The 115,343-nt window shown below is 35.4% G+C and carries 113 protein-coding genes, 2 tRNA genes, 1 riboswitch and 2 other annotated features (2 of these 118 running past the window's edge); of the genes, 100 read left to right on the top strand and 15 right to left on the bottom strand.

The annotated features are described in order from the left end of the window. The 13 genes from JJQ93_RS05745 to JJQ93_RS05685 form a co-directional block, all read left to right on the top strand. Positions 1 to 676, top strand: partial view of a glycoside hydrolase family 5 protein gene (locus JJQ93_RS05745; protein WP_274893047.1) — the 3' portion only. The gene continues 317 nt to the left of window position 1, outside the view; the window shows 676 of its 993 coding nt (coding positions 318-993); its start codon lies beyond the left edge, outside the window; the stop codon is at positions 674 to 676. 260 nt (positions 677 to 936) lie between these two features. Continuing rightward, positions 937 to 1,983: a LacI family DNA-binding transcriptional regulator gene (locus JJQ93_RS05740; protein ID WP_274894064.1), complete on the top strand. Its 1,047-nt coding sequence runs from the start codon at positions 937 to 939 to the stop codon at positions 1,981 to 1,983. A gap of 71 nt (positions 1,984 to 2,054) precedes the next feature. Beyond that, entirely contained in the window at positions 2,055 to 3,392 is a 1,338-nt protein-coding gene (locus JJQ93_RS05735; protein WP_274893046.1) for an ABC transporter substrate-binding protein, read from the top strand. A gap of 103 nt (positions 3,393 to 3,495) precedes the next feature. Continuing rightward, positions 3,496 to 4,485, top strand: coding sequence for a carbohydrate ABC transporter permease (locus tag JJQ93_RS05730; protein ID WP_274893044.1), 990 nt, complete (start codon positions 3,496 to 3,498; stop codon positions 4,483 to 4,485). 18 nt (positions 4,486 to 4,503) lie between these two features. Then, a complete protein-coding gene (locus JJQ93_RS05725; protein WP_274893043.1) occupies positions 4,504 to 5,376 on the top strand; it encodes a carbohydrate ABC transporter permease in 873 nt (290 codons plus the stop codon). A gap of 21 nt (positions 5,377 to 5,397) precedes the next feature. Next, positions 5,398 to 7,290 carry a beta-galactosidase trimerization domain-containing protein gene (locus JJQ93_RS05720; protein ID WP_274893041.1) on the top strand — a complete coding sequence of 631 codons (1,893 nt, stop codon included), beginning with the start codon at positions 5,398 to 5,400 and terminating at the stop codon, positions 7,288 to 7,290. A 14-nt stretch (positions 7,291 to 7,304) separates the two neighbouring features. Continuing rightward, on the top strand, positions 7,305 to 8,213 hold the full coding sequence (locus JJQ93_RS05715; protein ID WP_274893040.1) for a beta-1,2-mannobiose phosphorylase: 909 nt from the start codon (positions 7,305 to 7,307) through the stop codon (positions 8,211 to 8,213). A 12-nt stretch (positions 8,214 to 8,225) separates the two neighbouring features. Continuing rightward, entirely contained in the window at positions 8,226 to 9,119 is an 894-nt protein-coding gene (locus JJQ93_RS05710) for a 1,2-beta-oligomannan phosphorylase (protein ID WP_014759158.1), read from the top strand. Positions 9,120 to 9,311: 192 nt separating this feature from the next. Next, complete coding sequence (locus tag JJQ93_RS05705) at positions 9,312 to 9,725, top strand: EamA family transporter (protein WP_274893039.1); 414 nt, start codon at positions 9,312 to 9,314, stop codon at positions 9,723 to 9,725. Between the two features lie 150 nt (positions 9,726 to 9,875). Beyond that, on the top strand, positions 9,876 to 11,300 hold the full coding sequence (locus JJQ93_RS05700; protein WP_274893038.1) for a PTS mannitol transporter subunit IIBC: 1,425 nt from the start codon (positions 9,876 to 9,878) through the stop codon (positions 11,298 to 11,300). A gap of 8 nt (positions 11,301 to 11,308) precedes the next feature. Further along, complete coding sequence (locus JJQ93_RS05695) at positions 11,309 to 13,363, top strand: BglG family transcription antiterminator (protein WP_274893037.1); 2,055 nt, start codon at positions 11,309 to 11,311, stop codon at positions 13,361 to 13,363. Positions 13,364 to 13,376: 13 nt separating this feature from the next. Next, on the top strand, positions 13,377 to 13,817 hold the full coding sequence (locus JJQ93_RS05690) for a PTS mannitol transporter subunit IIA (protein WP_274893036.1): 441 nt from the start codon (positions 13,377 to 13,379) through the stop codon (positions 13,815 to 13,817). Beyond that, a complete protein-coding gene (locus JJQ93_RS05685) occupies positions 13,817 to 14,977 on the top strand; it encodes a mannitol-1-phosphate 5-dehydrogenase (RefSeq protein WP_274893035.1) in 1,161 nt (386 codons plus the stop codon). Before JJQ93_RS05690 ends, JJQ93_RS05685 begins: the two co-directional genes overlap by 1 nt. A 63-nt stretch (positions 14,978 to 15,040) precedes the next feature. On the opposite strand, the gene JJQ93_RS05680 is transcribed toward JJQ93_RS05685, so the two are convergent. After that, on the bottom strand, positions 15,041 to 15,604 hold the full coding sequence (locus JJQ93_RS05680; protein WP_274893034.1) for a Uma2 family endonuclease: 564 nt from the start codon (positions 15,602 to 15,604) through the stop codon (positions 15,041 to 15,043). A 191-nt stretch (positions 15,605 to 15,795) separates the two neighbouring features. Here JJQ93_RS05680 and JJQ93_RS05675 point away from each other — a divergent pair, with 191 nt between their 5' ends. The 14 genes from JJQ93_RS05675 (at position 15,796) to JJQ93_RS05610 (ending at position 28,264) form a co-directional block, all read left to right on the top strand. Then, positions 15,796 to 18,723 (top strand): sigma 54-interacting transcriptional regulator, encoded by a 2,928-nt coding sequence (locus tag JJQ93_RS05675; protein ID WP_274893033.1) that lies wholly within the window; start codon positions 15,796 to 15,798, stop codon positions 18,721 to 18,723. Positions 18,724 to 18,776: 53 nt separating this feature from the next. Continuing rightward, entirely contained in the window at positions 18,777 to 19,259 is a 483-nt protein-coding gene (locus tag JJQ93_RS05670; protein WP_274893032.1) for a PTS sugar transporter subunit IIA, read from the top strand. A 16-nt stretch (positions 19,260 to 19,275) separates the two neighbouring features. Beyond that, positions 19,276 to 19,566, top strand: a complete 291-nt coding sequence (locus JJQ93_RS05665) for a PTS sugar transporter subunit IIB (protein ID WP_274893031.1) — start codon at positions 19,276 to 19,278, stop codon at positions 19,564 to 19,566. Positions 19,567 to 19,589: 23 nt separating this feature from the next. Further along, the gene (locus JJQ93_RS05660; protein WP_274893030.1) at positions 19,590 to 20,855 is read left to right on the top strand and encodes a PTS galactitol transporter subunit IIC; all 1,266 of its coding nucleotides are present in this window, start codon (positions 19,590 to 19,592) and stop codon (positions 20,853 to 20,855) included. 102 nt (positions 20,856 to 20,957) lie between these two features. Further along, the gene (locus JJQ93_RS05655) at positions 20,958 to 21,995 is read left to right on the top strand and encodes a galactitol-1-phosphate 5-dehydrogenase (RefSeq protein WP_274893029.1); all 1,038 of its coding nucleotides are present in this window, start codon (positions 20,958 to 20,960) and stop codon (positions 21,993 to 21,995) included. A gap of 16 nt (positions 21,996 to 22,011) precedes the next feature. Then, positions 22,012 to 23,043 carry a zinc-binding dehydrogenase gene (locus JJQ93_RS05650; protein ID WP_274894063.1) on the top strand — a complete coding sequence of 344 codons (1,032 nt, stop codon included), beginning with the start codon at positions 22,012 to 22,014 and terminating at the stop codon, positions 23,041 to 23,043. Between the two features lie 19 nt (positions 23,044 to 23,062). Next, the gene (locus JJQ93_RS05645; RefSeq protein WP_274893026.1) at positions 23,063 to 23,884 is read left to right on the top strand and encodes a transketolase; all 822 of its coding nucleotides are present in this window, start codon (positions 23,063 to 23,065) and stop codon (positions 23,882 to 23,884) included. Next, positions 23,884 to 24,807: a transketolase family protein gene (locus JJQ93_RS05640; RefSeq protein WP_274893025.1), complete on the top strand. Its 924-nt coding sequence runs from the start codon at positions 23,884 to 23,886 to the stop codon at positions 24,805 to 24,807. Before JJQ93_RS05645 ends, JJQ93_RS05640 begins: the two co-directional genes overlap by 1 nt. Positions 24,808 to 24,824: 17 nt before the next feature. After that, positions 24,825 to 25,475 (top strand): fructose-6-phosphate aldolase, encoded by a 651-nt coding sequence (fsa, locus tag JJQ93_RS05635; protein ID WP_274893024.1) that lies wholly within the window; start codon positions 24,825 to 24,827, stop codon positions 25,473 to 25,475. A 12-nt stretch (positions 25,476 to 25,487) separates the two neighbouring features. Continuing rightward, positions 25,488 to 26,153: a ribulose-phosphate 3-epimerase gene (rpe, locus tag JJQ93_RS05630; protein WP_274893023.1), complete on the top strand. Its 666-nt coding sequence runs from the start codon at positions 25,488 to 25,490 to the stop codon at positions 26,151 to 26,153. Positions 26,154 to 26,161: 8 nt separating this feature from the next. Continuing rightward, on the top strand, positions 26,162 to 26,611 hold the full coding sequence (gene rpiB, locus JJQ93_RS05625) for a ribose 5-phosphate isomerase B (protein ID WP_274894062.1): 450 nt from the start codon (positions 26,162 to 26,164) through the stop codon (positions 26,609 to 26,611). Between the two features lie 16 nt (positions 26,612 to 26,627). Then, the gene (locus JJQ93_RS05620; protein ID WP_274893022.1) at positions 26,628 to 27,284 is read left to right on the top strand and encodes a transaldolase family protein; all 657 of its coding nucleotides are present in this window, start codon (positions 26,628 to 26,630) and stop codon (positions 27,282 to 27,284) included. 21 nt (positions 27,285 to 27,305) lie between these two features. Further along, complete coding sequence (gene rpe / locus JJQ93_RS05615) at positions 27,306 to 27,980, top strand: ribulose-phosphate 3-epimerase (protein ID WP_274893021.1); 675 nt, start codon at positions 27,306 to 27,308, stop codon at positions 27,978 to 27,980. Then, on the top strand, positions 27,977 to 28,264 hold the full coding sequence (locus JJQ93_RS05610; protein ID WP_209453335.1) for a hypothetical protein: 288 nt from the start codon (positions 27,977 to 27,979) through the stop codon (positions 28,262 to 28,264). The genes rpe (JJQ93_RS05615) and JJQ93_RS05610 overlap by 4 nt, the downstream gene beginning before the upstream one ends. A 105-nt stretch (positions 28,265 to 28,369) precedes the next feature. Here JJQ93_RS05610 and JJQ93_RS05605 read toward each other — a convergent pair whose 3' ends face one another. From JJQ93_RS05605 to JJQ93_RS05595, 3 genes are all read right to left on the bottom strand, one after another. Beyond that, positions 28,370 to 28,699 carry a nucleotidyltransferase domain-containing protein gene (locus JJQ93_RS05605; RefSeq protein ID WP_274893020.1) on the bottom strand — a complete coding sequence of 110 codons (330 nt, stop codon included), beginning with the start codon at positions 28,697 to 28,699 and terminating at the stop codon, positions 28,370 to 28,372. 73 nt (positions 28,700 to 28,772) lie between these two features. Then, positions 28,773 to 29,615 (bottom strand): aldo/keto reductase, encoded by an 843-nt coding sequence (locus JJQ93_RS05600; protein WP_274893019.1) that lies wholly within the window; start codon positions 29,613 to 29,615, stop codon positions 28,773 to 28,775. A 50-nt stretch (positions 29,616 to 29,665) separates the two neighbouring features. Then, a complete protein-coding gene (locus tag JJQ93_RS05595; protein ID WP_274893018.1) occupies positions 29,666 to 30,751 on the bottom strand; it encodes a GerAB/ArcD/ProY family transporter in 1,086 nt (361 codons plus the stop codon). 141 nt (positions 30,752 to 30,892) lie between these two features. On the opposite strand from JJQ93_RS05595, the gene JJQ93_RS05590 reads away from it, so the two are divergent. From JJQ93_RS05590 to JJQ93_RS05550, 9 genes are all read left to right on the top strand, one after another. Continuing rightward, on the top strand, positions 30,893 to 31,465 hold the full coding sequence (locus tag JJQ93_RS05590; RefSeq protein WP_274893017.1) for a GNAT family N-acetyltransferase: 573 nt from the start codon (positions 30,893 to 30,895) through the stop codon (positions 31,463 to 31,465). A gap of 74 nt (positions 31,466 to 31,539) precedes the next feature. Continuing rightward, entirely contained in the window at positions 31,540 to 32,514 is a 975-nt protein-coding gene (locus JJQ93_RS05585) for a hypothetical protein (protein WP_274893016.1), read from the top strand. An 84-nt stretch (positions 32,515 to 32,598) separates the two neighbouring features. After that, positions 32,599 to 33,561 carry a DNA adenine methylase gene (locus tag JJQ93_RS05580; protein WP_274893015.1) on the top strand — a complete coding sequence of 321 codons (963 nt, stop codon included), beginning with the start codon at positions 32,599 to 32,601 and terminating at the stop codon, positions 33,559 to 33,561. 26 nt (positions 33,562 to 33,587) lie between these two features. Beyond that, positions 33,588 to 34,511, top strand: a complete 924-nt coding sequence (locus JJQ93_RS05575; RefSeq protein ID WP_274893014.1) for a type II restriction endonuclease — start codon at positions 33,588 to 33,590, stop codon at positions 34,509 to 34,511. After that, positions 34,499 to 35,296: a TRM11 family SAM-dependent methyltransferase gene (locus JJQ93_RS05570; protein WP_085113308.1), complete on the top strand. Its 798-nt coding sequence runs from the start codon at positions 34,499 to 34,501 to the stop codon at positions 35,294 to 35,296. Before JJQ93_RS05575 ends, JJQ93_RS05570 begins: the two co-directional genes overlap by 13 nt. Before the next feature lie 70 nt (positions 35,297 to 35,366). Continuing rightward, positions 35,367 to 35,927: a Uma2 family endonuclease gene (locus tag JJQ93_RS05565; protein WP_274893013.1), complete on the top strand. Its 561-nt coding sequence runs from the start codon at positions 35,367 to 35,369 to the stop codon at positions 35,925 to 35,927. 31 nt (positions 35,928 to 35,958) lie between these two features. Continuing rightward, positions 35,959 to 37,653: a LytS/YhcK type 5TM receptor domain-containing protein gene (locus tag JJQ93_RS05560; protein ID WP_274893012.1), complete on the top strand. Its 1,695-nt coding sequence runs from the start codon at positions 35,959 to 35,961 to the stop codon at positions 37,651 to 37,653. After that, the gene (locus JJQ93_RS05555; protein WP_274893011.1) at positions 37,625 to 38,392 is read left to right on the top strand and encodes a LytR/AlgR family response regulator transcription factor; all 768 of its coding nucleotides are present in this window, start codon (positions 37,625 to 37,627) and stop codon (positions 38,390 to 38,392) included. The genes JJQ93_RS05560 and JJQ93_RS05555 overlap by 29 nt, the downstream gene beginning before the upstream one ends. Before the next feature lie 138 nt (positions 38,393 to 38,530). Then, positions 38,531 to 40,327, top strand: a complete 1,797-nt coding sequence (locus JJQ93_RS05550) for a carbon starvation CstA family protein (protein WP_274893010.1) — start codon at positions 38,531 to 38,533, stop codon at positions 40,325 to 40,327. A gap of 40 nt (positions 40,328 to 40,367) precedes the next feature. Here JJQ93_RS05550 and JJQ93_RS05545 read toward each other — a convergent pair whose 3' ends face one another. Next, on the bottom strand, positions 40,368 to 40,856 hold the full coding sequence (locus JJQ93_RS05545) for a ferritin-like domain-containing protein (protein ID WP_274893009.1): 489 nt from the start codon (positions 40,854 to 40,856) through the stop codon (positions 40,368 to 40,370). A gap of 201 nt (positions 40,857 to 41,057) precedes the next feature. On the opposite strand from JJQ93_RS05545, the gene JJQ93_RS05540 reads away from it, so the two are divergent. Both JJQ93_RS05540 and pelA read left to right on the top strand, forming a co-directional pair. Next, entirely contained in the window at positions 41,058 to 41,966 is a 909-nt protein-coding gene (locus JJQ93_RS05540; protein ID WP_274893008.1) for a DMT family transporter, read from the top strand. Between the two features lie 289 nt (positions 41,967 to 42,255). Beyond that, entirely contained in the window at positions 42,256 to 43,821 is a 1,566-nt protein-coding gene (pelA, locus tag JJQ93_RS05535; RefSeq protein WP_274893007.1) for a pectate lyase, read from the top strand. A gap of 69 nt (positions 43,822 to 43,890) precedes the next feature. Here the strand turns inward: pelA and JJQ93_RS05530 are convergent, their stop codons facing one another. After that, positions 43,891 to 45,249, bottom strand: coding sequence for an APC family permease (locus JJQ93_RS05530; protein WP_274893006.1), 1,359 nt, complete (start codon positions 45,247 to 45,249; stop codon positions 43,891 to 43,893). A gap of 17 nt (positions 45,250 to 45,266) precedes the next feature. After that, positions 45,267 to 46,163 (bottom strand): acetamidase/formamidase family protein, encoded by an 897-nt coding sequence (locus tag JJQ93_RS05525; RefSeq protein WP_274893005.1) that lies wholly within the window; start codon positions 46,161 to 46,163, stop codon positions 45,267 to 45,269. Between the two features lie 498 nt (positions 46,164 to 46,661). Here JJQ93_RS05525 and JJQ93_RS05520 point away from each other — a divergent pair, with 498 nt between their 5' ends. The 7 genes from JJQ93_RS05520 (at position 46,662) to JJQ93_RS05490 (ending at position 53,670) form a co-directional block, all read left to right on the top strand. Next, positions 46,662 to 47,756, top strand: a complete 1,095-nt coding sequence (locus JJQ93_RS05520) for a 4Fe-4S binding protein (protein WP_274893004.1) — start codon at positions 46,662 to 46,664, stop codon at positions 47,754 to 47,756. An 87-nt stretch (positions 47,757 to 47,843) separates the two neighbouring features. Next, positions 47,844 to 49,577, top strand: a complete 1,734-nt coding sequence (locus JJQ93_RS05515; RefSeq protein WP_274893003.1) for an ABC transporter ATP-binding protein — start codon at positions 47,844 to 47,846, stop codon at positions 49,575 to 49,577. A gap of 49 nt (positions 49,578 to 49,626) precedes the next feature. Further along, a riboswitch (TPP riboswitch) is annotated at positions 49,627 to 49,741 on the top strand. Positions 49,742 to 49,809: 68 nt separating this feature from the next. Further along, positions 49,810 to 50,619: a bifunctional hydroxymethylpyrimidine kinase/phosphomethylpyrimidine kinase gene (thiD, locus tag JJQ93_RS05510; RefSeq protein WP_274893002.1), complete on the top strand. Its 810-nt coding sequence runs from the start codon at positions 49,810 to 49,812 to the stop codon at positions 50,617 to 50,619. Further along, positions 50,609 to 51,790: a putative hydroxymethylpyrimidine transporter CytX gene (cytX, locus tag JJQ93_RS05505; protein WP_274893001.1), complete on the top strand. Its 1,182-nt coding sequence runs from the start codon at positions 50,609 to 50,611 to the stop codon at positions 51,788 to 51,790. Before thiD ends, cytX begins: the two co-directional genes overlap by 11 nt. Next, positions 51,783 to 52,583 (top strand): hydroxyethylthiazole kinase, encoded by an 801-nt coding sequence (thiM, locus tag JJQ93_RS05500; RefSeq protein ID WP_274893000.1) that lies wholly within the window; start codon positions 51,783 to 51,785, stop codon positions 52,581 to 52,583. The genes cytX and thiM overlap by 8 nt, the downstream gene beginning before the upstream one ends. Positions 52,584 to 52,585: 2 nt before the next feature. Continuing rightward, positions 52,586 to 53,215 carry a thiamine phosphate synthase gene (thiE, locus tag JJQ93_RS05495; protein WP_085113292.1) on the top strand — a complete coding sequence of 210 codons (630 nt, stop codon included), beginning with the start codon at positions 52,586 to 52,588 and terminating at the stop codon, positions 53,213 to 53,215. Positions 53,216 to 53,316: 101 nt separating this feature from the next. Then, a complete protein-coding gene (locus JJQ93_RS05490) occupies positions 53,317 to 53,670 on the top strand; it encodes a spore photoproduct lyase family protein (RefSeq protein ID WP_274892999.1) in 354 nt (117 codons plus the stop codon). Positions 53,671 to 53,805: 135 nt separating this feature from the next. Here the strand turns inward: JJQ93_RS05490 and JJQ93_RS05485 are convergent, their stop codons facing one another. Further along, positions 53,806 to 55,023 carry a transposase gene (locus JJQ93_RS05485; protein WP_274892998.1) on the bottom strand — a complete coding sequence of 406 codons (1,218 nt, stop codon included), beginning with the start codon at positions 55,021 to 55,023 and terminating at the stop codon, positions 53,806 to 53,808. Between the two features lie 24 nt (positions 55,024 to 55,047). Here JJQ93_RS05485 and JJQ93_RS05480 point away from each other — a divergent pair, with 24 nt between their 5' ends. Continuing rightward, positions 55,048 to 55,857, top strand: coding sequence for an SPL family radical SAM protein (locus tag JJQ93_RS05480; protein WP_350494244.1), 810 nt, complete (start codon positions 55,048 to 55,050; stop codon positions 55,855 to 55,857). Positions 55,858 to 55,988: 131 nt separating this feature from the next. On the opposite strand, the gene efeU is transcribed toward JJQ93_RS05480, so the two are convergent. From efeU to JJQ93_RS05455, 5 genes are all read right to left on the bottom strand, one after another. After that, entirely contained in the window at positions 55,989 to 56,810 is an 822-nt protein-coding gene (gene efeU, locus JJQ93_RS05475; RefSeq protein WP_274892996.1) for an iron uptake transporter permease EfeU, read from the bottom strand. 269 nt (positions 56,811 to 57,079) lie between these two features. Then, a complete protein-coding gene (locus tag JJQ93_RS05470; RefSeq protein ID WP_274892995.1) occupies positions 57,080 to 57,856 on the bottom strand; it encodes an ABC transporter permease in 777 nt (258 codons plus the stop codon). Positions 57,857 to 57,876: 20 nt separating this feature from the next. Continuing rightward, positions 57,877 to 58,665 carry a molybdate ABC transporter substrate-binding protein gene (gene modA / locus JJQ93_RS05465; protein ID WP_274892994.1) on the bottom strand — a complete coding sequence of 263 codons (789 nt, stop codon included), beginning with the start codon at positions 58,663 to 58,665 and terminating at the stop codon, positions 57,877 to 57,879. 2 nt (positions 58,666 to 58,667) lie between these two features. Next, the gene (locus JJQ93_RS05460) at positions 58,668 to 59,006 is read right to left on the bottom strand and encodes a NifB/NifX family molybdenum-iron cluster-binding protein (RefSeq protein WP_274892993.1); all 339 of its coding nucleotides are present in this window, start codon (positions 59,004 to 59,006) and stop codon (positions 58,668 to 58,670) included. Continuing rightward, on the bottom strand, positions 59,003 to 59,824 hold the full coding sequence (locus JJQ93_RS05455) for a radical SAM protein (RefSeq protein WP_274892992.1): 822 nt from the start codon (positions 59,822 to 59,824) through the stop codon (positions 59,003 to 59,005). The genes JJQ93_RS05460 and JJQ93_RS05455 overlap by 4 nt, the downstream gene beginning before the upstream one ends. A gap of 563 nt (positions 59,825 to 60,387) precedes the next feature. On the opposite strand from JJQ93_RS05455, the gene nifH reads away from it, so the two are divergent. The 47 genes from nifH (at position 60,388) to JJQ93_RS05220 (ending at position 108,679) form a co-directional block, all read left to right on the top strand. After that, positions 60,388 to 61,206: a nitrogenase iron protein gene (nifH, locus tag JJQ93_RS05450; RefSeq protein ID WP_274892991.1), complete on the top strand. Its 819-nt coding sequence runs from the start codon at positions 60,388 to 60,390 to the stop codon at positions 61,204 to 61,206. A gap of 19 nt (positions 61,207 to 61,225) precedes the next feature. Further along, on the top strand, positions 61,226 to 62,833 hold the full coding sequence (gene nifD, locus JJQ93_RS05445) for a nitrogenase molybdenum-iron protein alpha chain (protein ID WP_274892990.1): 1,608 nt from the start codon (positions 61,226 to 61,228) through the stop codon (positions 62,831 to 62,833). Between the two features lie 17 nt (positions 62,834 to 62,850). Then, positions 62,851 to 64,197 (top strand): nitrogenase component 1, encoded by a 1,347-nt coding sequence (locus JJQ93_RS05440; RefSeq protein WP_274892989.1) that lies wholly within the window; start codon positions 62,851 to 62,853, stop codon positions 64,195 to 64,197. A 19-nt stretch (positions 64,198 to 64,216) separates the two neighbouring features. Next, a complete protein-coding gene (locus JJQ93_RS05435; RefSeq protein WP_274892988.1) occupies positions 64,217 to 64,555 on the top strand; it encodes a HesB/IscA family protein in 339 nt (112 codons plus the stop codon). A 14-nt stretch (positions 64,556 to 64,569) separates the two neighbouring features. Then, positions 64,570 to 64,887, top strand: a complete 318-nt coding sequence (locus JJQ93_RS05430; RefSeq protein WP_094045828.1) for a P-II family nitrogen regulator — start codon at positions 64,570 to 64,572, stop codon at positions 64,885 to 64,887. A 12-nt stretch (positions 64,888 to 64,899) separates the two neighbouring features. Further along, positions 64,900 to 65,268: a P-II family nitrogen regulator gene (locus JJQ93_RS05425; RefSeq protein ID WP_015311971.1), complete on the top strand. Its 369-nt coding sequence runs from the start codon at positions 64,900 to 64,902 to the stop codon at positions 65,266 to 65,268. A 54-nt stretch (positions 65,269 to 65,322) separates the two neighbouring features. Further along, a complete protein-coding gene (gene nifE, locus JJQ93_RS05420) occupies positions 65,323 to 66,681 on the top strand; it encodes a nitrogenase iron-molybdenum cofactor biosynthesis protein NifE (protein WP_274892987.1) in 1,359 nt (452 codons plus the stop codon). After that, positions 66,674 to 68,026, top strand: coding sequence for a nitrogenase component 1 (locus JJQ93_RS05415; RefSeq protein WP_274892986.1), 1,353 nt, complete (start codon positions 66,674 to 66,676; stop codon positions 68,024 to 68,026). Before nifE ends, JJQ93_RS05415 begins: the two co-directional genes overlap by 8 nt. A 242-nt stretch (positions 68,027 to 68,268) precedes the next feature. After that, entirely contained in the window at positions 68,269 to 69,387 is a 1,119-nt protein-coding gene (gene ald, locus JJQ93_RS05410; protein ID WP_274892985.1) for an alanine dehydrogenase, read from the top strand. Positions 69,388 to 69,489: 102 nt separating this feature from the next. Further along, positions 69,490 to 70,671, top strand: a complete 1,182-nt coding sequence (locus JJQ93_RS05405; protein WP_274892984.1) for an ABC transporter substrate-binding protein — start codon at positions 69,490 to 69,492, stop codon at positions 70,669 to 70,671. Between the two features lie 154 nt (positions 70,672 to 70,825). Continuing rightward, complete coding sequence (locus JJQ93_RS05400) at positions 70,826 to 71,710, top strand: branched-chain amino acid ABC transporter permease (protein WP_274892983.1); 885 nt, start codon at positions 70,826 to 70,828, stop codon at positions 71,708 to 71,710. A 9-nt stretch (positions 71,711 to 71,719) separates the two neighbouring features. Next, a complete protein-coding gene (locus JJQ93_RS05395; protein ID WP_274892982.1) occupies positions 71,720 to 72,676 on the top strand; it encodes a branched-chain amino acid ABC transporter permease in 957 nt (318 codons plus the stop codon). Next, positions 72,657 to 73,457, top strand: coding sequence for an ABC transporter ATP-binding protein (locus JJQ93_RS05390; protein ID WP_274892981.1), 801 nt, complete (start codon positions 72,657 to 72,659; stop codon positions 73,455 to 73,457). The genes JJQ93_RS05395 and JJQ93_RS05390 overlap by 20 nt, the downstream gene beginning before the upstream one ends. 3 nt (positions 73,458 to 73,460) lie before the next feature. Next, entirely contained in the window at positions 73,461 to 74,162 is a 702-nt protein-coding gene (locus JJQ93_RS05385) for an ABC transporter ATP-binding protein (RefSeq protein WP_085111656.1), read from the top strand. A 243-nt stretch (positions 74,163 to 74,405) separates the two neighbouring features. Continuing rightward, positions 74,406 to 74,939 carry a folate family ECF transporter S component gene (locus tag JJQ93_RS05380; RefSeq protein ID WP_274892979.1) on the top strand — a complete coding sequence of 178 codons (534 nt, stop codon included), beginning with the start codon at positions 74,406 to 74,408 and terminating at the stop codon, positions 74,937 to 74,939. A 77-nt stretch (positions 74,940 to 75,016) separates the two neighbouring features. Then, a complete protein-coding gene (locus tag JJQ93_RS05375; protein ID WP_274892978.1) occupies positions 75,017 to 75,277 on the top strand; it encodes a hypothetical protein in 261 nt (86 codons plus the stop codon). 253 nt (positions 75,278 to 75,530) lie between these two features. Beyond that, the gene (locus tag JJQ93_RS05370) at positions 75,531 to 76,853 is read left to right on the top strand and encodes an ammonium transporter (protein ID WP_350494220.1); all 1,323 of its coding nucleotides are present in this window, start codon (positions 75,531 to 75,533) and stop codon (positions 76,851 to 76,853) included. 87 nt (positions 76,854 to 76,940) lie between these two features. After that, on the top strand, positions 76,941 to 77,189 hold the full coding sequence (locus JJQ93_RS05365; RefSeq protein WP_274892977.1) for a hypothetical protein: 249 nt from the start codon (positions 76,941 to 76,943) through the stop codon (positions 77,187 to 77,189). A gap of 27 nt (positions 77,190 to 77,216) precedes the next feature. Continuing rightward, complete coding sequence (locus JJQ93_RS05360; RefSeq protein ID WP_274892976.1) at positions 77,217 to 78,812, top strand: ammonium transporter; 1,596 nt, start codon at positions 77,217 to 77,219, stop codon at positions 78,810 to 78,812. Continuing rightward, complete coding sequence (locus JJQ93_RS05355; protein WP_085113287.1) at positions 78,809 to 79,147, top strand: P-II family nitrogen regulator; 339 nt, start codon at positions 78,809 to 78,811, stop codon at positions 79,145 to 79,147. The genes JJQ93_RS05360 and JJQ93_RS05355 overlap by 4 nt, the downstream gene beginning before the upstream one ends. Before the next feature lie 255 nt (positions 79,148 to 79,402). Beyond that, a complete protein-coding gene (locus JJQ93_RS05350) occupies positions 79,403 to 80,134 on the top strand; it encodes an ABC transporter ATP-binding protein (RefSeq protein ID WP_274892974.1) in 732 nt (243 codons plus the stop codon). Continuing rightward, positions 80,115 to 81,308 (top strand): ABC transporter permease, encoded by a 1,194-nt coding sequence (locus JJQ93_RS05345; protein WP_274892973.1) that lies wholly within the window; start codon positions 80,115 to 80,117, stop codon positions 81,306 to 81,308. The genes JJQ93_RS05350 and JJQ93_RS05345 overlap by 20 nt, the downstream gene beginning before the upstream one ends. Positions 81,309 to 81,586: 278 nt before the next feature. Beyond that, on the top strand, positions 81,587 to 83,428 hold the full coding sequence (gene asnB / locus JJQ93_RS05340) for an asparagine synthase (glutamine-hydrolyzing) (RefSeq protein WP_274892972.1): 1,842 nt from the start codon (positions 81,587 to 81,589) through the stop codon (positions 83,426 to 83,428). Positions 83,429 to 83,545: 117 nt separating this feature from the next. Beyond that, positions 83,546 to 83,749 (top strand): 4Fe-4S binding protein, encoded by a 204-nt coding sequence (locus JJQ93_RS05335; RefSeq protein ID WP_085112208.1) that lies wholly within the window; start codon positions 83,546 to 83,548, stop codon positions 83,747 to 83,749. Between the two features lie 116 nt (positions 83,750 to 83,865). After that, entirely contained in the window at positions 83,866 to 85,200 is a 1,335-nt protein-coding gene (locus JJQ93_RS05330; RefSeq protein ID WP_274892971.1) for a GH1 family beta-glucosidase, read from the top strand. Positions 85,201 to 85,382: 182 nt separating this feature from the next. After that, a complete protein-coding gene (locus JJQ93_RS05325) occupies positions 85,383 to 86,345 on the top strand; it encodes a response regulator (protein WP_284700588.1) in 963 nt (320 codons plus the stop codon). A gap of 42 nt (positions 86,346 to 86,387) precedes the next feature. Continuing rightward, positions 86,388 to 87,122 carry a DUF6873 family GME fold protein gene (locus tag JJQ93_RS05320; protein ID WP_274892969.1) on the top strand — a complete coding sequence of 245 codons (735 nt, stop codon included), beginning with the start codon at positions 86,388 to 86,390 and terminating at the stop codon, positions 87,120 to 87,122. Between the two features lie 54 nt (positions 87,123 to 87,176). After that, positions 87,177 to 88,055 carry a putative sporulation protein YtxC gene (gene ytxC / locus JJQ93_RS05315; RefSeq protein WP_274892968.1) on the top strand — a complete coding sequence of 293 codons (879 nt, stop codon included), beginning with the start codon at positions 87,177 to 87,179 and terminating at the stop codon, positions 88,053 to 88,055. A 95-nt stretch (positions 88,056 to 88,150) separates the two neighbouring features. Continuing rightward, positions 88,151 to 88,732 (top strand): DUF445 domain-containing protein, encoded by a 582-nt coding sequence (locus JJQ93_RS05310; RefSeq protein WP_274892967.1) that lies wholly within the window; start codon positions 88,151 to 88,153, stop codon positions 88,730 to 88,732. A gap of 278 nt (positions 88,733 to 89,010) precedes the next feature. After that, a complete protein-coding gene (thrS, locus tag JJQ93_RS05305; protein ID WP_274892966.1) occupies positions 89,011 to 90,915 on the top strand; it encodes a threonine--tRNA ligase in 1,905 nt (634 codons plus the stop codon). Positions 90,916 to 91,067: 152 nt separating this feature from the next. Next, positions 91,068 to 92,258: an MFS transporter gene (locus JJQ93_RS05300; RefSeq protein WP_274892965.1), complete on the top strand. Its 1,191-nt coding sequence runs from the start codon at positions 91,068 to 91,070 to the stop codon at positions 92,256 to 92,258. 1 nt (position 92,259) lies between these two features. Continuing rightward, positions 92,260 to 93,306: a chorismate synthase gene (locus JJQ93_RS05295; RefSeq protein WP_274892964.1), complete on the top strand. Its 1,047-nt coding sequence runs from the start codon at positions 92,260 to 92,262 to the stop codon at positions 93,304 to 93,306. A gap of 56 nt (positions 93,307 to 93,362) precedes the next feature. Then, positions 93,363 to 93,476 (top strand) — a sequence feature (ribosomal protein L20 leader region). Positions 93,477 to 93,497: 21 nt separating this feature from the next. Continuing rightward, a complete protein-coding gene (gene infC, locus JJQ93_RS05290; RefSeq protein WP_013787800.1) occupies positions 93,498 to 94,010 on the top strand; it encodes a translation initiation factor IF-3 in 513 nt (170 codons plus the stop codon). A 17-nt stretch (positions 94,011 to 94,027) separates the two neighbouring features. After that, on the top strand, positions 94,028 to 94,225 hold the full coding sequence (gene rpmI, locus JJQ93_RS05285; protein ID WP_014759041.1) for a 50S ribosomal protein L35: 198 nt from the start codon (positions 94,028 to 94,030) through the stop codon (positions 94,223 to 94,225). Between the two features lie 19 nt (positions 94,226 to 94,244). Next, a complete protein-coding gene (gene rplT / locus JJQ93_RS05280; protein ID WP_013787802.1) occupies positions 94,245 to 94,604 on the top strand; it encodes a 50S ribosomal protein L20 in 360 nt (119 codons plus the stop codon). A gap of 55 nt (positions 94,605 to 94,659) precedes the next feature. Further along, positions 94,660 to 95,430 (top strand): TrmH family RNA methyltransferase, encoded by a 771-nt coding sequence (locus JJQ93_RS05275; RefSeq protein ID WP_274892962.1) that lies wholly within the window; start codon positions 94,660 to 94,662, stop codon positions 95,428 to 95,430. Positions 95,431 to 95,463: 33 nt separating this feature from the next. Then, positions 95,464 to 95,679: a binding site (T-box leader), on the top strand. A gap of 48 nt (positions 95,680 to 95,727) precedes the next feature. Next, positions 95,728 to 96,747, top strand: coding sequence for a phenylalanine--tRNA ligase subunit alpha (gene pheS / locus JJQ93_RS05270; protein WP_274892961.1), 1,020 nt, complete (start codon positions 95,728 to 95,730; stop codon positions 96,745 to 96,747). Between the two features lie 12 nt (positions 96,748 to 96,759). Further along, positions 96,760 to 99,141, top strand: a complete 2,382-nt coding sequence (pheT, locus tag JJQ93_RS05265) for a phenylalanine--tRNA ligase subunit beta (protein WP_274892960.1) — start codon at positions 96,760 to 96,762, stop codon at positions 99,139 to 99,141. Between the two features lie 97 nt (positions 99,142 to 99,238). Next, positions 99,239 to 99,613 carry a cell division protein ZapA gene (locus JJQ93_RS05260; protein WP_085112195.1) on the top strand — a complete coding sequence of 125 codons (375 nt, stop codon included), beginning with the start codon at positions 99,239 to 99,241 and terminating at the stop codon, positions 99,611 to 99,613. A gap of 53 nt (positions 99,614 to 99,666) precedes the next feature. Next, complete coding sequence (locus JJQ93_RS05255) at positions 99,667 to 102,012, top strand: U32 family peptidase (protein ID WP_274892959.1); 2,346 nt, start codon at positions 99,667 to 99,669, stop codon at positions 102,010 to 102,012. Beyond that, positions 102,012 to 104,372 (top strand): endonuclease MutS2, encoded by a 2,361-nt coding sequence (locus JJQ93_RS05250; RefSeq protein WP_274892958.1) that lies wholly within the window; start codon positions 102,012 to 102,014, stop codon positions 104,370 to 104,372. Before JJQ93_RS05255 ends, JJQ93_RS05250 begins: the two co-directional genes overlap by 1 nt. A 51-nt stretch (positions 104,373 to 104,423) precedes the next feature. After that, positions 104,424 to 105,134: a sporulation protein YunB gene (gene yunB / locus JJQ93_RS05245; RefSeq protein WP_274892957.1), complete on the top strand. Its 711-nt coding sequence runs from the start codon at positions 104,424 to 104,426 to the stop codon at positions 105,132 to 105,134. Positions 105,135 to 105,172: 38 nt separating this feature from the next. Beyond that, a tRNA-Ala gene (locus JJQ93_RS05240) sits at positions 105,173 to 105,248 on the top strand. Position 105,249: 1 nt separating this feature from the next. Continuing rightward, positions 105,250 to 105,323: transfer RNA gene (locus JJQ93_RS05235), tRNA-Ile, on the top strand. A 110-nt stretch (positions 105,324 to 105,433) separates the two neighbouring features. Beyond that, positions 105,434 to 106,582 carry a sensor histidine kinase gene (locus tag JJQ93_RS05230; RefSeq protein ID WP_274892956.1) on the top strand — a complete coding sequence of 383 codons (1,149 nt, stop codon included), beginning with the start codon at positions 105,434 to 105,436 and terminating at the stop codon, positions 106,580 to 106,582. Next, on the top strand, positions 106,575 to 107,207 hold the full coding sequence (locus JJQ93_RS05225; protein ID WP_014759032.1) for a response regulator: 633 nt from the start codon (positions 106,575 to 106,577) through the stop codon (positions 107,205 to 107,207). Before JJQ93_RS05230 ends, JJQ93_RS05225 begins: the two co-directional genes overlap by 8 nt. Positions 107,208 to 107,275: 68 nt before the next feature. After that, positions 107,276 to 108,679 (top strand): aminopeptidase, encoded by a 1,404-nt coding sequence (locus JJQ93_RS05220; protein ID WP_274892955.1) that lies wholly within the window; start codon positions 107,276 to 107,278, stop codon positions 108,677 to 108,679. Between the two features lie 39 nt (positions 108,680 to 108,718). Here JJQ93_RS05220 and JJQ93_RS05215 read toward each other — a convergent pair whose 3' ends face one another. After that, positions 108,719 to 109,501: a CAP domain-containing protein gene (locus JJQ93_RS05215; protein ID WP_274892954.1), complete on the bottom strand. Its 783-nt coding sequence runs from the start codon at positions 109,499 to 109,501 to the stop codon at positions 108,719 to 108,721. A 127-nt stretch (positions 109,502 to 109,628) separates the two neighbouring features. Here JJQ93_RS05215 and JJQ93_RS05210 point away from each other — a divergent pair, with 127 nt between their 5' ends. Further along, on the top strand, positions 109,629 to 109,886 hold the full coding sequence (locus JJQ93_RS05210; RefSeq protein ID WP_085112188.1) for a putative Se/S carrier protein: 258 nt from the start codon (positions 109,629 to 109,631) through the stop codon (positions 109,884 to 109,886). Here JJQ93_RS05210 and JJQ93_RS05205 read toward each other — a convergent pair. Beyond that, on the bottom strand, positions 109,870 to 111,240 hold the full coding sequence (locus JJQ93_RS05205) for a hypothetical protein (protein WP_274892953.1): 1,371 nt from the start codon (positions 111,238 to 111,240) through the stop codon (positions 109,870 to 109,872). The genes JJQ93_RS05210 and JJQ93_RS05205 overlap by 17 nt on opposite strands. A 127-nt stretch (positions 111,241 to 111,367) precedes the next feature. On the opposite strand from JJQ93_RS05205, the gene JJQ93_RS05200 reads away from it, so the two are divergent. From JJQ93_RS05200 to JJQ93_RS05175, 6 genes are all read left to right on the top strand, one after another. Continuing rightward, entirely contained in the window at positions 111,368 to 112,036 is a 669-nt protein-coding gene (locus JJQ93_RS05200) for a hypothetical protein (protein WP_013787816.1), read from the top strand. A 58-nt stretch (positions 112,037 to 112,094) separates the two neighbouring features. Next, positions 112,095 to 113,207 (top strand): glycosyltransferase family 4 protein, encoded by a 1,113-nt coding sequence (locus JJQ93_RS05195; protein WP_274892951.1) that lies wholly within the window; start codon positions 112,095 to 112,097, stop codon positions 113,205 to 113,207. Positions 113,208 to 113,219: 12 nt separating this feature from the next. Continuing rightward, positions 113,220 to 113,486, top strand: coding sequence for a metal-sensitive transcriptional regulator (locus JJQ93_RS05190; RefSeq protein WP_013787818.1), 267 nt, complete (start codon positions 113,220 to 113,222; stop codon positions 113,484 to 113,486). 48 nt (positions 113,487 to 113,534) lie between these two features. Beyond that, a complete protein-coding gene (locus JJQ93_RS05185) occupies positions 113,535 to 113,786 on the top strand; it encodes a DUF3006 family protein (RefSeq protein WP_274892950.1) in 252 nt (83 codons plus the stop codon). A 101-nt stretch (positions 113,787 to 113,887) separates the two neighbouring features. After that, positions 113,888 to 114,133: a (2Fe-2S) ferredoxin domain-containing protein gene (locus JJQ93_RS05180; protein WP_045409955.1), complete on the top strand. Its 246-nt coding sequence runs from the start codon at positions 113,888 to 113,890 to the stop codon at positions 114,131 to 114,133. Beyond that, positions 114,130 to 115,343, top strand: the 5' portion of a protein-coding gene (locus JJQ93_RS05175; RefSeq protein WP_274892949.1) for a [Fe-Fe] hydrogenase large subunit C-terminal domain-containing protein. The gene runs 505 nt beyond the window's last position; 1,214 of the gene's 1,719 nt are visible here — the first part of the coding sequence; its start codon is at positions 114,130 to 114,132; the stop codon falls past the right edge of the window. The genes JJQ93_RS05180 and JJQ93_RS05175 overlap by 4 nt, the downstream gene beginning before the upstream one ends.

The following is a 115,343-nucleotide window of genomic DNA, read 5'->3' as shown; positions in this document are numbered from 1 at the left end:
TGCTCAAGACGGATTTGTATATCAATGGCAGGTATTTGCTAAAAGGTACAAAGGAGCGCCAAGTAAATATTTAAGCTTTGACCTTTTAAATGAGCCACCGGATATAGGACAGTACGGCATGACTCGCGAGATACACGCATCACTGATTAAGCGCACTGTTGAGGCAATACGCCAAATTGATCCTGAAAGAGAAATAGTCATAGATGGCTTAGGCGGTGGAAACATAGCGATGCCGGAGTTAGCTGATATTGGTGTGATACACAGTGGGAGAGGATATCAGCCAATGGCTTTAACACATTATGAAGCGACATGGTGGAATGGTTACAAAGGGCTTCCAACGCCTACATATCCAGATCTTGTTTGGGACGGGAAGGTGTGGAATAAAGATACTATAAGAGAATACTACAGGCCATGGCGAGATGTGGAAGAAAAAGGTGTTGAGGTGCATATAGGTGAATTTGGATGCTTCAACAAAACACCAAATGAAGTTGCTTTAAGATGGTTTAAGGACCTTTTAAGTTTGTACAAAGAATTTGAATGGGGATATTCCCTCTGGAACTTTAAAGGGCCATTTGGGATCATAGAACATGGTCGCGATGGTGCCAAATACGAAGACTTCTACGGATATAAAGTGGATAGAGAGCTTTTAGATCTTCTGATAGAGAATAGAGTTTAAAATAAAGCCAAAAAGTCGGTTAAGTAAAAACCGGCTTTTTTGTGCTTGTTAAACTTCTTTAAATGGTTACTTGAATTACTTTAATTATAAACTTAACAAAATATTAAATATGGTATAAATTGTATAGTAATCGTTATTTAATCAAATATAACACATAATTAAAGTAAAATCGTATTAAATTCAAGTAAAAATTGCTTGAAAGTTATATAAGCATAACGTATAATTAAATTGCAAGAAAAAATTACACCGAGGTGTTTAGATTGCCGGCAATCAAGAAGAAAAAGGTTACAATGAAAGATATTGCAGAAAAATTGAATATATCTGTAAATGCGGTATCGATAGCGCTAAACGATAAAGTTGGAGTAAGCGAAGATACAAAAAACCTGATTTTAAAAACAGCCGATGAAATGGGCTATTTTGACGAAAATCCATCCTTCATCATCAAAAATCACTTTAAAAATATTTGTCTCTTGATAGAGGAGCGAAATTTTCGCGATACTCATTTTTACACAAAGGTAATACTTGGAATAGAAAATGAGGCTAGAAAAAACAATTTTGACATCTTGGTAAACTTTATGAATAAAGATGATTTTCAGATTCCTAAAAGTGTTGAAAGCAGAAAGGTGTCAGGAATATTAGTTGTAGGAACGATAAAAGATCAACACTTAAGGATGCTTTTAGATTATGGAATACCAATAGTACAAGTCGATCATTCATCATTTTTGATAAATACAGATGCAGTTTTGACTCAAAATATGCCTGGCTCTTATATGGCGACAAAATATCTCATTGAAAAAGGGCATACGCAGATAGGATTTTTTGGAGAGATAGACTTTTCTCTAAGTTTCAAGGAGAGATGGCTTGGATTTAATGAAGCCATGAGAACATCAGGGCTTAATATTGACCCTATATTAAATGTAAATCCAGGGTACTGTGTAATCGGCAGCGTTGAAAAGTACGTTTTAAGCAAAAACTACAAAGAAGTGGCAAATATTATATCAAAGATGGATAAGCTACCGACTGCATGGGTATGCTCAAACGACAGTGCAGCTATAACATTGTATAATGCATTGAACATTTTAGGATTGAAAGTGCCTGATGACATTTCAGTTGTGGGTTTTGATGACATCGATATATGCAAGATTGTCAATCCTCCATTGACTACAGTTCGTGTAAATAAGGAGCTAATGGGCGTCAAGGCAGTTCAAAAACTTTTGTGGAGGATGAATAATATTAAAGAACCGTATGACCATATAAGAATGGAAGTTAAATTAATCGAGAGAGGATCTGTAAAAGAAATAAGATAGATATTTAAGACAACTATGTAAACGTGCTTATCTCACAAAAATTAATTTAAATTTAGGAGGTAGCAATTACGATGAAAAAGAGGATTTCGGTTTTGATATCTGCTTTGATGATTTTATCAATACTTGTAAGTGGTTGCTCCAACAGCTCAAACAAGCAAAATTCTTCTTCCAATGCTTCTAAGAGCACAAATAATAAAGTGACTATAAAATTGTCTACATGGGCAGGAGCAGATGAGGCGAAACAATTGCAATCAATTATCGATAAATTAAATGCTAGTTCAAAAGATTACGTAATAGAGCAAAATTCAAATCCTGCTGACTATGATACGAGGATTACAACACAGCTTTCAGCAGGTAGCGGACCAGATTTGTTCTGGGTATCTGCTCAGAGAGCGACGCAACTTGCAGCACAAGGTGCATTGCTTGATATAACAAACTATTTATCTAAATCTGATAATAAAGCAGCTAACGTTTCTGATTATTACGAAAATGCATTGGCTCCATTCAAATATCAAAACAAAATATACGGTTTGCCGTGGGCTGAAAATCCTGTAGTTTTGTACATCAATAAAGATATGTTTGATAAGGCCAAAATTCCATATCCGGATGGGACGTGGAACTGGGACAAGTTCTTAAGCGTTGCTCAGCAATTGACGGTTGATGCAAATGGTAAACATCCAGGTGAGTCTGGATTTGACAAAAACAATATTAAACAATGGGGATTTACACTTAACGGTTGGCCACCAGTGCAGATGTTTGTATGGCAAAATAACGGAGAAGTTATAACGCCTGATTTCAAAAGTTCACCTATAGATACTCCTGAAGCCAAAAAGGCCTTTGAATTCTATTCTGAATTGATAAATAGTCCGGCAGTACCTTCACAACAGACGATAAAGGATCAAGGTTTTGATACAATGTTTAAAAATCAAGAAGTAGCTATGTTTATGGGTGGTGCTGCAGACAGTTTGGAGACGCAAGTCAAGTTTAATTGCGGTGTTTATGAAGTGCCGTCAGGACCTACCGGTAAAAAGGTTACTTTTGGAGACTTGTACGGAATGGCAATAAATGCAAAAACAAAGAATCCGGATGTGGCGTTTAAAGCATTTATCGATTTGACAAATGCGATTCAAGAATGGAAGGTAGTTCCTCCGCTAAAATCAGAAGTGAACGTAGATGCATTGAAGAAATTGCATCCAGATAGAAGTACAGACACATTGGGTACGATAGTAAAATCTATGTCTTATGCTGAAGGTTTCAGGTATTTTGTAAATTATCCAGACTGGGATAATATATTCTGGAATCAACTTATGGATCCAATAATCAACAATAAAGCAAATCCAGATGATCTTATTCCAAAAGTTAAGCCGCAATTGGATAATGTTTTAAAACAATACATCAGCAGTAAATAAAATGGAAAGGAGGCTTATCCTCCTTTCCTATTGATGAGATAAGCGCGTTTGCCTTTTTTAATATAAGGTTAACTTTCCTTTTAAAACAAAAGGAGGAATTCAAATGGAACAATATTTAGGAACTACAGAACGATGGTTTATAACACCTGTAGTTCTCATGTTTTTAGCTTTGATAATTTATTTTGTGTTAAGGAAAATCGGATGGAAAGTAAGAGCTGCTACCGGTTTTGCATTAATATCGCCGTGGCTTATAGGCTTTATTATTTTTACAGCATTTCCGTTAATTTATTCTTTGTATTTAAGTTTTACCAATTATAGTTTATTTGGCATACCAAAATGGATCGGGCTTAAAAACTATATATACATTTTTACTAGTGATTATGAATTTTGGCCGTCAGTTAGACTGACTTTACTCTATGCAATATTTACAGTGCCAATTGGTGTTATAGGGTCTTTATTGATTGCTATGTTGTTAAATAATCGTATAAAAGGAATAGGTGTTTTTAGAACTATCTATTATTTACCTGCTGTGATGCCTGATGTTGCTGTTGCATTAATATGGAGATGGCTTTTCAATAGTCAATCAGGTCTTATAAATTATGTCCTTTTGCCATTTCTTAAAATTTTTCATGTAGGAAAAATAGATTGGTTTGGCGATCCAAAATATGTTTTGTGGGCGTTTATAATAATGAGTGTATGGGGCATATTTGGGACAAATACGGTTGTTTTTCTCGCAGGACTTCAAGGGGTATCTAGGAGCCTATATGAAGTTGCCGATTTAGACGGTGCAAGTCCTTGGATTAAATTTTGGAAAATAACTATTCCTCAAATATCACCGGTGATACTTTTGCAGGTAGTAATGGGGATTATTAGTGCATTGCAGATATTTACTGTGGCTATGTTTGTAAGGCCTACAACAGGTGCAGGTATATTTATGAATCAATTGATTTACAATAGAGGTTTTACACAATTGCACATGGGGCAAGCATCAGCAATTGCATGGGTATTGTTTATAATAATATTGGCTTTTACGCTTTTAGTGTTCAAATCTACACCTGCATGGGTACACTACGAAGGAGAAATCAAAAGGTGATTAAGGAGATGTTAAACTATGGTGGACATATTAAGCACGTATAAAAAGTCTAACAGGGTTCGCAATATTACAAAGAAAACTATTTTGTACATTGTTCTTTCAGCAATAGCCATAGTAATTTTAATGCCATTCTTTTGGATGTTGTCGACAGCTTTAAAGCCTAATGCAGATATTTTTGCATGGCCGCCAGATTTTTTCCCAAAACCTGCATTATGGGGAAATTTTGCAAAAGCATGGCATGCTATGCCATTTAATATATACCTTATAAATAGTATTTTCATAGTTGTTTTGGGAATGGTGGCTGAGATAACGAGTGAGACTTTGGTAGCGTATGGTTTTGCACGCTTTAAGTTTCCCGGTAGAGATTTGATATTTTTTATACTTTTAAGCACAATGATGCTGCCGTTTCATGTGACTTTGATACCAACTTATTTAATATGGAAAAAATTAGGTTTAGTTGGCCAATTTGATCCTTTGGTAATAAGAGCGTGGACTGCATGGGGACCATTTTACATTTTTCTTTTAAGACAATTCTTGATGGGAATTCCATTTGAGTTAGATGAAGCTGCGGAAATTGACGGAGCAACGCCATTGCAAACTTTTGTTCATGTAATTTTGCCTCAGATTAAACCAGCTCTTTTAGCTATTTGCGTATTTACATTTAGAGGATATTGGAATGATTTCTTAGGTCCTGTCCTTTATCTCAATGATATGAATAAGTACACGATGACTCTTGGGATGTACTTCTTCATGGGTGGTGTGAATGAACAGCCAAGTTGGAACTATTTGATGGCTATGTCAATTGTAATAGCACTTCCTATGCTTATTTTATTCTTTATCGCTCAACGGTATTTTATCGAAGGAATTACTTTTACAGGTTTAAAGGATTAAGTTTATTTTTCATTTAGATTTATGATTGAAGGGGATGACAATAGAATGGGTACATCTTATGGCAACTATTTTCACAAATTCATAATAGGTGCTAATTATTGGCCAAGAAATTATGGCGTTGACATGTGGAAGAAATGGAATAAGGAAGAAATCAAAAATGAGTTTATGGAGGCTAAATCATTAGGACTTGATGTAATGAGAATAAATCTCTTGTGGGAAGATTTTCAGCCACAGCCTGATATCATATCGGAAGACGCGATTAAGAAATTTGATGAACTTATTGAAATATGCCATGATGTGGATATTAAAATTGTTCCTACGTTTTTCGTAGGACACATGAGCGGAGAAAATTTCGATGTAAATTGGAGAAATGGCAAAAGCATATACAATGACTCTTTCATGTTAAGGCATGAGGTAAAACTCGTCGGTTTTTTCGCAGAAAAATACAAAAATGAAGATGCAATTTTATTCTGGGATCTTTCCAACGAGCCTGACAACTATGTTAAAGCAGAGTCAAGACACGATGCATGGCTGTGGAATTATATACTGTCTAATGAGATAAAAAAATACGACAAAAATCATCTAGTGACATTGGGAATTCATCAGGCGTCCCTTCTTTCAGACAATAAATTTTACCCAGAGGATTTAAGAGAAGGCAATGATTTTTTATGTATGCATGCGTATCCTATTTACACAGATACATGTATTGACCCTGTGAATTCCATAAGAAGCACCTACATTGCGCCATTTGCATCGAAGCTTACTAAAGCTCTGGGTGGTAAAGATGTTTTGTTTGAGGAATTTGGCGCTACCACACTTATGATGTCGGAAGAAATCGAAGGTAAATACTACAAAACGGTTTTGTACAGCCTATTTGCAAATGAATCATTAGGCGCAATAGCATGGTGCTTTGGAGATTTTACAGTTGGAAACAAATTGCCCTACAACACAACACCTTTTGAAACGCACTTTGGCATAACTGCATTTGATGGCAGGCCAAAGCCATCAGGACTTCAAATAAAGGCTTTTTCAGAATTTATAAATAAAATTGAATACGATGAATTAATCCCCAAAAGTTGTGATGCAGCCATAATTGTTCCTGATAAGTATTATAATGCATTGTTTGTTGGCGATGATTACACACCGGAAAGAAATTTCAGAATACTTTTAAATAGCTTTATACTTGCAAAAGAAGCTGGCTTAGATGTAGAGATGGTAAAAGCTTCTGATATAGATTTTAATAGATACAAGATGCTGATACTTCCATCGGCATATAGGAAGGGACATTTAACACACGATCAGTGGATGAGGATAGTTGATTATGTAAAAAGCGGTGGTACATTATACGCATCTTATGATGGGATTGCCGTTGAGAGATTTGACGAAGTTTTTGGCATTGAAACACAGTATTCAATGGTGCCGAAGGATAATACCGCTTCAATTTATATAGAAGACAGAAAGATTAAGTTAAATTACAGCACACTTAAATTTAATAAGCATTTAATCGCAAAACCTACGACATGTAGTGTGATTGGATACGACAATGAAAGGAATCCCGCAGTAGTCATAAATAAATTCGGTAAAGGCAATGCAGTCCTTGTGACATACCCTATCGAACTTTATTTAAGCTACATGCCGGACGTATATAAATATGACAAAACCTATGAAATTTACAAATTGGCAAAAAAATGTTCTAGTATGGGATTTAAAATTGAATCTGGTTCTCCATTTGTAGAAGCCAAAGAATTTGAATATAAAGGGAAAAAACTAATTGTATTTATCAATCATGAAGACATTGATGTTAAGATTGATGCAAATTTTTCTGGAAAAGCAAAAGATATAATAAGCAATAAAGAATTTGATTTGGAAAATTTCGTGATAAAAGCCGATGAAGCAGTTGCATTTTTGATGTAGAAGGGGGTATTATAATGATTAGGCTAAGGAGGCTTACAGACAAACCAATATTGTCACCTTTAAAAGAACACGAATGGGAAAGAGAAGCTGTGTTTAATGCCGCAGCAATATATGAAGATCATAAGTTTCACATTTTTTATAGAGCTTCTAACAATGGATTCGTATTAAACACAGAGAAGCCAGAAGAAAAGCATAAATTTGTGTCATCAATAGGCTATGCGGTAAGCAATGATGGCATCAATTTTGAGAGATTTGACAAACCTATTATAGTGAGTGAGACAGAGCAGGAAGCATGGGGTGTTGAAGATCCCAGAGTGACAAAAATTGATGATAAATATTACATGCTTTATACAGGTTTTGGCGGAAAAAGTTGGGATAATTTCAGGATATGCATGGCTACATCTTATGACTTGAAAAATTGGGAAGGACACAGAATAGTCCTTGATGAACCAAATAAAGATGCAGCACTTTTGCCTGAAAAAATAAACGGGAAGTATGTCATGTTTCACAGGAGAGAACCCGATATTTGGATAGCATATTCAGATGATTTGATAAACTGGACTGATCATAAGATAATAATGATGCCTATTGAAGATACATGGGAATCTAAGAAAATCGGCATAGCTGGGCCTCCTATAAAAAGAGATGACGGATGGCTTCTTATCTACCATGGAGTCGACAAAAACAATGTGTACAGGTTAGGTGCGGCACTTTTAGATTTAAAAGATCCCTCAAAAGTTGTAGCAAGGCAGAAAGAGCCTATTTTGGAGCCTGAACTTGATTGGGAAAGAGAGGGTCTTGTACCGAATGTAGTTTTTAGCTGTGGTGCAGTTGAAGCAAATGGAATGTACTACGTTTATTACGGCGGTGCAGATACACATATAGGTGTCGCAGTAGTGGAAAAAAATAAAATATCATTTTAAGGAGTGGATAAATTGATAAAGCTAAAAAGGCTAAGCGACAAACCAATTTTAGAACCAGTGACAGAGCATGAATGGGAGAGAAAAGCTGTATTTAACTGTTCTGCCATATACGACAATGGATTGTTTCACCTTATTTACAGAGCGACGGATTTAGGACCACACAAAAAATACGGCAAATATATATCAAGGTTAGGCTACGCTGTAAGCAAAGATGGAATCAACTTTATGAGGCTTGATAAACCTGTTTTAAGCAATGACGTAGAGCAAGAGCTAAGGGGATGCGAAGACCCAAGGATAGTCAAGATTGATGACACGTACTACATGATGTATACAGGCTTTGGAGATAGGACAGATGATGACTACAGAATATGCCTTGCGACTTCAAAAAATTTAATAAATTGGGAGAGAAAAGGTGTCGTATTAGATGAGCCAAACAAAGATGCTGCACTTTTCCCGGAAAAGATAAATGGCAATTATGTGATGTTTCACAGAAGGTATCCGGATATATGGATAGCATACTCCAGCGATTTGAAGACATGGTTCGGACATAAATCAATAATAAAACCTATAAAAGGAACTTGGGAAAGTTCAAGGGTAGGTGTGGCTGGACCACCTATTAGGACAAAAGATGGATGGTTTCTCATTTACCATGCTGCAGATGACGACAATGTTTACAGATTAGGGGCAGCACTTCTCGATATAAATGATCCATCGGTAGTCTTAGCGAGGCAAAAGGAGCCGATTTTGGAGCCAGAGCTTGAATGGGAAAAGAACGGCTTTATATCAAATGTAGTTTTTAGTTGTGGCAATGCGGTAAGAGGCGACGATATATTTGTCTATTACGGTGGCGCAGATACCGTAATAGGTGTAGCGTATATAAACATGAATGACATAAAATTTGATTAGAAATACTCCCCCTCACATCAAGAGAGTATATATGATGCGAGGGGGTTATTTTAAAGTTTCATAGCAAAAAACTCAGATCTAATTTTCATATAAGAGACTTTACCATTATACCAATTATAGACAAATATTGCTGACAGTTATATAATATAGTGTGTTGTTTAGTCTATTTTAAACTTTTAGGGGGCATTAATTGTGTGGAAGCTTTATGCAGTATTGTCTGCTTTATTTGCAGCGCTGACATCTATCTTAGCCAAAATCGGCATAAAAGGTGTGGATTCAAACCTTGCAACGGCCATACGCACAAGCGTCATCATATTTTTATCATGGGGCATTGTTTTTGCAACAGGTGTGCAAAGCGGCATGAAAGTATTGACACGGCAAAATTGGCTTTTTTTGATTTTATCAGGTCTTGCTACAGGCCTTTCATGGCTTTTTTATTATAAAGCCATAGCTTTAGGAGATGTTTCAAAAGTTGCTCCTATAGACAAGTCCAGCATAGTTATAACACTTGTCTTGTCATACATAATTTTAGGCGAGCATTTTGATTTGAAGACAATAATCGCAGGGATTTTGATAACGGCAGGTACATTTGTCATGATCATGTAGCGTATATGCCTTCACAATTCAAGTTTTACCCTTCTTAAAATTTGTCACGGAAAACGGATGACAGAAATGAAATTGTTTAAATTGAAAAGGTGTAAATGGTGTCATACAATAGAATTAGAAAAAATAATAAATTTAAGGAGGGTAAAAATCATGGACAGAAACATGGCTTTGACAAATAAAGGCGGAACTGCAAAAGCAAAACTTCAAAAGCTTGGCGGATTTTTAGCTGGAATGGTTCTTCCTAACATTGGCGCATTTATAGCATGGGGTCTTATAACAGCGTTTTTCATTCCTACTGGTTGGACGCCAAATGCCAACTTAGCTAAATTGGTAGGACCTATGATAACATACTTGTTGCCTATCCTTATCGGTTATACAGGCGGTAAACTTATATACGATGTAAGAGGTGGCGTCGTAGGTGCTATCGCTACAGCAGGTATTGTAATAGGTTCATCCATACCGATGTTTTTAGGTGCGATGATAATGGGACCACTTGGAGGGTATATCATCAAAAAGTTTGATGAGGCAGTAGATGGAAAGATACCGACAGGCTTTGAAATGTTGGTAAACAATTTCTCAGCAGGTATATTAGGTGCAATATTAGCAATCTTAGCGTTTCTTTTCATCGATCCGGTCGTTACAGGTATATCAACAGGTTTAGGTGCAGCAGCACAATGGGTAACTGCAAAGGGAATACTTCCTTTGATAGCAATATTCATCGAACCAGGTAAAGTATTATTCTTAAACAATGCCATAAACCACGGTATATTGTCACCACTTGGCATACAGCAGGCTAAAGAAGTTGGTAAGTCCATATTCTTCTTGTTAGAAACGGATCCTGGTCCAGGACTTGGCATACTCATGGCATACTGGATTTTTGGCAAAGGCACAGCAAAACAATCAGCACCAGGCGCTGTGATTATCCACTTCTTTGGTGGTATACATGAAATATACTTCCCATATGTTTTAATGAATCCTATACTGATATTAGCTGTAATAGGTGGTGGAATGGCTGCAGACGCTACATTCGTCTTGACACACGCAGGCCTTGTTGCAACACCATCACCAGGAAGCATCATAGCTGAAATTGCCATGACACCAAAAGGTGGACTCTTACCAGTATTGACAGGTATAACAGTAGGTGCTGTAGTATCATTCTTAATAGCTTCTGTGTTTGTAAGAAGGGCCAGCGAAGATACAATGAGCGAAGAAAACATGGCATTTGCTAAGTCAATGGTAAGCAATCTGAAAGCGCAAAGCAAAGGACAAGCTCCTGTATCAAATATTGCAAAGGCAAAACCTAAATTAATAGTATTTGCTTGTGATGCAGGCATGGGCTCATCTGCGATGGGTGAATCAATACTCAAAAAGAAACTTAAAGATGCTGGGCTTGATATCACCGTCAAACACTCTGCAGTAAACCAGATACCAAAAGAGGCTGACATAGTATTTACGCAGGAAAGCTTGGCAGAAAGAGCATCACAGGTGGCACCATCAGCACAAATAGTGAAAGTGAATAATTTCCTTGATGGCAAAGTGTATGACGAGTTTATTTCGACGATTAAGAAGAAATAATAAAAACGGTGAATGATGATATGAAGGATTTAAGCGATCGTCAAAAATTCATAATTAAATCTTTAATAGAGAAAGGTCCTTTAAGTATAGAGGACCTTTCCAAATTAATGAATATCAGCAAGAGGACTATCGATAGAGAAGTCCATGAAGCGAATAAGATCTTGAAGAACTATCGCTGTGTTATAACTGAAAATGAGTCAAAGTATGAAATACACGGTGGAAATGAAAGTTTAGAAGAAATAAGCAAAGAAATCGGCCCTATATCGTATGGCAGCATATTAAGCCAAGAGCAGAGGCAGATATATATGACTTTAAGCATGCTTTTGTCAAAAGAGCCATTAAAATCAACTTACTTCAGCTATCTTTTCAATGTATCAGAAGGCACAATAAGCTTGTACCTCGATAAGATAGAGATATGGCTTAAGGTGAGAAACTTAGAGCTTATAAGGAAAAGAGGCATAGGCATAAAAGTTGAGGGGACAGAGATAGACAAGAGAAAAGCGGTAATAGAGCTAATGTATAGTTATTTGCCATTGGATGAAATGCTTATGTATGTGTACGGCGACAAACAGGATAAGTTCATTACGGAGTTTTTTAATAATATATTTAGCAGTGAAATTATAAATACCGCTAAAAAATTGGTGAAGCTTATTAATGAGACAGTCGTAAAGATAAATGACGACAACAATTATTTCGCTTTGTTTTTGCATGTGGCGACAGCTATATATAGGTACATGCAAGATGAAAGCATAAAATTAAACAAAGAGATTGTGGATGATATACTGTCGTCAGAACAGTTTAGCTTTATCTATAAAGTAGATGAAATAATGAAAGAACACGGCATAAATCTAACAGATGATGAGCTGGCATATCTGGCAATACACTTAAATGGCAAGAAGTATATTTACAAGAAAGAAGGTTTCATTGAGCTTGGAATCACATTAGATGACCTTTCTAAAGAGCTTATCGAAGAAGTCGCAAAGATATTGAAGACGGAGATAAAGTGCGATGATAAACTTATATACGGTTTGTCGCAGCACATAGAGACGCTTATTTACAGGCTTAGTATGGGCCTTCAGTCCAGAAATACTTTGATAGATCAAATAAAAGAGTATTATGGGGAATTGTTTGAAGCGGTAAATAAAGCTTGCAGGCTTATATTTTCAAAGTACAACATAACAGTGCCTGCAGAGGAAATAGGTTATATAACGATGCATGTAGGTGCTGCTATTGAAAGGCAAAAGGCAGAGAAAAGGTTAAAAGCTTTAGTAATATGTCCTAACGGAATAGGAACTGCAAAGATACTGTCAGAGAAATTGAAAAGCGCTTTCCCTGAGATAGATTCTATAGAAATTGGTTCAATACGCAATAAAGACGATGGTAAAGATTATGATATCATTATCTCTACAGTAAAGCTGTATGAAGATGAAGATTCTTTAGACAATGTAATAACGGTATCACCTTTTTTAACTTCTGACGATATACGAAAAATAAGAGATTTAATCGATAAGATAGGCTTTAATGAAGATGACAATTACCTTTTGCCACTTAAGTTAAATGACATAAGCAGATCAGAAAGCGAAAGCAGCATAACTAAGTATTTTGGTGAAACTTTAAAAAATTTGAATATAAGCAAGATAAGCGCAAATGGCTTAAATGAGCTTATAGATGTAATTGTAGATGAAATATCTAAAATAAATGTCATGTCAGATAAAGATGAAATAAAAGAGCTTATAAAAAAGCGGGAGATGATGGGCAATACAGTCATACCAGGCACAAGGATCGCTCTTTTACACACAAGAAGCGACAAGATGATCATACCGTACATCGGAATATACAGACTAAGTATTCCTATCAAAATGAGAAGCATAGGATTTACGCATGAAGAAGTTGATACGATTCTTGTCATGCTGGCAAGGAAGAAAGAGGATAACACCGTACTGGAAATGCTGGGTGAGATAAGCATTGCACTTGTAGAAAACGACGATTTCAAAGATGCCTTAAAATATGGTAATATTGATGATGTAAAAAATATTATTATTAACGTATTAAAAAAGTATTAGGAGGATTATTACAATGAATAGTGAAATCTTAAATGAAAATAACATCGTATTGAATGAAGCTTCAGAACCTAAATTTGATGCTATTAAAAGAGCTGGAAAACTATTAGTCGATAGAGGATATGTTGAAAAAGAATATATTGAAGGCATGATAGAGAGAGAAAATGACGTCACCACATACATTGGCAATGGCATAGCAATTCCACACGGTGTATCCCAGTATGTGAAATATATAAAGAAATCGGGAATAGTTGTGATACAGTATCCAGATGGAGTGGATTTTGGCGATGGCAATATTGCATACGTGGTTATAGGTATTGCAGGCAAAGACGATGAGCACTTAGAGATACTGTCAAGCATCGCCTTAACATGCCAGTATGAAGAAAATGTAAGAAGGTTGAGAGACGCAAAGTCGCCACAGGAAATAATCCAAATACTTAAAGAAGGTGGAGAATAATGAAAAAAGCTGTGCACTTTGGAGCAGGCAATATAGGCAGAGGATTTATAGGCAGTTTACTATATAAATCAGGCTATGACATATACTTTGTGGACGTATTTAAAGAATTGGTGGATAACATCAATAAATTTAAAAGTTACAATATATTCATATTAGGAAATGACATCAAGAAAGAAGTTGTAGATGGGGTCAAAGCGATTCACATAGACGATGAAGAAAATCTCTTAAAAGCCATTGCAGATGCAGACGTAATAACGACATCTGTAGGTGTCAACAATCTTTACGGCATTGGTGAAAAATTGGCGTATTATCTAGAAAGAAGATTTGAGAAAAATGATTTGCCACTTGACATAATGGCCTGTGAAAATGCTTTGTTTGCGACAAATATTTTAAGAGATAGCATTTACAAAAATTCCAGCGAAACTTTAAAGGCATATTTAGATGAAAAAGTCGGTTTTCCAAATACTGCTGTGGACAGAATAGTGCCAAATGTAGACATAGAGAAAGAGACTCCTATAGACGTGGCAGTAGAGGAATTTTTTGAGTGGGACATTGAGAAAGATGCTGTAAAAGGCGACTTTGATATAAAAGGCTGTGAGCTTGTTGATGACTTAGAACCATATATAGAAAGGAAGCTTTTTCTTCTAAACGGTTCACATGCCACGACAGCATATCTCGGCTACTTAAAAGGGTATAAGTACATTCACGAAGCAATATTAGACGATACAATAGATAAAATAGTGAGAAACCTTCAGTTAGAGGCTTCTTTCGGTCTTAACAATAAGCACAAGATAGAGATGGATAAGCTTAAGGAATACTCAGACAAAGTCATAGAGAGATTTAAGAATCCTCATTTGAAAGACGAAGTGGTAAGAGTAGGTAGAGATCCAGTGAGGAAACTTTCAAACGGTGATAGACTTGTATCGCCTGCCAAGTTAAGCTTTGAGACAGGTTTGATGCCTGAAAACATACTTTACGGCATAGCTGCAGGATTTGCATTTGACTATAAAGACGATCCAAAAGCCATGGAAATACAAGAAAGCATAAACACGTTAGGACTTGAGGAAACAGTGAAGAAAGTGACAGGCCTTGATGAAACTATCCTTATAGATAAAATAGTAAAAAAGTACAAAGAACTTAAATCCGGCAAGATAAAATAAACTTTTTAGCCACGGTCTTAAACTTTAATTATATGGTTTTAGACCATGGCTTTTATTGTAACATCAACTAAAAACATCTTTCAAATCTATAGAGAGATCATCGAAGATAGAAACTTTAATCTTATCCTCTTCAGTATAAATTTCAGGCCTGCCATATCTATTATTTTCCTGCAGTGCAAATACATTGACTATTTTAAGATCGGGTTCTACTATCCAGTATTCCTTTACTCCATATTTTTCATATAAATTAAACTTTTCTACTCTATCCTTTCTTGCGGTTGAAGGAGACGTTATTTCGACAATCAAATCGGGAGCACCTTTGCATCCATCATTGTCAAGTTTCGATTTATCACAGATAACTACGATATCAGGTTCTACAACAGTTTTAATATCTTTTTCGCTTTTTTCAGTAAACTTTACTCCAAAAGGTGCATAATAAACATCGCACTTCTTGTCTTTTAAATAATTGGCAAATTGTATATATATCGCACCTGAGATTTGTTGGTGTATTCGTGATGGAGGAGCCATCAAATAGATCTGTCCATCGATTAACTCAATTCTTTGATCATCTGTCCAATTTAAGTAATCATCGTAAGTGTATACTTCTTTTTTATCAGGTAATCCCATAATTGACACCTCTTTATTATATCTTTATCAAGATAGAGACTATCTATGTATTAATGGAAATTTTCCCTCATCAACTTCATTGTATCATGCGTATATTATACATGCAATATATGATATAATATAACACGTACATTTTATGCCATCCATTATGGCATATTTTTTGCATTATTTTGTTGTGGGAGGATGATAATGTGGATGAAATCGTAAAGATAATAGAAAATGAAGATAAGAAAAATCCTCTGACAGATGAAAAAATAGCTTCTATATTAAAAATAAATAGAGAAGAAGTGACACAATATAGGCTTGAAAATGGCATACCAGATTCCAGAGAGCGGAGAAAGCCATACCTTTATGAAGATGCAAAAAAGATTCTAAGCGAAGATAAAGAGATCTCTGATAGGAAGTTTACAAAGAGATTAAACGATTTAGGGTATGACATATCGAGATTTGCGGCGTCGCAGGTAAAGAAAGAAATCTTAAGTTCAGAGCTTATAGTGGCTGATAATGTAAAAGATAAAGATGATGACAAAGATGATGAGATAAGTCGAGAAAGTGATTTTATGTCTTTTAAAGAGATAATAGGATACGATGGAAGTTTAAAGACGCAGATAAGTCAAGCCAAAGCTGCCATTCTATATCCACCACATGGACTTCACACGTTAATACTGGGACCGTCTGGTGTTGGGAAAAGTCAACTGGCAGAAGCTATGTACGAATTTGCATTGGAATCAGGCAGGCTAAAGGATGGTAGCCCTTTTGTCGTTTTTAACTGTGCAGACTATGCTGACAATCCTCAGCTTTTAATGTCACAGCTTTTTGGATACGTAAAAGGAGCGTACACAGGTGCAGAGTCATCAAAAGCTGGTTTGGTAGAGAAAGCCGATGGTGGAATATTGTTTCTTGACGAGGTTCACAGACTTCCCAGTGAGGGACAAGAGATCTTGTTTTTTTTACTTGACAAAGGCAAATTCAGGAGGCTTGGCGAGACCGACAGCGAAAGAGAGGCCAACATAATGCTTATTGCAGCAACGACAGAAAATCCGGAGTCGTCACTTTTGCTTACATTTAGGCGCAGGATTCCCATGGTTATAGAGTTACCACCTATAAGTGAAAGGCCTCACAGAGAGAGATTTGAAATCATAAAGTTCTTTTTCAAAAAAGAGGCATTTAGGATAAACAAGCCCATAAAATTGAGGCCAGACGCTCTTAGAGCTCTAATGCTTTATGATTGCCCAGGCAATATAGGCCAAATGAGAAGCGACATACAAGTAGCATGTGCAAGAGGTTTCTTAAAGACTTTAGATAATAGGGATGGCGAAATAACGATAAACCTTGCCGATTTACCAAACCATGTAAGAATGGGACTTTTAAAGGTCAGCAAAAGAGAACCTTATATAGAAGAATACGCAGATAAAGATGTCATCATATATCCAAACAAGGTAAGCAAATTGCTGCCTAAAGAAGATAGGTACATTTTGCCAGATGAAATATATCAGTTTATAGAGGATAGATTTACTGAGCTAAAGAACGATGGGTTAAAAACCGACGAAATCTACAAGATCGTTGGAAATCAAGTAGAATCAGAGCTTAAAAAATTTGCCAACGATATACGAACAAAAAATTTTGTTTCAAAAAAAGAATTAAAGGAAATCGTAGGCGAGAAAATATTGTACGCCGTTGAAGAGGCTATAGACATAGCAAAGGAAAATTACAAAAATATAAAAGACAACCTTTTTTACGCACTGGCTATTCATCTAAGCGCGGCTTATGAAAGGGTAAAAAGCGGGAAACCCATATTTAACCCACAGCTTGAAAGCGTCAAAAGCGAGTACATGAGGGAATACGTTGTAGCAAAAAAGATGGTTGACAGAATCAATAAAATAATGGATATTGAGCTTACAGACGATGAGGTTGGTTTTGTAGCCATGTACTTGAGAACATTTTCAGCCAGTGAAAGCGGAAACAAAGGGAATGTGGCTGTTATAGTATTAACACATGGACATGTGGCCTGTGGCATGGCAGATGTGGCAAACAAGCTTTTAGGCGTAAATATAGCACATGGAATAGAGATGGCACTTGATGAAAGCCCAGAAGATGCCCTTTTGCGTACAATTGAAGTCGTGAAAAAGGTGAATGAAGGGAAAGGCTGCATAATACTTGTCGACATGGGATCACTCATCACTTTTGGCGAGATCATAACAAAAAGGACGGGCATTCCTACAAGGACCATTGGAAGGGTAGACACTGTCATGGTCTTGGAAGCCGTAAGGCGAGCTATTCTGCCAGATGCCACCATTGACGAAATAGCTGATGCATTAGATGAAAATAAATCTTACGTAGGACATGTGGAAGGTGTGAAAGATTCAAACAAACTTCCGAAAGCCATAGTAACCATCTGCATAACTGGTGAGGGGACTGCGCTTAAGATAAAGAAATATATAGAGGATAAGATACCTGAGATAAAAAGTGGATTAAAGATAATACCTTTAGGTCTTTTCAGCGAAAGAGAACTTGATGCGGAAATAAATAAGATAAGGAGCAAAAACAATATTCAAGCTTTTGTGGGAACCATCGATCCTAAAATAAGTGATATCCCGTATATCTCTGTTGAGGAAATAATGAATGGGGAAGGGCTAAAAAGGTTAAAGAAACTAGTAAACATAGATGTTGTGGAAGAAAGCCGCCTAAAAGAAGTATTAGACGATGATCTAATATTATTTGATGTTGATGTATCAATGAAAAGCGATGCTATAGACAAAATGGTGTATATGCTTGAGGAGAGAGGATACGTTGATGAAAAATTCATACTAAGCGTATATAAACGAGAATCGATGGGTGCTACATGGATGAAAGGGGGAGTTGCGATACCACATGGCGACACAAAATATGTCACAAAACCTGCCATAGCCATAGCAAAGTTGAAAGAACCCATCTATTGGGAAGGAGATTTTAAAACAGACTTAATTTTTATGTTGGCTTTGAAAGAAGATGCTAAAGATTACATGCTTGATTTGTATAAGGTCTTATCGAATGAAAAAATATTAAAAGACCTAAAAGAAGCCAAAAGTAAGGAAGAAATAAAAGAAATAATCATGAGAAATACAATACCGTCCAATTGATTGGCACGGTATTTGCATTATATAAATGTGTAAACAATGAGGAGGTAGATTATATGAAGATATCGGAGTTTTTCAACAGAGAATTAATTATTACAAATTTTGAAGCCAAAAGTCAAGACGATGTATTTGATGTGCTTTACAAAAAACTATTTGAAAACGGATATGTTAAAGAGACATATTTGGAAGCAGTAAAAAAGAGAGAAAAAGTTTTTCCGACAGGTTTGCTTTTAAATAAGTACAATGTTGCGATACCACACACAGATCCAGAACATGTAATAAAACCTGCGATAGCAGTCGCAACACTGAAAAAACCAGTTATCTTCAAAAACATGGCAAATCCGTTGGAAGATGTTTTAGTAAATATAATCTTTATGATTGCTTTAAACGAATCTCACAGTCAAGTTGAAATGCTGCAGCAACTAATTCAACTGATACAAGATGATTCATTACTGGAGAAGATCATTGGTGAAGATGGGGGTGATGGGATAATAACTTCTATTAAAATGTATTTTAAAGAAGAATATATAGATATATAGAAAGGGTGATTTTAAAATGGATTCAAAGAAAAAGACGGTTTTAGTCGCATGTGGAACTGGAATTGCTACATCGACAGTTGTCGCTGAAAGAGTTGAACAACTTATAAAAAATAATAAATTAAATGCACAAGTTGTTCAATGCAAGATAGCAGAAGTGGCATCAAAAGAAAAAGAAGCAGATTTGCTTGTTACTACTACAATTCTTCCAAAATCATTTTCGATTCCAGTGATAAAAGCCATGGCATATTTGACAGGTGTTAATACTGAGAAAATCGATAACGAAATAATTGAATTTCTCAAAAAATAAAAATTAAGAGGAGGATTTTTTATATGAAAACCTTATTGGCAGTTGTACAGTATATAATTAATTTAGGTCCGACTGTTATGCTTCCTATAGTTTTGACAATAATAGGTGTAGCTTTCGGTCAAGGTTTCAGAAAGGCTTTTAGATCAGGTCTTACAATAGGTATTGGCTTTGTAGGAATAAATCTTGTTATCGGTGTTTTAACAGGTAATCTCGGACCGGCAGCACAGGCAATGGTTCATAGGTTTGGACTTCATTTGACAATCATCGATGTTGGATGGCCAGCTGCAGCAGCAATAAGCTGGGCTTCACCAGTTGCTGCTTTTATTATCCCACTAGGAATACTTGTAAACCTTATAATGTTGGTAACTAAGACTACAAAAACTATGGATGTTGATATATGGAACTATTGGCATTTTACAGCAGCAGCTGCCAGCGTTTATGTGCTGACTGGAGGAAATTTTGTTTTAGCTGCTTTAGGTGCGATAATATACGAAATTGCTGTTATAAAAGTAGCTGATTGGACGGCTCCTATGGTTCATGAGTTTTACGGTTATGAGGGAATTTCATTACCAACTGGTTCTACAGCAGCTTATGGTCTTATAGGAATACCAATAAGCACTTTAATTGGAAAAATTCCTGGAATAAAAAATCTTAAAGCTGATCCAGATTCGATTCAAAAAAGATTTGGTATTTTCGGTGAACCGATGATGATGGGTCTCATCTTAGGAATTATCTTAGGCGTATTGGCTGGATACGATGTTGCTAAAATATTGCAAATAGGTGTTTCTATGGCTGCTGTGATGTTGTTGATGCCTAGAATGGTAAAAATACTAATGGAAGGTCTGATACCGATATCAGAGTCTGCCAAAGAATTTTTGCAAAAAAGATTTAAAAATGGTAATGACATTAATATAGGATTAGATGCCGCAATATCTGTAGGACATCCGTCAGTAATTGCTACAGCTTTAATACTTGTACCTATAACAATATTTTTAGCTGTCATATTGCCAGGAAATCATGTTTTACCTTTTGGTGATTTGGCGACAATTCCATTCTACGTAGCTTTTATAGTTGGTAGTAATAAAGGTAATATAATTCATTCAGTCATAACTGGTACAATAGTAATGGCTCTTGGATTATATATGGCTACAGACATGGCACCTTTCCACACAATGATGGCTCAACAAGCACACTTTGCAATTCCTAAGGGGACGTCTTTAGTATCAAGCTTGGATTTCGGAGGAAACTTCCTCAATTGGATAGTAGTAAAAATATTCCAGATATTTTAAAAAAGGGTGCTTTTTTAAAAGCACCCTAGATAAATTAATAAAATCCACTTATATAATATAGATATTAATATTAATTGTCAATATATATTAGGAGATGATTTAATGAAAGCAGGAGTTCTATTTGGTGTTAATGATATTAGATATACTGATTTTGCAAACCCAATATGTGGGGAGAATGACGTGATTATCAATGTAAAAGCATGTGGTATTTGCGGTTCTGATCCTCCAAGGATATTAAAAAATTGGAGATACAATTTACCAGCTATACCTGGACATGAGTTTTCTGGAATTGTTGTTGATAAAGGTGAAAAAGTGGGCAATTTTGAATTGGGTGATAAAGTTGTAGTTATACCATTTATACCATGTGGAAAGTGCGAAAATTGTTTAAAGGGGAAATATTCGCTTTGTAATAATAATGATATGCTTGGTTCTAAATCATATGGCGGATTTGCAGAGTATGCAAAAGTGCCGGCAACCAATGTATTAAAAATAAATGATATAGATTTTGAGAGTGCTGCAATGATAGAACCATTAGCCGTTGCGTTACATGGTGTTTTGGGAATAGAGCCTATTGTTGGTGATACTATTGCTATTATGGGTGCAGGAACATTAGGACAGTTAGTAATACAATGGTTAAAAGTTATGGGCATTGATGATATTATAGCTGTTGATATTTCTGATACGAAGTTAAAAGAAGCTAAAAATTTGGGGGCAACAATTTGTATCAATGCGAAAGAATATGATCCTGTAAAGGAGATATTAAATATTACATCCGGTTATGGTGTAGATATTGCTTTTGAATGTGCTGGTTCAAAAATTACTCAAGAGCAATGTTTGTTAGTTACTAAAAAAAGTGGGAAAGTTGCTTATTTAGGTATTGCATATTCTGATATTCATTTAAAAGAAAATTCCTTTGAAAGTATTTTTAGAAAAGAATTGACATTAAAAGGTTTTTGGAATTCATATTCTGCTCCATTTCCTGGCCAAGAATGGATCAAAAGTATAAAATATGTAGAAAATGGAAGTATAAATCTTATTCCTATGATATCACATCGGTTTAAGCTGTCACAAATCAAAGAAGCTTTTGATATGATTGCCGAAAGAAAAGAAGAATACAACAAAATAATGATAATTCCATAGAGGTAGGTGATAAGTGATGAAAGCATTATTAAAAAAAGATAACAGCAATGGCAATATGGAATTAGTAGATATTGATGAACCTAAAATAGATGATAATCAAGTCAAAATAAAAGTTGCATATTCAGGTATTTGTGGTTCTGATATTCATTCATATAAAGGTGAATACAAGAATCTAAGACCACCTGTAGTATTAGGACATGAATTTTCAGGAATTGTTGTTGATGTAGGAAATAATGTTAAAGGAATTAAAGTAGGTGACAAGGTAACAAGTGAAACAACTTATTATATATGTGGGAAATGTGAATATTGTAAAAGCTTAGATTATAATTTATGTCCTGACAGAAAAGGTGTTGGAACACAAGTTAACGGTAGTTTTGCGGAATATGTTGTAAATAGAGCAGAAAGCATTCATGTACTTCCTGAAAATGTAGATTTGCTTTCAGCTTCTATAACAGAGCCTTTAGCGTGCTGTGTGCATGCGGTATTAGAAAAAACAAATGTTGAACTTAGTGATATAGTTCTTATATTTGGACCTGGGTCAATGGGATTATTAACAGCTCAGATCGTAAAAGCAAGAGGAGCATATGTGATTTTAGCAGGTATGACAAAGGATAAAGATAGGCTAAAGTTAGCTGAGTCTTTAGGAGTAGATAAAACAGTTGATATTCAGAATGAAAATTTAGAAGAAATAATCATGGATTTAACAAATGGCTATGGCGTAGATAAAGTATTTGAATGTTCAGGTTCCATTAAGGCTACAAATTCAGGTCTTTCACTTTTAAAGAAAAAAGGTACATTGGTTCAGGTTGGTATATTTGCAAAATCAGTTAATGAACTTGATGAAGATAAAATAATACAAAAAGAAATTATATATGTTGGTTCAAGGAGTCAGAAACCAAGTTCGTGGGATAGAGCGTTGTATCTATTACAAACTGGCAAAGTAAATACAAAAGCAATAATAACTGACATATACGATCTAAAAGATTGGGAAAAAGGGTTTAACAAAGTTATGAATGGAGAAGGTATAAAAGTTGTTTTGAAACCATAATTTTTGAGAGGTGATAAGAGTGAATATAGCATTGCTAAAAGAAAAAGCAAAAGAAATAAGAAAAGATATAATTGAGATGCTGGCAGAGTCTGGTTCAGGTCATCCAGGAGGATCTCTATCCTGTACCGATATCCTTACAATATTATATTTTGAAAAAATGAATATTGATCCTAATAATCCAAAGTATGAAGATAGAGATAGATTAGTGTTATCAAAAGGTCATGCAGCTCCAGCACTATATGCAGTTTTAAGTGAAAGAGGATATTTTTCTAAAGAAGAGCTAAAAAAATTAAGGAAAATAAATTCGATGTTACAGGGACATCCTGACATGAAATCAACACCTGGACTGGACATGACAACAGGTTCATTAGGACAAGGTCTTTCTGCAGCGAATGGAATGGCACTTGCAGCTAAACTTGATAGAAAAGACTATAGAGTATATGTAATATTAGGCGATGGTGAAATAGAAGAAGGTCAAATATGGGAAGCTGCAATGACAGCCGCACATTATAAATTGGACAATTTAACAGCAATATTAGATAACAATGGTCTGCAGATTGATGGCAGAAACGAAGATGTAATGAATATACAACCGATTGATGAGAAATTTAAAGCATTTGGATGGAATGTAATTGAAGCAGATGGGCATAACTTTGAAGAACTGGATAAAGCATTGGAAGAAGCAAAAACAACTAAAGATAAACCTACAATAATAATTGCAAAAACCATAAAGGGAAAAGGAGTATCCTTCATGGAGAATCAAGTTGGTTGGCATGGTGTTGCACCAAAAAAAGAAGAAGCCGAGAAAGCTTTAGAAGAAATAGAAAGAGGTGAAGCTTGATGAATAAAGCAACTAGAGAAGCATATGGCGAAGCATTAGTTGAATTAAGTAAAATAAATAAGGATGTTGTAGTTTTAGATGCGGATTTATCCAAATCTACTAAAACTGCAGAATTTCAAAAAGTATCGCCGGAGAGATTTTTCAACATCGGCATAGCAGAAGCTGATATGATAGGAACAGCAGCAGGACTTGCTACATGCGGTAAGATTCCATTTGCAAGCACATTTGCAATTTTTGCAACAGGTAGAGCATATGAACAAATCAGAAATTCGGTAGCATATCCAAAGCTAAACGTAAAAATAGCAGCTACACATGCTGGAATAACTGTAGGAGAAGATGGTGCAACACACCAGTCAATAGAAGATATTTCATTGATGAGATCAATACCAAACATGGTGGTAATAAACCCTTCAGATGATATAGAAACTAAAAGTGCTATCTTAGCTGCAGCTGAATACAAAGGACCTGTATATATAAGACTTGGCAGAATGGCAGTTCCTACAATTCATGACGACAGCTACAAATTTCAGTTAGGTAAAGGCGAAGTAATAAAAAATGGAAAAGATATAACGATAATAGCTACCGGTATAACAGTATCCATGGCAATCGATGCTGCAGAAGAATTAAAAAAAGATGGAATAGATGCTGAAGTAATAAACATTCATACAATAAAACCAATAGATAAAGAATTGATAATTAGAACTGCACAGAAAACATGCAGAATAGTAACAGTAGAGGAGCACAGTATAATAGGAGGATTAGGATCTGCTGTATGCGAAGTTCTTTCGCAAGAGTATCCAACAAAAGTTAAAATGATAGGAATAAATGATGTATTCGGACAATCAGGTGAACCAAAAGAACTACTTGAACATTATGGAATATCAACTGCAAATATAATAAAGACTGCAAAATCATTAATTTAATATAGGAGGAATCAATTATGAAATTTTTCATTGATACGGCTAATGTTGATGAAATAAGAGAAGCCAATAAATTAGGTGTAATATCTGGTGTCACAACAAATCCTTCATTAATTGCAAAAGAAGGAAGAGATTTTATTGAGGTTGTTAAAGAAATAACGACAATAGTAGATGGCCCAATAAGTGCAGAAGTAATAAGCACTGACTCAGAAGGAATGATAAAAGAAGCAAGGGAGCTTGCAAAAATTCATAAAAATATTGTAATAAAAATACCTATGACAGCGGAAGGGTTAAAAGCAGTAAATACACTATCAAAAGAAGGAATAAAGACCAATGTTACACTGGTATTTTCAGCCACACAAGCACTTCTTGCTGCACGTGCAGGTGCAACTTATGTGAGCCCATTTGTAGGAAGATTAGATGACATAAGTACAGATGGAATATCATTGATATCTGAAATTGTCCAGATATTTAAAAATTATGGAATTAAAACAGAAATCATAGTAGCAAGCGTAAGAACACCAATGCATGTATTGAAAGCCGCAAAATTAGGAGCAGATATTGCCACGGTACCATGCAAAGTTATAATGCAAATGGTAAAGCATCCACTTACAGATATAGGTATAGAAAGATTCCTTAAAGATTGGGAGAACGCAAAATTAAAAATATGATAGGTGATAAAAATGAATCCAATAATAAACCCATCAATATTGTCTGCGAATTTCTGTAATATAGAAAAAGATATTAAAACTCTTGAAAAGAACTCCATAACATCGATACACATCGATGTTATGGATGGTAACTTTGTGCCTAATATAGCATTTGGAATTGATCAAATAAGGGCAATTAGAGAAATAACAGAAATGAAATTTGACATGCATTTAATGATAAATGATCCAGATAAATTTATTGAAAGGTTTGTAGATGCAGGAGCTGATAATATAACAGTGCATGCGGAATCATGTCCTCATCTTTACAGAACGATAGAACTTATAAAGAAATACGGTGTTAGTGCTGGCATTGCTTTAAATCCTGCGACACCTTTAGAAGCATTACGTTATCTATATAAATTAATAGATAAGGTACTGATTATGACAGTGGAACCGGGATTTGGCGGGCAAAACTTTATAGAAGAAATGAAAAACAAGCTAAAAGATCTTGTGACAATTAAAGAAAAATATAACTATAATTTCTCGATCCAGGTGGACGGTGGAATAAACAAAGATAACGTAGAAGAGATAGTAAAATTGGGTGTTACAGATGTAGTTATGGGTTCATCAATATTTAAGAATAATGAAATAGAAAAAAATCTAAGAGAAATATATAGCGCATTAAAAGGGGAAGGATGATATATATGATAATATCATTAGGCTGTGATCATGGAGGGTACGAACTAAAGGAGATAATAAAGAAGCATTTAGAAGAGAAAAATATAGAATATAAAGATTTTGGCACATACTCAGAAGAATCTGTAGATTACCCTGAATATGCACTAAAAGTAGCAGAGAGTATAAGAAATAGAGAAAGTGACTTAGGCATATTATGTTGTGGCACAGGCATAGGAATATCAATTGCTGCAAATAAGGTTCCAGGAATAAGAGCTGCTGTGGTAGGAGATGTATTTTCAGCAAGAGCTTGCAAAGAACACAACAATGCAAACATAATATGCCTTGGAGGAAGGGTAACAGGTCCAGGACTTGCTTTAATGATAGTAGATGAATGGCTTAATGCCAAATTTAGTGGTGGAAGGCATCAAAGAAGAATAGATAAGATAACTGAAATTGAAAAGAAGTATAGTATAAAATAGTTTGGAGGAATTATAGTTGGATCTATTTTTAGATACAGCGGACATTGAGCAAATAAAACAGGGCTTTGATATCGGGATATTAACAGGTGTAACGACAAATCCATCTATACTTTTAAAATGTGGAAAATCGAGAAGCGATACTATAAAAGCTATATTAGAAAACAGTAATGGGTTATTATTTGTGCAAACCGTATCAGATAAATATAGAGATATTATGATTGAAGTAAGAGAATTATTAAGCTTTGATAGCAAAAGAATTGGAATAAAAATACCTGTGACTCCTGATGGCATTAAAGCGATTCAAGAACTTAAGAAGAGTTCTGTAAAGACTCTTGCAACAGCAGTATTTAATACAAGTCAAGCAATTATTTCTGCTATTGCAGGAGCTGATTATATTGCTCCGTATATAAATAGAATGGAGCAAAATGGAATAGATGCTATTGAGACAATAAGAGAAATAAGAAATATATATGAAATGAATTGCATTGAGACAAAAATATTGGCTGCAAGCTTTAGAAATGTAGAACAAATAATTCGTACTATTAAAGCAGGTGCGCATTCTGTTACAATTTCATACGAACTTTTTTGTGATATGTTCAACAATTACTTAACTGATAAAAGCATAAAAAAATTTGCTGAAGATTGGATGGCTCTCAATGAAAGATTAAAATAAAACAATAAAGGATTGATATTGATGATAAGATTTGCTGCATCGATAATGTGTGCAAATCAACTTGAACTAAAAAATGAATTAAAAAGATTAGAAGATGCGCATATTGATATGCTTCATTGTGATGTTATGGATGGGGTTTTTGTAAATAATTTAGCTATGGGACCCTATGTTATAGAAAGAATAAAAAAATTTACAAAAATTCCGCTTGATATACACTTAGCGACTGTAGAACCTGAGAAATATATCAAGATGTTTTTGCCTCTAAAACCTGAATTTATTTCTTTTCATGCGGAAACTACAAAAGAATATTATAAACTGGTAAGATTAATCAAAGATGAAGGCATAAAAGCATCTATAGCGATAAGTCCTGATACACCGATTGAAGTTATAAAGAATATATTAAAAGATTTAGATATGGTGCTTATGATGACAGTTAATCCAGGTTTTAGCGGTCAAAGTTTTAAACCATATGTTGTTGAAAAAATCAAAAGGGTAAAAGAAATTTGTTCTAATGAAAATATAAATCCTCTGATTGAAGTTGACGGCAGTATAAATGAAAAAACAATTCCAAAAGTTGTTGAAGCGGGTGCGAATGTATTAGTTTTAGGAACATCATCATTGTTTAATGATAATATTGTAAACTATTCGAATTATATAGAAAAAATCAAGAATAGTTTACAAGAGGTGTTTATATGATAAAGTATATGGAAGCCGACCTGTTTTGCTTACACTGCGATAAAAATACTAACCATGTGATTTACTACAATGGCGATGAAAAAATAATTAGAATAAGATGTCAAGATTGTAAGACCGAGATAGAGCTAAAAGATGACTTTATATCAAGAAATAAAAACATTGGGTTATTAGAGAAATCATTCAAAATAACAGAAGAATTGATAAGCGAATTAAATAAATTTTTATTTTCAATACCAATCAAAATCCTAAAATCACCAAGTGATTTTATAAATAAAAAGAATTGAAATGTGTGCTGATTACGGCTATGATAGCCGTTTTTTATTGGACTTCTCCAACCTTTTCCGAAAAAATATCTTTTTTTAATTTATCCCATATTCCATCATCATAAATTACAATACCCTTTTCAATTGCTTCCACAGAAATAGGATTTTTTTAAAATACAGCAATTTAAATTCATTGGTGTTATAGCCCTTTGGTTCAATTGCATCAAAAACATGATCGTATAATAGTTTCATCCTTTCCTTATAATTACCAGGTATTTTATCAGATATTAATATTACATCAATATCACTACTATCGTTAAAATCTCCTCTGGCAACTGAACCGATTATAATAGCACACATAGGATGTAAAACATCGCTAATAATTTCCGAGTATTTCTTGCCAATATCTATAAGATTATTCCTTTTCTGCTCCCTTATTATCATTGCTGCATTCATTAATATACTCCTCCACATAATTTAGAATAAACCTCCAACCACCCTTGGCAGCAATGTGTGGTTGGAGGTCTTTTTATGCATGAAATATAGGTGTAACGCCTTTAGCGATTTCTTTTAGATGATTGATTTCATCATCTGTGATTTCTCTAAAGTTTTCTGCCACTTCCAGTGCCAATGGGAAATACGATTCATCGCCAGGAGGTATAGCAGCGGTTATTGGCTGTGACAATGTAAATCTCAATGCTAATTTTGCGATTTCTTTATCCTCAATTGGCATATACCATGTTTTTGGATGTGATGTATCGTATTGAGATTTTGTCGTAAATGCCATTGCTTTTATTGCAAGCCTGCCTATATTTTTTGAAATTGCTTTTTCAATAACTTGAGGTCCAAAGTTGCCATTAAAATAATTCACGAAATTCACAGGAAACAATATTGCATCGAAGTCAAAGGCATCCATAAGCTTTAAAGCAATATCGACAGAATGTGCAGAAAATCCTGTATATCTTATCTTTCCATCTTTTTTAGCTTTGTCTAAAAGCTCTAATACTCCTCCAGGACTTATAGCTTTATTGTAATCATCATCTGTCTTCATTTCATGCAATTGATATAAATCAAAATAGTCAGTTTTTAGCCTTTTAAAAGATTCTGTCATTTCCTTTAAAGCACTTTCTTCTGTGCGACCGTCGGTTTTACATGCCAAGAATATTTTTTCTCTTTTGCCGACCAAAGCATTTCCAAGTTTAATCTCTGCATCGCCATAGCTTGGTGACACATCAAAGTAGTTTATTCCTTGATCTATAGCGTAAGATACCAAGTCATTAGCTTTGCTTTGCTCCATATTCATGACCAGTATACCGCCAAATCCTATTATTGAAAGTTCTTCGCCGGTATTTCCTAAAACTCGTTTAATCATTTACACCACCCCTTAAGGCTATGATATAACATAAAGGTGGCAAAATCAAGTTAAGAATGAAGTTTATGCCTTTTTAGAAAATAAATTATCAATAAAAGAATAGGTATTATTATTTGCAATGGAATATGAACGTAAAGGGCCATTATAGGAAGCTCTATGGGTACTTGAACAAAATACGATTCTGCTGTGACAATTGACAAGGCATATATGATTGCACCAATGGGTATAAGCAAAAATTTATATTCTTTAATCTCAAAAACGGATTGACATGCTTTTAAACCGGCAAAGGCAAAAATGATTATCTTGATTAAATTGCCTATTATCATAAGGGCTATGTATAAAGAATCCAAATTTCTAAAAAAGCCTAATGTAATAAGTCGCGTTACAGTGTAAAATGGGAAATTTACTCTGGATGCTTCTTTGACGCCTATCGCAGATATCATGTTTATATCATTGAATGCAAGTAAAATTCCAGTAATCAAATAAACAAGAGAAGAGTACTTGAATAAATCTTTTCCGCATTTTAATTCTGGAAATACCATCATAAAGGCGAACATCTCGCCAAAAGGAAAAGTAAGTATTCGTGGGTATGCTGCTTTTAATATAGGCATTATTCCACCTGCAAATACCGGAAAGATCTTGCTGAAGCTATAACCTGGTATGGTAAAAGCAAAGATAAAAACTACTGATACTAAGGATAGAAAAAAAGGCAGCAACATGCTGGCTACTTTTAATGTTACGCTTATGTCAAACAACAAGAAATATATTGTTACAATTATCAAGAATATAGCTATAAATTTAATAGGTGATAAAGGGAAAATACTGCCTGTGCTTAGCTCTAAATAATCCCTTGTGACGCGAGCTGCCATGTAAAAAAAGTAAAACATGTAGATTATTGATATCATTTTTCCAATGATCTTTCCAAAGCTTATTTTCAATATTTCAGTTAGATTGACCTTGTATGTGTTGTATAAAAAGATATACAAATACAAAAGCGGTATGGCTGAGATCATTGCCAGCAAAACCGCTATCCATGAATCTTGCTTTGCTGATATTCCATGTGCAAATAAAATAGTATTTCCTATTTCAAATAAAAACATGGTTGAAAAAAGTTCCTTAATCGTTACGCTTTTCATACACAACATCCCCACATCCATACAAGTGTCACTATTAGTTTTAAATCTTAAATATAATTTATGCGGGTTTGATGAAAGTAAATTTCTTGACACGTTTAACCTACAGGAATAAAATTGTTTTAACATTTAATGTGAGGTGAGATGAAATTGTATTATAAGAAATTAATAGGAGAAAAATGTTATCTATCGCCGATGAATGTGGATGACTATGAGAAATATGTAGAGTGGATTAATGACATGGAAGTTGCAGCGGGAATGATTTTCGCATCACAGATCGTTACTAAAGAAAGAGAAAAAGAACTCGTGGAAGGCCTTTCTAAAGATTACAATTTTGCCATAGTAGATATTAAGAGAGATGAGCTTATAGGCAATATCGGATTTCCTAAAATAGATTATATAAATGGAGTTGCTGAAGTAGGATTATTTATTGGCAATAAAGAATATTGGAGCAAAGGTTATGGTCAAGATGCGCTTAAACTGGCACTTGATTTTGGATTCAATATCCTCAATATGCACAATATTTATTTAAGAGTTTACTCTTACAATAAACCGGCCATATCTTGCTACAAAAAAGTTGGCTTCAAGGAGGCAGGAAGGATAAGAGGAGCGAAAAAAATTGCAGGTGAAAGGTATGATGAAATAATCATGGACATTTTGGAAGACGAATATGAATCAGTCTATATCAAAAAAATCGTAAGCCAAAAAAATTTTTAAAACGCATATAAGATTTTTAAACTTTCCCTATATTATAAATGAAACCGAAAATAAAATATAGGGAGAGGATATAGATGTTAGGGATAGATTATATATACGAAAATTTAGATAGCCTTTCTGGAAGCGAGATAAAACTTCTGTTATTTCTGCTAAAGTACGCTGATAAATTTCCAGTACACATAACGACAGATGAATTTCAAAACGGCAAACTTGACGATGCTAAAAAGAGGTTAGACAATGGTACAGGACTATCAGCCGGTGCGATTTCGGAGACAATCAAAAAATTAATCGACAAAAAGCTCGTTGTATGCTTTATTGATAACACAGACTTAGGCAGGATAAAAAAGTACTACATGATTTCAAAAAATGAAAGTGACAAAAATGTGACGTATGCTTATGACAAAGAAACATGCCAATATTTTACATACGAGGATTGGCTTAAATCACTTAATTTAAATGGGCTTTCAGAAAGTGAAACCACATCACAGTTTAGTAAACGTGAGGGTGGATCATCATTTTCTGAAACCATTGAAAAATCACCAGTTTCAAAAAGTGACGACATATATACAATGAGTAATAATATATATAAATCATATCAATCAGATAGATGGATTGATAAAAATGATATGATAGATCGATCTATCAATTATGAGGATTTTTCTACGGTAAAAAAATTTGAAACGGAGAAGCAAAGCACATCAAAAAATGTTAAGCTTAAAGGCGATACGTCAGTACCGAACGCCTTGATAAATACCATTAAAAGCAAATACGATCTTAGTGACGACGATGTGAAGATCTGCCTTTCTAGGATGAAAGGAAAAGAAATAAAGTATCCAGCAAAATTTTTAGAGAAAGTGGCGGAAAACTACGTTAAAGAAAAAGAACTGTTTTCACAAATAGAAAGCGCACAACAGCCGAAACGTGATTATGAAGTACCGCGAAACTACTTCAACTCATATCCACAGAGAAAGTACAATATCGAAGAACTTGAGAGATACCTTTTGACTGGTAGAGCCAGCGATGACCACGTATTTCCATCTTTTACGTAGGTGGATGCTGAAATTGTTTATACAAAATGATTTATGATATAATATAGAAGACATGAAGAATGAACGATTGGATGGGATTTTACAATGAATGAACAAGTTTTGATAAATGGTTTTGAAGATAAAAAATATTCAAAAATTAGCGCAAAACCTTTTTTAAAATGGGCTGGAGGCAAAACTCAACTTTTAAATGAGCTAAATAGCAGATTGCCATTACAAATAATGCAGAAACACGAGATAGAAAGTTATATTGAACCTTTTGTAGGTGGAGGAGCCTTTTTCTTTTTTTTAAAAAATAATTATAACGTAAAAGAAACTTTTTTGATAGATTCGAATAAAGAGTTAATTGTAGGATATAAAGCCATACAAAATAATGTAGAAGATTTAATATTCGAATTAGAAGATATCGAAAGTAGATATTTAAAATTATCAGATGAGGAAAGAAAAGAATTTTATTACAATGTTAGAGAAGAGTATAACACTCAAAAAGATACATTTAATTATTTTATGTATAATTCTGACTGGATAAAAAGAGCTTCTTACTTGATTTTTTTAAACAAGACATGTTTTAATGGTTTATATAGATTAAACAAAAATGGAGATTTTAATGTACCATTTGGCAAATATAGTAAACCTAAAATCTGTGATAAAGAAAATTTATATGAGGTTAATAAAGCATTAATAAATACGGAGATTATATGTGCAGATTTTGAAGAATCGAAAAAGTTTATAAAGAAAAGCAGCCTTGTATACCTCGATCCGCCATATCGCCCACTAAGTTCGACTTCTAATTTTACATCATACAATGAATTGGGATTTGATGATGGCGATCAAGTTAGGTTGTCTGAGTACTTTAAAGAGATGGATAAAAAAGGAGCTTATTTAATATTAAGCAATTCAGATCCTAAAAACATTGATAAAGATGATGATTTTTTTGATAAATTGTATGAAGAATTTATTATAGAGAGAGTCAGCGCAAAAAGATACATTAATAGCAAAGGTAATGGGCGGGGGCCAATTAATGAACTTATAATTAGAAATTATAGATAAACTGGAATTAAATGAGGGGGCATAGTATGGATTCAATCTATTTTGATTTTTTAAGAATGGAAAATTTAGAAGAAGTCATAGAAGAATTTCACAATACATTAGTTGATACAAATAGAAACTACAAATTTTTTGTGGATTGGGAGAAAGTAAAAAGACACGTTGATAAGTATAAGATTGAATTTAATATTCTAAACACATTGATTGGAAATAAACAATTTGATGACGATTTAAGGAGAATTTTGTTAAGTTATCCTCAAGTCATTTCTACTATCCCGATTTTATTAGCAATACGAGAACAAAAGCTGACAGTTATTGATGATTTTAATGATGAACGTTTTAACATAGTTCATTATGATTTTAATAAAAAGACGTTAACAAATAAAGATATTGAAAATATTGTTGAGTTCTTTGAAAAAACTGGTTTAAAGAGATTTTTCCTTGAATTATCTTCAAGAAGTGTACAAGATTACGTCTTAGGTGTCGAAGTTGGCATGGATACCAATGCACGTAAGAATAGAAGTGGAGATGCTATGGAATTGATGTTAAAGCCGATGATTGAAAAAATAGCATCTAAAGGAAAAAGTTCTTTTGATATATTGTTTCAAAAAAAGTTTCAGTACTTAGAAAATAATTATAATATACGTGTAAATTCTTCAATTAAGAACAGAAAAGCTGATTTTATCATAATAAAAGATGGAAATAAAGTTATAAATGTAGAAGTCAATTTTTATTCAGGGACAGGCTCAAAACCTCAAGAAATAGTTGATTCATATATAGAAAGGCAAAATGAGCTGAAAGAAAATGGCTTTGAATTCATCTGGATAACTGATGGGGTTGGCTGGAGAGGTCAAAAAAATCAATTGCATAAAGGTTTTGAACGAGTTAATTACCTATTAAATCTATATTTTGTTCGGAAAGGTTTGTTGGAGGAAATTTTATGGAAAATATAAATTTCAAAAAAGAAATAACAACTGTTTGGTCATTTCCAGAAAGAGGAGATTGGGCAACACATAATGGAAAATACAGAGGAAATTTTGCACCGCAGGTTCCAAGAAATGTAATACTTCGCTATTCAAAAGAAAACGATGTTGTTTTAGATCCCATGGTTGGAAGTGGTACTACTTTGGTAGAGGCAAAATTACTAAATAGGAAGGGTATCGGCTTTGATATCAATCCTGATGCGGTGAAAATAGCAAAGCGAAACATTGATTTTGGTGATATTAAAGGAAATAAATACAAGTTTGAACCTGCTGTAGAAGTAGGAGATATTAGAGACCTTAAAAAAATCGATGACGGCAGTATTGATTTAGTTGTAACGCATCCTCCATATCTAAATATTATAAAATATTCAAACGGTGATATAGATGGTGATTTATCAAACATTTCAGGAGTAAAGAAGTTTTTAAATGAGTTGGAAAAAGGTGTTTTAGAGCTTTTCAGGGTTTTAAAAAATAATGGGTATTGTGCGATATTGATAGGCGATACAAGAAAAAGCGGCCATTATGTTCCGCTGGCTTTTTATGTGATGCAACTTTTTCTAAAAAATGGCTTTATATTGAAGGAAGATATTATAAAAGTACAACATAATTGTAAATCAACACCATATTGGGAAAGTCAGGTGGAAAAATATAATTTTTATTTAATAATGCATGAGCATTTATTTGTATTTAGGAAGCCTGAAGATGGAGAAGACTTAAGTAGAGTAAAATATAGCATGTGGCAAGGAAGCATATAGCAGTAATGGCATTATAAATTTGTATTACGTCATTTATGATTATGATATAATCAAAATAGGTGATGTAGATATGAGTAAAATAATAAAAAATAATTATACAGAAGAAGATTATGAAAACTGGCCGGAAGATGAAAGAGTTGAATTGATTGATGGACAGATATATGTGATGGCTCCACCATTAAGGGTACATCAAGAAGTTTCAATGCAATTGTCAGTTTTAATATATAATTATATTGCTTCAAATGGGGGAAAATGCAAAGTTTATTCTGCGCCCTTTGACGTCCGGCTAAAAGATAAAAATAATAAGGTAAGCAGAGTACAACCTGATATATCTATTGTATGTGATGAGAAAAAGTTAAATGATAAAGGATGTGATGGCGCTCCGGATATGATAATAGAGATAGCCTCACCATCTTCTTTGTCAAGAGATTACGTTGTAAAAGTGAATTTATATCAAAGCTCTGGTGTAAAAGAATACTGGATTGTGAATCCACATAAAAAAAGCATTATAGTTTTTAAAATGAATCAGAATGATGAATACAGTGAGGTAGATCAATACAGCTTTGATGATACTGTTAAAGTCGGCATATTTGAAGATTTAAAGATAGATTTTAAAAACATATTGATGTAAAAATTAATTAGACGCAATTGGAGATGAAATCATGTTAAACCTGCTTATTTTGTTGGCCGAAAGATTCAGCATGATAGGACTTTTGGCTTTTATCTTGTCAAAAGCAAACTTCTTTAAAAAGGTTATAAGCAATAATGTAAGTTATAAAGACCTATCTATACTGATAGCCATATTCAGCTTGATAGGCATCATAGGAACGTATGTAGGGATTCCTATAAATGGTGCTATTGCCAATTCAAGAGTTGTAGGACCTATGATAGCGGGCCTTTTGGGTGGACCTTTTATTGGGCTTATTGTGGGGTTTATAGCTGGGTTTCACAGATTTTTAATAGGCGGATTTACAGCTTTAGCTTGTGGAATATCGACAACAACGGAAGGGCTTATAGGCGGCATCATAAAGAAATACTACAAAAATACTGTCGATTGGAAAGTAGCATTTTTAGCAGGCATAATTGGTGAGACACTGCAGATGATACTGATCCTTGCCATATCAAGGCCTTTTGCCAGTGCGCTATCGCTGGTAAAAGTGATTGGCGTACCTATGATATTGGTCAATTCAACTGGGATTGCTGTGTTTATGTTGATCATCAAATCAGTATTTGATGAGATTGACACGATACAGTCAAAACAAGCCAAGATAATCCTTGATATTACGTCTAAGACAATACCATATATTAGAAACGGATTAAACATTGAGACGGCGAGAATTGTTTCTGAGATCATATATGAGGCGATTGATGCGGATGCTGTCGCCATAACCGATATGAAGACGATTTTGGCCTCTGTAGGATTAGATGATGCGGATGAAAAATGCCATATATTTAAAAAGTCTGAGATAAATGCGTTTAGATTTAAAAAGGTTTATGTAGAAAACAGCAAAAAAGGCCTGTGCCTTTTATCGTCTGTGACAGCGCCATTGTACTGCTACGATGAATTAGTAGGTACGCTCAAGATTTTTCGAAAGAATAAGTTTGTAAACAGCACAGATATAGAAGTCGCAAAAGGACTAAGCAATTTGATTTCGAACCAGCTTGAAATCGCTGATGCTGAAAATCAGAAAAGGATTGCCGACGAGATGAAGTTTAATGCACTGCAGTCGCAGATAAATCCTCATTTTCTGTTTAATGCGCTGAATACTGTCATTTCATTTATACAGTACAATCCCGATGGTGCCAGTAGGCTTCTTATAACATTGAGCGAATATTTGAGAAACAATCTAAGACATGCTGGAAAGTGGATAACTGTAGGCAAGGAAATCGAAAATATTGACGACTATTTGTTTATCGAAAAGGCCCGCTTTGGAGAAAAGATAAATGTGGTCAAGGACATTGACAATGATATTTTAAATATGTACATTCCGGCTCTGTTGATACAGCCTATTGTGGAAAATGCTGTGAAACATGGCATTCTGCCGAAAGACGATGGCGGCACTGTAATAATAAGGGCCAAAAACAATAAGAATTTTATCAGGTTTTCAGTGGAAGACGACGGAGAGGGAATGGACAACCAGATGCGCTTGAAGATCTTAAACGGTGAGTCAGGAAACAATGCAGGCATAGGTCTTCACAATGTGTACGAAAGGGTTAAAAGCATATATAAAGGTGCCTTTTTTAAGATAGATAGCAAAAAAGGATACGGCACGAAAGTTTCGTTTGATTTTCCAAAATTTTATGAAGAAAGGAAGGAGGAAGCTTTTGGTGGTTTTAAAGTCTCTAATAGTAGATGATGAAATTCCTGCAATAGAAGGATTAAAGCATCTTTTAGAAGATTATAAAAATACTTTGGAAGTCGTAGGGACAGCTACAAACGGCACAGAGGCATTTGAGAAGATCATAAGTTTAAAGCCTGATGTGGTTTTTTTAGATATAGATATACCAAAGATAAATGGCATAAATGTTGCAAGCAACATATCATCGCTTGAGAAGGTGCCATTGGTTATATTTGTGACGGCATACGACAGCTATGCAGTAGAAGCTTTTGAAATAGGTGCTGTTGACTATCTTTTAAAACCCATAAACCCATGCAGATTAAGTAAGACAATCAATAAAATAGCCGGAATGATAGATAAACCGGATCAGTGGGAAAGCTATATAGACAACGAGGCGAAGTTCTTTGAAAGACAATTTAATAAGTTGCCTGTTGAAAAATTTGGTAGGATAAGGCTTATAGATTTTGACGAAATCGTGTATGCGGAGGCGATGGAAGGCAAGGTGATGGTTAAGACAAAAAACGACATCTTTGAATACAACGATACCATGAAGAATTTAGAGAGCCGCCTTAAAGAGCCGTTATTTTTAAGGGTGCAGAAAAGCTTCATAGTCAATTTGAATAACGTTGTAGAGATATTGCCATGGTTTAAAGGGACTTATTGGCTTACAATGAATGATGATAAAAAGACAAAAATATCCGTCAGCAAAAGCAAGATAAAAGAACTTAAAACGATATTAGGCCTTAGCAGAAATTAAAAATGTAAACATTTCTCTTTGAGAACGTATATTTCTTTTTATCCCTTTATCGTTTACTTTCATGGAATAATCGATGAATTTTATTTACCTTTATTTTATACTCCTTATAGAATCAAAAATATAAGGAGGTCTTAATTTATGAGCGCAATAGTATTAGTTGTTGCTGCTGCATGTATATTTGCATTGGCATACCGTTTTTATGGCGCTTTTATAGCATCAAAGGTTTTGGTTTTAGATGAAGCGAGAAAGACTCCTGCTTATGAATTGGAAAATGGTTACGACTATGTACCTACAAATAAATGGGTACTTTTTGGTCATCATTTTGCGGCCATAGCGGGGGCAGGCCCACTGGTAGGTCCAGTTCTTGCTGCACAGTTTGGTTACTTGCCAGGCACACTTTGGATATTGATAGGTGCTGTTTTGGCAGGTGCAGTGCATGACATGGTCATATTGTTTGCATCTGTGCGGCATGAGGGCAAATCACTGGCTGAGATTGCAAAATCAGAAGTAGGCAAATTTTCAGGTTTTGCTGCAACGATGGCTGTGATATTCATTTTGCTTATTACCGTCGCAGGACTTGCAATCGTTGTCGTGAATTCTCTATTCAATAGTTCTTGGGGTACTTTTACTGTAGGTGCTACAATACCAATCGCGCTGTTTATGGCCATTTACATGAGATGGATAAGACCTAATAAAGTATCTGAAGCTACCATAATAGGTGTGACGCTAATGATACTGTCAGTTGTATCCGGTCCCGCAATCCAGCATTCAGCATTGGCACCATATCTTACATTCAATCAGCACCAGATGACGATTATCATAGCTATATACGGACTTGTAGCTGCAGTTTTGCCAGTATGGCTGCTTTTGACACCAAGGGATTATTTAAGCACGTATATGAAAATCGGCGTTATAACATTATTAGCCATAGGAGTTATATTTGTAAACCCATTGATAAGAATGCCTTTGACTACGAAATTCATTCATGGTGGTGGACCTATAATACCAGGCAAGGTATGGCCTTATGTGTTTATAACTATTGCATGTGGTGCACTGTCTGGGTTCCATTCTCTCATAGCGACAGGTACGACGCCTAAGATGATTAAAAGCGAAAAAGATATTTTGCCTATAGGATATGGGGCGATGCTTGTTGAAGGTTTTGTATCTATAATGGCTCTTATTGCTGCTACCAGCTTGCATCCAGGAGATTATTTTGCCATAAATGTACCGCCACAGATTTTTGCCCATCTTGGGATGAATACTGTTGATCTTCCTGCACTTTCAAAAGCTGTTGGTGAGACTTTGGCAGGAAGGACTGGCGGAGCGGTTACTTTAGGCGTAGGTATGTCTTACATTTTTTCATCGATACCAGGCTTTAAAGAATTGATGTCATATCTATACCATTTCTCAATACTATTTGAGGCTTTGTTTATACTGACGACAGTCGATGCAGGCACAAGAATCGGAAGATATGTTTTGCAAGAAGCTGGCGGTTATATATATAAGCCATTGAGAAATAAAAACTGGTGGCCAGGCATCATAATCACAAGCGTTGTATTTACTGCAGCATGGGGATATTTAGTTTACAATGGCAGCATATCTACCATATGGCCTTTATTTGGTACGTCAAATCAGCTATTAGCGTCGATTGCATTAGCGATTGGAACGACAATGCTTTTAAAGAGAGGAAAGGCAAAGTACATTGCCATAACAGCAGTGCCTTTTGCATTCATGATCGTTACGACAGTTACAGCGGCATATCTAAATATCGTGACGAATTATTTGCCATCAGGCAATACAGTTTTAATAGTTTTCTCGATAATAATTTTGCTGTTAGCTGTTTCGATAAGCATTGACTGTGTGACGAAATGGATCAAGATATACAGAGAAATGCATTCGCAAAATGTAGCTGCAAATTTTGAAACATCTAATTAAGAGGCATTAATAAGGACAGGTGAGAGCCTGTCCTTATGTATTAATATTCTTCTTTTCTTACTCCAAATTCGGCAGACTCAACCCATTCATAAGAATGATTCAACAGTGTTATTATATCTTCGATTATCTCATAATGCTCTTCTTCCTGCTTTATAAGGTATTTAAAGATTTCCCTTTCTTTTTCGTCATTGGAGCTGTTTAAGAGATTTTCATAGAGGTCTATACTTTCTTTTTCTTTATTTAAAATGAGCCTATATCCTTCAATCTGCCCTGGTATGTCTTTAATATCCGTTTTAAAATCTTTTGCACTGAAAAATATATTTTTAACATTTTCTAGATTCCTATCATCTTTTAATTCAAATGCAATTTCATTCATTTTGTTTTTCAGTATTTTTGCATGAGTCATTTCATCTTTTGCCATCTCTTTAAATACATTGTAAAGTTCATTGTCTTTATTCAATTCGGCTTGATCATTATAGTACTGTGCACCATCAAGTTCCATATTTATAGCATATTCCAACAGATTCATAAAATCATCTCCATTATCAATAAATAATAATTTTCTTCTAATAATATTATAACATTATTTGCTAATTAATCAAAGAGGAAAATGAAAATATTTGAGTTTTTTATATCTTATGAAAGATAAATTTTGAATCCTAACGACAATCTTGACACAGGGTATATAATAAATATGATGTTGTAAAATTTACATAAGAAGGTGTCAAGATTGAATAGAGGTTATATTTACCTTATCATAACTGTGCTTTTTTTCAGCACTTACGAGGTGGTAGGAAGAATGCTGACAGGCATTGTAAATCCACTTCAGATAAATTTCATCAGGTTTTTTATAGGCGGACTCATATTGCTGCCTGTTGCCATAAAAAATATTAAAAGCAAAAATTTACGTATCGCATTTAAAGATTTTTGGTTATTAGTGTTGATAGGGCTTACTAATGTGGTGTTTAGCATGTCATTTTTGCAGATAGGGATAAACATGACATCCGCCAGCCTTTCTGCTGTAATATTTAGCTCAAATCCTCTTTTTGTAATGATCACTGCTTCAATTCTGTTAAACGAAGAATTAAATCGTACCAAGATTTATGGTTTGATATTTGGTGTAATAGGTTTAGTTATAGTATTTTATAAACAATTGATTTCTGGCGGAAACCATATTACTGGAATTGTATTTCTCGTTTTATCGTCAATCATGTATGGTGTATACACAGTGTTGGGAAAGAAATTTACTGTTAAGTACGACAGCGTCGTAATGAATTCGCTATCTTTCATAATAGGAAGTTTGCTTCTTATCCCTTTGCTTTTGTACAACAAATATCCTGTTTTTAACTTGCCACTAAAGGCTATTCCTCAGATGTTGTATTTAACGGTATTTGTTACAGGCATTGCATATTACACTTATTTCTTAGGTTTATCCAATGTAAATACTGGTGTAGGATCTATGGTTTTCTTTGCAAAGCCAATATTGGCTAGCATAATTGCAGCAATATTTTTATCGGAAAAGATCACAATCCAGCTTGTAATTGGCACAATCGTAATACTTATAGGTATATTGATTGTGCAAAAAGACAATATAACTATATTTAGCAATAAAAATGCAGATGAAGAGATAACGAATTAAAATGTTATTTCGTATTTGCGATCAGTATGAATAATGGAATTTTACAATAAAATAATAAAGTAAAATATTGACTTTTGCTATGAATGAGTATATAATATTATTAATGTTAGCGTTAACGTAAAATTCAAAGAAATTAACAAATATACTATTTAGCACCACATCTAAAATATGTAATTTCACAGAAATGGCGTGTTTTCACAAAATGACTTTTTGCAGATTGCTGCTAATGGGGGGTGATAAATAACTTTAAAATATCAGAATTAAATTTAAGTATAAGGGGGAGGTAGCAATGTTAAAGAAGAGTAATTTAATTTTCTTTTGCACTGTGTTTTTAATTTCTGCATTAATGACTTTCGTGAATTCAAACACTGCTTTTGCATTAGATAGGTCATCGTTAATTACAAAAACAATAACCATTATCACAAGTGAACCAAATTTTGCCATTGATGGTGCTTATCATGAATTGGAAGAAGGGCTTCTAACTAAAGTAGTTAATGAAAATGGAACAGTGTTGTCACCACTTAGAGATATATTTGATGCAATTGGTGAAACATATAAATATGATGAATCGACACAGACAATTACAATGTCAATTGATGATGATACATTAGTTATGTTTGTAGGCAAGACTAATGCCTTATTTAATGGAAAGCAGCTTCAAAGCCCAATAGCGCCAAAATTGATAAATGGTTCTGTATTTTTACCGATTAGATTTGTCTTCGAAAGTTTTGGTTGTCCAGTTAAATGGGAATCAAATAGATCGAGAATAGTTATTCCAGTCATTATGAAGGCTAATGCTGAAAACGTAGGACCTGCTAAAGGAGGATCTGTAACGTTTAGTACATTATTGACACAGCCAGCTGAATGGTACGGAAGCAGTGAATCACAAAAAGTTGCTGATGTTGTCATGGGATTTCAAAATCCCGATGGTGGTTGGATAAAATTACAGCCTGATGTTGATATGACTAAACCTATAACAGGACCTGGCGATTTAAACGTAAGAGTGCAATCCACTATTGATAATGATTCTACATTTACTGAAATGAAATTTCTAGCCAAAATGTATAATGCCACAAAAAACGAAAAATATAAAGAAAGTTTTGATAAAGCTTTAGATTACATACTAAATGGTCAATATGATAATGGTGGATGGCCACAATTTTTAACAGATCCAGTCGGATACCAAAAAAATATCACTTTTAATGATAATGCAATGATAAACATAATGACTATAATAAGAGATGTAATGACAAACAAAGATAATTTATATTCGTTTGTTGATAGTGAAAGAGTTGATAGATGTAAAACTGCCTTTGATAAAGGTGTAAATTTGATTTTAAAATCTCAAATTGTAGTTAATGGTAAAAAGACAGCATGGTGTGCCCAAATTGATAAAGATACACTACAGCCGGCAACAGGACGTTCCTATGAATTACCATCAATTAGTGGACAGGAAAGTGTTGGAATCGTGAGATTTTTGATGAGCATTGATAATCCAAGTCCCGCAATTATTGATGCAATACAATCTGCGGTGGCATGGTTCAATGAAGTTAAAATAAGTGGTATAAAAGTTGTTACAATAAATGATCCTACTATGGAATTTGGTGGAGATAGAATTGTAGTTAAAGATCCTAATGCACCTTTACTTTGGGCACGATTTTATGAAATAGGTACCAATAGGCCGATATTTGCAAGTCGTGATGGAGTTAAAAAATATAATTTAGCTGATATTTCCTATGAGAGAAGGATGAAATATAATTGGTATACATCTGCACCACAAAGCTTACTTACTAATGATTATCCGAAGTGGCAAGCTAAGTGGGCTCCAAATGATAATGTGCTTGCAAAAAATTAAAAATGGTCAGATAAACTGATTGTTTTTTAAAATGCAAGGGCCTCAATGTGATTTAGAGGCCCTTAGGTTTTATACATCCAAATTTTCTACCTTTTTCTTAAAGACAAATTTAAGTATGATGTAATATATTATACCAATTCCAATCCATGATGCCCCAAGAATTTTTGCGTGGTTGTTTAAGTTTATCCATACATAGAAGATTACTAAAAAGCCTAAAACTGGTGATACAATGTGTTTCCATATATTTAATGATTTGTTTTTAATAAAATGAACAATTACAGTTATATGAAGGACTAAGAACGATGTCAAGGCTCCAAAGTTTATTACTGACGTAAGATCAGCTATTCTATTGCTGTAGATTATAACGAGAATAGCTGAAAGAACAGCTATGGATATAGTTGCAATGTATGGGGTCTTGTATTTTGGATGAACTTTTGACAAGAATGAAGGTAGGTTTTTATCTCTTGCCATACTAAAAAGCACTCTTGACACTGCTGCTTGAGCTGCCAATGAATTTGCAATGCCCCATGCGAAAGCAGTAGCCAATGAAGTAGTTAACATAAGCCATGTACCACCTGCTCTTTTTGCCACATCGTAAAAAGCTGTGTTTAGATCACTGAAAGATTTATAATCAGGCCATATCATTGAAGCGACCCAAGTCTGAAGTATGAAAAGTATTCCGGCAAATAAAAGTGCTAATACAGTAGCTCTCCCGACTGTTTTTTTACCTCCTACTGTTTCTTCTGCAAGTGTGCTTATTCCATCAAAGCCTAAAAAACTTAGAACTGCTATAGAAACTGCACTCATGACTAAACTTAGGCTAAAGTTTTGTGGATCGTAGAAAGCTTTAAATGAAAAATGTGCTCCTCCTATGCCTTGCGATACAGCTATAATACCTACTACTACAAATAATGCTAAAACGATTAATTCTAATATGAGGACTATTCTGTTGAATTTTGCTGTAAATTCGATACCCAATATATTAATGATTGTATTAATGATTATGAAAGCCAATGCCCATACCACAATTGGAATGGCTGGAAATATGCTGCTTAATGCTGCGGCACTTACTACGTACAACAATGCGGGAACAAGAAGATAATCAAGAAGTATTGCCCATCCTGTGAAAAAACCGATGACTTTGTTTAAACCATTTGTCGCATAAGAGTAAACAGAACCTGCTATTGGAAATGCCTCAGACATTGAAGCATAGCTGAATGCAGTGAATATCATTCCGATAATGCCTATTAGATATGCCAGAGCGACCATTCCCTTTGATATGTCAGCAACGAAGCCATAGATACCAAAAGGAGCGATTGGAACCATAAATATGAGACCGTAAATGATGAGATCCCATACAGATAGAGCTCTTTTTAATTCTTGTTTATAACCAAATTTTTCAAGAGTGCTGTCGTTTTTGTTATCCATAGAATATTACCTCCTGATTAAAATTCTATTCCATACGCCTCCAAAACCCAGTTTGGCATTGAGAAGCGTGCTGTCTTCAGTGGATCAACAACTTGAGATATCTGGACATTGCCGGAGATGCTAAAAAGTGTTGATATTTCTTCTATTGATAGGTCAGTATTTTTTTGGAAAAGTTCTGCCATATCTTTTACTGCTGTTTCTATGGCTTTTTCTATTGATTCATTTGATGCGATTGTGGCTGTTACTTCATTTGTCTTGACAATTGGATTATTTAGCTTTAAGTTTTTTAAAACTCTAAGCTTTACAGTAACGGTGCCGCTTACTTCTACACCTGATACGCCTATTTCTCCATCTCCCATTACAGCGTGCAAATCTCCTAATGCGAAAAGTGCACCATCAACAAAGACAGGCAAATAAAGCTTAGTGCCTTCACCGATAAGTGTAGTGTCCATATTTCCTCCATGAGGACCAGGTGTGCCGCAGTTTATTTCGCCTTCTTTTGGTGCGACGCCTATTACACCTATCATTGGCTTTACAGGAAATGAGAGCTTTTCATTGAAAATGACTTTGCCATCATTTATTTCAACTACTTTTGAATATAGATCATTCATCATATGACCTAAAACTCCCAAATCTTTCCCTGTTGCAACGACGCCTTTGTCATCAATGTCGATTTTCTTGATTGTCACTTCAAGCGTGTCGCCTTCTTCTGCACCGTTTACATAGATTGGACCTGTTGCGGGATTTACTTTATCCCAATCCATTGTTTCTAACTTGTCATCATTTGTTTTGATTTGGCATGAAAAACAATCTAAAGTTTCTATCTTCACCTCCTCTCCGTCGTTTACATAAAGTACAGGATCGTTGTGTCTTGAAAAGCTAAAGATGCACTTCTCGTTTGTCAATTCATGCATATTCCAGCATCTCCTTTTTATGTAAATTATGTTTAAGTTCATTATAGCCCTAAATAAGATGTTATTCAATAAAAATATATTTTAATGATTAAAATGTTTTTATAATTTCTAAAATGAATCTACCAAAGTTTAAAGGTAAAAGTGAGAAAGCATCACGAAACAAACATAATTGAAAACATTGTTGAGGTTTAAAAATTTTTCGCTTAACTTTTTTTATAAAAAATATATAATGTAATTGGGATCAAAATATAAGATCCTCCTCTTTCTTAATTAATTAAATGCAATAACAGCTCGTAGAGCTGTTATTGCATTTATAGCAGTTATTCGCAGGCATTGATATGCTTAGTTTTGTTATTATTTTTTTAGCTCCAGAAATTGGAGTTTAATTGTACAATTTCCTTAATTCAGAGAATGTGCCAAGCTATTTAAAAATATAATTAATATGATATAATGTTTTTAGTATTATGATGGAAATATATAGGAATGGAGGGGAAATACATGGCAAACAAAAAGGATAAATATATTGTTTTATTAAAAGCGATTTTGTGGACATATATTATCATGTGCATAATCATAGCCGGATTAAATTATGGGTATGCAAGTAAAGCGCCTAAGAATGTAGCCAATGTGATAAATTGGATTTGGCAATTTTACGAAAACTGGATTAAGACGATATTTATTATTGCAGGCAGCTTTCTCACTATAAACATAATAGGCAAGTCGAAAAGGACAAAGATGAGAAAAGCAAACCTTATTGGTTTAATCATTGCAGCACTTATTGTACATATTATAATGCCACTATTTTTCCACAATGGCGATGTATATTTCTTTTCAATGCCACTTCCATGGACGACAGTGCCGTTGCAGCTTTTATACCATAATTCCTCGTTTTATAAAAGTTATTTTCATATATGGGGTGTTGCAGGCATTTCAAGTGTATTAATATTCTACGTATTGGTTAGCATAATCGTTTTTATAGGAACTTTTTTATACGGTAGAAGATGGCAATGCTCTACAATTTGTCTTTTCAATGGATTTGCTTCAGAAGTTTTTGATCCTGTTTTTCCTCTTTTGGGTAAGAGAAAACATCTAAATCAAAAGGGGATAAAAATATTTGCATTATTGAGATGGTTATTCTTTGCTATATCGCTATTTTTCACTATTTGGTGGATATTATTTTTATCTGGAGCATTTTTAGGTGGCAATTATGATGCGATAAGTAAGATGGAATCGTATAAGTATCTTGCTGGCGAACTTCTTATGGCTATGTTTTTTTGGATTGCATTAACAGGCAGAGGATATTGCTATTATTGTCCATTGGGAACAGTTTTAGGATTGATAAGTAAAGTCGCCGGGCAAAAAATAACTACAAATAATTCAAAATGTATCCAATGCGGACAATGCAACGAATCATGTCCAATGAGTATAGACATAAAAAGTGCAGCATATTACGGTAAAGATGTCTCTGATATAAGATGTGTAGGGTGCGGCCATTGTGTTGATGCATGTCCTACAAAAACATTATCTTATACAACGAAAGTTTTAAGTGTATTAAAAAAGAAAACTAAAAAATCGTCTATTGTACAAATTTGACAATTATTAGTTGGCATATTAAACTAATGTTAGAGATACATCAATCATTAGCAGTAATTGTTTTGATTTATATTTGGGGGGATTTTTTTGAGGCTTATAAAAAGATTTGCATTGTATTACAAGCCACATATATGGCTTTTTATCCTTGACATGGTGTGTGCATTTTTTATATCTGCTTCAGATTTGGTTTTTCCTATGGTTACGAGAAATGTGATAAATAACGTCATACCTAACAAGGATTTTAACCTTATATACAGGTTCGCAATTTTATTAGCTATAATGTACTTCGGAAGGATGATACTTGAATACATAGTAGGATACTATGGCCATGTTTTAGGTGTAAGCATAGAGTACGATATGAGAAAAGATGCTTTTTCACATCTTCAGAAACTTTCTATGAACTATTATGACAACACAAAGACAGGTTATATAATGTCAAGGGTTGTCAATGACTTAAATGAGATAGCAGAAGTAGCACATCATGGTCCAGAGGACCTTTTTTTGTCTATCATAAGGATAATAGGCACATTCATACTTTTGCTTACAATTGATGTGAGGCTGACACTGGTTGTATTTACCATAATACCTTTTATGTTTATATACATGTATATTTACAACAATAAGTTTGAAATTATATGGAAAAATGTCCGTGAAACGCAGGCACAGATGAATGCCACATTAGAAGAAAGCATTACAGGCATAAGGGTCGTCAAATCATTTGTAAGGGAAAAATTTGAGAACCTAAAATTCGATAATAAAAGCTCCATGTATAAAAGTGCCAGGTCAAAAGCGGTTAAGCATATTGGCATATTTGATTCTAGTGTAAATTTTCTTTCTAATATATCAGTTGTGATTACTCTTGCAGCAGGTGGCTACTTTATATCAAAAGGCCTCATAAATACAGGTGACTTAGTGGCATACATAATATACATTAGCCAGTTTTTGCAACCTTTGACTGTTCTTTTGCGGTTTATAGAGCAGTACCAGCAGGGTATGGCTGGCTTTAGGCGGTTTGTAGAGCTTATGGATACAGAGCCAGAGATAGCAGATAAAAAAGATGCGATAGAGTTAAAAGATGTGAAAGGCGATATTGAGTTTGACAATGTCACATTCAGCTACGACAATAAAAGAGAAGTACTGTCAGGAATCAATCTTAAGATAAAACATGGAGAGACAGTGGCAATAGTAGGGCCCTCAGGTGCAGGTAAAACCACACTTCTAAGCCTTATACCGAGGTTTTATGAGATAGATGCAGGCTCCATAAAAATTGACGGTGTAGATATAAGGGATGTGAAGCTATCATCGCTTAGAGAAAATATAGGCATTGTCCAGCAAGATGTATTTTTGTTTTCGGGCACGATAAAAGAAAACATTGCATACGGCAAATTAGATGCTACTGACGAAGAAATAATCAATGCAGCCAAAGCTGCAAATGCCCATGACTTCATAATGGAGTTAAAAGATGGTTATGATACGTATATTGGCGAAAGAGGCGTTAAATTGTCTGGCGGACAAAAGCAGAGAATATCTATTGCAAGGATGTTCTTAAAAAATCCTCCAATACTTATACTTGATGAAGCGACATCATCGCTTGACAATAAAAGTGAATCGATTATTCAGCAGTCTATTGAAAATCTATCGAAAAACAGGACTACCCTCATAATCGCCCACAGATTGGGCACCATTAGAAATGCCAAGCGTATAATAGTGCTTACTGAAAATGGAATAGAAGAGGAAGGTACACATGAGGAGCTTATGAATAGGAAGGGCGTGTACTATAATCTGTACAGCTATCAACAGGAAAATTTGACGATATGGTGAAATATCCTGTACAAGTCAGATAATTTGTGTTAAAATAAAGTAAAAGTTAATATTTCGTCTGGGGAGCTGGGGTGATAGCCCGGCTGAGAGTTAGCAGCTATTTCTGCTATGACCCATAACCTGATCTGGATAATGCCGGCGTAGGGAGTACATTGGACTTTAAGTGTGCTTATCCGGCACACTTTTTTCGTTTTGTATTTCCTCAAGGCATACAAAAAAAGGAGGAATCGATGTGAAGAAGTTGCTTACGATTGCAGGCTCTGACAGCATTGGCGGTGCTGGCATAGAGGCAGATTTAAAGACGTTTTGCGCCCTTGGAGTATACGGCATGTGCGTCATTACGGCAGTGACGGCGCAGAATACAGTAGGTGTCTTTGATGTAAGAGAGATGGATGCGGATATCATCAAAAAGCAGATAGATTGCGTATTTGATGATACGGCGGTAGATGCTGTAAAGATAGGTATGGTATCAAGCCAAGATATCATTGACGCTATTGCATCATCACTTAAAAGATGGAATCCCAAAAATGTCGTATTAGACCCTGTCATGATATCAAAAAGCGGATATTACCTTCTAAAAGAAGATGCCATAGACGCATTAAAGACAAAACTTTTGCCTATGGCAGATATCATTACTCCCAATATACCGGAGGCGTGTGAGCTTACTGGAATGAATATTGAGGGAATTGACGACATGAAGGAGGCTGCTAAAAAGATCATCGATATGGGTGTAAGAGCTGTCGTTGTAAAAGGTGGACATTCAGTAGAAAACGCTACTGATGTATTCTACGATGGAAGTGAATTTTTACTTTTGCCGCAGGAAAGGATCGACACCAAAAATACACATGGGACGGGATGCACGTACTCATCTGCAATAGCTTCGTACCTTGGTAGAGGATTAAGCTTGAAAGATGCAGTAATAAACGCAAAAAGTTACATAACAGAGGCTATTAAAAATTCTCTTGAGATAGGTAAAGGTGTAGGACCTGTAGGACATCTAGTAGATCTTTATAAGAAGGCAGGTATTGACTATGAAGATTAAAAACTCGACGCTTTTTTTAATATGGGCAGGTGCGGCCATATCCATTGCAGAGGTTTTTACTGGTTCGTACTTTGCACCATTAGGCTTAACTAAAGGGATTTTAAGCATATTGTTAGGTCACATCATTGGCACTCTGTTTTTTGCTTTAGGAGGGCTTATGTCCTTTAGAGTTAAGAAACCTGCGATAGAGTCCACAAAAGGTGTCCTGGGCGAGAAAGGCATGGTATTTATAGGGCTTTTAAATGTGCTTCAATTGGTTGGCTGGACGGCTGTAATGATAATACAGTCTGCAAAGGCTTTCAACGGTGCTATAGGCATGTCTACTGCTGTTGGAATTTTTGTCGTTGGCATATCTGTTTTATTGTGGACATTATTCTTTGACAATGAAGCTTACTGGATAAACGATATTGCTGTTGTGCTTTTATTTATCTTGACTATATTTGTTGTATTGTATTTGAAGGCGGGAAAGGTTGGATATGTAGCCGGAGACATGAGCTTCAGCGGTGCAGTGGAACTTGCCGTTGCTATGCCTGTATCATGGCTTCCACTGGTAGGAGATTACACTATAAATGCTAAGGATGGAAAGTCCAGTTTTATATATACATTCGCAGGATATTTCATAGCAAGCTGCTTCATGTATTTTATAGGGTTTTATGTGGCTTTGAAAACAGGCGGAAAAGACATAATCTCATATTTTGCATCAATAAAAACGGGAATTGTACCGCTTCTTATTATACTTTTGTCGACGGTTACAACGACTTTTATGGATGTGTATTCCGCTGCCATTTCAACACTTTCTATTGTAAAAGCTAAATTAAGCAGAAAAAGTCTGCTTATTATATATTCCATTGTGGGGCTTATTGCCGCATATTTGTTCCCAATGGATAATTACCAAAACTTTTTGTACGCCATAGGAAGTGTATTTATTCCAGCATATACGGTTGTATTTGAAGATTTCTTTTTGATGAGAAGCAAAAGCCATAGCTTCTTAAACGTGCCTGCCACGATTTCTTTTGCAGTAGGTACGATATTCTACAATTATCTTACGTATTTTGGTACAAATCTATCAAAGTGGTTTATAACGCCCACAATAGGTACGATTATTTTGACTGCTGTAATCTATCCAATTATGAAATCTTTAAATAAGAGAGAGGAGAAAATTTATGGTTGAAGAAGCAATAAAGGTTTTAGAAAGATTAAAAGAAGAAGTGCCGCTTGTCCACGCTATAACAAACTACGTCGTAATAAACGATAATGCCAATGCACTACTAAGTATAGGGGCATCTCCTGCAATGGTTATGTCACCGGACGAAGCGTACGATTTTACAGCAATTTCAAATGCTTTGTACGTAAATATAGGTACTATCAATAATGAAACTAAAGAGACAATAATCAATTCTGTAGTGTCGGCGAAAGACCACAAAAAACCAGTCGTTTTAGATCCTGTAGGATGCGCTGCCATAAAAAGCAGGGTTGACTTTGTAAACATGCTTTTAAAGATAGGTGATATAAGCATTATCAAGGGAAACGGCGGTGAGATAAATGCTTTATCAGGTGAAAGTGCAAATGTGAAAGGTGTAGATTCTTTAGATGACAGTGGAAATATTGATTCTTGTGTAAAACTTGCAAAGTTAACAAATACAGTTGTTGTAGCAACAGGAAAAGAAGACTATATAAGCGATGGGAAAAGAGTAGTAAAAGTTAAAAATGGTACACATTTATTTACAAAGATAACAGGTGCAGGATGTACTTTAGGCGCAATAATGACGGCTACGTCTGCATGCAGCCATGACAAAGTGGTATCGTCATTGGCTGCCCTTCTTATCATGAATATAGCAGGGGAATTGGCGGAAAAAGAGTGCAACTTGCCTGGGACATTTAGGACAAAATTCATAGATTATCTGTATCTTATAGATTCTGACATGATAAGGAAATACGCTGATATTGAAGTATTGGAGGCGTAAGCATGAAAGATTTTGATGTATCTCTTTATTTGGTCACTGACAGAAACCTTTTGAAGGCTGGTAGAGATTTTTACGATGCTGTAGAAGAATCATTGCAAAATGGCGTTACTATGCTACAGCTTAGGGAAAAGGATATTTCATCAAGAGAGTTTTATGAGATTGCTAAGAGATTAAAAGATATTGCGGCGAAATACCGCATTCCATTTATAATAAATGACAGAATCGATATAGCACTGTCCATTGATGCAGATGGAGTTCACCTAGGTCAAGAAGATCTGCCATGCAGCATTGCGAGAAAGATCATGGGCGATAATAAGATAATCGGCATATCTGCTGGATGCGTAGATGAAGCCGTAGAGGCAGAAAGAGATGGTGCTGACTACATAGGAGCAGGCGCAGTATTCTATACAGGCACAAAGAAAGACATCGGTGAAGCAATAGGGCTTTTGAATTTAAAAGAAATAAAAGATGCAGTAAAGATTCCTGTTGTGGCAATTGGGGGCATAAAATACAGCAATGCACCAGATGTAATGAGGACAGGTGTTGATGGTATTTCTGTCGTATCAGAGATCATGGCATCAGATGATATAGGTTTTGCCACAAGGCGCTTAAGAGATGCTATATCAAAATAGTATGAAAAGCACATTCTTTTAGATAGGATGTGCTTTTTGCATATAATATTTGAAATGCGCTAAGAATAAAAATGAATAAATAACTGAAAAAGGAGTACAAAATGTTTATTCCTAGGCGTATTATTTTTGAAAAGAATTCTATAGACTATGAAATTGGACACAATATATACAATTTTTTCAAAGGCAAAAAAGAAGTTGAGATTATAGAGATGAAAGGAAATAGGATAAAAGAACATATACCAGGAGACAATTTGCTAGATTATTATAAAGAAGGGAAAAATACTTTAGTTGTGGGTATAAAGAAAAAACTTGACTTTCAATCGTGTAAGCCATCAGCCAATTATCAGTTACCTTTGCTATCAGGTTGTGCAGGTCAATGTCAGTATTGTTATCTTAATACAAATTTAAGCGAAAGGCCATACGAGGAAATTGCACAATTAAGCTTTAATTTTTGAAGCTAAAAAAGGCAATAGCAAAGCTAAGCATATCAATGCCTGTGGATAACTTATGAAATTTGAAAATTTAACAAAAATAGTTTATAAAATAATTTTTGTCTGTTGCTATACGCTTGTTTAAGCATAGGCAGTTTATTAAGCTACTTTTGGCAATGATTTAGTAACATTAACAGCAATAGTACCTGCGACAAGTGTAATACAGTTTAATAAAGCAAAGGTTTTAGCTTTCTTAATACCCGCTGAGCGCAGATTGTCAGTATTTAAATAGTCCTTTAATCGGCTATTACATCTTTCAATAGAAGTTCTAAGGTTATATATCTCTTGCCATTCATCAGAACTCCTTATTGGAAAGCTAAAATATCTGTTATTTTTCTTGTAATTTATTTTAAGGCAATACCCATAGTTTGAATTGCTGCACCAAGAAGAACCATGAGGACAATCTACCTTTCCTAATACATGTGGACATCTGAACTTTAAATAATCACCGTCTTTGCCCCAATATACAAGTTCATATCCCATAGAACAAATTGGGTGAAGCCTTTCATTTAATCCTTCTGGTGGAGCAAAACTTCCTCTTTTGTTGTAGGCTATGATTGGTTGTGCATGAAATTCGTTCATGATATAATCGTAATTCTCTTTTATATCATAGCCTGAATCCATAATACAGTGTTTTACATTAAAAGTATTGCCGTAAAACTCTTTTAGCTTCTTTAATAAGGGTATTGCTAAAATACTATCATTTACGCTTGCAGGAGTAATTTCTATGGCAAGTGGAAGCTCACTTTTACAGTCGGCTATTATATGTAACTTCCATCCAAACCATTTTATATCATTGCCATCAGTATCTTTTTTCTTTCCCCAGTTAGGAGATTTACCATCATCTTTTATCTTTGATTTAGGTTTTGGTTTTTCAAAAGCGTTCAATTTAGTTGAATCAATAGCTATATTAGTACCATCAATTATATTGAGGTTTTTAGCCTTAAGTATTAATTGCTTAAAGTCTTCTTCCAGTGCATCCGACTTTGATATCAGGTTTAAAAATCTGCTAAATGTTGATGTAGATGGTACATGACCCAATACATTGAAACCACAGTTATATCTAAATACAGGGTCTGATTTTAATCTAGCTACAAGTTTTGCTATATTGGGGATTTTCTCAAGTTGCATAGCAACTAAGGCATAAAGCAAAGGCAGTGGATCATATCCTTTAGGGCCTCTTTTATATTCAGGCCTTGATAGTGAAAGCACGACATTTGAGAAATCAAGTTGTGACAAAACCATTTCAAGTTTTGTTTCTGGTTGAAATTTTATTAATTCGTCGAAGGAAAATAAGCATTCTTGTCGAATATACATAAGTAGGTTCACCTCTTTTGTTAAATTTGGGTTACTACTTATATATTCGACATTTGGGGTGAACTTCCTTTTTTATCTTTTAAAAAGTTAAGAATATCAAGCTATTTAAAATATGAAATTCGCTCGCCATACATTAAGGTTAATGTAAACATAGATGATATATTTATGTGGGCTAACGATTATATTGAAGAAAGGAAACCTGAAAAGACAATTTTTGAAGGTTCGGCAACATCAGACCCAGTGCCAGTAGAACCGTATACAAACATTCTAAAATCCGCGATAGAATTTTTTAGCAAAAGCGAAAGTGGAAGATTTAGATTTGTCACTAAGTTTACAGACATAGATACACTTCTTGATATTGAACATAATGGCCATACAGAAGTGAGATTTAGTTTAAATACAGAGAAAGTAATAAACGAATATGAAAAGAGGACTCCATCATTAGATAAACGATTGGAAGCCAGCAGGAAAATAATTGAATCAGGCTATCCTATGGGTTTTTTGATAGCGCCTGTTTTTTTGTATGACAATTGGCAAAAAGATTATAAAGAGCTGTTATTTAAGATAAAGGAAAGCATACCTGAAAAAACTGCATATCCAATAACATTTGAAATCATCTCGCACAGATACACAGCAAAAGCCAAAAGTACCATATCAGAGATTTTCCCCGAAAATACACTGCCTATGAATGATGAAGAAAGGGTTTGTAGATTTGGCCAGTTTGGCTATAAAAAATTCATGTATAAAAATGATGAGATATATGAAATGAAAGAATTTTTTACAAATGAAATAAAGTCAATATTCGTTGACAATGTCATTAAATATATAATATGAATCTAAATGTCAAATAAGTTTATAGTGGATTTTAAAAAGCTTCTACACGAAAAAGATTTTTAGTGTAGAAGCTTTTACTGCCTAAATGGTATACTTAACCCACATGATTTAGTAGGTGGAGGTTGAATTTTTTAAAAATTATTGCTTTTAGCATCTTTTGTTGTTGAGACAAAAAATAATTTTCCTATACCGGCAATATAAACAATATATGATATTACTTCCAATAATGATGGATTTCCATTATAGCCGAACATAGCTTTTAAAAAGCTTCCAAATGTTCCTTTTTCATTGATAATTCCATTAATATCATATAAATGTTCTATAATTACCGGTAAAATATGTGCTTCCTGTAATTCATGAATACCCTGCGCAAGTAACCCTGCAGATATGAATATCAACAGTCCTCCTGTAATCTTAAAGAACTTTTTAAGATCTAATTTAATGGATGTCTTAAAAATAAAATAAGCTAATATAACTGCAGCTATAAGGCCCAAAGATGCGCCGACAAACGATACTATAGCACTGCTTTGTGTCAGGCTTGCTTGCAAAAATAGAACAATCTCTACTCCTTCCCTGAACACAGAAATAAACGAAATAACGATAATACCCCATGAACTGTTGTTTTCGATGACCATGTCAATTTCTCTTGCTAAATTTCCTTTCAAGTCTTTACTTTGTTTTTGCATCCATAAAATCATTGAAGTAATTAATACTACAGCCAGTAGCATGACAATTCCTTCAAAAAGCTGTTCTGCCATGCCCTCAAATTCGACTGAAAAAATTTTAAATATGTATGCCAAAAGAATGCTTAATAAAAAAGCATATCCTACTCCATAATATACATTCTTTTTTAAAGAGTTATGCCCAATTTTAGACAGATATCCAAGTATAATACCTAAAATCAATGCTGCTTCTATACCTTCCCGTAAAGTTATTAGGAAACTACCTACCATATAATATAAATCCTCCTTTATTATTGATTTTGATTTTCATTATCATTTATATTATAAATTATCAACTATCACTTGTCAATAAATGGATAAAAATACCAGATATTTCGCAACTATTGCTATCAAAAGAGATTCAACAATATGGTACAAATGGTATCTTTTATGAATCAAACCACATAAAAATGTCGTCAACCATAATCAAATGATTGACGACATTAAGAACTTTTTACTGTCTACTTGATAGGAAGTACATTAAGGAGCCGGGATATTTTTTAAAATCTATCAGCATCTTTTTTAATAATCATAAATCTGCAAAGGTAGATTATGATAAAAGAGCATATAACCATTATAACAGAAAGGCTTAAAGCGTAATTTAAGTCACTTTGCATTGCAGTGTATATGGCTAGTGGCATTGTTCTCGTTTTTCCATCTAGATTGCCTGCAAAGATGATAGTTGCTCCGAATTCGCCAATAGCTCTTGCCCATGTGCTGATAAGTCCAGTTATGAGAAATTTCTTTGTTATAGGGATGTATATGGCTGTCATCAGTTTAAAATCGTTGACACCAATTAATTGTGATTCTTCCCATATTGTTCTATCGACAGACATAAATGAAGAATAAGCTGCTTTGATGTAGTATGTGGATGATATGAAAATCTGTGCTAATATTACGGCTATCACTGTAAATGATATTTGTATGCCTATTGAACTTAAAAATTTTCCTATGATGCCTTCTCTGCCAAATGCCATCAAAAGGGCAATTCCTGCAACTGCAGGTGGTAAAACTGCAGGTATGTCAACAAGGTATTCGGCAAATGTAGATATCTTTCCTTTTTTAAATGCAATATAGTATGCAAGAGGTGTTCCAAATAAAAATGTAATGACGACAGTTACACTGGATGATATGATACTAAGGAGTAGTGCATTGATTGCAGGACAAGATGTGATTTCAGCTACTATTATATTTAAAGGAGTTTTAATTATTAGCGAAATAAAAGGTATTAATAAGAAAAAAATTAAAATTGATGTAGGCAAATAAATATACGCCATTTAGAACACCTCTTTAATAATTATCCTTTCGTTATAAATCCGTAATCCTTTAGTATCCTTTTGCCATCTCCATTTAATAGAAAATCTAAAAATTTCGAAGATAAACTTTTATTTTTGCTACTTTCAACGACGGCAGCAGGATATGTTGCAATGACATTGTATTTATCAGGTATGTTAATAATTTTTATTTTATCCAAAAATGGCTTTGCATCAGTTATATAAACAATGCCAGCGTCTGCTTCACCCATTGCAACTTTTTGTGCAACATCTGTGACAGTTACTTCTTTTGTGACGACGTTTTTAAGTGTTGCTTCCTTGAACCCTTTATAGTCAGCATCGATTTTTGACAGCATATCAAGGGCATATTTACCGGCAGGGACAGATTCATCTGCAAGAGCTAATTTCACACCTGAGTTTTTTATATCCATAAAGTTATTTACACTGCTGTCTTTATATGCAATGACAGTAAGCTCGTTATATAATAATGTTTTAGGTTTCTCAACAAGTTTTTCGCTGTAAAGTGGCGTCATGTTTCTTTCATCAGCAGAAATGAATATGTCGGCGTACGCTCCTTGCTCTATTTGTGTCTTTAATGTCTGGCTTCCGGCAGAATTTAAGATTATTTTTACACCTGGATTTAATCTTTCAAACTGCTTGGCAACTGTATTCATAGAATCTTTTAAGCTTGCAGCAACAAAAACTGTCAATGATTTATTGCCGCTTTCATTGGCATTTATATCACATCCTGTTACCATTAAAATGATTAAAAAGATAGATAATATTAGAAAAATAATCTTTTGGTCTTTCATTGTTAATCACCACCAACGGAATTTATCAAATAATCTCTAAGCACATCTTCTATAAAGCCGGGATTTACGTATGCTTTGATTCCTCTTTCTTTAAGTCTCATTATGGCTGCATTACCTATCATGCATACGAAGACTGCCTCGCAATCTTTGATTTTGTCTATTACAATATTCATTCTGTCGTAAAAGTCATCGCCTCCACAAGCATTTATACATTCTCTGACTTCACGGACAAAATAATTTTCATCGTCATATAAATCAACGATGATAAATCTTCTTGCGTGTCCAAAATGTTCGTTAACCATTTTGCCATCTCTTGATGCGATAGCAATTCTGTGTATCATATGTCATCACCTAAAAGTCCTGCAGCATCAGCTCTACACTGCCTGCAGTGGTACATCTGACTTATAATTTTTGAATTTTTAAGCCTTACTTTTTCAAGTTCATTGCACTTAGGTGCTTTTAAATGTGAAAATTCAGCTTGTGGAATAAGCGGCATTATGTTCATGATGGCAACACCAAGTTCCTTTATTTTTTTTGCTATATCATCTATGTGCTTATCGTTTATGCCAGGTATCAAGACAGTATTGACCTTCACAAGTATGCCGTTGTCACAAGCAGCTTCTATGCCTTCTAGCTGTTTTTCTATAAGCAATTTTGCTGCATCTATTCCTTTGTACGTATTATCTTTGTAAATTGCATAATCGTATATTTTTTTGCCTATGTTAGGATCTATAGCATTTATTGTCACTGTGATTGTACTTACACCGCAGTTTATTAAAAGAGGTAGCTTATCGCTTAAAAGCAGTCCATTTGTGCTTAAGCATTTGATCATGTCTTTAAATTCTAAGGAAATCAATTTAAAAGTTAAAAATGTCTCATCGTTGTAAAGCGGGTCGCCAGGACCTGCTATTCCTATGACAGAAATGCGAGGCTCTCTTTTTAACATTTTTTTAGCATATAATATTGCTTCATACGGATCCATAACTTTAGTTGTTACGCCGGGTCTGTTTTCATTTACGCACCCTGTCTTTCTGTCGCAGTATTTGCACTTTATATTGCACTTAGGTGCTACAGGCAGATGCACCCTGCCGTGATATAAAGTCGCATCAGGATTAAAACATGGGTGCCCAAAACCTACCGTATTAAATTCTTTATTCATCTTCATCCTCTCCTTATAAAAAATTTTGGAGCCTTTAACCGACTGATTAAAGGCTCCAGTGCCTAATAAAAAAAGTCTTTAACCAAATGGCTAAAGACTTCTTCGTCTTTTGTTTTTCATTTATGAAAATTATTGAAAATATAATAGCATAGTATATTTTCGATGTCAATACTTTATTTTTGTAAAGTATTAAAATTTTTTGCTTGACATTTAATGAAAATACTGATATCATTTTAACAACAATAAATTTTGCTAGACTTTCTTAATACATAATTTTATTTGACATATCTATTTTGCTTTATTCCAAAAGACGGCTATAATTTAGTTCATGACTTAAATAAAAATGAATATTAAAATTTATAATATTGTACTAAGCAAAGGCGCTTTTCTAAAAATGAAAAGCGTTTTTTGTTTTGGCAATGGAGCCATGTATATATATTTTCACTGTATATATGCATGGCGTTATTTTGTTAGGGGGTGATGATTTTGACGTTATTGTAATTTCGCTCTCGATACTAATAAAAAATATGAAGATATTGAAAAATTTAAGGAGGTTTCTAACGATGAGACAAGTGGCTATTTATGGTAAAGGTGGTATTGGAAAATCAACAACGACACAAAATACTGTTGCAGCATTGTCAGAAATGGGTAAAAAAGTCATGGTAGTTGGATGCGACCCAAAAGCAGATTCAACAAGGCTTTTGCTTCATGGATTAAATCAGAAAACAGTTCTTGACACTATAAGGGATGAAGGTGAAGATATAGAACTTGACGATATTATGCGTTCTGGCTATGGCAATACAAAATGCGTCGAATCAGGTGGCCCCGAGCCAGGTGTTGGATGTGCAGGGCGTGGTATCATCACATCGATAAATATGCTGGAAAACTTAGGAGCTTATGATGATGATCTTGATTATGTCTTTTATGACGTCCTTGGTGATGTCGTTTGTGGTGGTTTTGCAATGCCTATTCGTGAAGGTAAAGCAAAAGAAATATATATAGTGGCCAGTGGTGAGATGATGGCGATGTATGCTGCAAACAACATCTGCAAAGGAATTAGAAAATATGCAAATCAAGGAGGCGTGAGGTTAGGCGGTATTATTTGCAATTCAAGAAAAGTTGACAACGAAGAAGAACTGCTAAAGGCATTTTGCAAAAAACTAGGGACACAGCTTGTATACTTTGTTCCAAGGGACAATATCGTCCAGAGGGCTGAGATAAATAAAAAGACTGTCATTGATTATGATCCACAGGCACCACAGGCAGACGTGTATAGAGAGCTGGCGAAAAGAATTGATGAAAATGACATGTTTGTGGTACCAAATCCAATGCCAACAGATGAACTTGAAAAACTCCTCATAGAATATGGACTTATGGATTAATTTGAAAGGGGGTCTATAAATGATCGAAAGAAATCATGCCCAAGATGATATGATGGAAAGTCTAGTTGAAAAAAATAAGAAATTGATTGAAGAAATTACAGAATCTTATCCTAAGAAGGTTAAAAAAGAGAGAAAAACGCACCTTGTAGTGATAGATCCAAGCGATGAGCAACATATAATGGCAGATGTTGCGACAATCCCGGGAATTATGACAAACAGGGGATGTAGTTATGCAGGCGCGAAGGGCGTTGTTTTTGGACCTGTAAAGGACATTCTCCATTTGACACATGGACCAATTGGATGTGGATACTACACATGGAACACGAGAAGAAATCTTGCAGAGCCAGAAGAAGGCTATAACTATTTCATAAAAAATTGCTTTTCTACTAATATGCAGGAAAAAGACGTAGTCTTCGGTGGCGAGAAAAAACTTTATGGCGCTATAAAAGAGGCGTATGAAATATTTAAACCAAAAGTTATAGGCATATACGCTACATGTCCTGTGGGACTTATTGGCGATGACATAAAAGCCGTTGCCAAAAGGGCCGAAGAAGAACTTGGCATAAAAGTAATTACTGTAAGCTGCGAAGGTTATAAAGGCGTCAGCCAATCTGCTGGTCATCATCTTGCCAGCAATACTCTTATAATGGATATAGTTGGGACAAAAGAACTTGAAAACCCGACACCATATGATATCAACATATTCGGCGAATACAATATTGGTGGCGACGTGTGGTTAGTTAAGCCTCTCTTAGAGAAGATAGGATATCGCGTTGTAAGTGTATTTACAGGAGACTCAAAATACGATGATCTTGCAAAGGCTCACAGAGCGAAACTTTCAATACTGATGTGCCACAGATCTATAAACTATACAAACCGCATGATGGAAGAAAAGTTTGGAGTCCCCTGGCTTAAAGTAAATTATATAGGCATAACTTCCACGATAGAATCATTAAGGGAAATGGCTAAATTCTTCGACGATCCGATGATATACGAAAACACTGAAAAAGTCATTGAAGAAGAGCTTATGAAAATAAAGCCTAGACTTGACTATTATAAGGAAAGGCTTAAAGGAAAGAAAGCAATACTTTTTGTTGGAGGCTCTCGCGCACACCATTATCAAGATTTGCTGAAAGACATCGGTATAGAGACAATTGTTGCAGGATATGAATTTGCCCATAGGGATGATTACGAAGGACGTAAGATAATACCTGAGATAAAAGAGGCACCACATCACAAGATACTTGACACATATCATTTTGAAAGAGTGACAGAACCAGCATATCCTCAGGAGAAAATAGAAGAAATGAAGAGTAAAATGCCGGATCACTTCATGAATTACGAAGGAATGATGGTTCACATGGATGAAGGCTCCATCGTCATTGATGATTTCAACCATCACGAGACTGAAGAGCTTATAAAAGCTTTAAAGCCTGACATATTTTTATCAGGTATTAAAGACAGATATGTATTTCAAAAGATGGGGGTTCCTTCAAGACAGATACATTCATATGACTACAGTGGGCCTTACAGTTCATTTGAAGGTGCTGTAAATTTTGCAAGAGATATGGATATGGCTATAAATAATCCTATTTGGAAAGAGGTGACTCCACCGTGGAAAAAATAGCGAAAGGAGAATCAAAAATGGAATGCAATACTACTGAACGCAAATACCTTACGGTAAATCCTCTAAAAACGTGTCAGCCGCTTGGAGCTGTTTGGGCGTGCCTTGGTATACACCAATGCATGCCACACAGCCACGGTTCACAGGGTTGCACATCGTATTTAAGAATGCAACTTACTCGCCACTTCAGGGAATTTATACCGACAACAACAAGCTCTTTTTCAGAAGCACAAGTTGTCTTTGGGGGTGTAGGAAACCTAAAGCAGGCGATACGAAATATATTAAGCATTTACAAACCAAAAGTAATTGGAATATCCACAACATGTTCAGCGGAAACTATCGGCGATGATGTTCCTGGCACGATAAATGAGATGCGTTTAAGTGGCGAGATACCAGAAGATGTCAAAATATTTACAGCCAGTACACCAAGCTACGTAGGTTCTCATGTGACAGGTTTTTCTAACATGGTTAAATCAGCTATAGAGACTTTTGCCAAAAAAAGCTCACCAAATGGGAAAATAAACATTATTCCTGGATTATTAAGCCCCGGTGATTTGCGGGAAATTAAAAGAATATTGAAAATAATGGGGATTGATGCAATCATTCTACCCGATATCTCTGATGTGTTAGATGCACCTATGACAGGCGAGATACACCTGTATCAGAAGGGAGGCACCACCATATCTGAAATAGAAGACATGGGAAATTCGATAGCTACCATAGTTCTAGGCAGAGAAGCAGGAATCGACCCTGCAGAATCTTTAAAAGAAATGTACGATGTACCGTATGAGGTACTTCCACTGCCTATCGGCATAAGTAATGTAGACAAATTTATCATGAAGTTAAGTGAAATAACTACTAAGCCTATACCTTACGAACTTGAAGAAGAACGAGGAAGGCTTGTGGATATGATGTTGGATGCACACGCCCATTGGTACAATAAGAAAGCTGCAGTATTTGGAGATCCTGATATTGTTGAAGCTATAGTTGGATATGCAAATGATTTAGGGATAAATGTTTTGTATGCTTTAACAGGGACTTACAGCAGTGAATGGGAAAAAACAGTAAAATCTATGGTTCCAGATGCATATGTTTCATCAGATAGCGATTTATGGTATCTAAAAGAGCAACTTGATAAAAAACCTGTTGATATGCTATTTGGCAATAGCCATGGAAAATATCTTGCAAAAGAGTACGATCTGCCCCTTTTAAGAGTTGGCTTCCCAATTCTAGACAGAGCAAATCTTCAACATTTCCCAATTGTAGGATATAGAGGGACAGCATGGCTTGTTGAAAGAACAGGAAACACTCTTCTTGACTACAAGGATGCTAAATCGCCAGAACATCTTCTGGAGCTTATAATGTAGATTTGAAGAGGTGAATATCATGGTTAAGCTGTCAGATGAAGCATTATCACAGATCAGGAAAATTTTAAATAATTTACCTAATAGGACTGAAACTACAGGTTTGAGAATATATACAGTTCCAACAGAGGAAGGATTTCTAGCCGGTTTTGCGGTTGCTGATAATTTTAATGAAAATGATGAAATCTTAGAGTATGATGATGTGTATATCTATATTGACAAATCAGATCTTAATTACCTGAAGTACAGCGTAATCGAGTATGACGACAAGTACAATAGGTTTTTCATAAATATGCCACATAGTTTTAATTCGCTATGTTCAACTTGTGCCAGATATAGCGATTGTGATTATATAAATTGAAAGGGGATATTCATATGAAAATGGTACGTGCCATAATAAGGCCAGAAAAAGAGAAGCAAGTTGTTGAGGCTCTTGATAAAAATGGATACAGCTCCATGACGAAAATGCACATATTTGGACGTGGTAAACAAAAGGGAATACAAGTAGGTCCTATTGTATATGATGAATTACCAAAAATTTTGCTTATGATTGTAGCAAAAGATGAGGATATATCAAAAATAGTTAACCTGATAGAAAGCAATGCTCGAACAGGGAACATAGGCGATGGAAAGATATTTATAAGTGAAGTAGATGAAGCGTACACGATTAGAACCGGCAATAAAGAGTTATGAGGAGGATTACTTATGAAGGAGATTGTAGCAATCATCAGGAGACAGAAACTTCATGAAACAAAAACGGCTCTAGATGGACTTGGTTTTTCGCCTATGTCAATACTAAGTGTAAGTGGCAGAGGCAAGCAGAAAGGATTCATTGGCGAAGTTGATCCAGTGATGGATGAATTTATGTTGGATGAGGCAGACGTAGATGTAAGGTTTATTCCAAAAAGATTGATTTCGATTGTTGCAGATGATGCTGATGTTCCTAAAATTGTTGAAACTATAATAAAGACAAATAATACAGGCTATCCAGGGGATGGAAAAATTTTCGTTTTACCTATTACTGATGCAATTCGCATAAGGACATCTGAAATTGGTTTAAGTGCAATAAAATAAAATTTGTAGGGAAGCCTCTTATAGGCTTCTCTATTTTAAAAAGGTGGTGGTATTATGGAACTGAGACTTGACATACCTGAAAGAGAGAAATTTATAAAGATGAAGGGAAAACATCATAAGAAGGAATTTATATGTAATACTGATAGCGTTGCAGGTAGTGTAAGTCAGAGAGCATGTGTATACAGTGGTGCAAGAGTCGTATTAAATCCTATAGAAGATGCTGTACATCTAGTCCACGGTCCTATCGGCTGTGCCAGTTATACGTGGGACATAAGGGGAAGCCTGTCAAGCGGTTCAGAGCTTTTCAGAAATAGCTTTTCATCCGATTTGAAAGAAAGCGATGTAATTTTTGGAGGAGAAGAAAAGCTATCTAAGTGCATAGATGAAATATACGAAAAATATAAGCCGAAGCTTATTTTCGTATATTCAACATGTATTGCCGGTGTAATTGGCGATGACATAAAAGCTGTGTGCAAGGAATCATCAAAGAAATACAATATTTATGTTGTGCCGGTAGAATCCAGCGGTTTCATCGGAAATAAAGCTGCAGGTTATAAAGCCGCCTGCAATTCACTTTTAGACCTAATTAAAGAATTTCCTGTATTAAAAAAGGAACCTTTAAGCATAAATTACATGGGTGATTTTAATCTTGCAGGTGAGGCATGGATAATAAAAGGATACCTTAATCAAATGGGTCTAAAAGTGAATACAATATTTACCGGTGATTCAAATTTTGAATCATTGAAAAAAGCAACAGCTTCCAGTTTAAATATCGTTCAATGCGCAGGCTCTATGACGTATCTTGCAAAAAAGTTTGAAGAAACTTTTGGTATACCCTATATGAAAGTATCATTTTTAGGTATTGAAGATACTTCAAATTCTCTCAGGAAAATTGCATCATTTTTTAATGACAAGGATGTTACGTTAAAAACAGAGAAACTAATAGAAGAGAAAACTAAAATGGTAAAGCCTGTAATCGAAAAATATAAAAGATATTTAAAGGGCAAGAAGGCTGCTATTTTTGTTGGTGGCGGATTCAAGGCAATATCCCTTATTAAGCAGTTTAGAGAGTTGGGGATAGATGTAGTCGTAATTGGTACACAAAATGGACAAAAGGACGAATATGAAAAGATTGAAGAAATAGCAGATTATGGCACTGTTATACTGGATGATGCAAACCCATCAGAACTTGAAAAATTTATGGTTGAAAAGGGTGCAGACATTCTAGCCGGCGGTGTTAAGGAGAGATTTCTATCATACAAGATGGGTATCGCATTTATCGACCACAATCACGACAGAAAACACCCCTTAAGCGGCTATGAAGGCGCAATCAATTTTGCTGAAGAAGTCTATACAACAGCATGCTCGCCGGTATGGAAATATGTGAAAGATGGGGTGAACAGATATGTATGAAACGTATAAAAGCGTAAATGAAAATCCATGCAATATGTGTATGCCTTTAGGCGGTATAATTGCATTTAGGGGAATCGAAAAATCTATGGTATTGCTGCACGGCTCTCAAGGCTGTGCAACATACATGAGGAGACACATCGCTGAGCACTATCATGAGCCAATTGATGTTGCATCATCATCGCTGAACGAGAAAGGAACGGTGTACGGTGGCGAGAAAAACCTTATTAAAGCTCTCGACAATGTGATTAAAGTGTATAACCCCAATTGCATAGGGATACTTACCACATGCCTTGCTGAAACGATAGGTGAAGATATAGACAGAATAAAGTCAGAGTATAAAGCATCCAGGAATATAAGTATACCAATAATAACATCACCAACCCCTGGATATGGTGGAACACACAGCGAAGGGTTTGTAAAAACATCATACAGGATAGTTGAGGAGCTTTCCACAGACAAAGAAAAACATGACAGGATAAACGTAATTGTACCAAATATAAGCACAGCGGATTTAAGAGAGATAAAGAGACTTCTCGAACTTATGAAAATACCGTACATTCTATTTCCTGATTATTCTGATACGTTGGATAGTCCTTTTAATTTCCCTTACAAAAAAATCCCTGATGGTGGCACAAAAATATCTGACATAATATCTATGGGAGGATCTATTGCAACAATTGAAATAGGTATAAATTATGAAGAAACACCGGGTAAATATCTTCAAGATAGATTTAATGTGCCGCTTTATAAAGTGCCGATACCAATAGGATTAAGAAACACAGATGCGTTTTTAAAATTGTTAAATGAAATTACAGGTAATCCAATACCAAAATCTATAGAAATGGAAAGAGGCAGGCTTCTTGACGGAATGATAGATTCCCACAAATACAATTTTGAAGGAAGATGCACTATCTTTGGGGATCCTGAAATGGTGTATTCTGTATTTACTACATGTATGGAAAATGGGATACATCCTCTTTTAATTGCAACCGGAAGCAGGGCCCAAAGATTAAAAGAATTAATTGCCAGTGAAGATAATTCCCTAAATGATGACATTACAATTATTGATGAAACTGACTTTAGTCATATATTGAAATTATCAGAAGAAAAGGAAGTAAATATCGCAATAGGTCCATCTGACGGAAAATATCTAACCGAAAAAGGTGGTATACCGCTTGTACGTATGGGATTCCCTATACTAGATAGAGTCGGAGGACAGAGAATATTATCTGTAGGCTACACTGGAACATTGAATTTTCTCGATATGATTACAAACACATTGTTAGAAAATAAATATAAGACATACAGGAAGGATATGTATGAAAAATATTATAAGGTAATGTAGGGAGCAGTATAAGTTTAAAAAGAGTACATCTATATATTGACTTAATCAATAAATAGATGTATAATTTTAATAAGTTAAAAGAGTAAATTATATATTTAGATAAGGCGACGAAGCTTATAAGTGTGTTATGGCATTTATAAGCTTTTACTTTTAATTGAGATTAAATATTTATTTAAGTAGGCAATGGTGCCCGTTCTATTATGAATTGGGCACCTTATATATTTTTAGAAAGGGTGACATAAATGAAGATTGGCGTACCAAAGGAAATAAAAATAGGTGAAGAAAGAGTAGCTATAACACCAGCGGGAGTTGAATCATTTTGTTCTAATGGTCATACCGTATATATTGAGAAAAATGCAGGTATTGGAAGCGGTATTGAGGATGAAGAATATATAAAGGCAGGTGCTGAAATTGTCGAGACTCCTTACGAAGTATTTGAAAAATCGGATATGATAATAAAGGTAAAAGAGCCACAACCATCTGAATATGATTATTTTAAAGAAGGTCAAATCCTATTTACTTATCTACATTTAGCACCAAATATTGAATTAACAAAAGCACTTTTAAAGAAAAAGATTATCGGTATTGCATATGAGACTGTACAAAATGATGATGGATCACTTCCATTATTAGTTCCAATGAGCGAAGTGGCAGGGAGAATGTCTGTAATAATTGGAGCACACTTATTAGAAAATGTAAATAAAGGGAGAGGTGTATTACTAAGCGGAGTACCTGGTGTTGAACAGGCAGAAGTTGTAATAATAGGTGGTGGAACTGTAGGCACAAATGCTGCAAAAATAGCTTCAGGCATGGGAGCCCATGTGACAATACTTGACCTCAATGCTCAAAGACTTGCATATCTTGATGACATATTTGGTGGTAAGATAACAACATTGATGTCAAATAGTTATAACATTGCAGAGAGTGTGAAAAAAGCAGATCTTTTAATAGGTGCTGTATTGATTCCAGGTTCAAAAACACCAAAACTTGTTACAGAAAATATGGTAAAAAGTATGAAGAAAGGTTCTGTTATAGTTGATGTAGCAATAGATCAAGGAGGATCTGTTGAAACAATTGATAGGATAACTACACATGAAAATCCATATTTTATTAAGTATGGTGTTGTACATTATTCTGTAGCGAATATACCAGGAGCAGTTCCGAGGACATCTACATTTGCATTAACAAATGTTACAATTCCGTATGCAATTGATATTGCGAATAAAGGCTATAGGAAGGCATTATTGGAAAACAAATCACTTTTAAAGGGATTGAATATATATTATGACAATGTGACGTATAAGGCAGTAGCAGATGCACATGGATTTAAATATGTGGATCCTGCTGAATTATTGAAATAGCTTAAATTTTATCAAATTGGTGCGCATCAATTAATTTTATTAGCATTTACATTAATAAAAATTCCAAATTAAAGATTAATTATTATAGAAGGAGGTTAAATTATGTCAAAGTCATTTAAATTTACATCAATTGCCATTGCTGTATTAATGATAGCTGTAATATTTTCAGGTTGTTCAAAAAGCAATTCAACATCTGCATCATCAGATACCATAAAAGTTGGAGCACTTTATGAGCTGACAGGTGGTGTTGCAACATTTGGAACATCGGCGCTTAATGGTGCAAAATTGTACATTGATGAAGTGAATAAAAATGGTGGCGTGCTTGGTAAAAAAATTGTTTTGGTGAAAGCAGATAATAAATCCCAAACTGATGAATCTATAAATCAGGCTACAAAACTTATACAACAAGATAAAGTTATAGCTATTTTGGGGCCAACAACATCGACAAATACAATAGCAGCGTCATCTGTTGCAATGCAAAATCATATACCATTGATAACAGGTTCAGCTACTGCTGTAAGTGTTACAGTCGATCCTGCTACCAATAAGGTCAAAAATGAGATATTTAGAGCTTGCTTTATAGATCCATATCAAGGCAGTGTTATGGCACAATTTGCCACAAAAAAATTGAATGCTAAAACGGCAGTTGTGTATATGGATGATAAGAGTGACTACAGTAAAGGTCTTGCACAAAGCTTCAAAGATCAGTTTGAAAAACTTGGCGGTAAAGTAATCGACCAAGAAGCATATGTAGCAGGTGATCAGGATTTTAAAGCAGCTCTTACAAAGATTAAAGGTTTGAACCCTGATGTCATATTTATACCTGGATACTATCAAGAAACAGGAAAAATAGCTAAACAGGCAAGAGATATGGGCATAGAAGTACCTTTGCTTGGTGGGGATGGCTGGGACTCACCTGAACTATTAAAGATTGCCGGCGCTTCTGCACTAAACAACGTTTATTACAGCAATCACTTTATTTCTACAGATCCAGATCCAACAGTTCAAGATTTCATAAAGAAATATAAAGATACGTATGGCACAGAACCAGATGCGATGGCAGCGCTTGCGTATGATACAGCAGGTATGTTGGTACAAGCGATAAAAGATGCTAATTCAACTGATCCTGCAAAGATTATTGATGCTTTATCCAAGCTTAAAGATTTTAAAGGTGTAACTGGAACAATAACAATAAATAGTCAGCATAATGCGGTTAAATCTGCTGTTATCATAGAGTTAAAAGACGGTAAGCAGAACTTTGTTGAAAAGGTAGCGGCACAGTAAAGTAAAATTATAAATGGTTGCTTATGAAGTAAACAGACACTTAAGAAAAAAGTAAGTGCTGAATAAAAATCGTAAGATAACTTTAGAAAATACGGCAATGCGGTCACCCTGTGGCCGCATATATTTTAATATATTTAAACTTGAGGTGATATTTATGAAGACATTTATTGAGCAGCTTATAAATGGTCTATCTTTAGGAAGTATATACGCGCTTATTGCCCTTGGATATACCATGGTTTACGGCATAATGAAACTTATAAATTTCGCTCATGGCGACATATACATGGTAGGTGCATTTACAGGTTTCTTCGCATCCACATACTTTCACATTGGATTTATACCATCTCTCCTATTGGCAATGCTGGTAAGCCTTATACTTGGCGTGACAATAGAGCGTGTGGCGTACAGGCCATTAAGAGATAAGTCAAAAATCTCAATATTGATTACAGCCATCGGCGTCTCACTTTTGCTGGAAAACGGAGGCATAATCCTTTTGTCTCCGCAAGTCAGAACGTATCCTCAGATTTTCAAGCAGCACATGTACTCATTTTTAAACGGCGTAATCACCATATCAAACCAGCAGATCGTCATATTTGTCGTATCCATAATCATGATGGTGGGACTTCAGCTTATCATCTACAAGACAAAGATGGGAAAGGCCATGAGAGCTGTCTCCACAGACCCTGATGCTGCAAGACTTATGGGAGTAAATGTGGATAGGACCGTTTCATTCACATTTGCCATAGGCTCTGCCCTTGCCGCTGTCGCAGGTGTCTTAGTTGGCATATACTACAACTCCATAGATCCTTTAATGGGTATAATGCCAGGCTTAAAAGCATTCATAGCAGCAGTATTGGGAGGAATAGGCATAATACCAGGTGCTATGGTAGGAGGCCTTTTGATGGGTGTCATAGAAGCACTTGTTTCAGGCTATGGCAGCTCCCTATACAGAGATGGCGTTTCATTTGCAATACTCATAATCATATTGCTAATAAAGCCAACAGGACTCTTTGGCAAAAATGTAAGAGAGAAAGTGTAGGTGGTAAAGTTGAAGCAAATATTGAAAAACAGATTACTTATATTTTTAGGGCTGTTGGTCTTTTACGCCATAATACAGATTTTGCTGTCGACAAACATATTAAACGACTATTACGAAATAAACATCGTTCTCATGGGCATAAATGTAATACTTGCTGTAAGCCTTAACCTTATAAATGGATTTACAGGACAATTCTCCTTAGGACATGCAGGATTCATGTCAATCGGTGCATACACATCAGCTATCATAACGTACAAATTAGGACTTCCATTTCCACTTGCATTATTAGTAGGAGGCATAGCAGCAGGCATAGCCGGAATCTTGATAGGAATACCATCATTGAGATTAAAAGGAGACTACCTTGCTATAACAACACTTGGATTCGGAGAAATAATTAGGGTAATCTTTTTAAACACCGAATACGTGGGTGGAGCCAGCGGCCTATCTGGAATACCAAAGTACACAAACTGGACGTGGGTATTCTGGATGGCAGTCATAACCGTCGTCTTAATCAGAAACTTCATAAACTCCAGCTACGGCAGATGCTGTGTAGCAATCAGAGAAGACGAGACAGCAGCCGAATCTATGGGCATAAACACAACTTTCTACAAGACATTGGCATTCACGATAGGTGCATTTTTCGCAGGAATAGGCGGTGCCCTTTATGCTCACAACTTCTACATCATACAGCCAGAAACATTCAACTTCATGAAATCATTCGATATCTTAACAATGGTTGTATTAGGAGGACTGGGCAGCATAACAGGGTCCATCCTATCAGCTATCTTCTTGACTTTTGTATATGCACTTTTGCAGGATTATGCTGCACTAAGAATGGTCATATACGCTCTCCTTTTGATCATCGTAATGCTATTTAGACCAGAAGGGTTGATGGGTACAAGAGAATTTTCTCTCAAAAAACTATTCAAGAAAGGGGAGAAAAGCAGTGAGTTTACTGTCAATTAAAGACGTATCTATAGACTTTGGCGGCATAAAGGCCCTGATAGATGTCAACATAGAACTGGAACAAGGCTCTTTAACAGGACTTATAGGACCAAATGGTGCTGGAAAGTCAACAGTATTCAACATAATAACCGGTATATACAAGCCTACATCAGGAAAAGTGACATTTGACGAAAAAAACGTATCAACAAAACCGTATAACAACACAAAGCTTGGCATAGCAAGGACATTTCAAAACATACGTCTATTTAAAAACCTAACTGTCCTTGACAATGTCAAGATAGCTCAGCACATTCACGTGCAATACGGACTTTTAAGCTCCTTTGTTCAGCACAAGAAATACTTAGATGGAGAAAAAACACAAGACAAACAAGCGATGGATCTCCTTAAAATATTCAATCTTGATAAGCACGCCTTAAACCTTGCCAAAAATCTGCCATACGGCGAACAGAGAAGACTTGAAATAGCAAGAGCACTGGCAACAAAGCCAAAGCTTCTGCTTCTGGATGAACCTGCAGCAGGGATGAATCCGCAAGAGACAAAAGAGCTTACAGACACAATCAGATTCATAAGGGACAAATTTGACATAACAATACTCTTGATAGAGCACGACATGTCATTGGTTATGGATCTTTGCGAAGACATATACGTCATGAACTACGGAAAAATAATAGCACATGGCACACCAGACGAAATCAAGAAAAATCCAGAAGTAATAGCTGCATACCTTGGAGAAGAAAGTCCTGATGAAAGTGAAATTTTATCAATTGAAGGAGGTGCTTAAAACATGTTAGAGGTAAAAGACCTCAACGTATCATATGGAATGGTCAATGCCTTAAAAGGCATTGATTTAAAAGTAAATAACGGTGAAATTGTTACGATAATAGGTGCAAATGGCGCAGGCAAAAGCACTACTCTAATGACAATATCAGGCATATTGAAACCAAAAAAAGGCTACATCAAATTCGATGATGTAGACATAACAAAAAAACCTGCTCAAAATATAGTGGATATGGGCATCTGCCAAGTGCCAGAAGGAAGAAGAATATTTGCCAACATGACTGTAATGGAAAACCTTGAGATGGGAGCATATCTCAGGAAAGACAAGATGGTAAAAAGCGACATAGAAAAAGTATTTCACCTATTTCCACGTCTAAAAGAAAGGCATAAACAGATTGCCGGCACTTTAAGCGGTGGTGAGCAGCAGATGCTGGCAATAGGGAGAGCATTGATGTCAAAACCAAAAGTGCTTTTGCTAGACGAACCATCAATGGGACTTGCACCCATCGTAGTGCAAGACATATTTAAGACGATAAAAGGCATAAATGAAGACGGCACCACCATCCTTTTGGTAGAGCAAAACGCTAAAATGGCTCTATCTATTGCAGACAGAGCATACGTCCTTGAGACAGGCAACATCTCACTTGAAGGTGCTGCATCTGTCTTGAAAAACGATGAAAGGGTTAAAAAGTCGTATTTAGGAGGTTAAAAAGATGGTTCGCAATGAACCCTCTTTTTAATGAATATTATCGTGAAAGAAAAATGTCTAAGGTTGTGTTACAATTATTATTAATAATTGTAACAATTCCAAAAAAGATGGTGTATTATTTATAACAAAAACTTGATTTGAGAGTATTGATGATGTATAGACTTTATGCTACCATTGTAGTAGCCTTTTTCTAATTGCGTAGTAATTCTACTGTATCGATAATATGGTAGGGAGGTTTGCTTGATGAAAAAAATGAATACACGAAAACTGGTTTTTCTGGCATTGTTAATCAGTTTAAACATAGTTTTAAGCAGAATAGCCAGCATTAGAATAGCTGTTGGTGGTATTGAAGGTATAAGAATTGGCTTTGGCGCATTGCCGGTGATTCTTGCAGGGATAATGTTTGGATCTACAGCAGGAGGTATAGTAGGTGCTGTAGGTGATATAGTTGGGTATTACATTAATCCTTTAGGACCATACATGCCACATTTTACATTGGCAGCAGCTCTCACAGGTATTATTCCTGCTTTGGTTTTAAAGCCGATAAAAGCTCCAATCCCTTCTATAGGGCAATTGCTGATAGCAATTGGTGTAGGTCAGTTAATTTCATCAGTAATATTGGTGCCTTATTTTCTTCTGCTGTTATTTAAAATGCCTTTAGTGACTACTCTACCTCCAAAGGTTGTAGGAGAAATTATTAATCTTCCGATATATTCATTGTTTACGCAAGTATTGCTAAAAAGAATAAATATGGCTTATTTTAAGATTCACCAATAAAATTGAAATCATTATTTATAAATCTTTAAGATTTGAATGCATGATATTATTATGTATAAATTGTAAGGAGAAGAATTATGGTTAATTATAGGTTAAAAGCTTTAATTATGGAGGTTGTTGAGAATCAATTGAAGATGAATGACCCAAAACGTACAAAAGCTACTTTAATGCGATTAAAAAGTTTAGGCTATTCTGAGCAAATGTCAAAAGAAATGATAGGTTCGGTCTTGATTGAAGAGATGTATTATATACTTAAGGAGAAAACTCATTTTAATGAGAAAAAATATTGCGAAAAATTATCTTTGTTGCCTGATTATTATTTCAAAAAGAAAGATTGATTTACTTTGTATTAGTTGATGTTTATAAGATTTTTACTTGTTTTACAACATTCATTTCAGATTTATATTAAATTGCAATTTAAATTTTTTTCAAAATAGTAAACTTAGATATTGACAAAAAACATATATAGATGTACTATTATAACTAAGATAAATATTATTACTTTAAATCGACAGAGCAAAGGCGCTCTAATTCATAGGTAACCTATGTATTAGGGCGTCTTCTTTTATTATTTTTAAAGGAGGAATAAATGTGAAGAAAAAGATATTCATTACATTGATGTTCTTATTGGCAGTTTTAATACCAAATATGGCTTTTGCATCGACAGGCAAGATAGACACAGGTGATACAGCATTTATACTATTTTCATCGGCATTAGTCATGATCATGACGCCGGGATTGGCATTTTTCTACGGCGGTATGGTTAATGGGAAAAATGTCATAAGCATAATGATGCAAAGTTTCACTATTATTGCACTTATTTCTGTACAATGGGTATTATTTGGATTTTCATTATCCTTCAGTGGTGATACATACCACTTGATAGGAAATCTACATTGGGCTGGTCTTAGCAATATTGGTCTTGGACCTGATGGTACTTATTCATCGACGATACCCCTTTTGGCGTTTATGGTATATCAATTGATGTTTGCCATAATAACACCTGCTTTAATAACGGGTGCATTTGCGGAAAGAATGAGATTTTCAGCATTCATCGTATTTACGCTTATTTGGACTACATTAGTATATGATCCACTTGCACATTGGGTATGGGGAAATGGTGGATGGCTTAAAAACTTAGGCGCATTGGACTTTGCAGGTGGTACAGTCGTTCACATAAGCTCTGGCGTTTCAGGACTTGTAGCAGCTTTAATACTGGGCAAGAGAAAAAATACAAAGATGGTACCACATCACATGCCTATGGTTTTGATGGGAGCAGCATTCTTATGGTTTGGCTGGTTTGGATTTAATGCAGGAAGTGCTTTATCCGTAAATGGTCTGGCGGTTAATGCATTTGTCGTGACAAATACTGCTGCCGCTGCCGCCTCCATGGGTTGGGTGTTAACAGAATGGAAAGTAAGCGGTAAGCCTACATTACTTGGTGCTGTAAGTGGCGCTGTAGCAGGACTTGTAGCTATTACACCAGCAGCAGGATATGTGACAGCAGTTTCTGCGATTGCAATAGGAGTCATATCAGGTATAATATGTTTCATATCTGTCAATTACATCAAGCATAAATTTGGATATGACGATTCACTTGATGCGTTTGGTATACACGGTGTTGGCGGTACATGGGGTGCACTGGCTACAGGACTTTTTGCAACAAAAGCTATAAATCCTGCAGGTGCTAATGGTTTATTTTACGGCAATCCAAATCAATTGATTATTCAGCTTATAGGGGTTGTTGCGACTTATATCTTTGCAGGACTGATGTCATTCATAATACTGAAATTTATAAGCTTATTCATGGAGCTTAGAGTGACTAAAGAAGAAGAGGAAATAGGTCTTGATATAGTTGAACACGGCGAAGAAGCGTATAACATAGGCTTTAAAGCTTTTGACTTTAATCAATAATAAAACAAATAGTCATTCGATAAAAAAGCAAGGGTGCTTAAATCTTAGAGATCTAAGCACCTTCATTTTTTGAAAGGAGGTGATGACATGATGAAAAAAATCCCTATCATCACACTATACACTATAAATACAATAATTTTTATTTTAGCTTTAGCGTTTATATTATACAGCATATCTATGCATAATACAATAATAATCTTTTCCAATAGCGTGCCAGCATTTATAATGGCTTTGCCAATTGTCTACCTTGTAATAATCTATTTTGTAAGGATTTACAATCTTTCGAAAAACATAAAAGACAAAAAGTTTTCAATTAGAAATTTTAAGAGAATATAAAAGTTAAATAATATGGAGGTGCTTTTCATGAAAAAGAAAATTGTAATAGGTATTGTATTGGCATTACTTTTGGCAATGACAGTGGGGGTGGTATATGCTGCTGGTGGCGATCCAACGGGAGCAAATCTTGGCACTGCGAAGGACATTGCAAGCGCAGTTGCAGGCAAGCCTACATTAGAAGAGGTAGCCACACAGGTTGCAAAGAATAAGCTTGGCATTAATTTTGTATGGGTAATGCTAACTGCATTTTTGATATTCTTCTTTCAGGCTGGGTTTGCACTTGTTGAAACTGGCTTTACACAGGCTAAAAATGCAATGCACACTATGGCCATGAATCTTATGGTATTTTTAGTAGGTACTGTTGGATTTTTCTTGACAGGTTTTGCATTTATGATGGGCGGCTCTGGTTCATTTTCAAGCCTTGGTGGTACAGCACCTTTAAACCACGCACTAAGCATAGGAGGATGGAATTTACTGGGGCTTAATGGATTTTTCCTATCAAGCGGTGGAACGTATGATGTAGGTGTGTATGCGTTGTTCTTCTTTGAGATGGTATTTATGGATACGACGGTTACAATACCTACTGGTGCGATGGCAGAAAGAGTTAAATTTTTAGCGGTTGTCATTGGATCGTTTTTTGTTTCAATGGTTTATTATCCCATCTATGGTGGATGGGTCTGGGGAGGAGGATGGCTTTCACAGCTTGGAGCCAAACTCGGCCTGGGGAATGGTGTAATTGATTTTGCAGGATCTGGTGTCGTTCATGCAATGGGGGGCATGATGGCACTTGCAGGAGCGATGGTTATAGGACCGAGGATAGGGAAATTCAAGAAGGATGGTACACCTGTAGCAATACCAGGCCATGATATACCAATGGCCATTCTCGGTACGATCATACTTTTCTTTGGATGGTTTGCATTCAATGCAGGTTCCACACTTAATGGAACGGATCTAAGGTTGGCGGTTGTTGCAACAAATACCATGATCGCCGGGGCTGTAGGAGGACTTGTTGCAATGCTTTATATGTGGGTTAAATATGGAAAACCTGATCCGTCGATGATGTGTAATGGTGCTCTTGCCGGACTTGTGGCGATAACAGCTCCATGTGCATTTGTAAATGGAATATCAGCTTTTATAGTCGGTGCTGTGGCTGGCATTTTGGTCTGCGTGTCTGTTGCTTTTGTTGAAAATAAACTTAAGATAGATGATCCGGTAGGAGCATTTTCTGTACACGGTGTGAATGGCTTGTGGGGTATTTTAAGCGTCGGCATATTTGCAGATGGCACATATGGTGCAGGACTCAACGGAGTACAAGGTGCTGTAACAGGAATACTTTATGGCAGTACAGGTCAACTTTGGGCACAGCTTATAGATATGGCGGTTATAGTCGTATATGGATTTGGATTAAGCTACTTGTTCTATAAAGCTCTTGATGCTATAATGGGTATAAGAGTTAAACCGGAAGACGAAATCGCAGGGCTTGATTTGCCGGAAATGGGCGTTTTAGCATATCCTGATTTCCAATTGACGCCTGTTGTGTACTCGGATGGTGTGATTGAAAAAAATATAAAAAGTCCACAAGTTTTAGATGATGTTGTACTAAGCAAGGGGGTAAAGTTATGAAGAAAGTTGAATGCATAATAAGACCGGATGTTTTGGAAGATGTAAAATCAGAGCTTAATAAGCTGAAAATACACGGGATGACGGTGTCACAGGTTTTTGGATGTGGACATCAGAAAGGTAAAAAAGAGATTTACAGAGGAGCGGAAATTGAAATAAGCCTCCTTCCTAAAGTTAAGGTAGAAATAGTGACAGATGATGGAAGCGTTGAAAGCATCGTAGATGCTGTTACGAAAGTAGCAAGAACAGGCAATGTAGGCGATGGAAAGATATTCATATACGACATACAAGACGCCATAAGGATAAGAACCGGTGAGCGCGGAGAAAAAGCAATATAAAGATTTAGTGAAATTACCAAGGCTTCTACACGAAGAGAATGTGTAGAAGCCTTTTTAAAAATATAGATATTTAAGGATAGGTACAAATATGGGTTTTTGAAAATTAAGCGTCTATAAGTCCAATTGCACAAACAGAGTGAATTTTCATTGTTGTATAAATATAATATGTATGCTAATATAAAAGTAATTTACTTTTCATAAAAAATCTGTAAATTATGAATAAGCTTGTTACAAAATAAATTGGAGGTGTAGATTTTGATAGAAGTCTATGGTTTAACTAAAATGTTTAAAAACATTAAAGCAGTAGATAATTTAAGCTTTAAAGTCGAAGAAGGAGAAATATACGGGCTTTTGGGTGAAAATGGTGCAGGAAAAACCACTACTTTAAGGATGCTTGCTACAATGCTTAAGCCTACAAGTGGAACAGTCATTATAAATGGGAAAAACTTGATAAAAGAACCAGAAGATATAAGAAAAGAAGTAGGGATACTTTTTGGAGGAGAAAGCGGTTTGTATGACAGGCTTACCGCAAGAGAAAATATACTTTATTTTGCAGAGCTGCACGATATGGATAAAAAAGAGATAAATGAAAAGATTGATATGTTAATACGTAAATTTGACATGACAGGATTTATTGATAAAGCAGCGAGCAAACTTTCAAAAGGAATGAAACAAAAAGTGGCAATTGTAAGGTCAATAATACATGATCCTAAGGTGATGCTTTTTGATGAGCCAACATCCGGACTGGACGTAGGTTCTGTAAGAGAGGTACACGATTTTATAAGGTTTTGCAAAGAAGAAGGAAAGACAATTATTTTTTCAAGCCACAGTATGTCAGAGGTAGAAAAACTTTGTGACAGAATAGGCATAATACACAAAGGAAAACTTGTAGAGGAAGGGACTATTGCAGATTTAAAGGAGAAATATAAAACAGACAATCTTGAAGAATTATTTATGGAATTGGTAGGTGATAAAGTTGAAATTTAAACATATTTTCATAGTTTTAAAAAAAGAGCTAAAAGATATTTTTAGAGATAAAAAGACATGGATAGTCACAATTCTTCTTCCTGCCTTGTTTATTCCTATAATGATGTACATAGTTATAGGTGGAGCAGAAAGCGTATCTGAGCAAAAAGTAAGCGATACAAAAATAGCTGTTATAGATGAAGGGAATAATCAAAAATTTGTAAATTATTTAAAATCTACAGGAATAAATGTAATAACAGATTTGCAAAATCCTAAAGAAAGTCTTGAGAAAGGTGATATACGGACGATTGTCATTATACCTTCTGACTTTGATAAAAATATAGAAGAGGGTAAGGATACTAATTTAATAATTCAGGTAGACAATTCGAATGTTAAATCAACCAATACTGAAAGTATGCTTGAAGGATTTATAAGAGGATATTCAAACATTATTGTAAAGCAAAGACTTATAGCGAGGGGAATAGACCCTAAAATAATTGAGCCAATTGTGGTAAAGACAGAAAACGTAGCTTCACAGAGTAAAATGGCAGGGTCTTTTTTATCATTCATTGTGCCAATGCTTTTGACTTTATGGACAGCGACAGGTGGGATAGGAGCTGCTGTTGATTTGGCTGCTGGTGAAAAAGAAAGAGGGACTCTGGAACCTCTGCTTACGACTTCCGTATCAAGACTTTCTATAATGGCAGGAAAATACTTAGCTGTAACAGCCATGGCGCTTCTTAGCGCTGTTGCTTCACTTTCAGGGTTATTTGTGTCTTTTGTTTTTAATAAAGATACGGCATCTTTAAATGTCGATTTTAAAATGAGCACGACAGCAATAATTATCATGTTCGTGGCTGCCTTTTTTACAGCATCGATATTCGCGGCTTTAGAACTTGCTTTAAGTGCATATGCAAAATCTTTTAAAGAAGGCCAGTCATATATTTCACCATTGGTATTTATTGCAATAATCCCTGCATATATGGTGATGTATAAAATGCCTAATGAAATTCCTGTGTTTTATTTTGCACTACCTGTATTTGGGACTATTTCAATTTTTAAAGAATTGCTTTATGGTATTGTTAATATGACACACATAGGAATCTTTATAGTTTCATCAATAGTATATGTAAGTATTAGCGTATACTTAGCTGCTGCGATGTTTAAGCAGGAATGGGCTCTTTTTAGAGCGTAATAAGCAAATCTATATCATTTTATACAGGCAAAAACATTTTACAAAGGCTTCTACACGAAAGAGAAATTGTAGAAGCCTTTTAAATATTAACAAAAATTTGATATCTTTTATAAAAATTTTAAAAGTTTAATTAACTGCATGACTACAAATGCTTTGGTAAGGTAAGTATCACCAAGAATTTTCACATTTTTACCCTTTCTACATATACTACAAACAGATGAAATTCAATATCAATCAATATAGCTACCCTTATTATTATTTCGAAAGGGGCTGATACGATGTGCGGAATAGCAGGATGGGTAAGCTTTGATGAAGAAGTGATAAATAGGAAAAACATAGTAGTTGCAATGGGAGAAAGACTTAGGAATAGAGGCCCTGATAGCTGGGGTACATGGTTTTCGACTCATTGTGGTTTTGCACAGACAAGGCTTATAGTCATTGACCCTGAGGGTGGAGAGCAGCCGATGATTAAGGAGTTTGGCGAGAGAAAGTACGTGATAATATACAATGGAGAGCTGTACAATACGGAGGAAATAAGGGATGAGCTTAGGTCGTTAGGTTACAAATTCAATGGTCATTCAGATACAGAGGTCTTGTTGACTTCATATATCGAATGGGGCAGCGATTGTGTCCACAAGTTAAATGGCATATACGCATTTGCGGTATGGGATGGTTACGAGAATAAACTTTTTCTTTCAAGGGATAGGATAGGTGTCAAACCTCTTTTTTATACTTATAAGAATGGTTCTCTCATTTTTGGCTCGGAAATTAAAGCGATTTTGGCACATCCATACGTTCAGGCTGAAGTGGATGAAGAAGGACTTGCAGAGATTTTTGTCATGGGTCCTACCAGGACGCCGGGGATTGGAATTTTTCGTGATATATATGAGTTAAAGCCGGGCCATTCTCTTACGTTTAGCAAAGACGGAATAAAAATTGAAAGATACTGGTCATTGGTAAGTAAAGACCATGAAGATGACATTAAAACTACGATGGAAAAGATTCGGTATCTTTTGGACGATGCCTCAAAGCGTCAGCTTGTTTCGGATGTACCGCTGTGCTCGCTGCTTTCTGGTGGATTAGACTCTACTGCGGTTTCTGCTTTTGCCAATGAAAAGTTAAAAAAATTAGGCAGCAAGCTTATAACATATTCAGTAGATTACATCGGAAACGATAAATACTTTAAACCAAATCAATTTCAGCCAAACAGCGATTCAGATTTAGTTGAAGCTGTTTCAAAAGAAATAGATACGGCTCATAATTATGTCTATGTAGATAATGAAGAACTGGCAGATGCTCTGTTGCCTGCTCTTTATGCCCGCGATTTGCCGGGAATGGCTGATGTTGATTCTTCTTTGTACTTATTTTTGAGAGAAGTCAAAAAGGATGTAAAAGTTGCGCTGTCAGGTGAAGGTGCTGATGAGGTGTTTGGAGGCTATCCATGGTTTAGAAATAAAGCTGCCATCGAGTCAGGCACTTTTCCATGGATAAGAATGGTTGAAAAAAGAATGAATCTTTTATCTAAAGATGTTGTAAAAAAGATCCGTCCAACAGAGTACTTAAACGATCGGTATAATGAAGCATTAAAGGAAGTACCTAAACTTTCAGGAGAAGATAAAGCATCTTCCCGTATGAGGGAGATATTTTATCTAAACCAGACGAGATTTCTTTCCATGCTTCTTGATAGGATGGATAGGATGAGCATGGCATCGGGTCTTGAAGTTAGGGTGCCGTTTTTGGATCACAGGATAGTGGAATATGTCTGGAATATTCCGTGGGATATGAAGAATCTTCACAATAGAGAGAAAGGCCTTTTGAGAGAAGCATTAAAAGGGTATATACCTGATATAGTAGTAGAAAGGAAAAAAAGTCCGTATCCTAAGACACATAACCCGATTTTTAAAGAGAAGGTAAAAACTTGGCTTCAGAGGATTATTGACGATCCGTCTTCACCGATTTTACAATTAGTCGACAAAAATGAAGTGAAAAATCTCATAGATACGGATGCAAAAGATTACGATCCGGCATGGTTTTCTCAACTTATGGGCGGTCCTCAGCTATATGCATACCTTATACAAATAAATGAATGGCTTTTAAAGTACAAGATAAAAATTTTATAGATGGTCTATAAAAATATCTTGACAAACAAGACGAAAGACAAGTATAATGTATACAGACGACCCTACTACAGTAGGGGGGTATAATAAAATATTAATAGACCAAAAGGAGGAAATGATATGAGGTATGCATATGTAGATCAAGATATATGTGATAGATCACCGTTTTGTCCAGCAAGTCACAGTTGCAAGTTTGGCGCATTTAAGTTATCAAGAAAGGGCTTGTTTCAAGTTGAGATAAATGTGGATAAAGAAAAATGTACTGGATGCGGCGTTTGTACCAGGTATTGTCCACACGGCGCCATAAAATTAGTAAATGCGTAGTGTATTAGAAAGGGTATGTACGAAAGGTATATACCTATATTTTTTTGTCTATTTTCTTTTCATTAATAGTAAATATATGGTATAATTGTAATAGATAATTTATGGGAGGGTGTGAAATGTCAGACTTTAGCAAAGATTTTTTGTTTGGCGTGGCTACGGCTTCGTATCAAGTTGAAGGTGCTTACAACGAGGATGGCAGGACTATGTCTATCTGGGACACATTTTCCAGACAAGATGGAAAGGTATACAAAGGCCATAATGGCGATGTGGCTTGCGATCACTACCATCTATACAAGGACGATGTAAAGATGATGAAAGACTTAGGCATTGAAGCGTACAGATTTTCTATTGCTTGGCCAAGGATTTTTCCTGCGAAAGGGCAGTACAATCCTAAGGGGATGGATTTTTATAAAAGGTTGACTGATGAGCTTTTAAAAAATGACATTAAACCTTTTGCTACAATATATCATTGGGATCTGCCTCAATGGGCTGATGATTTAGGTGGATGGCTTAATAGAGATGTTGTTGAGTGGTATGGTGAATATGCCGCAAAACTTTTTTCTGAACTGGGCGGATACATAAAAAACTGGATCACATTAAATGAGCCATGGTGTTCTTCATTTTTGTCGTATTTCATCGGCGAACATGCGCCAGGGCATAAAGATCTAGGTGAAGCTTTGTTAGTTTCGCACCATCTTTTGTTGTCACATGGCAAAGCTGTGGAAATATTTAGAGATCTAAATTTAGATGACTCTAAAATAGGCATTACTCTAAACTTAAACGAAGTATTTCCTGCCTCAGATAGCGACGATGACAAAATTGCGGCTCAAATAGCCGATGGTTTTCAAAACAGATGGTTCTTAGATCCTCTATTTAAAGCCAAATACCCGGAAGATATGGTAGAGTATTTTGGTAAATTTGCAAAAGTCGATTTTATAAATGATGAAGATTTGAAGGTGATTTCTCAAAAATTAGATTTTCTGGGAGTTAATTATTACACAAGAGCAGTTGTCCAGAAAGGAAATGACGGTATTTTGGATGTTGTGCAGATAGATCCTGGAAATGAAAAGACGGAGATGGGATGGGAGATTTACCCTGAATCGCTTTACAATATTTTGATGAGGCTTAAAAGAGAATACACTTATGATATGCCATTGTACATTACTGAAAATGGTGCGGCGTTTAATGATGTCGTTGAGGATGACGATCGTGTACACGATGAAAAGCGGGTAGAGTTTTTAAGACAGCATTTTAAAGAGGTTAAACGCTTTTTAGATGATGGTGGAAATTTAAAAGGGTACTTTGTGTGGTCGCTTATGGACAATTTTGAGTGGGCTCATGGCTATTCAAAGAGATTTGGCATCGTATATGTGGACTATGAGACGGAAAGAAGGATTTTGAAGGACAGTGCCCTATGGTATAAAGATTTGATTTCTACAAGAACCATCTAAATATAAAAATCGTGTTGAGAATAGTAGAAAATGGCAGAGCATCAAACCTGCCATTTTTCTTATATTTTATTGACTATTGCCTTCTTCAATATTATAATTTATTAGTGATGTAATATATTGGTTATTATTTTTTATTTGCATTTGGAGCGAATCATTCTTACAAGTCGTAAATATAATTTATTATGGGTGAAAAAGATTTTGGGGGAAGTAATGTGAATGAAAAAAGTATATTGATCGTTGATGATGATAAGCTAAGCAGGACTATTTTAAAAAACATTTTAGGCGGCGCCGGGTATAAAATTTACGAGTCACAAGATGGGGATGAGGCTTTAAAATTGTATAGGCGCATTTTGCCGGATATGGTCATACTTGATGTAGTCATGCCTGGTCTTAGTGGATTTGACTTGCTTAGGATATTGAGGGATGAAGAAGAAAATCAATTGGTGCCTGTCATACTTTTGACATCCAGTGACAATTATGAAGAGAAACTGCGCGGGTTGGAGTTAGGCGCTGATGCGTACATAACGAAGCCATTCAATGAAAAAGAACTTCTTGCACAAGTGAAGAATCTGTTTCAGAGGATCGAGCACAACAGGATGGCCAATCCACTTACAGGACTTAGAGGCAATATTGACATAAAGTATGAGATAAGAAGGCGCATAAAAAATGGGCTCTTGTACGCTGTTTTGTACATAGACTTGGATAATTTTAAGTCCTTCAATGATTACTACGGATTTTCACGTGGCGATAAAATAATAAGGCAAACAGCCAGGATCTTGAAAGATGCCCTTTTTAAGTGTGGAAATCCCAACGATTTTTTAGGGCATATAGGCGGAGATGACTTTATAATAATAACTACTCCAGATAAAATCGATGATATATGCAATTATATAATAAATACCTTTGATGAGGATATAAAGAGGTATTACGATGATGAGGATTTGGCCAATGGCTATATAGAAGTCATCAATAGGCGAGGAGAAATACAAAGGTTTCCGATTGTTTCAATATCCATAGCTGTTGTGACTAACGAAAACAGAAATTTTGATAACGAGCTGCAGATAAGTGCAGTAGCTGCAGAGATTAAGAGAAAGCTTAAGTCTATAGAAGGAAGCAAATACTTAAAAGATAGAAGGAAATGTTAGGCATACGGTAGGTATGCTGATTTTTTTTAGGAGGTTTTATCTTTGAAAAATCCTTATGTACCTGACAAAAAAGTACGGTGTGTCGTCGTCGATGGAAGGCATTATGATGTAGCTGAGTCATTGAGGAAGATGGAAATAGAAGTCGTAATGACAAAAAGACATACCTCTCTATACGAAGCAATATCGTATCATCCGGATATAATCGTCCACAATGCAGGGGATAGACAAATTGTTTTAGCGCCAGATGTTGATGAAAATTTTGTTGGTGAAATCAAAAAGTTAAACTTGGAAGTAATATTTGGGAAGACTGTACTAAGTAGAAACTATCCTGACAATATAGCATATAATGTAGCAAGATTAGGCGATTATGCTTTTCACAATTTAAAGTATACTGATCCAGTATTAAGGGAAGTATTAGAGAAAAAAGGAGTGAAATTTATACACGTTAAGCAAGGATACACCAAGTGCAACATGGCAATAGTGGACAATATAAGTTTCATAACATCGGATGCAGGTATTTATGAGACAGCTTTAAAAGAAGGGTTTGACTGCCTTTTGATTGAACAAGGTGGTATAAAGCTTGATGGGTTTGATTACGGATTTATAGGAGGAGCGTCTGGACTTATAGATAAAGATGTTTTTTGCGTTGCTGGAGATTTAAGATATCACAACGAATACAAGAAAATAATTGATTTTTTGAAATATAAAAACAAAGAAATAATTTTTTTGTCATCTGGTGAAGTAAAAGACATAGGTTCCATTATTCCACTCTACTGATGATGCAAAGAAAAGACTTAAAAGCACATACTACTAACGAAGGGAGTGAGAAAAATGCAGCTTTTGTCTATCGGTATCCCAAACACTTTATTAGGCAGCAGCGATTTTTTTAACAATGAGTTAGAATATATGAAGAATGAAGGATTAGATTTTACTGTAAATTTAGATAATCGAGGGAACATTACTTTTTTTAATATAGACGTAGAGGATAGAGCTTCAAATAAAAATATAGCTAAAATAAAAGAACATGTATCTGATGTGATTTCTGATGTAATAGTAAATCAGATCGACAAGAAGTTGATAAAAAGGATTATAGATAAATACTATTACTATTTTGATTCTGATGAAAAACAAAAGATCGAAAACATAGCAAGAGGCATTTTAGATAACGATGTAAATAGAGAGACATTCAAATTAGTTAAGAAAGAGAGAATCTTTGAGGAAATAGAGGATTTCTTAAAGGACAATGAGACTATTGACATAGAAGGATTTGTCAATTTCAGGTTAAGGGATTTTATTGGCGAGTTAAGCGAGGTAGTGGATAGAGCGGTTGACGAATACATGATGCAAAAGGAATACGATGAATTTATCGGGCTATTAAAGTATTTTGTAGAACTTCAGGACTCAAAAATAGATGTTCTTAACATTCTCGTTGATAAAAGCGGAAAATTTTTATTTTACGACAAAGAAAAGAAGCCTATAACAGGAAAGTTCTTAAGCGATATTACAATTGAATTTACAGGGGGAGAATTGACAGATGATGATATGCTTATAAGCACACTTATTGCAATGGCTCCTTCTAAGATATATATACATTCGTTGGAAAATATAAAAAGTAAAGATGTTTTTGATACTGTTGAAAAAATATTTTCAAACAAAGTATTTATATGCAATGGTTGCAGCTTATGTGCGATAAATGAGGCAAGGAAATAAGACCCAGCTTAAACTGGGTTTTATTATTTGAAGAAATCTGTTATTATATTCATAGGTTATTTTGTTGAGGTGATCTAATGCATTTTTTTCTACAAATGATGTTTTTAGGCGTTGTTGGTGCTGCCATTGGATGGATAACAAATTACATTGCTGTCGTCATGCTTTTTAGACCGATAAAGCCTGTAAAGATTTTTGGTATTTCCATCCAAGGGCTTATACCAAGAAGGAGAGACGAGATAGCAGCATCGATAGGAAAAGTAGTGGAAGACGAACTTGTATCGATGGACGACATATTGGATAAGCTTTTAAATGAAGACAATCGCAATTATATAATAAAGAAGATATTAGACGATGTTGATTCTACAGTTGAGAAGAATATCCCTTCGTTTATACCGAAGTCATTAAAATCGATGATAGTAAATTATGTAGTTGGGATTGTAAGCAAAGAAGCAGAGAAGTTTTTGGATGAATCTGCAGCTACGATGCTTAACGATATGTCTGATAAGATTGGCATAGCAGAGATAGTTGAGGAGAAGATAAAGCTTTTTGAGCTTGAAAAGCTGGAGAAGATTATACTGGATGTTTCTAATAAAGAATTAAAGATGATTGTGATTTTAGGCGGGGTTTTAGGTTTTGTAATCGGAATTTTACAGGCATTTGTGGTAAGGCTGTTGTAGAATATTGACAAGACAGTATATCAATTATATAATAGAAAAAAATCAATATTTTGGCGATGATGAGGAAAGTAGATATCTAAAAATATCAAAGAGATTGAATGACTTAGGCTGAAATCATTCAAATATTTTTGATATCGAAGACCACCTCTAAGCTGCGGGTGATGAATCCGATCGGTAATTCCGTTATAATTTAGAGTATAAATGAGAGTGGAACCGCAGAACCTCTGCCTCTTTTGGCGTGAGGTTCTTTTATTTAAATTAAAAAAGGAGGACAAGATATGAAGATAATACTTAAAGATGGAACAGAAAGAGAATATGAAAGTGGCATAAGCGTATATGAAATCGCTAAGAGTCTAAGCCATAAGCTTGCTAAAGAAGCACTTGGTGGCAAATTAAATGGCAGGATTGTGGAGCTATTTACCCCCATCAATGAAGACGGCAAGCTGGAAATCTTGACTTTTGATGATGAGGATGGAAAAAAGATATACTGGCATACTTCATCGCATATAATGGCGCAGGCCATTAAAAGGCTTTATAAAAACGTGAAGCTTACAATAGGTCCTGCCATTGACAATGGTTTTTACTACGATTTTGATGTTGATGAACCTTTTACAGTCGATGATTTTTCTAAGATAGAAGACGAGATGAATAAGATTATTAAGGAAGATTTAAAGGTTGAGAGGTTTGTGCTTCCCAGAGAGGAAGCTATAAAATTCATGGAAGAAAAAGGTGAACCTTACAAAGTTGAGCTTATTAAGGATTTGCCGCAGGATGCTACAATATCTTTTTACAGGCAAGGTGAGTTTACAGACCTCTGCGCAGGGCCACATTTGCCATCGACAGGCATGGTTAAATCCATAAAACTTCTTTCAGTGGCAGGTGCTTACTGGAGAGGCGACGAGCACAATAAGATGCTGCAGAGAATATATGGCATAAGCTTTCCTAAGAAAAGCATGTTAGACGAATACTTAAACATGCTTGAGGAAGCTAAAAAAAGAGACCACAGGAAATTAGGAAAGGAATTGGATCTTTTCAGCATCCACAATGAAGGACCTGGTTTTCCGTTTTTCCATCCAAAGGGAATGGTCTTAAGAAACATCTTAGAAGATTTTTGGAGAAAAGAACACGCAAAAAGAGGCTATCAGGAAATCAAGACGCCAATAATTTTAAACGAAGAGCTGTGGCACAGATCAGGCCATTGGGATCACTACAAAGAAAATATGTACTTTACAAAGATTGATGATGAGGATTATGCAATAAAGCCGATGAACTGCCCGGGTGCTTTGCTTGTGTACAATTCAACTATGCATAGCTACAGAGATCTGCCTCTTAGGCTTTGCGAACTGGGACTTGTTCACAGGCATGAGTTATCAGGTGCTCTCCATGGGCTGATGAGAGTTAGGAGTTTCACGCAAGACGATGCCCATTTGTTTATGACGCCAGATCAGGTGGAATCAGAAATACTGGGAGTCATCAAACTTATCGACTACTTCTACAAGATATTTGGATTTGAGTACTTTGTGGAGCTTTCTACGAGGCCAGAGAATTCGATAGGTTCTGACGAAGACTGGGAATTGGCAACAAATGCCTTGATAAAGGCTATGGAGCATATAGGGCTCGATTATAAGGTGAATGAAGGCGATGGAGCCTTTTACGGCCCTAAGATTGACTTCCATCTAAAGGACAGCATAGGACGCACATGGCAGTGTGGCACGATACAGTTGGATTTTCAGATGCCTGAAAGGTTTAACTGCGAATACGTCGGCGATGATGGTGAAAAGCATAGACCTGTCATGTTGCACAGGGTGGTGTTTGGCAGCATAGAAAGGTTTATCGCCATCCTTACAGAAAACTTTGCCGGTGCCTTCCCTACATGGCTTGCTCCTGTGCAGGTAAAAATACTTCCGATTTCTGATAAGCACTTGGCTTATGCGCAGAATATTCATGAAAGGCTATTGGAAAATGATATAAGAGTCGAGCTTGATGATAGAAATGAGAAAATAGGCTACAAGATAAGAGAAGCGCAAATGCAAAAGATACCTTACATGCTTATATTAGGCGATAAGGAAGTAGAAGCAGGAAATGTTTCTGTAAGATCAAGAAAAGAAGGAGATCTTGGATCTAAATCATTGCAAGAATTTTTATCATCCATTTTGGAAGAGATTAAGCAAAAATCCCTCTAAAATAAATGTCCACCAACTTTGAATTGGTGGACATTCTACTACCTTGATTGGCAAAATAAAAAATGATAATCTAAATATGTAGTGTTTTATCGGGGGGAATAATTACGGTTAAAAATAGGGAGGTCTACAAATATCTCAACTACAACATAAAGATGAATCTGCTAAATGGCATAACATTTTCAATAGGGTACAATATGATTATGCCATTTGTAGGCATATTCGCTATAAAATTGGGTGCCAACAACTACGAAGTATCTCTTATTAATTCTCTTCCAGCCCTTATGGCTTTGATTGGGATACTGCCTGCTACAATCTTTATAAATAAGGCTAAAAATGTCTTTAAGTTTGCCTACGTTTTAGAGTACATTACAAGGAGCTTTTACCTTTTAGTTGCTTTAGTTCCGTTTATGAGCAAGTTTAGACCTGAAGCGGTGGTTTTATTTGTAGGACTATTGAATTTGCCGGCTATTGTCGCAGGAATGTGTTGGCAGTCATTTATGAGCGATTTGATACCTGAGGAGTTTCGCGGCAAAGTCTTTGCGGATAGAAACATCTGGACAGGTGTATTAGGTACAGCGGCGGTATTAATAACAGGCATACTTTTGGATAGGATCAAGTTTCCATACGGTTACCAGATAATGTTTTTTATAGCATTTTTGTTTGGGATACTTGACGCCTATTATTACTCAAAGTTTCACTACGTATCCCACAAAAAAGAAGCTTCAGCGTCTATTTTAGATTCGCTAAAAACTATGATGCAATCGAGAAAGTTTATCTATTTTAGCCTTGCATCTTTTATATTTACTTTTACGTGGATGATGGCATGGCCTATATTTACCATATACAAAGTCGACAATCTCCACGCTAACAACATGTGGATGAGCATTTCAACGATTGTAGGCTCAGTAGGTTCTATCTTAACGTATAAGTGGTGGGCAAATCTCGCGGATAGAAAAGGAAATGGCATTGCATTAAGCATAAGTACCTTACTTATATCCACGATTCCAGCATTATGGGCTAAAGTTACCAGCCTCTACGTAGGTGCTGCCATAGACTTTTTTGGCGGTATGGCTACAGCAGGATACACCATGCTTTCTTTAAACTGGCTTTTGGAGCTTTTGCCTGACCACAAGGAAAAGATGAATTACATTGCCATCTATACTATTGTGACACAATTTGCCGCTTTTCTATCGCCTATTGTTGGAACGTGGTTTTATGAAATTGTGGGATATGAAGCATTCATGTATATAACGACGGTATTAAGAGTCTTGTCCAGCATATTGCTTTTTGCTGTTGCGCTATATAAAACTGAAAAAACTGTATTAAGCAAAGGGGGAGCATGATTTGAGGTATTTAACATCTGGAGAGACACATGGAGAAGCGCTTGTTGCCATCATCGAAGGTTTGCCATCAAACTTGTTTATAGATGTGGATTTCATAAATAATGAACTTAAAAGAAGGCAATCTGGCTACGGTAGAGGCGGCAGGATGTCTATTGAAAGCGATGCTGTTCACATTTTAGGTGGAGTCAGAAACAATTTGACGATTGGCGCACCGCTTTCCATTCTCATTAGAAATCTTGATTACGAAAATTGGAAAGGAAAAGATGTGCCAAGAGTGACTCGGCCAAGGCCAGGCCATGCAGATTTGTCTGGCGCCATCAAATACGATCTAAAAGACATGAGGGATGTTTTAGAAAGAGCTAGTGCCAGGGAAACTGCGGCAAGAGTATCTGTTGGCGCTGTAGCAAAGTTGCTTCTTAAAAACTTTGGCATAGTTGTAAAAAGCGATATATTGGAGATAGGTGGAGAAAAAGATAAAGAAAAGTGGCCTGCCCTCATAGATGAAGTAAAAAATGAAGGGGACACTTTAGGCGGTGTGATCGAAATTACAATAGACGGGGTGCCAATAGGTTTAGGCAGCCATGTCCAATGGGATCGCAAGCTGGACGCCCTTTTATCTTATAGCGTCATGAGCGTCCAAGCCATAAAAGGGGTGGAAATCGGCATGGGATTTATGGCAGCAAAGCAAAAGGGTTCTTCAGTTCACGACGAAATATTTTACGATGGGCATTTTTACAGAAAGACCAACAACGCCGGTGGAATTGAAGGCGGTATTTCAAATGGGATGCCAATAGTTTTGAGAGCTTATATGAAACCTATACCAACTTTGAGAAAACCCCTTTCATCTGTCGATATAGATTCGAAGGAAGAAGTGAAAGCCACATATGAGCGGTCAGATGTGACTGCTGTTGAAGCTGCTGCAGTTGTGCTTGAAGCTGTATGTGCGTGGACTATAGCCGATGAAGTGACTAAAAAATTTGGCGGAGATTCCTTGCAGGACATGGTGGAAAACTTTAATATGTATATGAAAAGAATTGAAAAGTATTGATCTTGTGGTGAGAAGGGTATTGACTGAGATGATAAGTTGTGTTATAATTTAACATGTGTTTAAAGTAGAAGCACCCGCTTCTCACCTTTCACCGCAGGTGTCAGGTTTAAAGTAAAATGTTGTTTTAGCCAAAAAAAGAAGCGGGTTTATACCCGCTTTATTTTTTGTAATATTTTAGGAGGTGCGTATTTATTAACAAGGAGCTGCAGGTTAATGAGGAAATTAGAGATAAGGAAGTGCGCCTCATTGATCAAGATGGTAATCAATTAGGTATAATGTCAGCAAAAGAGGCATACAAAATTGCTTTAGAAAGGCACATCGATCTGGTTAAGATTGCACCACAGGCAAATCCACCAGTATGCAAATTAATGGACTTCGGAAAATACAGGTATGAACAAAGCAAGAAAGAGAAAGAATCTAAAAAGAAGCAGAAAGTCATCAACATAAAGGAAATAAGGATGACTCCAGCGATTGAAGAACACGACTTTGGCGTAAAAGTCAAAAGCGCCATGAAGTTCTTAAAAGATGGAGATAAAGTAAAAGTGACGATAAGATTCAGAGGCAGGGAAGCTTCACACACAAATCTTGCCGAAGAACTGTTAAATAGATTTGCAAAGAGCTTAGAAGAATATGGTAATGTTGAGAAGGCCCCAAACATGGAGGGCAGAAATTTGATGATGATATTAGCACCTAAAAACGTTTAATTGAGGAGGATACGAAAATGCCAAAAATGAAAACACACAGCGGAGCTGCAAAAAGATTCGCTCTTACAAAAAACGGTAAAGTAAAGAGATCAAAAGCTTTTAAGAGGCATATACTTACGAAGAAGACGAGAAAGACTAAGAGAAACTTGAGAAAGATAGCGTATTTAAGCAGTGTTGATGCAAAGAACATAAAACGCTTGATTCCTTATGCGTAAATAATTAGGAGGTATAAAAATGTCGAGGGTAAAATCAGGAAAAGTTACGAGAAAAAGACATAAAAAAATATTAAAACTTGCTAAAGGTTACTACGGTGCAAAAAGTAAGCTTTTCAGAGTAGCTAACCAAGCTGTAATGAAGTCACTTAATTATGCATACATTGGAAGGAAATTAAGAAAGAGAGATTTCAGGAAATTGTGGATTGCCAGAATTAACGCTGCAGCAAGAGCAAATGGTATTTCATATAGCAGGTTTATAAACGGACTTAAAAAGGCTAATATAGAGATAAACAGAAAAATGTTATCAGAAATGGCTATACACGACAACAAGGCTTTTGCAGAATTGGTAAACATAGCAAAACAACAACTGAATGCATAATTTTATACCCGGTATATGCCGGGTTTTAGCCTATATACAGGATAGTGAATTTTAAATGGTTATAACGAGTGAAAAAAATGAGTTTATAAAGAACATTAAGAAGCTATCAGATAAGAAATACAGGTATGAGAAAAGGCTGTTTTTTGTAGAAGGTAAAAACAGCGTTTTTGAAGCGTTAAAAAGCGGTTTTGAAGTTGTGCACCTGCTGGTTGCAGAAGATTTTAATGTAGACTTTCAGATTGAAAAAGAAAAGATCGTCTTTGTGGATGAAAGGGTATTTAAGAAGATTTCCGACACTGTCGCTCCACAGATGATTATGGCGGTTATCAAGATGCCTAAGTGGGAAGTGAATGACATCGTCAAAGAAGGCGGCTTCTACGTGATACTTGACGAAGTGCAAGATCCAGGGAATGTAGGCACAATAATAAGGTCTGCAGATGCGTTTAACGTAGATGGCATTTTTGCCATAAACAATACGGTAGACATATACAATCCTAAAGTCTTGCGCTCTACTATGGGTTCCATATTTCACTTGCCTGTCGTAAATGATGTAGAGCCATCGAAGCTTTTTGATGTACTTAAGAAAAATGGCATAAGAATTTTATCTACAAGTCTTAAAGCAGAAAAGTACATCTACGATTTCGATATTTCAAAAAATGTAGCTCTTATTTTTGGAAATGAGTCAAGAGGCGTAAATAGTGATTTAGATGAATTTGTGGATGACTCCTTTAAGATACCTATGGATGGCATGGCGGAGTCTTTAAATGTATCTGTGGCAGCATCTATTTGCCTTTATGAATCGGAAAGACAGAGATTGATAAAATAGCGCAAAGATGATATAATATTCAAAAAAATAAAGAAAAATGCGATGAAAGAGTAAAGTACATTACGCTTAAGTGCGACAGGGAGGCGATGCCGTAGACTGAGAGCATTGTTGGTACTGCGTAATGGAAGTTCCCTCTTAAGCAGTGTGCTGAACTGATAGTAGGCATAACCGGTTTATATTCCGTTACATCAAAATGAGTGGGCTTTTAGCCAAATTAGGTGGTACCACGGTCATATCTCCGTCCTTTTTAAGATGGAGTTTTTTTATTATATTTAGGAAAGAAAGGAGAGTATTTCTTTGGAAGAGACATTGAGAAATCTACTTGAAGAAGTCAAAAAAGAGCTGTCATCTGCGGAAAGTTTAAAGACACTTGAGGAGATAAGGGTTAAGTATTTAGGGAAGAAAGGCGAACTCACAAAGATATTAAGAGGTATGGGAAGTCTATCGCCTGAAGAAAGGCCTATTGTTGGCAAAATCTCAAATGAGGTAAGAGAAGAGATCGAGAAAGAGCTTACTCAAAAAAGAGAAGAAGTGTTGAAACAGGAAAAAGAGAAAAAAATAAAAAGCGAATATATCGACATAACATTGCCCGGGAAAGTCCATGAGATAGGCCATAAACATCCTATGACAAAAGTTTTAGATGAAATAAAGGATATATTCTTAGGGCTTGGGTTTTCCATCGCCGAAGGACCTGAAATCGAGCTTGATTACTACAATTTTGAAGCGCTAAATACTCCGCCTGATCATCCAGCAAGGGATTTGCAGGATACTTTTTATATTACTAAAAACATCTTGCTTAGGACGCAGACATCGCCTGTTCAGGTGAGGACGATGGAAAAAAGCAAACCACCTATAAAAGTCATATCGCCAGGTAGAGTTTATAGGTCAGATGAAATAGATGCTACACATTCTCCTGTGTTCAATCAGATAGAAGGATTGGCAGTTGATGAAGGAATAACGATGGGAGATTTGAAAGGCGTTTTAAATCTATTTGCCAAAAGGCTTTTTGGTTCAGACACAAAGACAAAATTCAGGCCTCACTATTTTCCTTTTACTGAGCCAAGTGCAGAAATGGACGTATCGTGCTTTGCATGTGGCGGAAAGGGCTGTAGAGTTTGTGGATATTCCGGGTGGATCGAGATATTAGGATCTGGCATGGTTCACCCCAATGTGCTTAGGATGTCTGGAATCGATCCTGAAAAGTATTCAGGCTTTGCATTTGGCATGGGACTTGACAGAATAACTATGCTTAAATATGGGATAAACGATTTGCGTCTTCTTTACGAAAATGACCTACGCTTTATTAAACAGTTTTAAGGAGGTTAAGACATGCTAATATCGTATTCATGGTTAAAAGACTACGTAGATTTGTCTGTTGATGCAAAAAAATTGGCTGACGATCTTACGATGTCAGGTTCAAAGGTGGAGACTATAAAAAGTTACGGGCAAGAGATAAAAAATGTAGTGATAGGAAAGATTGTATCTTTAGAAAAACATCCTGATGCTTTAAAGCTTCAAATAGGAATCGTAGATGTAGGGGAAGAAAAATTGCAGATAGTGACAGGCGCTCAAAATATCAAGGTTGGTGATTATATTCCCGTCGCACTGCATGGTTCAACACTGCCTGGCGGCGTAAAGATAAAAAGAGGTAAACTAAGAGGTGTTGAATCAAATGGAATGATGTGCTCTGCCAAAGAATTGGGATTAGACGAAAGCTTGCTTCCGGAGTACCAGAGAAACGGCATATTTATTCTTCCTGAGCTTCCTTTAGGAGACGATGTAAGAGATGCTCTTGAACTGGACGATGTGATAGAATTTGAAATAACGCCAAATAGGCCTGACTGCCTTTCAGTAGTTGGAATTGCGAGGGAGGCTGCAGCTACGTACAGAAAAAGCTACAGGATGCCTGAAGTTAAAATAAGAGAAGTTGACGACAAAAATCCAGCTACTGTAACAATCGAAGCAGATGATTTGTGCTTTAGGTACGTTGCCAGAGTCATAAGGAATGCAAAAATAGGCCCATCGCCTATGTGGATGCAAATGAGGCTGTTGAAAGCTGGTATAAGACCCATAAACAACATAGTTGACGTGACAAATTACGTTATGATGGAATTGGGACAGCCGCTACATGCCTTTGACTTAGACAAAGTCAAAAACGGGCATATAATTGTAAGAAGGGCAAAAGAAGGCGAAAAGCTTACAACTCTCGATGACAAAGAGAGGATTCTGGATAGCGATATGCTTGTAATCGCAGATGAGGAAAAGGCTATAGGGTTAGCTGGGGTTATGGGTGGTCAAAATACTGAAATAACGGATGACACAGTAAACATATTGATAGAAAGTGCCAATTTTAAAGGCAGCAATATACGGTATACATCGAGAAAACTTGGCCTTAGAAGTGAAGCATCGTCAAGGTTTGAAAAGGGGCTTGATCCAGAGATTACGGTTTTGGCATGCAATAGAGCAGCACAGCTTATGGCTGAATTAAGCGGCGGAGAGATATTAGAAGGGCTTGTAGACGTATATCCAAAACCTGTAACTGAGAAAGTCCTAAGTGTGCGATATGAAAGAATAAACAAGCTTTTAGGAACAAATCTGTCTTGCCAAGAAATGAAGGAAATACTTTCATTTTTGGATTTTGGCGCCATCTGCGATGGAGAAAATTTGATAGTGAAGGTGCCAGCATTTAGAAGTGATATTGACGGTGAGGCAGATATTGCGGAAGAAATCGGGAGAATGTACGGCTACAACAACATAGAAGATACCCTATTAAAAGGAACTCAGATTACAGCAGGTGTTAAGACAAGAGAACAGAAGCTGGAAGATACCGTAAAGGATGTATTTTTGTCATTCGGATTAAATGAAGTCATAACAACGTCATTTATGGGCATGAAGGATTTAGACAGGATAAATTTGCCTGATGACAGTTATTTAAGGAATGCTGTCAAAATAATGAATCCGCTTGGAGAGGATCAGGCTTACATGAGGACGACGCTTTTGCCATTCATGCTAAACGTGGTTTACACAAATTACAGCCGAAAAGTCCCAGAATTTAAAGCATTTGAAATATCGAGGGTCTTTATACCGAAATCGCTGCCTGTAGAAGAACTTCCGACAGAGATAAAAAGCGGTATAATTGCCATGTATGGACATGATGTGGATTTTCTGACGATTAAGGGTGTGGTTGAAGAACTTTTAGACGTCCTCAACATAAAGAATGTCAAATACGCAAGAAGTCAAAACCCTGCATATCATCCAGGAAGATCTGCTGATGTCATTGTAGGGGATGAAAAGATATGCGTCTTTGGCGAATTAAGCCCTGATGTTGCAGAAAACTACGATATAAATAAGAGGGTTTACGTGGCAGAGGTAAACCTTGAACTTTTGTTTAAGCACGCAAACGACGAGAAAATCTACAAGCCGCTGCCAAAATATCCAGCCGTTGAAAGGGATATAGCTGTGCTGGTAGATAAAAACACATTTGTGGCAGATATAGAAAGTGTCATAAGAAAAGCTGGCGGGAAACTTGTAGATGATGTTAAATTGTTTGATGTGTACGAAGGCGAAAATATTCCTGATGGCAAAAAAAGCGTGGCATTTTCAATTTGGTACAGATCGTACGACAAGACTTTGACAGACGATGAAGTAGGCAAAGTCCATGACAAAATAGTAAAGAGCCTGAATGAGGAGCTTGGAGCGCAATTAAGATAAAAAAAGACCGAAATGGTCTTTTTTTCTTCATAAAGGAGGAAATCGAAAAGATTTGTAGAAATAAATAAAATAATGCTTGGTTTGAGGGGATGTTCTAATGGAAATTAGGAAGATAACGGTAAATATAAATGGCAACGAGTATATATTGAAGACAGACTATCCTGAAGATTATATACTCAGATTGACAGAACATTTAAACGATGTAATATCAGGGATTTCTGGCAGTTACAATAGACTTTCAAATCAGATGGTGCTTGTTTTATCGGCTCTTAACATAGCCGATGAGCTTTTTATCTCGAGGGAAGAAAACAGTGCCTTAAAAAAAGAGATTGTATCGCTAAAATCAAGGTTAAGTGCTGATGATGAAAGGATAGAAGAATTAACAGAAGAAGTTGAAAAGTTGAAAGAAGAATTAAAAGCAGCAAGAGAAGAGTTGGAGGAATACATAAATACATTTGACGACGTTGGTTAAAATCTATTAAAATAAAGAGACTAAGTATATAAATATCTTTATAAGGTGATTTGATGAAAAGAGTAGAATTGTTGGCTCCTGCAGGAAACCTGGAGACGCTAAAATTTGCTTTAAATTACGGAGCTGATGCTGTATACATTGGCGGCAAGCTTTTTGGCGCCAGAGCATATGCGGCAAATTTTGAAGAAGATGAATTGAAAGAAGCAGTAGAGTATGCCCATTTGAGAGATAGAAAAGTTTATGTGACTGTAAATACAATCGTGTTTAACAAAGAAGTTGATTTGCTTCTCAAATACATCGATTATCTGTATCAGTTAAATGTGGATGCGATAATAGTTCAGGACTTTGGCGTTGTTAAACTACTTAAAAACTTCTATCCTGAGTTGGACATACATGCCAGTACGCAGATGACTTTAAGCAACTTAGAAAGCATTAAAGCAGCTAAAGAGATAGGGATAAAAAGAGTCGTGATGCCTCGTGAGCTAAGCTTAAAAGAAATTGAAAAGATAAAATCTGTGACTGGCATAGAAGTGGAAGTATTTGTTCATGGAGCTCTTTGTGTCTCTTACTCCGGTCAATGCTTATTTAGCAGCATAATTGGCGGAAGAAGTGGCAATAGAGGCAGATGCGCTGGGCCATGTCGCTTGAAATACGATCTTTTAGATGACAAGATGAATACAATTGCCAGCAATATGCATTTATTAAGCATGGCAGATTTATGCACGATAGACCACATAAAGGATATGATAGAGTCAGGCATTGACTCATTTAAGATTGAAGGCCGCATGAAAGAAAAAGAATACGTGGCATCTGTCGTTGCATCATACAGAAAAGCCATTGATGCATATTTAAGCGGAGAAAATATCAACACAGGCGTGTACAAAGAAATGATGTCTGGAATATTTACAAGAGGCTTTTCTAATGGATATCTGTACGAGAAAAAGCCAGATTACATGAGCTACGTAAATCCAAAAAATAAAGGTGTTCCATTAGGCAAAGTCATATCCATTGATGGCAAAAAAATAAAAGTATCGCTTTCAAACAGTCTATCAGTTGGAGATGGCATATCAACAGAAACTGGTGAACATGGATATAAAGTCGACGTTCTTATAGTAGACGGCAAAAAAGTGGATGAAGCACATAAAGGGCAGGTTGTAGAGCTTAAAAAAATACCTGTAAATTATGGTGACGTATTATACAAAACGTATGATGTAAAATTAAACAGGCTATTTTCTGTGTCAAATGAGTTAAAGTCGCCTGTTGATGTATTTGTAAATATGAAAGAAAATAGACATCTTAATATAATGATTAAAAATAACGACATATGTGTCTCTAAAGACAGCAAAATTGTCTCAACTAAGGCATTGAAAAAGGCCGTTGACAAAGACACATTGATAGAAAAAGTGGCGTCAATAAACGATACGCCTTTCTTTGTAAGAAGCATAGAAGTAGACATGGATGAGGGTCTCTTTATGCCGTTAAGTGAGGTGAAAGAGACCAGAAGAGAAGCGGTGGAAGACCTTATTACAAAAAAATTAAAATATAGAAGTCCTAAAAATATTGACATAAATCTTAATAAATTAATAAATGATAAAATTAGTGATTTGAAATTGTCATTTTACACTGAAAAAGAAGAACATGTGAAAATAGCGTGCGCGCTTGGAGCAGATAGAGTCTATTTCAATTACAGGCTAAATGGCGATGTGCTGAAAAATATCATTTGTTACATGGATAAATGTGAGATAATCCCGGCATTTCCACAGATAATGAGGGATGAGCTGGATGACTTTCAGCGAGAGATAAAAAATATAAAAGAAATGGGATTTAAAAAGGTCCTTGTGACTAATTTAGGTTTGTATGATGCTGCAGTAAAATTAGGGCTTGATGTTTGCGTTGATTTTAATTTGAATGTTTCAAATAGCCTTGCTGTTGATTTTTTTGACAAAGCAGATACAATTACACTATCACCAGAGCTTAACATTCATCAGATAGAAGACATATCCTTAAGAAGCAATGCGAAATTTGAGGCGATTGCTTATGGAAGGTTGCCGCTTTTGACGATGGAATACTGTCCAATAAAAAATTTAAAAGGATGCGATAAAAAAGGATGTGAAGAAGGAAAATATTTTTTGAAGGACAGAAAGGGCAATCTCATGAAAATTGTAAGCGACGGCTTTTGTAAAATAAAGCTTTTAAACTCATCGGTTTTATACATGGTTGACAAGATGAATGATTTAAAAAAGACAGGTTTATCTTATATAAGGATAAATGATACAGTTGAAAGCGATGAAGAAGTAAGAGATGTAATAAAAGCTTACAAAGATTCATTGGAATTTGGAACTTACGATTTACACGTTGAAAACTATACAAGAGGACATTTTTACAGAGGGGTATTGTAATGGATGAAAGGTATTTTAAAAATTTGGAATTTGACAAGATAATTAATCAAATTGTAAATTTGTGCGATTCTGAACCGGGAAAAGAATTAGCATTAAGCATTAAACCGTACAAAAATGTAGAAAAAGCATTAGAAGAAATTGAAAAAGTAAATGAAGCGGTATCTTTTATTAGTTCTTACGGCAATATTTCTTTTGCATTTAAAAAGTTAGACGAGATTTTGGCTAAAGCCAAGATAAAGTCGTCATTGAACCCGGGACAGCTTTTATCTCTATCCAGGTTTTTATCATTGGCAGGGAAAGTTAAAGCGTATTTGAGAAACGAAAACGAAGAAGGCAATTTTCCACATTTAAGGGAATACAACATGAGGCTTACGAATATTAAGGAACTGTACGATAAGATCGATAGAGCTGTCATATCTGAAGATGAACTGGCTGATGACGCATCGCCTGCCTTAAAAGAGATAAGAAAGCAGAAAGCCCATATAAACAATAAGATAAGAGATACATTAAACTCTATAATTGCGTCTTCGTCAAAAGAGCTGCAAGATCCCATCATAACCATAAGAAATGGAAGATACGTGGTGCCGGTAAAGCAGGAGTACAGAGGAACATTTAAAGGCCTTATTCACGATCAATCGTCCAGCGGTGCTACGCTTTTCATAGAACCTATGGCTGTTGTAGAACTTAACAATGATCTAAGACAGCTTGAGATTAAAGAACAACATGAGGTCGAAAGGATTTTAGCTGAGCTTACAGAAGATGTAGGAAAACATGTTGATGAGATACATGAAAATATTGTTGTATTAAAAGAGTTGGATGTTATTTTTGCAAAGGCGAAGTATTCCATAAGCACAGACTCAACAAAACCTATATTGAATACTAAAGGATATGTAAATTTAAAAAATGCAAGACATCCTCTCATCTCAAAAGATGCAGTCGTACCTATAAGCCTACATTTAGGTGAATCTTTTAATACTCTTGTCATAACAGGGCCTAATACAGGTGGAAAGACTGTCACATTAAAGACTGTAGGGCTTTTGACGCTTATGTCTATGTCAGGACTAAATATCCCTGCTGATGAGGGTTCTGATGTTGCTTTCTTTGACAATATATTTGTGGACATTGGAGATGAACAAAGCATAGAGCAAAGCTTAAGCACATTTTCAGCTCACATGACCAATATAGTAAAAATACTAAATAATGTCACTAGCAATAGCTTGATTTTGCTGGATGAATTAGGAGCTGGCACCGATCCGACAGAAGGTGCTGCTCTTGCCATGAGCATACTTGACTTTCTTCACAGGATGAATTGTCGCACAATTGCCACGACACACTACAGTGAGCTTAAGCAGTACGCACTGCAAAATGAAGGTGTGGAGAATGCCTCTGTGGAATTTGATGTAGAGACGTTAAAGCCCACTTATCGCCTCACAATAGGAATACCTGGGAAAAGCAATGCATTTGAGATAAGCAAGCGATTAGGATTAAATGATGACATCATAGACAATGCAAAAAATTATATAACAAGTGAAGAATTAAAATTCGAAGACATATTAAAAGACCTTGAAAATAAAAGGATAGAAGCAGAAAATGCTAAGAGAGAAATTGAGGCATTAAAAAATCAGGTAGAAAGTTTAAGACAAGAGTATGAGAAAAAAATAAAAGATACCGAGCGAGAAAGAGAAAAAATAATAGAAAAAGCCAGAGAAAAGGCGAAAAAGATATTAGAAAATACAAAAGCAACTGCTGATGAAATTATTGCTAAGCTTAAAGAGGCGGAAAAGTCTGATAGAAAAAATAAACTTATTGAGGAAGCTCGACTTAAGCTTAAAGAGAATATAAGTGAGATGGAAGAAAATCTCAAGAAATCAGAAATCCCTGAGTACAAAAAGATTCCAAGAAATGTCATGCCAGGACAGACTTTTTACATAGTTCCTCTTGATCAAACTGGAACAGCCTTGTCTGAACCTGATAAAGATGGAAATGTAAAGATACAGGCAGGGATACTAAAGATGAATGTTCACATTAGCAATCTTAGAGAAACCGAATCAGGCGAAGAGAAAGAGATGGAGAAAGGTTTTGCCAAATACATTAATGAGAAATCTTCTAATATTTCTACATCAATTGACTTGAGAGGAAAGACATTGGAGGAAGCTTCGATAGAAGTCGACAAATACCTTGATGACGCATACCTTGCAGGTCTAAAACAGGTTACTGTCATACACGGAAAAGGTACTGGCATTTTAAGAAGCGGTATAACAAGGCTTCTCAAAATGAACAAGCATGTAAAATCGTTTAGACTGGGAAGGTATGGCGAGGGAGAAGACGGTGTCACAATCGTAGAATTAAAAGAAAAATGAGTAACCAAAACACCTCATCTATCATAAAATGTAGAGGAGGTGTTTTTCTATATGAGGAGAAAAAAGTGGGGAAGAAGGAGGATAAAAATACGTGGGATAAACAAAAATTTTGTTTACATTTTGTCATCATTATTAATATTATCATTGCTATATATGTTTGTAGCATACAGGTTGACACCTGCGCTTATTAAAGCCAGTGAGACAGTAGCTCAGGAAGTGGCTGTAAAATCTATCAATAAATCCATCAATGAAAAAGTCCTAAAAGGCATTCAATACAGCGACCTTATAAATGTAAGAACTGACAATAGCGGAAAAGTATCCATGTTGCAAGCTAATACGATAGAGATGAATATTTTATCAGCAAAGATTACCCAAGCTGTTCAAGATAATTTAAACAGCATAGGATCGGTATACGTGAAACTGCCTCTTGGAAGTCTAATATCAAAGGATATTTTTGCAAATACAGGACCAAGGATAAAAGTAGGGCTTCTTCCAATTGGCTCTGTAAATGTGGATTTTGAATCAAGCTTTGAACCAGCAGGGATAAATCAGACGAGGCACATAATATATCTTTACATAAAGACGAACATTCAAATAATTGCGCCACTTGCATCAAAGCAGATACAGGTATCCACTCACATGCCTATTGCTGACAGCATAATCGTAGGCGATGTGCCTCAAAGCTTTGTAGATGTCAATGGCAATAAGTACACTGTACCTGTTCCCAGCGGAGATTCGAAAATTAATGTAGAAAGTAATTGACAACATTAGAAATTATGGTATAATAATAATTGTTTGACGGGGGTGTAGCTCAGTTGGGAGAGCACCTGCCTTGCAAGCAGGGGGTCAGGAGTTCGAATCTCCTCATCTCCACCATGGGCTTGTAGCTCAGGCGGTAAGAGCGCACGCCTGATAAGCGTGAGGTCGATGGTTCAAGTCCATCTAAGCCCATTTGTGAACCCTAGCGGGTCTTTTTTTTTATGTCTAAATTTAAAAAAAATAGAGGAATTAGCAAATTTTTGTCGAATTAGATAAATAAAATTTGTCTTTGAGGTGTAAAAATGGCTTCCAAGTTTGAATATGATAAAAAGCTTGACAACATAGTTGAAAAGACGATAGAAGTTATAGGCAGCAGCAAAGAGCAGATTTCGGAAATATTGGAGAGGACAAGAAATGAGTACCATCTTTTAGAAGAGCAGATAAACGAGCTAAAAGTCAAGGTCAGATCGGTTATAAAAGAGGTAGAACAACTTGAAAGAAAAGAGAAAAGCTCCAAGCTAAAACTGGCTTATGTAAGCCAGCGATTTGGCAACATTAGCGAAGACGCCATAAAGGAAGCTTATGAAGAAGCTAAGGAGGTTCAGGTGGCGCTTATTTTAAAGAGGCAGGAAGAAAAAGACCTTATAACAAGAAGAAATGAGCTGGAAAGAAAGCTCGTTGAGTACAGAGCGATTGTAGAAAAAGCAGAAAAACTTTCTACACAGATAGGCGTTGCACTTGATTACTTGACAGGCGATTTGACAAAACTTCACAATCAGTATGAAGAGCTAAAAGACAGGCAACTTCTCAACATACGCATAATAGAAGCTCAAGAAGATGAGAGGAAAAGGATCGCCAGGGAGATTCACGATGGTCCTGCGCAGTCTATGGCAAATGTAATATTAAAAGCGGAGCTGTGCGAGAAGTTAATAAGCAAAGATACAGAAAAAGCGAAAGATGAGCTTAAAAACCTTAAAGACATAGCACACTTATCTCTAAAAGAAGTGAGAAAGATTATTTACGATTTAAGGCCGTCTGTTCTCGATGATTTAGGCTTAATACCTGCTGTATCAAAGTACATAAACGAATTTAAAAATGATACTGGAATAAATGTCGATTTTGTCACTTTATCAGAACATAAAAGATTAAAGCCTGAGATAGAAATAACCTGTTTCAGAGTCATTCAGGAAGCCTTGACAAACATTCGGAAGCATTCGAAGGCGAGGAATGCTGTGATACGATTAGAGTTTGGCGATCGCTTTATAAGCATAATTATAAAAGATGACGGTGTAGGCTTTGAAAAGACATCTCAAGACAATAAATTTGGGCTGTTGGGGATGCGGGAGAGAGTTCAGATATTAAACGGGAAATTTGAGATAAACAGTTCACCTAATGAGGGGACTCAAATTTACATTTCTATTCCGCTAGGTGGTGATAAGTGCAATGATTAACATTATGATAGCTGATGACCATGTGCTTTTGCGTCAAGGTCTAAAACAGATAATTGAATTGGAAGAAGACATGAAAGTGTCTTACCAAGCGTCGGATGGAGAAGAAGCCTATAATTTGGCTAAAAATAATTCTCCAGATGTAATTTTGATGGATATAAACATGCCGAATGTAAATGGCATTAAAGCAGCAAAGATGATAAAGAACGATAATCCTAAAAATAAAATAATGTTTTTGACTATCTACAATGACAAAGAATATCTTATGGAGGCATTGAAGATTGGTGTAGAAGGTTACATATTAAAAGATGCTGATTCAGATGAACTTATAAAAGCTATAAGAATCATATCAAATGGAGGCGTTTACATACACCCATCACTTATAAGAGAAATTGAAAATTTAGAGAAAAATGAATGCAAAAAAGATCTTACTGACAGGGAATTTGAAATATTGAATTTAATCGCAGAAGGGTACAGCAACAAGGAAATAGCAGATAAACTTTTCTTAAGTGAGAAGACAGTAAAAAATCATGTGTACAATATATTTAGGAAATTAGATGTAAAAGATAGGACGCAGGCTGCCATATATCTATTAAAAAACAATAGCATGTACAATATACATACATAAAATTTGCTTTTAATCCAAAAATATTTTATAGTTAATATGTAATCCAAAATGTTTAGGAGGCGTATTAAATGGAGAGTGGCGAATTAAAAGACATCGAAAAAAGATTTGGATACAAAAGCAAAAATGGATGGCTTAAAGTAAGCGATGAAGAAAAGGAAAAGATATTTGAGTACGCAGAAGATTACAAAGCATTCATAGGAGAGTGTAAGACGGAAAGAGAAGTTGCAGACAGAATAATAAAGGTTGCTGAAGAAAATGGCTTTATAAACTTAGAAACAGCTACAAACTTAAAGCCAGGCACAAAGGTGTACTATAACAATAAAGGCAAATCGGTAATTTTAGCTGTTATCGGAAAAGATTCTGTTCGCAATGGATTTAAAGCTGCAGCCGCTCATATAGATTCACCAAGGATTGATTTGAAGCCAAATCCACTATACGAAGATAGTGGTCTTGCATTGTTTAAGACACATTATTACGGGGGGATTAAGAAGTACCAGTGGGTTACGATACCATTGGCACTGCACGGAGTTGTCATAAAAGAAAGTGGCGAAAAAGTAGTTTTTAAAGTCGGAGAAGATGAAAAAGATCCTGTGCTGTACATAACTGATTTGTTGCCGCATCTTGGAAAAGATCAGATGGAGAAAAAAGCTGCTGACGTAGTCACAGGAGAGGCATTGAACCCAGTCATAGGAAATATTCCTTTGTCTGAAGACGTTTCTGTAAAGCCAAATTTGTTGAAGATTTTAAATGAGAAATATGGGATAGTGGAAGAAGATTTTATAAGTGCTGAGTTGGAATTGGTGCCAGCGCATAAACCAAGGGATATAGGCTTTGACAGAAGCATGATAGGAGCTTATGGGCAAGACGATAGGATATGCGCTTATGATGTGCTTAGGGCTATATTAGATGTTGACAATCCTGAAAAAACTGCTGTAGCTATATTTGCTGACAAAGAAGAGATAGGAAGCATGGGAAATACAGGATTGCAGTCCAGATTTTTTGAAAATGCTATAGCGGAAATATTAGAAAAGCAGGAAGGCAGCACTGATATAAAGCTTAGAGCAGCTATGAGGAATGCGGAATTGTTATCTGCAGATGTAAATGCTGGTTTTGATCCGTTATATCCTGACGTAAGCGAAAAGCTTAATAGCTCATATATAGGACATGGCGTGTGCCTTACGAAGTACACAGGTTCAAGGGGAAAAAGTGGATCAAATGACGCAAATGCTGAATTTGTGGCAAAGGTGAGGAAGGTATTTAATGAAAACAATGTAGTATGGCAGACAGGAGAGCTTGGAAAAGTAGACATTGGAGGCGGAGGAACTGTCGCACTTTTCGCAGCAAATTATGGTATGGAAGTTATTGACTGTGGAATTGCACTTTTAAGTATGCATTCACCTTATGAATTGTCATCAAAACTTGACCTGTACATGGGGTATAAAGCGTATAGATCATTTCTTTTAAGCAAGTAAATGACATTAAAACCACCCGTAAAACGGGTGGTTTGCCTTTTATTGATTTATAAACATTTCTACCACAATTACGCCATTTCCAGTGCTGTTTGTGACAACACCGACGCCGACTTTATTGAAATAAGGGTTTAAGATATTTTCTCTATGGCCGCTGGAATTCATCAATGCGTAATGGGCACTTACGACATCGCTGTTTAGTGCTATGTTTTCCGCAGCGGCGTTGTAACTTATGCCAAATTCTTTCATCATATCAAATGGCGAGCCATAAGTAGGTGACGTATGAGAAAAATAGTTGTTGTCCCTCATGTCTTCAGCTTTAATTCTGGCTACTTTTGACAGGGTTTCATCGATAGCAAGGGGACTCAAACCTCTTGATGTTCTTTCACTATTTATGAGATCCACCAACTGTTTTTCTTGTGCTGATAATCCTTGATAATCTTGTTGTGTGCTGCTATTTTTAGCGCTTCCTGCGGCATTGGAAGATGAATTGTTGGCTGATGTAGCCGTAGATGCGACAGTTTCTTTTGCATTAATTGTCGTTCGATTTACATTTGCAGTGCTATTATTCATTGTAGTCCACCAATAATTGTTATTGTACCAAGCGTTTGTATTATTTGTTTGCAAATAATTTATTTTTACTGTGGCTGTATTAAATACAGAGTAATTTGGTATGGTAGACTTTGAAGTTGTCGCCACATTGTAGACAACATTGTTGTTTGTATATGTTCCGTAAGAATACGAAGCTTCTGCAATATTAAAAGAGCCAATCATTGACAATGAAATTACTGCAAATGCTGCATAGTACTTTAGATTTTTTTTCACTAATATCACACCCCTTAATTAAATTATTCGACAAAAAAAGAAAAAAACCTTTAAGTAATTAATGGACACGTAGGAAATCTTATCAATAGTCACGTTGTTGAATATACTGTTAGTAGGGGGTGCAAAGATGAGATATGGGATATTAGTCTTTTATTCTTATCAACATGCAGTGCTGTGTGACAAGGTATTAAGGCAGAACAATATACCTGTAGAATTTATACCAACGCCACGCTCTATAATGAATAGCTGCAGCCATTCATTAAAATTTGGCCTGGAATACGTAAATATTGTAAAATTAATAGTACAAAGAATAAATATCCCTTATAAAGGGATATATGAGGTAGAAAAGACATATAGCGGATATACTGTCATAGGTGTTCGTTAGGTTTTCCAAAAATAATTGATTTTATCTTGTCTATTGTCCCATTTTCTACTTTTTCATTAAGCTTTGAGTTTAATATGATTATTTTATTTTGCAGATCTTTTATCTGCTTTTTTAATTTCTCATTCTCCAAAAGGACATTGTTGTAAACAGAATTAAGATTGTCAATTTTTGAAGTAAACTTCATTCTTTCTTCATAATATTTTTTTAAATTTTCCTTAAGTTCTTCGATATTTCTGTTTTTAAGTGCGATTTCATAGCTTTTTTGATTTAGGTTTCTCTCTAAATGTACTTTCTCATTTTGAAGGTTTTCTATTTTTTTAGATAGTGTGCTTAAGTATTCTTGGACTTCTTTTATATAAAATGTAAAATAATTATCTTTATCATATGATATGCTATCTTTAACTCTATTAAAAGGAAGCTCTAATCCGTTCTCATCTAAAAACGTGAATTTTTCTGCTGATTCTTCCGCTTTTTTTGCAAATTCATACGACGAAGGCTTTTCAGCCAATTTAAAAGGCTTGCAGAAACTATTGCCTCCATCTGATGATACAACGCTGTAAAAAGCATTTTGTTGAATCCATGTACACCATATAGTGGTGTCTATTATATTAAAGCAAGGCCACAAAATCGCGTCTGAAAATGACAAAGTGATTTTTTTATCCCACGAACCTTTTGGCCATCCACCGTCGATTTTTTTTCTGTATTTCAGCTCTTTTATTATGTTTTCCTCAACCCAGCATATATGGATATTTCGTTTGTCATCGATGGCTATATTTGGGTATTCCAGCGATATAGCTTCAGAAATTGTAGTCTTTAAGGTCCATGTTCCGCTTAAATACGTTGTATAAAAAATCTTCTGAGTGTTTTCGGCTGTTATATAGACTAAATGTAGAACTCCGGATTTATCAGATGTTACGCTGTAGAAAGGTTTAATTTGGTTGTTGTAAATGACAGCTACATCATTAACTTTGAAAGTTTTATTGAGTACAAAATGCTTCAGAATCAATTTCTTGGGTGATGATAGATTATGCTCTGTAAAAAATAGATGTAATGTCTCACCAGACATTATTAATCTGAAATTATCTGCAAAAAATGATTTGTCATTATAATGGTACAAAATCTTTTTGATTACTTTATTATCATCATTTAAATGTGCTAAAACTACGTTTTGTTCTTTGCTAAAATACGTGATTAAAATTTTATCCCAGTTTAATCCAACATCAAAATCGCTTATTGCATTGTCTATAAGGTTTATTTCGTTCGAATTTTCGCCAGCTATATTTAATAAAATAGAATTTCGGTTTGATGAAAATTTGTACACCTTACCTTTAAAATTTAATAGTACCTTGTCCATAAAATGCCTCCTTTCATTTAGAATTATATTCTTTATTTGTAACAAATATTATGGTTATTACGTATATTGTAACTAGAAATATGCAAAATCAAATTAAACAAAAATTTAGTCGTAAGGGGGAAATAAAATGGCATTTGCTAAAAAGCTGATTGGAGAACAAGAAGTAGGACCAGGTCCAGTAGAGCCAGGTCAGCTTCCTGAACCAACAGAGATAACTTGCATAGAAGTTACAAAGATATACGATTCATGCTCACAGAGATTGTGTTTAGACAGCATACCACCAGTTCCATTTGTGCCTACTATTACAAACCCGACATTTGGACGCTGTGAAAATGTGACTGTAACGCTTGTATCACCTCCAGGATTTACGCTTACACCTATTCCTGAGAGACCTGGATTTGCAAGAGTGCAGGCTACATTCCAAGTAACATATGATGTAGTGATTACAAACACATCTGGCGATATTCAAACATTAACGGGACTAACAACTACGTTTAATAAGGATATAGTATTGTATGTGCCAGAACCAACTATTGCCATCATGAAGTTTGAAGCTGTTGCGGAGTGTTTGTTTGGAAGAGTCAATGTTGGAACACCAACAACATTAGAGGTAATCATAGGTGTATGGATCATCATAAAATCTGCTATGGATGTGCAATTATTGATACCTTCGTATGGATTCTGCCCAGTACCACCTGAGTGCGAGGAGTTTCCGACAAATGTATGTGATGAATTCATGCAGAGACCATTCCCACCTATATTTCCTCCGCAGAAAGCCCCATATTCACCATATTAAAAATATGAAAAGCCAGCATAAGCTGGCTTTTCTCATAACAATGATAGGAGGATTTTTTATGAAAATTTTATTTATAACATTTATCGATATTTTAAATTCACTTCCGCAGAGAAGTCATCATTTGATAGATTACTTGAAAGACAAATATGACTTGACGGCAGTATTTTGTAGGTATGACGATCTTGGAGTATTGAAAAAGCAAGAAGGCACGATTACTTATATAGGAATACCTGTTAAGTTTGCGAGTCTTTTTAGCCCCATGATTTTGTATAAAAAATACGTTGAACTTGATTCTTCGAAATACGATATATGTATTGCACAAGGTCCATGGGCTGGTTTGACTGCCGTAGAACTTCTGAAATCAGGAAGAATAAGCTTTTTGGCTTACGAAGATATCGACTATTTTCCTGCATTTTTTGAATATGAGGACATTTATGAGAGGACAAAAAACATGGAGAAATATTGCATTGAAAATTCTGATGTTACATTTTCTGTAAATCAACATTTGATAGAATTGAGAAAAAACATGACAGGCATTACACCATACTACATACCAAATGGTGTCAATTATGAACTGTTTAATGGCAAAAAGGAAAAGCATCAAGGAATAGTCATTTTATTTAGCGGTTCATTAGAACATTGGTCAGGTATTGAGATGCCTATAAAAGCCCTTCCTATATTAAGACGAGAGTATGATGTTTCGATGATGATACTTGGGAAAGGGAAATATGAACATGTTCTTAGGAAATTATCGAGAGACTGCAAAGTAAGTGATGCTGTATATTTTTTGGGAAAAGTAAAGTATAGCGATTTACCTATGTACTTTAATAAAGCCGATCTTGGACTTTGTACGCTTTTTCCAACAGAGCTTATTAAATATTCTTTTCCACTTAAAGCTGTAGAATACATGGCGTCGGGTCTTCCTGTCATAGCAACAGACATTGGCGATTTAGGAAAATTGATTAAAGAAAATGAGTGTGGTATAACTATAAAGTACAATGTATCTGATTTTGTTGAAAAAACTATAGATTTGATAGAAAATTATGATAAAATGAGTATATACGGACAAAATGGGAAAAAATTTGCTAAAATGTTTGACTGGAAAGAACTTTTTAAAAAAGAAATGAGCATAATTTTTGATAAATTAGATAAGAGGATAAAATATAATTGAAAGGTGAGCGCTATGACCAAAAGTATAAAAGATGATGTACTTTTAAGACTAAAAACCATAAAAGGGCATATAGCTGGAATAGAAAAGATGGTGGAAGAAGACAAAGGATGTTCTAATATTTTGCTGCAAATAGCAGCAGTAAGAGCTTCTTTGGAGAAAGTTGGTTTGTCAATCATAAATGAACATGCTGAACAGTGTTTTCTCGCAAATGAAGATGGTAAGATAACTTATGAGGAACTTCAAAGTGTTGTTGATTTGCTTGTCAAGTTTTTAAAATAAAATGTGTGGCAGCAAAACTTTTGTGGCATAAAAGAATCCTTCTTAATGTTGATAAAGGAAATTGACGGGTGTATAATTAATAAAGAGAAGGTGTTTTACGTGAGAATACATGGCATTGTAGAAAAAATAGAAGATGATGTAGCTATAATTGTCCTTGATGACGATAGGAAGATAAGCATTCCAACAAAATATCTTCCCAGCAATATTGCTGAAGAAGATGCTATAGATATTTCATTGGATGTCAATGAAAGAGGACGAAAATTAAAAAAGATGATTGAAGAATCAAGAGAGGAAGACTAAATTTTTAATTTTTTTAACGCCAATTGTTAATAAATTAACTATTGTTTACACACTTTCTTTTGTGTAATAAAATAATTGTATACAGTATACGGGTGATTTTTATGGTTATTACTGTTTGCGTAGGTAGTTCGTGCCACCTGAAAGGTTCCTACGATGTTATAAACAAATTAAAAGAAATGATTAGAGATTACGGTATTGAGGACAAAGTGGAGTTAAAAGCTGATTTTTGCATGGGCAATTGCTTAAGGGCAGTTTCTGTAAAAATTGATGGCGGTACGTGTTTATCAATTAAACCAAATAACGTTGAAAGATTTTTTAAAGAACATGTTTTAGGTGAGCTAAAATGAGCGTCATTAATTTCAAAGAAGCCAATTGCAGAAACTGCTATAAATGTATTAGGTACTGCCCTGTCAAAGCGATAAAAGTTAATAATGAACAAGCTGAAATCATAGAATACAGATGCATTGCATGTGGAAGATGTTTAAATGTTTGCCCTCAGAATGCGAAGACAGTTAGGTCAGATGTAGAAAAAGTTCAATCATTTTTAAATAGAGGGGAAAAAGTTGTTTTCACTGTAGCTCCATCGTATCCTGCACTTGTTGGGCATAATAGTGCTTTAAAATTCTTGAAAGCTTTAAAAAGTTTAGGAGCCGAAATGATAGTTGAGACATCAGTAGGTGCTATGCTTATATCTAAGGAGTATGAAAAGTATTATAACGATTTGAAATATGACAACTTGATTACTACTTCGTGTCCATCCGTAAATTATTTGGTTGAAAAATACTATCCTGATCTTATAAAATGCCTTGTGCCAGTTGTATCGCCGATGGTGGCTGTTGGAAGGGCTATAAAAAATATACACGGTGAAAGCGTGAAAGTCGTATTTATAGGTCCGTGCCTTGCTAAAAAAGCAGAAATGAGCGATTTTAGCTGTGAAGGCGCTATAGATGCTGTATTGACTTTTGAAGAAGTAATGAATTTGTTCAGCACAAATAAAATAGATATTGAATGCATGGAAGAGCATTTAGAAGATGTTGACTCTGAAAGCCGATTTAAGCTGTATCCAATAGAGGGTAAAACCATTGATTGCATGGATGTTGATTTGAATTTAAGAAAATTTATCTCTGCATCATCGATAGAAAATGTGAAAGATATTTTAAATGATTTAAGAGCTGGCAATCTACACGGGTATTGGATAGAAGCTAATGCATGTGATGGAGGTTGCATCAATGGCCCTGCATTTGGAAAGTTAGAAAGTGGTATTGCAAAAAGAAAAGAAGAAGTTATAAGCTATTCTCGCATGAAAGAGAGATTTAGCGATGATTTCAGCGATTTTAGCGATTTTTCTTTAGATTTAAGCCGAAAGTTTATTGATTTAAGCGATAAATGGAAAATGCCAAGCGAGGCCGAGATAAAAGAGATACTATCGAAGATTGGCAAGTTTTCACCTGAAGATGAATTGAATTGCGGTGCATGTGGCTATGACACTTGTAGGGAAAAAGCCATAGCGGTCTTTAATGGAATGGCAGAACCGTATATGTGCTTGCCATACATGAG

Origin of the sequence: Thermoanaerobacterium sp. R66, from assembly GCF_028895185.1 — a bacterium.
Taxonomy (GTDB): domain Bacteria; phylum Bacillota; class Thermoanaerobacteria; order Thermoanaerobacterales; family Thermoanaerobacteraceae; genus Thermoanaerobacterium.
The sequence above is the reverse complement of the archived record's forward strand: the minus strand, read 5'-3'. Positions and strand labels throughout refer to the sequence as shown.

Bases quoted from the DNA above. Each gene is read 5' to 3' on its own strand.
- JJQ93_RS05720 (WP_274893041.1), top strand. From the start codon at position 5,398: ATGATTGAAGGGGATGACAATAGAATGGGTACATCTTATGGCAACTAT.
- thiM (WP_274893000.1), top strand. From the start codon at position 51,783: ATGGTTGAAGAAGCAATAAAGGTTTTAGAAAGATTAAAAGAAGAAGTG.
- JJQ93_RS05660 (WP_274893030.1), top strand. From the start codon at position 19,590: ATGAAAACCTTATTGGCAGTTGTACAGTATATAATTAATTTAGGTCCG.
- JJQ93_RS05525 (WP_274893005.1), bottom strand. From the start codon at position 46,163: ATGCATGAATTGACAAACGAGAAGTGCATCTTTAGCTTTTCAAGACAC.
- JJQ93_RS05360 (WP_274892976.1), top strand. From the start codon at position 77,217: ATGAAAAAGAAAATTGTAATAGGTATTGTATTGGCATTACTTTTGGCA.
- JJQ93_RS05665 (WP_274893031.1), top strand. From the start codon at position 19,276: ATGGATTCAAAGAAAAAGACGGTTTTAGTCGCATGTGGAACTGGAATT.
- rpe (WP_274893021.1), top strand. From the start codon at position 27,306: ATGATAAGATTTGCTGCATCGATAATGTGTGCAAATCAACTTGAACTA.
- JJQ93_RS05200 (WP_013787816.1), top strand. From the start codon at position 111,368: ATGGCATTTGCTAAAAAGCTGATTGGAGAACAAGAAGTAGGACCAGGT.
- JJQ93_RS05380 (WP_274892979.1), top strand. From the start codon at position 74,406: ATGAAAAAAATGAATACACGAAAACTGGTTTTTCTGGCATTGTTAATC.
- efeU (WP_274892996.1), bottom strand. From the start codon at position 56,810: ATGGTAGGTAGTTTCCTAATAACTTTACGGGAAGGTATAGAAGCAGCA.
- yunB (WP_274892957.1), top strand. From the start codon at position 104,424: ATGAGGAGAAAAAAGTGGGGAAGAAGGAGGATAAAAATACGTGGGATA.
- JJQ93_RS05220 (WP_274892955.1), top strand. From the start codon at position 107,276: ATGGAGAGTGGCGAATTAAAAGACATCGAAAAAAGATTTGGATACAAA.
- JJQ93_RS05365 (WP_274892977.1), top strand. From the start codon at position 76,941: ATGATGAAAAAAATCCCTATCATCACACTATACACTATAAATACAATA.
- rpmI (WP_014759041.1), top strand. From the start codon at position 94,028: ATGCCAAAAATGAAAACACACAGCGGAGCTGCAAAAAGATTCGCTCTT.
- JJQ93_RS05180 (WP_045409955.1), top strand. From the start codon at position 113,888: ATGGTTATTACTGTTTGCGTAGGTAGTTCGTGCCACCTGAAAGGTTCC.
- JJQ93_RS05610 (WP_209453335.1), top strand. From the start codon at position 27,977: ATGATAAAGTATATGGAAGCCGACCTGTTTTGCTTACACTGCGATAAA.
- JJQ93_RS05545 (WP_274893009.1), bottom strand. From the start codon at position 40,856: ATGAATCTGTTGGAATATGCTATAAATATGGAACTTGATGGTGCACAG.
- JJQ93_RS05470 (WP_274892995.1), bottom strand. From the start codon at position 57,856: ATGGCGTATATTTATTTGCCTACATCAATTTTAATTTTTTTCTTATTA.
- fsa (WP_274893024.1), top strand. From the start codon at position 24,825: ATGAAATTTTTCATTGATACGGCTAATGTTGATGAAATAAGAGAAGCC.
- JJQ93_RS05415 (WP_274892986.1), top strand. From the start codon at position 66,674: ATGTATGAAACGTATAAAAGCGTAAATGAAAATCCATGCAATATGTGT.
- JJQ93_RS05520 (WP_274893004.1), top strand. From the start codon at position 46,662: ATGGCAAACAAAAAGGATAAATATATTGTTTTATTAAAAGCGATTTTG.
- JJQ93_RS05570 (WP_085113308.1), top strand. From the start codon at position 34,499: ATGGAAAATATAAATTTCAAAAAAGAAATAACAACTGTTTGGTCATTT.
- JJQ93_RS05205 (WP_274892953.1), bottom strand. From the start codon at position 111,240: ATGGACAAGGTACTATTAAATTTTAAAGGTAAGGTGTACAAATTTTCA.
- JJQ93_RS05460 (WP_274892993.1), bottom strand. From the start codon at position 59,006: ATGATACACAGAATTGCTATCGCATCAAGAGATGGCAAAATGGTTAAC.
- modA (WP_274892994.1), bottom strand. From the start codon at position 58,665: ATGAAAGACCAAAAGATTATTTTTCTAATATTATCTATCTTTTTAATC.
- JJQ93_RS05485 (WP_274892998.1), bottom strand. From the start codon at position 55,023: ATGTATATTCGACAAGAATGCTTATTTTCCTTCGACGAATTAATAAAA.
- JJQ93_RS05190 (WP_013787818.1), top strand. From the start codon at position 113,220: ATGACCAAAAGTATAAAAGATGATGTACTTTTAAGACTAAAAACCATA.
- JJQ93_RS05575 (WP_274893014.1), top strand. From the start codon at position 33,588: ATGGATTCAATCTATTTTGATTTTTTAAGAATGGAAAATTTAGAAGAA.
- JJQ93_RS05565 (WP_274893013.1), top strand. From the start codon at position 35,367: ATGAGTAAAATAATAAAAAATAATTATACAGAAGAAGATTATGAAAAC.
- JJQ93_RS05455 (WP_274892992.1), bottom strand. From the start codon at position 59,824: ATGAATAAAGAATTTAATACGGTAGGTTTTGGGCACCCATGTTTTAAT.
- JJQ93_RS05640 (WP_274893025.1), top strand. From the start codon at position 23,884: ATGAATAAAGCAACTAGAGAAGCATATGGCGAAGCATTAGTTGAATTA.
- rpe (WP_274893023.1), top strand. From the start codon at position 25,488: ATGAATCCAATAATAAACCCATCAATATTGTCTGCGAATTTCTGTAAT.
- JJQ93_RS05300 (WP_274892965.1), top strand. From the start codon at position 91,068: ATGAATCTGCTAAATGGCATAACATTTTCAATAGGGTACAATATGATT.
- pheT (WP_274892960.1), top strand. From the start codon at position 96,760: ATGCTAATATCGTATTCATGGTTAAAAGACTACGTAGATTTGTCTGTT.
- JJQ93_RS05260 (WP_085112195.1), top strand. From the start codon at position 99,239: ATGGAAATTAGGAAGATAACGGTAAATATAAATGGCAACGAGTATATA.
- JJQ93_RS05650 (WP_274894063.1), top strand. From the start codon at position 22,012: ATGAAAGCATTATTAAAAAAAGATAACAGCAATGGCAATATGGAATTA.
- JJQ93_RS05250 (WP_274892958.1), top strand. From the start codon at position 102,012: ATGGATGAAAGGTATTTTAAAAATTTGGAATTTGACAAGATAATTAAT.
- JJQ93_RS05595 (WP_274893018.1), bottom strand. From the start codon at position 30,751: ATGAAAAGCGTAACGATTAAGGAACTTTTTTCAACCATGTTTTTATTT.
- JJQ93_RS05560 (WP_274893012.1), top strand. From the start codon at position 35,959: ATGTTAAACCTGCTTATTTTGTTGGCCGAAAGATTCAGCATGATAGGA.
- nifH (WP_274892991.1), top strand. From the start codon at position 60,388: ATGAGACAAGTGGCTATTTATGGTAAAGGTGGTATTGGAAAATCAACA.
- JJQ93_RS05590 (WP_274893017.1), top strand. From the start codon at position 30,893: ATGAAATTGTATTATAAGAAATTAATAGGAGAAAAATGTTATCTATCG.
- JJQ93_RS05435 (WP_274892988.1), top strand. From the start codon at position 64,217: ATGGTTAAGCTGTCAGATGAAGCATTATCACAGATCAGGAAAATTTTA.
- JJQ93_RS05605 (WP_274893020.1), bottom strand. From the start codon at position 28,699: ATGAATGCAGCAATGATAATAAGGGAGCAGAAAAGGAATAATCTTATA.
- JJQ93_RS05330 (WP_274892971.1), top strand. From the start codon at position 83,866: ATGTCAGACTTTAGCAAAGATTTTTTGTTTGGCGTGGCTACGGCTTCG.
- JJQ93_RS05685 (WP_274893035.1), top strand. From the start codon at position 13,817: ATGAAAAAAGCTGTGCACTTTGGAGCAGGCAATATAGGCAGAGGATTT.
- JJQ93_RS05335 (WP_085112208.1), top strand. From the start codon at position 83,546: ATGAGGTATGCATATGTAGATCAAGATATATGTGATAGATCACCGTTT.
- JJQ93_RS05530 (WP_274893006.1), bottom strand. From the start codon at position 45,249: ATGGATAACAAAAACGACAGCACTCTTGAAAAATTTGGTTATAAACAA.
- JJQ93_RS05690 (WP_274893036.1), top strand. From the start codon at position 13,377: ATGAATAGTGAAATCTTAAATGAAAATAACATCGTATTGAATGAAGCT.
- JJQ93_RS05195 (WP_274892951.1), top strand. From the start codon at position 112,095: ATGAAAATTTTATTTATAACATTTATCGATATTTTAAATTCACTTCCG.
- ytxC (WP_274892968.1), top strand. From the start codon at position 87,177: ATGCAGCTTTTGTCTATCGGTATCCCAAACACTTTATTAGGCAGCAGC.
- JJQ93_RS05225 (WP_014759032.1), top strand. From the start codon at position 106,575: ATGATTAACATTATGATAGCTGATGACCATGTGCTTTTGCGTCAAGGT.
- JJQ93_RS05375 (WP_274892978.1), top strand. From the start codon at position 75,017: ATGGTTAATTATAGGTTAAAAGCTTTAATTATGGAGGTTGTTGAGAAT.
- JJQ93_RS05655 (WP_274893029.1), top strand. From the start codon at position 20,958: ATGAAAGCAGGAGTTCTATTTGGTGTTAATGATATTAGATATACTGAT.
- JJQ93_RS05725 (WP_274893043.1), top strand. From the start codon at position 4,504: ATGGTGGACATATTAAGCACGTATAAAAAGTCTAACAGGGTTCGCAAT.
- JJQ93_RS05550 (WP_274893010.1), top strand. From the start codon at position 38,531: ATGAGCGCAATAGTATTAGTTGTTGCTGCTGCATGTATATTTGCATTG.
- thrS (WP_274892966.1), top strand. From the start codon at position 89,011: ATGAAGATAATACTTAAAGATGGAACAGAAAGAGAATATGAAAGTGGC.
- pelA (WP_274893007.1), top strand. From the start codon at position 42,256: ATGTTAAAGAAGAGTAATTTAATTTTCTTTTGCACTGTGTTTTTAATT.
- JJQ93_RS05730 (WP_274893044.1), top strand. From the start codon at position 3,496: ATGGAACAATATTTAGGAACTACAGAACGATGGTTTATAACACCTGTA.
- JJQ93_RS05585 (WP_274893016.1), top strand. From the start codon at position 31,540: ATGTTAGGGATAGATTATATATACGAAAATTTAGATAGCCTTTCTGGA.
- cytX (WP_274893001.1), top strand. From the start codon at position 50,609: ATGAAGATTAAAAACTCGACGCTTTTTTTAATATGGGCAGGTGCGGCC.
- JJQ93_RS05385 (WP_085111656.1), top strand. From the start codon at position 73,461: ATGTTAGAGGTAAAAGACCTCAACGTATCATATGGAATGGTCAATGCC.
- JJQ93_RS05580 (WP_274893015.1), top strand. From the start codon at position 32,599: ATGAATGAACAAGTTTTGATAAATGGTTTTGAAGATAAAAAATATTCA.
- rplT (WP_013787802.1), top strand. From the start codon at position 94,245: ATGTCGAGGGTAAAATCAGGAAAAGTTACGAGAAAAAGACATAAAAAA.
- JJQ93_RS05490 (WP_274892999.1), top strand. From the start codon at position 53,317: ATGTTTATTCCTAGGCGTATTATTTTTGAAAAGAATTCTATAGACTAT.
- JJQ93_RS05430 (WP_094045828.1), top strand. From the start codon at position 64,570: ATGAAAATGGTACGTGCCATAATAAGGCCAGAAAAAGAGAAGCAAGTT.
- JJQ93_RS05425 (WP_015311971.1), top strand. From the start codon at position 64,900: ATGAAGGAGATTGTAGCAATCATCAGGAGACAGAAACTTCATGAAACA.
- JJQ93_RS05275 (WP_274892962.1), top strand. From the start codon at position 94,660: ATGGTTATAACGAGTGAAAAAAATGAGTTTATAAAGAACATTAAGAAG.
- nifD (WP_274892990.1), top strand. From the start codon at position 61,226: ATGATCGAAAGAAATCATGCCCAAGATGATATGATGGAAAGTCTAGTT.
- JJQ93_RS05405 (WP_274892984.1), top strand. From the start codon at position 69,490: ATGTCAAAGTCATTTAAATTTACATCAATTGCCATTGCTGTATTAATG.
- JJQ93_RS05210 (WP_085112188.1), top strand. From the start codon at position 109,629: ATGAGATATGGGATATTAGTCTTTTATTCTTATCAACATGCAGTGCTG.
- JJQ93_RS05325 (WP_284700588.1), top strand. From the start codon at position 85,383: ATGGGTGAAAAAGATTTTGGGGGAAGTAATGTGAATGAAAAAAGTATA.
- JJQ93_RS05735 (WP_274893046.1), top strand. From the start codon at position 2,055: ATGAAAAAGAGGATTTCGGTTTTGATATCTGCTTTGATGATTTTATCA.
- JJQ93_RS05255 (WP_274892959.1), top strand. From the start codon at position 99,667: ATGAAAAGAGTAGAATTGTTGGCTCCTGCAGGAAACCTGGAGACGCTA.
- JJQ93_RS05680 (WP_274893034.1), bottom strand. From the start codon at position 15,604: ATGGGATTACCTGATAAAAAAGAAGTATACACTTACGATGATTACTTA.
- JJQ93_RS05355 (WP_085113287.1), top strand. From the start codon at position 78,809: ATGAAGAAAGTTGAATGCATAATAAGACCGGATGTTTTGGAAGATGTA.
- JJQ93_RS05700 (WP_274893038.1), top strand. From the start codon at position 9,876: ATGGACAGAAACATGGCTTTGACAAATAAAGGCGGAACTGCAAAAGCA.
- JJQ93_RS05310 (WP_274892967.1), top strand. From the start codon at position 88,151: ATGATGTTTTTAGGCGTTGTTGGTGCTGCCATTGGATGGATAACAAAT.
- JJQ93_RS05600 (WP_274893019.1), bottom strand. From the start codon at position 29,615: ATGATTAAACGAGTTTTAGGAAATACCGGCGAAGAACTTTCAATAATA.
- nifE (WP_274892987.1), top strand. From the start codon at position 65,323: ATGGAACTGAGACTTGACATACCTGAAAGAGAGAAATTTATAAAGATG.
- thiE (WP_085113292.1), top strand. From the start codon at position 52,586: ATGAAAGATTTTGATGTATCTCTTTATTTGGTCACTGACAGAAACCTT.
- JJQ93_RS05400 (WP_274892983.1), top strand. From the start codon at position 70,826: ATGAAGACATTTATTGAGCAGCTTATAAATGGTCTATCTTTAGGAAGT.
- JJQ93_RS05230 (WP_274892956.1), top strand. From the start codon at position 105,434: ATGGCTTCCAAGTTTGAATATGATAAAAAGCTTGACAACATAGTTGAA.
- JJQ93_RS05715 (WP_274893040.1), top strand. From the start codon at position 7,305: ATGATTAGGCTAAGGAGGCTTACAGACAAACCAATATTGTCACCTTTA.
- JJQ93_RS05670 (WP_274893032.1), top strand. From the start codon at position 18,777: ATGAAGATATCGGAGTTTTTCAACAGAGAATTAATTATTACAAATTTT.
- JJQ93_RS05440 (WP_274892989.1), top strand. From the start codon at position 62,851: ATGGAATGCAATACTACTGAACGCAAATACCTTACGGTAAATCCTCTA.
- ald (WP_274892985.1), top strand. From the start codon at position 68,269: ATGAAGATTGGCGTACCAAAGGAAATAAAAATAGGTGAAGAAAGAGTA.
- asnB (WP_274892972.1), top strand. From the start codon at position 81,587: ATGTGCGGAATAGCAGGATGGGTAAGCTTTGATGAAGAAGTGATAAAT.